Here is a 114095-nt window from a genome sequence, read left to right on the forward strand (position 1 = left end):
GGGCGCTGCCCAGGGCGACGTCGGCACCGAACTCGCCGGGCGGGGTGAGCAGGGTCAGGGCCAACAGGTCGGCGGCGACCGCCACCAACGCACCGGCCCCATGGGCACGTTGCACCAGGGCACGGTGGTCCGGCACATGGCCTGTGCTGGCGGGGTATTGCAGCAGCAGGCCGAAGTAGCCGGACAGGTCATCCAGCCCGGACTCGTCACCGATGACCACTTCGATGCCCAGCGGCACGGCACGGGTGCGCAGCACATCGAGCGTCTGCGGATGGCAATGGCTGGAGGCGAAAAACGCAGGCGCCTTGTTCTTGGCCAGGCGCTTGCAGAAGGTCATGGCCTCGGCGGCAGCGGTGGCCTCATCCAACAGAGAGGCGTTGGCGATCTCCATGCCGGTGAGATCGCTGACCAGGGTCTGGAAGTTCAGCAGGGCTTCCAGGCGGCCCTGGGAGATTTCCGGCTGGTAGGGGGTGTAAGCGGTGTACCAGGCCGGATTCTCCAGCAGGTTGCGCAGAATCGGCGTCGGCGTGTGGCAGGGGTAGTAGCCCTGGCCGATGTGGTTGCGAAACAGCTGGTTCTTCGCGGCGATGGCCTTGATCGCCGCAAGCGCTTCGGCCTCGCCCTGCCCGGCCGGCAGGTCGAGCACGCTGGTGCCCTTGATGCTGTCCGGGATGACGCTGGCGATCAGCGCGTCCAGCGAGGCATAGCCGGTCAGCGTCAACATGGCGGTGATATCTGCATCGCGCGGACCGATATGGCGGGCAACGAACTCGTTCTCGGTGCCCAAGGAAAGATGTGCTCTGGTCATGGCGGCCCCGGCTCAGGCGTTGTCGGCGAGAAAACGGTCATAGGCGGTCTGATCCATCAGGCCGGCGAACGCCTCGGGATTGTCCGGGCGGATGCGGAAGAACCAGCCGTCGTCCATGGGCGCCTCGTTGACCAGCTCGGGGTTGTCGGCCAGGGCCTGGTTCACCTCGATCACCTCGCCGGTCAGCGGCATGGTGATATTGCTGGCAGCCTTCACCGACTCCAGCACCGCAACTTCCTGCCCCTCGTCGTAGCGGCCGGCATCCGGCAGCTGCACGAACACCACATCCCCCAAGGCCTCCTGGGCGAAGCTGGTAATGCCAACAGTCAGTTCGCCGGAGGCTTCAACGCGCAGCCATTCGTGCTCGGGAGTAAAACGCAGCGTGCTCATGGATCGTCCTCTTGTTATCAGGTGGGGTCCCGAGCGTTTTATGGGCTCGGCTGACTGAACAAGAGCAAGGGCAATGCCAATTTATAAAAATGCTTATAAATCAAATACTTAAAACATTACCCATGGCATACCTTCGCCACAATGGAACGATATCGCTCCAACATCACATGGAGCATCGATTGGCCTGAATGGCGCAAAGCCCCGAGAATCAGGGCCTTGACGGAAACGGAGCGAAATCGCTCCAGCGGAACGTAATCGAACCGCGGGACCTGCCGGCACGGAGCAGCCAGGTCATTCGCACCTCACAGAGAACCACTCAGCCACGCGAGATACCGTACTTGCGCAGCCGTTGGCCGATGGCTGTGTGGGAGGTATTCAGCCGCACAGCCAGCTGCCGCGTGGAGGGATAGGCCGCATAGAGGCGCTGCAGCAGGTTCTTCTCGAAGCCCTGGACGGCCTCCTCCAGACTGGTCACGTCCAGCGGGTCGCCCTGCTGGGGTTTGAGGGCGGTGCCGGCCAGTTCCAGGCTGTCGCAGTCGATCAGCTCGCCTTCGCTGATGGCGGCGGCGCGGAAGATCACGTTCTGCAGCTGGCGCACGTTGCCCGACCAGCGATTGCCCAGCAGCACCGGGTAGGTGGCCGGGGCCAGGCGGCAGGGCGGGCGCTGGATCTGCGCGCAGGCCTGGCGCAGGAAGTGCTCGGCCAGCAGGAGGATGTCCTGCCCGCGCTCGCGCAGGGGCGGCACCATCAGGTTGAGCACATTGAGGCGGTAATAGAGGTCTTCGCGGAAGCCGCCCTCCGCCACCATGCGCTCCAGGTTGCGGTGAGTGGCGCAGAGTACGCGCACGTTCACCTGTACCTCGCGGTCGCCACCGATACGGCGGAAGCAGCCGTCGCTGAGAAAGCGCAACAGCTTGGCCTGCAGGTAAGGCGACATCTCCCCCACTTCATCGAGAAACACCGTTCCGCTGTCGGCCAGTTCCAGCAACCCCGGCTTGCCGCCGCGCTGGGCGCCGGTGAAGGCGCCGGCCGAATAGCCGAACAGCTCGCTCTCGGCCAGACTCTCCGGCAGAGCCGCGCAGTTGAGCGCGAGGAAGGGGGCATCGCGGCGCGCGCTCATGGCGTGACAGGCGCGGGCCACCAATTCCTTGCCGGTGCCGGTTTCGCCCTGGATCAGCAACGGCGCGTCCAGGCTGGCCACCTTGCGCAGCCGCGCCTTGAGCGCTTTCAGCTCGGCCGACTTGCCCAGCAACGCGTCCAGCCCCTCGGCATGGTCGTGGTGCAGGGACGCCAGGCGCTCGCCGATCCGGCTCGGCGGGTAGAGGGTCAGCAGGCCGCCCACCAAGGCATCCGTACCGCCGCTGATGGGCGTGGCATCCAGCAACAGGGCCTGGCCCTGGAAGCTCACCTCGCACATGGGCAGGCGGAAGCCCTTGTCGATCAGGGTCTGCGCCAGGTCCGCCTCGGCGAACAGACTGGACAGCGGCTCCCCTGCCGGCTCGCGGCCATAGAGCCCGACCAGGGCCGGATTGGCCAGCAGTACATGGCCGCCGGGGTCCACCGCCAGCACCGGGTCGCTCACTGCGGCGAGCAAGGCATCCAGCTGCAAGTGCCGGCGCTGGCCGGGGAGGATGTCGACAAGCTCCACGGCCCGCACGCCATCCACTCGCAACAGGGCGTCGTAGAGCTCGTCCAGCACGGTCTGCGACAAGGCCGGTGCGTCGATGTAGACGTTGGGCGGGATCATCTCCACCGCGTCCAGGTTGAGGTTGCGCGCGCCCAGCAGCGCCAGGACTTCCTGGGTAATGCCGACGCGGTCGATGAAGGTGACGTGGATTCGCATTACTGGCCCCGGTCAATCTTGTTCTGCGCCGCGAGGGTACGGGCGCCATTGAGCAGTTCATCGAGGAAGGCGCGCAGGATCATGGGCGTCGCCACCCCGCGCCGGGTGATCGTCTCGAAGGCCGAGAGCAGTTGCAGACGGCCAGGCCCCAGGTGTTCCAGGTCGCCCGCCTCCACCCATTGCCGCGCGTAGTGCTCGGGCAGGAAGCCGGCATAGGCCCCCGAGAGAATCAGCATGGCCTGGGCCTCGACGTTGTCGACCGTGGCGGCGGCCTTTTCCACGCCCAGGGCCTGAAGGTCGCGCTGCTGCAGGTAACCGCGCGCCACCACGCGGCTGGCAGCGATGCGCTCCAGCAGATCCACCTTGGGCGCAGTGATGCCGAACAGCGCGTGGTTGCGGCCGCAGTAGAAGCCATGACTTTCCTGGTACAGCGGCGAATAGGACAACCCCGGCACACGAAACGGGAAATGCCCCACCGCCAGGTGCAGGCGACCATCCAGCACCCGCTCTTCCAGCTCGGCCGGAGTGCCAATGTAAACGTGCAGGTGAACGTCGTGGCCGCGCTGGACGAAACGCTGGGTGGTCGTCTTCAGAGGGCAAGCCGGGTCAGTGATGGTGGTGTCGATCACCCCGAGGTTTAGGGTGCCGCTGACCTGACGCTTGAGCACATCGGCATCCACGCAGAAGTCCTCCACCGCGCCCAGCAGGCGCAGGGTGGCCTCGTGTATCGCCTGGCCCTGCTCGGTCAGGCGGAAGCCGCTGCGCCCACGTTCGCAAAGCTTGACTCCGAGCCGCGTTTCCAGGTGCGCCATCTGCTCGCTGATGGTGGATTGGGCAACGTTGAGGGCGGCCTGGGCAGCCGAGAATCCTCCGCACTTGACGATGGTGTTGAAGACCCTGAGCAGCTTCAGGTCCACATCGTGCAATTGAATCATCCTGCACCTCACAGGCTAGGGATTACATCGGTTATGTCGATTTGCGCATCGCATCATCGTCATTTTTCAAGGCGCAGGTAAAGCCCAGGATAAGGCCATGGTCGAGGTGCGAGCACCCTGCCGGTCACCCTACAAGAACAACGTGGAGTCGCCTGAACATGTCCAGCAACAGCTATGAAAACGGTCGCCTGAATCTGCCCTTCGTCGGCCATTGCACCTTCGCCAAGTCGCCCATCTGCACCGACTGGGACGCCCTGAACGCGGACGTTGCAGTGCTTGGCGCGCCCAACGACATGGGGACCCAATGGCGCTCCGGCGCGCGTTTCGGACCGCGCGGCATTCGCGAGGCATCCACCCTGTTCTCCTTCGGCCACAGCGGCGCCTACGACTTCGAGGACGACGTGATGTACCTCCAGCAGGAGGACGTGCGAATCGTCGACGTGGGTGATGCCGACATCGTTCATACCGATATGAATACCAGCAACGCCAACATCGAGTTTGCCGTGCGCAAGCTGCTGGAAGCCGGCGCCATGCCGGTGGTGCTGGGCGGTGACCACTCGGTGCATGCGCCGGTGATGAAGGCCTTCGAGGGTCGTGGCCCCATCCATATCATTCACTTCGACGCCCACCTGGACTTCGTCGACGAACGCCACGGCGTGCGATTCGGCCACGGCAATCCACTGCGCCGCGCCTCGGAGATGGATCACATCGTCGGCATGACCCAGATGGGTATCCGCAACGTGTCCTCCTCCAACCGCAGTGACTACAACGCCGCTCGCGAAGCCGGCTCGAAGATTCTCTCGGTGCGCGACGTGCGCAAGCTTGGCCGCGACGGCGTGCTGGACCTGATTCCCGAGTGCGAGTCCTACTACATCACCATCGACATCGACGGCTTCGACCCCTCCATCGCCCCTGGTACTGGCACGCCGAGCCATGGCGGCTTCCAGTACTACGAGGTGCTGGAAATCATCCAGGGCCTGGCCAACCGCTGCCAGGGACGCATCGTCGGCATGGACCTGGTGGAAGTGGCCCCCGCCTACGACCCGACTGGCATGACCTCGATCCTGGCAGCGCAGCTACTGATGAACAGCATCGGCTTCGTCTTCCATGCCCGCAAGCAAGCCAAGGGTTGAAGCGGAACAAGGGACAATGCGCCACGAGTCCCCTCTCCCTTTGGGAGAGGGCTGGGCATGAGGGATCTAGCGCCGCAAGGACTTCCGTGGGCAGGACTGCGTCCTGCTTGGCGATTGAATTGGCCATGTCTGCGTTAGCTGTTGCGAGCGGGCCAACCGTTTTGTAGGAGCTGGCTTGCCAGCTCCTACGGGCAATCCAGCTGCTTGCAACACATAGCGCAGAAATCGCCCTTCTACAGGATGCAATCGCGCCTACGGAATGCGTTAGCCGCTACAGGAACATGCCGCCCGACGCCTCCACCCGCTGGCCGTTGATCCAGCGGCCGGCGTCAGAGAGCAGCATGGCCACCGCGGCGCCGATGTCTTCCGGCAGGCCTACGCGCCCCAGAGCGGTGTTGCTGGCAATGAAGGCATTCACCTCGGAGTTGTCGCGCACCACGCCACCCCCGAAATCGGTCTCGATGGCGCCGGGGGCCAGCACATTCACCGAGATACCACGGACGCCCAGCTCCTTGGCCTGGTAGCGGGTCAGCACTTCGATACCGCCCTTCATTGCCGCGTAAGCGGCGTAGCCCGGCAGGGCGAAGCGCGCGAGGCCGGTAGAGATATTGAGGATGCGCCCTCCATCGGCAATCAGCGGCAGCAGCTTCTGGGTGAGGAAGAACGGGCCCTTGAGCTGGACGTTCACCAGGTGGTCGAACTGCTCTTCAGTGGTTTCGGCGAAGCTGGCATGGATACCAATGCCGGCATTGTTCACCAGGAAGTCGAAGCTATCGCGGCCAAATTCGTTCTTCAGCAAGCGGCCCAGGCTGGTGACGAAGTCGTCGAAAGTGCCGCTCTTGCTCACGTCCAGTTGCAGCATCGCGGCGTGGCCACCGAGGTCCAGGATTTCCCGGCTGAGGGATTCGGCGTCCTCCAGCTTGCTGTGATAGGTGCCGATGATGTCGATGCCCTGCGCAGCCAGGTGCTGCGCCATGCTCTTGCCAAGGCCGCGGCTGGCGCCCGTGATGAGTGCGATCTTGCGGGTCATAGCAGTGCTCCTGGTGACAGGTGGGGAGGGGGTGAGGAGCTTATTGTCCGGATTAAGTGCGATAAACAGGCTGATCTCAAAAGCACTGATCGGCTCAATCGAACAATCCGGAACGAGGCGCCGCACGGATGAAAAAGCTGGAGCTACTGAGAACCTTCGTACGGGTCAGCGAACTGTCAAGTTTCACCCCGGCAGCCGACAGCCTCGGGCTGCCCCGCTCCACCGTATCCGACCAGGCGCCGTCACTGGCGGTCACCCTGCTCTATTCCCATCGTCGCCTGCCACAACGGGTGCGCGCCTTCATGGATTGGCGGGGGGACTGATTGACCTGGAGGTGCGACACGACCACAGAAACGATTGATGGGCATCAGGTCAGTCGACGGCCGCCGCTGCTAGGCTTTTCATCGCCAATGAGGAGCCGCGATGAACAACTCGACCACCCATCCTGACCGTGACGTGTTTCCCCTGCTCCAGCTTCTGCACGACCGGGGCGGTTCCGACCTGTTCCTGAGCGTGGGCGCCATGCCTCATCTCAAGGTGGAAGGACGCAGCATGCCGGTCGGTGACCAGCCACTGAAATCTGGCGACGTGCAAATGATGGCGTATCAACTGATGACCCAGAAGCAAGTGGCCGAGTTCGAGCGAGAGCTTGAAATGAACTTCGCAGTCAGCATCCAGAACAACGGGCGCTTCCGCATCAATGTGTACTACCAGCGCGGAGAGGTTTCGATGGTAGTACGGTTGATCAAAAGTGAGATTCCCGGCATCGAAGCATTGGGCCTGCCCACCCTTCTGGAGAAGCTGGTGGTGCAGGATCGCGGCCTGATCCTGGTTATCGGGGCCGCCGGCTCCGGCAAATCGACCACCCTGGCGGCGATGCTGGATTATCGAAATCGTCATCGCGATGGCCACATTGTCTGCATCGAAGACCCTATCGAGTTCCTTCATTCGCATCAACGCTCGATCATCGACCAGCGGGAAGTTGGCCTGGACACTCACAGCTTTTCCGACGCCTTGCGCAATGTGCTGCGAGAAGCGCCCGATGTGATCATGCTCGGGGAAATACGCGACCTGGAAACCATGCAGCATGCCCTGCATTACGCCGAGACCGGGCATCTCTGCCTGGCCACCCTCCACGGCACGAGCAGCAGTCATGCGATTGAACGCATCTCCCGCTTCTTCCCCGACGAGGCACGGCGGCAAGTGCTGGCCGACCTGTCGCAGAACCTGCTGGCGATGATCGGCCAGCGCCTGGTTCCGGGCCTTGCCCAGAAGCGCGTAGCCGCCGTGGAGTTGATGCTGGGTACGCCTTACATCAAGGACCTGATCCTGCGGGATCAACTGGACGATCTGAAGTCGGCTACAGAGCGAGCCCTGGAACAAGGCATGCAGACGTTCGACCAGCACCTCTTCGCCCTGTTCGAGGCAGGTCGCATCACCCTGACCGACGCACTCAAGTTCGCCGACTCGCGTACCGACCTCGGACTGCGCATCAAGCTCGAACGCGGATTCAGCGCCGCGGATTCCGACCTGAAAGTACTGCGTGACAGCTAGACGAATGCGTCATTCGACGTAGGTGCAGCGATTGCGGCCATCGTGCTTGGAAGCGTAGAGCGCCTGGTCGGCCTTGCTCATGGACTGGTAGGTCTCGGGGTCATCCAGCAGCCGGCTGGTCTCGTCAACGATGCGCTGCTGCACGGTGCCTACCAGCAATACTGTGCCGCCTTCCAGAACGGAAGGTCGTTCGGTGACCTTGCGCAACACCAGCAGCGGCTTGCCGAGGGCCGGGGCCTCTTCCTGGATGCCGCCGGCGTCCGTGAGGATCAGGTAGGCGCGATCCATCAGCCAGACGAAGTGCTGGTAATCCTGGGGCGCGACGAGGTGGATATTGGTGCGACCGGCGAGCACGCCGTAGACAGCGTTCTGTACCTGCGGATTGAGGTGCACCGGGTAGACGAACTGCACGTCGGGATTGCGCTCCGCCAATTCCGCCAGTGCCAGGCAGGTGCGCTCGACGCCCGCCGAAATTCTCCCGGCGGTGACCGGTGATCAGCACCAGGCGCTTGTCGGAATCCAGGGCCGCCAGGGGCGAATCGACTGCGGGACGCCAGTCGGCGTCATGCAGGTGCTGGCGCATCCACAACAGGGCATCGATCAGGGTGTTGCCGGTGACTTCGATCTTGTCGATAGAGATGTTCTCGCGCAGCAGGTTGTCGCGGGACTTTTTCGTCGGTGGGAAGTGCAGATCGGCAATCACCCCGGTCAGACTGCGGTTGGCCTCTTCCGGCCAGGGCGGCGATGAAGCTGGTGGTGGTGTCCCCGTGGACCAGCACCATGTCCGGTCGTTTGCGGTCGCAGCTCTGATCGAGCTTATTCAGCAACTGCTCGGCCAGGCCGTTAAGGGTCTGGCCCTGGGTCATGACATCGAGGTCTTCGTCCACCTGAAGTTCGAAGGAGGCCAGGACTTGCCGGAGCATCGCGCTCTCCTTGAGCGGGTCGTCCGGCTGACCGATTGAAGCCGTCCATGTGTCGCTCGCCTTTCTAGAAAAGTCCGTTAACTCGGGGCTGTCCAGCCGAGGTGGCCGATGCGTTGACACGCATCAATCCGCTGATCCACGGCTTGACCGGCCGTCTTATGGGCTATGTTTTCCCAAGTCGCCATCTTCCCTGTGGATGCCACCATGACCCCGAAATCCGCCACCCCACAGGACGTTCCAGGCGCATTGGATGCGCGTTGTTTCACCCTCCTCCCCACCCTGCTCTTGCTGCTGGCCACTCCCGCCCTGGCCGAGAGCGACGATGTGGCGCGCGGGCGTTATCTGATTCAGATTTCCGGCTGCAACGACTGCCATACGGCAGGATGGATGGAGTCGGCCGGCCAGGTGCCGGAGGATCGCTGGTTGACGGGCAGCCCGTTGGGCTGGCGCGGTCCCTGGGGTACCACCTATGCCTCGAACCTGCGGCTGGTGGCGTACAACCTGACAGAGCCGCAATGGCTGGAGCACGCCCGCCGGGAATGGCGGCCGCCGATGCCCTGGTTCAACCTGCGCAAGATGGAAGATGACGACCTCATCGCCATCTATCGCTATGTCCGCCACCTCGGCGCAGCGGGTGAAATGGCACCGGCCTACCTGCCACCGGACAAGACGCCGCAGATGCCCTATGCGGTATTTCCAGGCGTGAAGTGACGAAGCGCGTCGTGTGCCAGTGCGAATCCGTTCGTCGGCGAGCCAGCGTGCCGTAGCTTGCGCTTGACCGTCGGCGACCTGATCGGACGGCCGGCGAATAAAAGGTTAGGCATTCCTCGAAAGCACAGGTATTGTGTCGAGCGCTGTGATGCACGTGTCACCGGGAAACGGTCTGTACTTTAGCGGTCCCCTCTTCATCGGTTGCCGACTCTCTGCACTCAGTGACAGGCTGGAACGATCCAGCCCAGCAATAACTCAGTTTCTAGGAGACATTCCAATGTCCGAGCGCCAAACCGGCACCGTCAAGTGGTTCAACGATGAAAAGGGCTACGGCTTCATTACCACCGATAACGGTCCCGATCTGTTCGTTCACTACCGTTCTATCCAAAGCGCTGGCTTCAAAAGCCTGAAGGAAGGCCAGAAGGTCTCCTTCGTAGCTGTGCAGGGCCAAAAAGGCATGCAAGCCGACGAAGTGCAAGTGCTGTAAGCACGAGCCGAAAAAGAACCGGCCTTCGGGCCGGTTTTTTTTTCAGTGGTTTCAGATGGCCTCTTCCGGGCCACTACGTACAGAGAAAGTGAAATGCGCATCAAGACCTCCCACAGCAGCACCCCCAAGCCGCCGGCAGCCACCACTAGCAGCGAAGCCCTGGAAGCTCAGATTGCTGCCTTCCTGAACAAGGGTGGCGAGATCCAGGAAATCGCCAAGGGCGTGAGCGCCCAGGTTGCACCGAGCCGCCATATCCGCATCGGCAACAAGTAAGACCCTCCTGGCGCCCCTGGGCGGACAGGTGCAAGACCTGCCGCCCGGCGCCATCGCTCCGACCTGCCGATGGGCGGATGCCACGTGCTGCAAGACTCACCGGACTAAACTTCCACGCAGGCCGACAGCGGCCGGAACTGGGGGTAATAGCCGGAGGGGGCCCGGCGCCAGCCAGATGGGAGGTGTCCCATGCAGCGGCACTACTACATCAGCGACAACCTGAAAGACCTGGAAAGGGTCGAAGACGAGCTCGAGGCCCTGGGCATCGACCACGAGCAGATCCATGTGCTCAGCGAACGCGACGCCGACGTCGAGCATTACCATCTTCATGATGTTTCCTCGGTGATGAAGCGCGACATGGTGCATTCCGGGCTGATCGGTGTCGGCATCGGCCTGGCCCTGGCAGCCCTGGTGATGCTGGTAGCCTGGATCAGCGGCTGGACTGGCACGGCAGCGGGCTGGATCCCGTTCATCTTCCTGGCCATTGCATTGTTCGGCTTCAGCGTCTGGGAAGGCAGCCTGTTCGGTATACAGACGCCCAACGCTGTGGTGAAACGCTTCAAACCCACGCTGGACGAAGGCAAGCATGTGTTCTTCGTCGACGTGAAGCCGACGCAGGAACCCATCCTCGCCCGCGTCGTCAGTCATCACCCGATGCTCCGGACCGCCGGCACCGGCCAGGCCACACCGGATTGGGCCGAGGGCCTGCAACACTGGCTGCATCAGTGGCGCAAGATGATGTAACCCCGCCTGGCGGCGGCGGATGCAACGCCTGGCGTCATCCGCCGCTTCAACTCCTCCCCACACTGCCCTGCCCCGGCGCAGTGCTGGCGCGGGCTTCGTCCATCAGCCAGTCGATGAGACGGCGCACCTTTTCCGCCGGAGGCGACCTGCGGCTCCACGCAAGACGATAGGCCCAGGGGGTCGACAGGCGGCAGCGTTCGCCGAAAGGCAGCACCAGTCGACCGTTGGCGATGTCGTCACAGGCCAGAGCGGTTGATCCGAGGGCGAAGCCCTGGCCGCTCACTGCGCCCTGGATGGCGTGGCCGATCAGGCCGAAACGCATCCCGCCTTTCGTCGGTCCCGGCTCGCCCACGTAGGTGGCGAACCAGTCTTCCCAGCTCGGCAGGTGGAGGTTGGCGGTGTTCTTCCAGTGGGTGTGGATCAGTCGCGCACCCAGCATGTCCCGTGGTTCGCGTACCGCGCCGAACTGTTCCAGATAACTCGGGCTGCACACCGGGAAGAACTCCTCGAGAAACAGCAGCTCGCTGGCCGGCATGGGCGCATCGGTGGCGGTGAAGCGAATAGCCAGTGTCGCCTCGCCGCGCTCCAGGTCCACCAACTGCTCGGTGGCTTCCAGGCTGAGGGTGATGTCCGGATTGATTGCGGCGAACTGATTGAGCCGACGCATCAGCCAGTGGCTGGCAATGGAAGGTGCGCAGGTGATGTGAATGGGGCCTTCATCCTGGCCACGCAGTTCGTCGGCGCCACGGGTGAGCAGTTCGAAGGCCTGGGTGACGGTGGCCGCCAGGCGACGACCATTGTCATTGAGCGTGACCGTGTTGCGCGTGCGGTCGAACAGACTCACGCCCAGCTCGCCTTCCAGCAGGCGGATCTGTCGGCTCACGGCTCCCGGGGTCACGGAAAGTTCCTGGGCAGCTTCGGTGAAGTTACGGCTGCGGGCGGCGACCTCGAAAGTACGCAGGGCGATGAGTGACGGGAGACGCATGGCAGATTCGCTTTGAGTTCAAGTCAAAGCATGATGACAAAACATCGTTTGAATGCAAGGCGGTCGAGGACCGATCCTGCCACCCATTGGCGGCCTCTGCCGCGCCCCTCTGCCTTGCGAGTCGAACGATGAAACCCTCCCGCCTTCCCCTGGACTGGTTCGCCTGTGGACTGATGTTCGTCCTCTGCATCTGCTGGGGTTTCCAGCAGGTGGCGATCAAGCTGACGCTGGATGACGTGCCGTCCATCCTGCAGCTGGCCATCCGCTCCGGCGGTGCGGCCCTGGTGCTGGGCGCCCTGGTGCTGTGGAAGGAGGGCCGCGGCGCTTTCACTGACGGCACCTTGCTGCCGGGCATCGCCGTCGGCACGTTGTTCGCCCTGGAGTTCCTGTTCATCGGTGAAGGGCTGAATCACACCAGCGCCTCGCACCTGTCGGTATTCCTCTACACCGCACCCATGTTCGCCGCCCTCGGACTGCACCTTATGTTGCCGGAGGAACGTCTCTCGCCCGTCCAGTGGCTGGGGGTGCTGGTGGCGTTCGGTGGTATCGCCACCGCCTTCCTCGGCCAACCCGCCGGCGCGCCCGGCAATGTGCTGCTGGGCGACGCCTATGCCCTGTGCGGCGCCCTGGCCTGGGGTGCCACCACACTGGTGATCCGCGGCTCATCGCTCTCCGAGGCCAACCCGGTGAAGACCCTGTTCTACCAGTTGTTCGGCGCAGTCCTGCTGCTGACGGTGGTGGCCTTCAGCACCGGCAAGACCGACATGCAACTGACTCATAAGGCCGTGATCAGCCTCGCCTTCCAGGTGGTGGTGATCGCCTTGGTGAGCTACCTGGCCTGGTTCTGGCTACTGCGTCGCTACCTGGCTACTCGCCTGTCGGTGCTGTCCTTCATGACCCCGTTGTTCGGTGTCACCTTCGGTGTGCTGGTGCTGGGGGAGACAATCGACACGTCCTTTGCCATCGGCGCCACCCTGGTACTGGGAGGCATTGTCCTGGTCAGCGGCGCCGAGCTGCTGCGTGGCCGCCAGCGACGCAAGGTGCTTGCCCCTTCCGAGGCCTGATCGGGCTCTGCTAGCCTCGCGCTTCTCCCGCAAAGCGAGGGAAACACTGGAGAGCGCTATTCCTGGGACTGTGCTTGCTGCCATTGACGGCGACGGCACAGGTCTACAAATGCGTCGGCCACGATGGTACGACCGGCTCCTCAGCCATAAGGCCGTCGCAGGAAGAGCGGTTGCCGTAACGCTGAACAATGGGAAAGCGGCCCACCCCGAGATCAACGCCGGCGGATGCGCTCCACCAGCACCCTGCCGTCCGCCCCCCAGCGCCCGCGCACTTCCACGTAGTCCCCCACATCAGGTGACTTGTCGATGCGCGTGCCGGGACCGACCACCAGCTGCAACGCGTCCAAGGTCCAGCCCTCTCCCAACACTCCCTGCAACCGCACCCGCGCGCCAACCGGGCTGGGCGCCGGCTGGCCGTTGGCGTCGCGAGCCCCCTGATCGATCCAGTCCACGATCAGCTGGATTTCCTCGTCGCTGAGAAAGGGCGGGCCGTCGTAAGGCATCTGCGGCTGCGACTGACCACGGATGCGGCGCACCAGCTCACTGGCACCCGCGGCACCCGGTATCACGCGCACACGCTCGTGGCGGTCGAGGATGGCGGAATACGCATTCAGCAACAGACCCTCTGGAGCCGAGCCCATCAGACCGTAAGGGGAATGGCACTTCACGCAGCGACTGGCAAAGATCGGCGCGACATGTTCATAGGTCACCGGCTGTCCCGCTGGCGGGCGTTGCAGTGGCAACGCCGAGAAGGTGGCGTCGGCAGGCTGACTACCGGCCTGCAGCCCACCTGCGATCCAGCGCTCGAACAGCGCGATCTCGGCGTCACTGAGAAAGGGTGGCCCGATCATGGGCATACGCGGCTGACTCTGCCCCTTGAGGCGCCGGATCAACTCGCTGCCTGCCGGGTCGCCGCGCGCGACCACCTGGCGGTGGCTGCTGCCTTTGAGCAGTTCATCGAGACTGGTCAAGCGCAGGCCAAGCGGTGCCGCTTCGCCGGCGTGGCACATTACGCAGCGTGCCTGGAGGATCGGCTGGATATCGTCGAAGCTCACGTCCTGCGCCATGCCCAGCGCTGGCACCAGGAGCAGCGAGCACAGTTTGACCCGCGCCAGGACTTTGCCCATTTCGACTCTGCCTCCAGTGTGGGTTGCCTCGCTAAGCCTAGTGAAACAACTCAAACTGCGTAGTCTCGCGGAACCCCTCTGCAATCCGCCGGTCAGTCTATTGGAGGCCGGCGGATGCCGACCCCAGGCCCCGGGTTCCTTACAGTCGCCGCTGTGGGCCCCGGGGCTTTCTCATGCGCGCAACGCCAGAAACGTCCGCACACAGAATCGCCGCGCGGGCGTGTTTCCTCGGCGCCTGCTGTAAGCAATGATGGCCGCCGCGTGTCGCAATTGGAGAATCACTGCATGAAACCTGTCCCCCGCCTTACTGCCCTGCTGCTCGGTGCCGGCCTGTTGGCCAGCCTCGCGGGCTGCGACCTGGCCGAGGAATCGGCCAACAAGCTGGCGGAGAAAGCCGAGGCAGCCGCCCAGGAAATCGCCCGGGAAGCCATCGGCGAAGCGGTCAACGAGCTGAACAAGAAAGTGGACGAAGCTCAGGCTTCAGCCAAGGAACTGCTGGGAGAACAACAGCAGAAAGACGAGGTGCGCGAGGAGCCACCGCGTACGCCATCGAACCAGGAAGGGGATAAGGAAGGGGACGCCATGCTGCCACCCTCCGGAATCGAAACCTGATCGTTCGAGTCTCTGGCCGCGACGTCCCAGTCGCGGCCAACCAGCCTCAGGCGCGCAGATAGCGCGGCAAAGGCTTCCGATGCAACACCTTCAGCGACTCCACCGGCGGCACTTCACCCTGCTCCAGCGCCAAGTCGCGTTTTAGCGTACTGACCAGCCAATCCAGCTGTACCGTCGCCGCCACCACGCGCTGAAAGAATTTTCCATCGCGTTCCAGCGTCAAGACGAAACCACCATCGGGCCGAGATTTGGTGCTGAGTTCGTATTCCGGAAAGGCGCTGATCAGCTTGTCGAAATCCAGATCCATGTCTTCTCTCCTAGAAAAATGATTGCTCCTGCACCCCACTTGCAGCGTGCATGCCGGACCTAAGACAACTGAAATCCCAAATAAATCAGTCCGTTACAATTTTTTTGAACAAGTTTTTCCATGCATTGCGCACGATTCGGCCATTTGCCAGCATGCAATTTGCAAGGCCAACACAATGCAAAGCCCCCGTCCGGAGCAACTCCAGAATCGGGGGCTTTGTATTCAAGGCCGCGCGGGACATGGCCTGAGGGGATTTCAGTGGCGGCTCAGAGGAGCTCGATGCGGTCGTCTTCGATGCGGATCAGTCCCTGCTTGAAGAGACCTCCAATGGCCTTCTTGAAGTTGCCCTTGCTGACCCCGAAACGCTGGCTGATGACCTCCGGTGGACTCTTGTCGGACAGGTTGAGTACGCCACCTTCCGCACGCAGGGCGGCAAGGATTTGCTCCCCCACGCCACTCACTGCCTCTGCGCCCTGCGGTTGCAGGCTCAGGCTGATTTTGCCGTCGGGGCGGATTTCCTTGATGTAGCCCTTCTCGCGCATGCCATTGCGCAGGAACTTGAAGACTTCGTTCTTGTGAATCAGGCCCCAGTGCTGGCCGTTGATAATGGCCTTGAAGCCAAGATCGGTCTTCTCCACCACCAGCAGGTCCACCTCCTGGCCTGCCTTGTATCGCGGCGGAGTGGTGTCCAGGTAGCGGTCCAGGCGGGCGGTGGCGGTGATGCGCCGGGTGCGCTTGTCGAGGTAGACGTGCACCACACAGTAGTCGCCTACCTGCAGCGGGCGCTTCTCTTCCGAGTGAGGCAGCAACAGGTCCTTGGGCAGGCCCCAGTCGAGGAACAGGCCAACGCGGTTGATTTCCACCACTTTGAGGCTGGCAAAGCCGCCGACCTGCACCTTGGGTTTGAGGGTGGTAGCCAGCGGACGGTCTTCGCTGTCCAGATATAGGAAGACGTTCAGCCAGTCGCCGACTTCGCTGGGCTCATCCTTTGGCACATATCGATTGGGCAGCAGGATCTCACCATCCGGACCACCGTCCAGGTACAGGCCGAAGTCGGTGTGCTTGACCACCTGAAGTGAATTGAACCGCCCGATAAGTGCCATCTTCGCTACCTCTGTATGTCGAGGCGGCATTCTACCTGCTGGCCGGTTGGCGAACCACGAGCATGCGTAGATTGCGGCGGTGCTCCGTGAAGCCAGGCAAACGCACCTTTCATCGGCGGACAAGGTGCAAAAAGGCGCCTGAATTTTCATTCTGCAAAACTGTCTACTGGCCGCTAGCACAACGATGTTTCAGAATCGTGTCGTCGCAAGTGCGACCTTCATGTATTCCGGCATCACTCGACGGATTCTCACTGTCACATCTCAGGAGTTCCTGTGCGCCCATTCAGCCAATGGCTGTCGCAGTCCCTATCGCTCGCAACGCTTGGCGTGCTCTTCCTGGTGATTCCCCTCGCCAGCCGCTACTGGCTGGGCTGGTCAAATCCCTTCGGCTACCTGTCAGACCTCGCTTTTGGCAGTTTCCTGCTCGCATTGCTCTATGGCCGTTCGCTCTGGCTGGCGCTGCCACTGATGCTGCTCTGGTGCGTGATGATCCTGGGCAACGCCGAACTGGTAGGCGCAGTTGGCCGGATGCCGGAACCGGGTGATCTCAAGTACCTGCTCGACCCGCAGTTCGTCAGTCACTCCACCCAGGGCGGCGGCATTGCCCACCCCTACCTGGGCATCGCCCTTGGCGCCAGCCTGCTGGCCTGCCTGCTGTGCTGGCGCCGCCGGCATCGCCCGCTGAACTGGAAATGGTTCGCCGCGCCCGCCGCCCTGTTGATGGGGCACGTCACCCTGCAGGCCGTGCAGCCCAGCGACGCCGACCAATGGCAACAGTTCAACCTGCCCCACAAGCTGATGGCCAGCGCCGTGAACAGCGGCCAACTGGCGGTTGAAGACTGGCTCGATGGCGACCAGCCCGAGACGCCACCGGACATCGCCGGCCTGGCACGCCTGGACCTCGACGGCATGCCCCTGCTCCAAGGCCCCGGCCGCGCACGCAATGTGCTGGTGATTGCCCTGGAAGGCATCCCCGGCGCCTACATCGCCGCCAACCGGGCGGCAATCAACAGCAGCTACCAGGACTCGCTGATGCCCAAGCTCAGTGCCTGGGCCGAACGCGCGATGACCACGCCCGACTACGTGCTGCACAGCCACCAGACTATCCGTGGCCTGTACGCCATGCTCTGCGGCGACTACAGCAAGCTGGACTCGGGCACGCCCAAGGGACTGGAACTGCTGCACAACCCGGCCCGCTCCAAGGCCTGCCTGCCCTCGCAGATGCATCAACACGGCTTCAGCACCCATTTCCTTCAGGGCGCCGGGCTACGCTTCATGGCGAAAGACAAAATCATGCCGCAGATGGGATTCGACAAGACCCGTGGGCGTGACTGGTTCCCCAACAAGGCCTACCTGGAATTTCCCTGGGGCATGGACGACAAGGCCTTCTTCGAAGGTGCGCAGACCTACGTGAAGCAGCTGCGCCAGCAGAAGAAACCCTGGATGCTCACCTTGCTCACAGTCGGCACCCACCAGCCCTACTCCGCCCCGGCCGAGTACCTGATGCGCTATCCGGATTCCAAGAAGGCTGCCATCGCCTACCTGGATGACGCAGTGGACGCGTTCCTCATCGGCCTGGAAAAACAGGGCGTATTGAAAAACACCCTGGTGATCATCACTTCTGATGAATCCCACGGCATCGAGAATGTCCGTCTTGCCTCAGCCTGGGGCTTCAACCTGGTGCTGGCTCCCGAGCAGGCGTCGCTGCCACCTATCAAGAGCGGCGTCTATGGCCACGTCGACCTGACCACCTCGATCCTCGACTACTTCGGCTACCGGGTACCGCAGAACCTGTCTGGCCGCTCGCTGTTCCGCGACTACGCCAGCGGCCGCGAGATGATGTCCTATACCAACGGCAAGCTGCGCTACCACGACGGCAAGGACACGTTCACCGAATGCGATTTCCGCCAGGTCTGCCGGCGCTACCAGAGCGAAGGTTTCATTGCCGACGAAGCGCGCTACCTGGGCAGCGACAGTGGCAGGAAGGCCCGACTGGTTACCCAGCGCGCCGCGCTCCTGGACCAGTCACTGCAGGGCGGCACCCTGGGTCAGGAGTACCAGTTCGCCACGCGTGAACGCATCCGCCTGAAGGAAAAAGCCAAGGATGACTGGGCTGACAACCTGATCGGCGCGCAGTACATGGAACTGCCGAAGCACAGCCGCACCAGTGTGCAGATGACCATCAAGGTGCTGCGCATGGACAAGCAAGGCGCCCAGTTGCGGCTGAAGGCCAAGGAGTTCGAGCGCGACGTGGCCCTGCCGATACCGGAGATGCCACTGCTGAAACAGGGCAAGCCGTTGAAGGTCAACTTCGCCTTTGACAACCCCGAAGCGCGCAAGGCCTTCTCCTTCCACCTGCTGGCCGAAGGCCGTGGAGTGATCGAGATCAGCGATTTCCGCGTCACCACCGAACCGCTGCCGCCCCCGGCCGTGGCCGCCGACAACGGTCAGGTGGCGCAGAAGCGCCCGCTGCACCCCATCACCACCCTCTTTGGCCTACTGGCCCGCCAACAGGACGCCACGGAGCGCGAACTGGAAAATCCGGGTGAAGAGCGTGATGTGCTGCCAGAAAACACCGAGTTGAAGCTGCAGCAGTATCACTGAGCCCTGTCGATTCCCAGGAACGAAATCGATCGCGATGGGCGGCCAAGCCGTCCCATCGCTCCTACGGACCGGCGATTGAGCGGGGGGCTAACCCTGAAGGTTCGAGGAAGGCGGCGACGTCAGGACGTCCGCTGCGCGTGCAAGCTCCATGAGGATGCGCGCGCAACATAGCTCCTCCATCTCCAGCAGCCAGGCCTCCACCTGTTGTCCGGAAAGCTGGGCGGTCAGTCCGTAGCGGCGTCCGCCCCAGACGGCGATGAAAAGCGCATCGATGCTCTCCGGACGCGGCTGGCGCGGCAGGTCGGCGCACGCGGCCACCGCCTCGCGCCACTTGCAGGCCAGTTCCTGATACACCCGCTGGTGGTGCCAGGGCTCGGCAATGGCACGCTCCAGCTCCAGCAACTCTGCATCGAAGAAAGGCCGCGCCTGTTCATCCACCTGCCCGCAGGACAATCGCACCAGGCGCCGCACGCGGGTTTGCCAGTCGAGTCCGGTAGCCAGCACCACCTCACGCTCCAGTCGCTGCATCAGGCGTTCGACCTGATGGCGAATATAGCCGGAGAGCAAGGCTTCCTTGCTGGGAAAGTAGTCATAGAGGGTACCCACCGCGACGCCGGTTTCCAGGGCCACTGCTCGGGTGGTCACGCCACTCCAGCCGCGCTGGCGGAGAATCCGAACAAAGGCATCGAAGATGGCGTCCACAGTGAAACGGGCGCGTGCCTGGGTGGGGCGCTTGAGCGGTTTGTTGCGGAGCTTTGCAGGTTGCATGGGGACCTCTGCCGGTTTCCGAACCCGCGGTGCGGGAGCCCTTGTTAGCCTGTTCCGTCCTCTTCCACAGCCGGAGCCGGAAATGCCAAACCGCAGCACAGTATCACGTCTTTTCACCCGTAAGGACGCCCTCGATCAGACCCGTCTGGTGTGCCAGGAAACGAGCCTTGAAGCCGCCGAGGGCGAGATTGTCCTGCGCCTGGACCTTTTCTCCCTGACCACCAACAACATCACCTACGCCGCCTTCGGCGACTCCATGCAGTACTGGCAGTTCTTCCCCACCGGCGAGGAAGGCTGGGGCCACATGCCAGTGAAGTGGGGCCGGAACAGGTCAGCCGGCACATTGGCGAAGGACTGCTGGACTTCTACCAGCAGGTCAGCCGACCGCCCCGTCCCTGGATAAGTGTGGTGGAAGGCCGGGGTTACGAAGCGGCGCAGGCCCTGATCGCCGACCTTTTCCACGGCCGGGTAGCCGCAGACGAAGGTCATGTGATCCGTCTCTGAGACGGATCAGGGCAAAGTGGCCCGCGTGACGTTGCGGCTGTGAGCGCCAAAATGGCGGATCAGCCGCACCAGCGCCTGGTTGAGCTGGACGTCTTCGGGCAGCGGTGCGAGCCGGTTGCCTTGGCTGAAGCCACTTTGCGCCTGCCCCCCAGCCAGCCAGTGGGCGATGCGAGCGTCGAAGTCGTCCGCGGCATCGTAGGACTCCTGTGACACAACCCTTCGCAGGGACTCGCCGTCAAAGGGTGGATAGTCACCGTCCGTGCGGTTATCCGCGTAGGCGCGCAACAGCGGATTGTCGTTGCTGCCTTCCCGCAGCAGCTTGCGCAGCCAGTCGGCCTGGTACTGCTCCACCTCGGTGTGGCGGTTGGCCACCTGTTCGATAGCCGCCAGCTTGTCGCTGTCCAGACCCACGGTGGCCTTCAGCGCGACCCAGATCAACCGCAGCGTGCCGTGCCCCGGCAGGGCCTTGGCGTGGTAAGGCTGGGTCAGGTCCTGGATGTAATGCAAACCCCAGCCGAGGAAGCGATAGCCCCAGTAAGGGTGGCCACTCTCGAAGGCGAAGCGCGCCAGGCCCAGATACTGGTAGACCCGCACCTCGGGATAGGTTCGCGCCAGGTAAGGTGCGGCGTGGTAAATGATCTCGTCCTCGTGGTAGTAGCCGATATGGAATGGCGCCTGGGACGAGAATTCGAAGCGGGCATCACCAAAAGGCTGCTTGCCGAAGTTGTAACGGGCACCCACTTCACCTGGATTGTCGCTGAACAGGTTAATGTCGTGTCCGTAATCCGGTTCATCGGCGGCGCTGGCCACCACTGCCAGGGCCGGCAGCATCTCGCCGGGATGCACCTGGTAGAAGCGCCATTCGCGCCACAGGCTGAGCTTGCGGAAGACCAACACGTCGGAGGCATCCAGCGGCGCCCGCCCGCTCCAGTCCATGCCTGGCAGGGCCTGGACGAAGTGGGCCAGCTTGATCTCCGGGTTCACTCGCAGCGCCATCAGGAACGCCTTGCGATGGTCACCACCGTGGAGGGGGATCCAGCGCAGGTCGTCGGGCCGGGCTGGGTAACCCGGCAGGTTGTCGCGGAAGAACTCCTCTTGCTCGTCCAGCAACTGTTCCAGGGCCACGCCCTCCTCTTCCAGGAAGGACGCCAGGCTCTCCACCTGCACCGGCGGCGCGTCCTTGATCTGCGGCAGGCCGGCCAGCGCCAGGGTGGTCCCCAGGGCATGGTTGGACCACGCCAGCGCCGCGGACGGCAGGCCGGCGAGGCTCAGGCTGAGGGCGAGCGCCAGGTACTTCATCGATCACTCCATGACAGGGTTTCGAGCAAGGCCCGGCAGGGTACCAGCCACGGCGGGCAGCTTCACTGTCCAGCCAGGACAGCCAGACTCACCGATCAAGCCGACAGGAATGACTTTAGTGCAATGCGCACAAGCGAAGCGGCCGCCCAAGGGCGGCCGCTGCTGTAAAGCCGATTCAGGATCTCACTGAATATCTTCGGGGATGACCACCACCCAGTTCTTGTCCGCCGTCACGGGCAGCCCCTGCTTGGCCTGGGCTTCTGCATTGCGCTTCTGCATGGCAGTGATCTGGTCCATGTACTTGGCCTTGCGGTTGACCCACAGATTGATACCGCCTTTAGCGACATCGGTGCCGTGGAACATCATGTAGCCGTCACTGATGGGCGTGTCGCCGGCGGCCAGGATCGGCTTCTTCCACTCGTCGATGTAGGTCAGGATTGCCGCGTACTTGCCGGACATCCAAGTGGCCGGAGTCCAGAGGTACGGGGTCAGCTCCAGGTCGAGGTTAGCCTTCTCGTCGTACTTGCCATCGGTGATCTGCTTGCGGCTGGTGGTCACGGCCCCCGTCTTGCGATCCTTCAACAGCGTGGTAACGCCGATGACGTTCTCAGGTTTCACGTTGTAGCCGTACCGCGGGTCGGACGCGACCATGCGCACCAGTTCTTCCAAGGCAGCGGTAATGATGTACACCTCGATACCGTTCTCGCTGAGCTTGTTCATCAGCTCCTTCTGGCCGGTGAATATCTTCGGTGGGTTGATCTCGATGGTCTTCACCTCGTCCCCGTCGTAATAGGTGGCGGGGATTGGCTTGCCATAGGCCATCAGCTCATCGACGTAGCCCTTCAGCTCACGCAGGGTAAAACCGGAAAACACCTGGGCGACCCAGGGGTAGCAAATCAGGTCGTCCGCTTCGCAAAGGCGATAGTAGTAGCTGTTCAGGCTTTCCTTGTGGCCCTTCACATCCTTGAAAGGAATCAGCTTGAGCGAAGGGTCCAGCTTTTCGCGGGTGAGAACGCCCTTCATCTCCAGGAACGGCAGCAGGGACTCCTCCAGGTCGTAGCGGTAACTGGTGTTATCCATGTCGAACACAGCGAAGTTACCCTGATTGGCGTGCTTGGCGATTAGCGCATCCAACTGCTTGGCGGCGGGCTCCGGCCAGTGCTTCAGCTCGGTGGCGGCCTGGGCGGCGCCGGCCAGTCCGAGGCACAGCACGGCGGACATCAATGTCTTGGCGATCTTCATCTTCTTGTCCCTTTGATGGGTTGCGTGAGCGTACGGAAGCCCTACTCCAGCTTCGCTGCCGAACCTAGCAAAGGCCCCGCCCGGCTCCCGCTCCAGAACGACCTCCGCCGTCTTCATCGCGCCATCGCATCACTGATGCAAATGCCGGGGGATTCAGCGCCTCTCGCCCGCCAGCGGCTAGACTCAAGGCCCCTCAGAGCCGCCAGGAGAAGCGTCATGCTCAAAGCCGAATACCAGACCCGTGGCCCAGTGCCCCAAGACGTGATCGAAGCCGTGGAGTTCGAGCTGCCGCCGGTAGGCGCCGGCCAAGCGCTGGTGAAAGTGCTGGCGGCACCGATCAATCCCTCAGATGTACTCACGCTCACCGGCGAGTACGGCATGCTGCCGCCGCTGCCCGCCATTGGCGGTAACGAAGGCGTGGGCGAAGTCGTGGAAGTGGCCGCCGATGTGACCAACCTCAAGCCCGGCCAGATCGTGCTGTTGCCGGTGGGTTGCGGTACCTGGCGCACCCACCTGATCGCTGACGCCAAGCAGTTGATCCCGCTGCCCAGCGCCGACCCGAAGCAACTGGCGATGCTCACCGTCAACCCGCCCACCGCCTACCTGATGCTGCGCGACTTCGTCGAGCTGCAAGCCGGTGATTGGGTGATTCAGAACGCCGCCAACTCGGGGGTGGGCAGCTACCTGATCCAGCTGGCGAAGATTCGCGGGCTGAAGACCATCAACGTGGTACGTCGCGATTCGGCGGTGGCCAGCGTACAGGCCGAAGGCGGTGACGCGGTGCTGGTAGACGGCCCTGACCTGCCCAAGCGTGTGCGCGAGGTCACCGGTGGCGCGCCGGTGAAGCTGGGCATCGACGCCGTGGGCGGCGCATCCACCGACCACCTGGCAGCCAGCCTCGCAGAAGGAGGTGTGCTGGTGAACTACGGCCGCATGAGCGGCGAACCCTGCCAGGTCAACCCCGGTTCCTTCGTGTTCCGCGACGTGACCCTGAAAGGTTTCTGGTTGGCCCGCTGGTTCCGCCAGGCCACTCCGCAGCAACAGATGCAGCTGTTCGGTGAACTGATCCAGCTGATCGCCAGCGGTAAGATCAAGGCACGCATCGCCGCCACCTATGACATCAGCCAGATCAAGGAAGCCGTCGCCGCCGCAGCCCGCGGCGAGCGTGATGGGAAGATCGTCCTGGTGCCATAAGCGCCCTCACCCCCGCCCTCTCCCGCAAGCGGGAGAGGGTGCAGAGCGTGGCCTATCCGAACTTCGACGCATTCCAGAAGGGGCGAATTAATTCGCTCTGTCTGCGTTAGCTGTTGCTAGAGATTGACCAGCGGACCAAGAGCCAGCTCCTACAGGCGATGCAGGTGCTTGCAACACGTAATGCAGACATAGCCAATTCATTCGCCAAGCGGGCCGCAGGTCCGCCGTGCTCACCTCAATGCAATACCCAGAACCCCAGCAAGCCCAGGTGCACGGCCACGATGAGCCAGAATTTCACCTGGTAAGCGACCTTGCGGTTCTTGTGGCGGATCAGCCTCTGGGCGAGCAGACCCCCCGGCCAGCCGCCCAGGAGTTCGTACAGGTGAAGGCGGGACTCGGGAGTACGTTGCGCTCCGGCCACGGCAAAGCGCTTGTCGCGCCAATACGCAACGAAGCAGACCAGGCTCATGAACGCGTAAGTCAGCAGCACCAACTGCCCCAGGCTGAGGCCGCCCGGCCATGGAAGAACCTGTTCGGCATGCTGCAGCAGCCCCATCATTGCGCCTGGATCGCTGGCCACCAAAGGCTGCGAAGCCTCCAGCGAAGCGCAGCCTCGATCGGTGTACTGCACCATCCCATCAGGCTGCACGCAGCGATAAACCTCAGCCGATACCGGGGCCGCCACGGACAGCGAAGCCAGAGCGGCGACCCGGCGCATCGTTACTCCGCTGCCGGCTTCTTGCGCTTGAGCGGCGCCAGGCCGTCACCGCTCACCACGCGGGATTCCTCACGCGGCTTGCTTGGCTTGCGCTTGGGCGCAGCAGACTTGGCGGGGGCTTTCTTGTCGCCTTTCTTGTCGGTCTTTTTCTTCTTGGTGCCGGCGGCCTTGCCAGAGGCCTTGACCTTCTTCGGGCCGGTGTAGGTGCCCTTCAGTTCCTTGATGACCCGGCGCTCGAACGTCTGCTTGAGGTAGCGTTCGATGCTGGACATCAGGTTCCAGTCGTTGTGACAGATCAGCGAGATCGCCAGCCCCTCGCCACCGGCACGACCGGTGCGGCCGACACGGTGCACATACTCGTCGCCGGAGCGCGGCATGTCGAAGTTGATCACCAGGTCCAAGCCTTCGATATCCAGGCCACGGGCCGCGATGTCCGTGGCCACCAGCACTTTGGTACCACCCTGCTTCACCCGCTCGATGGCCAGCCTGCGGTCCTTCTGGTCCTTGTCGCCGTGGAGTACGAACGCCTTGTAGCCCCCCGCCACCAGGTGCCCATAGAGACGATCGGCCTGGACGCGGGTGTTGGTGAAGATAATTGCCTTCTGGTAGGTCTCATTGGCCAGCAGCCAGCGTGCCAGCTGTTCCTTATGCTCGGGATGGTCCGCCGTGATGATCTGCTGGCGGGTGCTTTCATTGAGCTGGTCGACGCTGTTCAGGCGCAGGTGCAACGGGTCGCGCAGCACGCTGGCGGACACTTCGCGCAGCGCGGCGCCACCGGTGGTGGCGGAGAACAGCAGGGTTTGCTGGCGGCTGGCGCACTCGTTGGTCAGGCGCTGCATGTCTTCGGCGAAGCCCATGTCGAGCATGCGGTCGGCTTCGTCCAGCACCAGCACTTCCACTTCCTTGAGGTCGAGAGTGCCGGCATTGAGGTGTTCGATAAGGCGCCCCGGGGTTCCGACCAGGACGTCCGGCAGCTTGCGCAGCATCGCCGCTTGCACCTTGAAGTCCTCGCCGCCGGTAACGATGCCGGACTTGATGAAAGTGAACTGGGAGAAGCGTTCCACTTCCTTCAGGGTCTGCTGCGCCAGTTCACGGGTCGGCAACAGGATCAGCGAACGGATGCGCTCGCGCGGCTTGGCCTCGCCGATCAGGCGGTTGAGCAGCGGCAGGACGAAGGCGGCGGTCTTGCCGCTGCCGGTCTGGGCGGTCACCCGCAGGTCGCGCCCCTCCAGGGCCGGCGGAATGGCCGCCGCCTGCACCGGGGTCGGCTCGACGAATTTGAGTTCGGCAACGGCCTTGAGCAGACGTTCGTGCAGGGCGAATTGGGAAAACACAGGGCTACCTCGATCGAAAGCGTAAATAGCTGCATAGGTTACCCGGAGTCGCGAGCAAACGCCCGAATTCCGAGCGACGCAGCGACGGAAATCCCTGGCCGGTATACGCTCACGTCACCCGATCCCGGAGCCCGGCCATGCACGCAGCCCTGATCTACTGCGTCGCCGCCAGCCTCGATGGCTACATCCCGGAGAACCTGGCCCCGCTGCTGCGGGACCATCTATTACAGGCCCTGCCGGGCCTGCTTGCGAAGTAGGTGGGCGCTGTCCCAGCCGATCAGCAGCACGGCCAGCCAGATTGGCAGGTAGGTCCAGAGCTGGGCAGGGTTGAAAGGCTCACCCAGGAAAGCTACCGCTACCGCGAACAGCAGCACCGGTTCCACATAGCTGAGAATCCCGAAAAGCCCCAGGGGCAAGAGACGGCTGGACGCCATCATGGCGGCGAAAGCGAGAGTGCCCAGCAGCCCCAGCCCAGGAATCAGCCACCAAAGCTGCGGCGCCTGGCTGAACGCCCCCTGTGGCGAAAAACTTGCGATCAGCCAGATGGCCAGGGGCGCCAGCACCGCCATCTCCAGGATGAAACCGGACAGCGCATCCAGTTTCATCCAACGACGCAGCATGAAATAAGGCGGGTACCCCAGGGCGGTAGCCAGGGTAAGCCAGGAAAAGGCACGGGTCAGCCAGAGTTCATGGAGCACACCTGCCAGTGCACAGAGCACCGCCAGCAGTTGCAGTGGTCGCAGATGCTCGGCATAGAACACCCGACCAGCCACCACCATTGCCAGGGGCAGCAGGAAATAGCCAAGTGATACCTCCAGCATTCGCCCCTGCAACGGCGCCCAGAGGAACAGCCCCCATTGCAAGCCAATCAGCACCGCCGCCAACGGCAGAGCTGCCAACAACAAGGGTTCGCGCCGCAACCGACCGAGTACCGAGATGAACGTCGGCCACTGTCGGGTCAGCCCCAATAGGATGAACACCGCCGGAATCGACCAGAGCACCCGTTGGGCGAAAATCTGCACGCCATCCAGGGGCGCAAGCTCACCCACGTAACCCGGCATCAGGGCAAACAGGACAGACGCCGTCAGCGACAGCGCGACACCACGGCCCGACAGCCTCATGACCGCCTCGACACGTAGGAAAGGGAATGAAGCGAACTCATCTGGGGCCTCACAAAGCAGCCGGCGAACATACGCCTTCCTTGCCGCGAGCGGAAGCTTAACAACGGGCATAGTTGACCATCCGGACAGACCCGTCGTCGGCATTGTTGAAAACGGCATGGCTTGGTAATCCGGACCGGCCGCAGCGTCCCTCACTCCAAACCCTTCCTGGAGAGAGAATGGGCCATCCGCGCCAGGACGTGCTGCCAAGTCAGGCAGGAATGTTGGCGGGAACCCGCCCATTCGCGAAAACAGGTCGCCAGCCTGCATCTCTCCATTCTTCAAATAAAAAAGCCCGGCCTGAATCAGGCCGGGCAGTCAGCAGGCGTCCACGGAGCGGGAGGGACACCTGGCGGAGCTGGGGAGCTAACGGATCAGGCCACCTGGGCCATTTGAGCCCTGGCCGAGGCCAGGCCTTTTTCCTGGAACTCGCCACCCAAGTTCAGGCCTTCGGCGTGGATAAAGGTCACGTCATGGATACCGATGAAGCTCATGGCCTGGCGCAGGTAGGGTTCCTGGTGATCCATCGGGCTACCGGAATAGATACCGCCGCGAGTGGTCAGGACAATGGCGCGCTTGCCGGTGAGCAGACCTTTCGGGCCGGTTTCGGTGTACTTGAAGGTGACGCCGGCACGCAGCACATGGTCCAGCCAGGATTTCAGTGTGCTGGGGATGGCGAAGTTGTACATGGGGGCCGCCATCACCAATACGTCGGCAGCCAGCAGCTCTTCGGTCAGCAGATTGGAGCGCTGCAGGGCAGCCTTCTCGCTTTCGCTCTGCTGGTCGGCCGGCTTCATCCAGCCACCCAGCAGGTCGGCGTCCAGGTGCGGTACCTGGTCCACCGCGAGGTCGCGAACGGTAATTTCATCGGCTGGGTGAGCAGCTTGCCACTTGGCGATGAAGTCCTGGGTGAGCTGGCGGGAGACGGAGCCTTGCTGGCGGGCGCTGCTTTCGATGACGAGTACACGGGACATTTGGGCTACCTCCATCGGGGGTTGATTGCGTCGATGGGGCGCAGATTATGTCGTCACAAATCGATAAAAAAGCGTAAATATCCGCTACAACATATCAAGAAAGTTGATTTGTAGCAGGAGGGGCACTAGGCTGGTTCCTGCGCCCGAATCCGCATGCCGGCTACCTCGGATTGCAGGTCAGCTTGATCCGCAGCTTGATCACCGCGCGAGTGAAATTGGCGGTCAGGTAGGCGCTCTTGCCGCTCTCGATGAGCGCCTTGCGCACCTTGGGAGTTTCCGGGCCGTTGACGAACACTGCCTTGCACTCGGCCGTGGTCCCGCCCAGGTTCTGGATATTGATGGCGGCCAGGTTGTTGTCGATGTCGGTGGTGTCGTAAACGATCTCCGCACCGTTGTACTGCTTCTCCACCTCGATCGGGTAGGCGAAGGCCAGGGTTGGCAGCAGGGCGAACAAGGCACAACACAGTTTTTTCATGGGCGATCTCCAGTGCAGAGAACGCGAGCTTAACAGAGCGCCGCAAGCGGCATCAGCGCCATGGGCGCGCGCAATTTACCGGCATAAGCAGCTAGAGGAGCAGGACAGCATGAAAGCCCCGCGCGTTACCCTGGACCAGTGGCGCACCCTCCAGGCCGTGGTGGACCATGGCGGCTTCGCCCAGGCTGCCGAGGCTACACACCGTTCGCAATCCTCGGTCAGCTATACGGTTGCGCGCATGCAGGAACAACTGGGCGTCCCCCTGTTGCGCATCGAAGGGCGCAAGGCGGTGCTGACCGAAGCAGGCGAAGTGCTGTTGCGTCGTTCGCGGCAGTTGGTCAAGCAGGCCAGCCAGCTTGAAGAACTCGCCCACCACATGGAGCAGGGCTGGGAGGCCGAAGTACGCCTGGTCGTCGATGCGGCCTACCCCAACGCCCGCCTGGTGCGTGCACTGTCCGCCTTCATGCCGCAAAGCCGTGGTTGTCGCGTGCGCCTGCGTGAGGAAGTGCTGTCCGGTGTCGAGGAGGTGCTGCTGGAAGGCTCCGCGGACCTGGCCATTACCACCCTGGACATCCAGGGCTACCTGGGCGCGGGCCTCGGTTCGGTGGAGTTCATCGCGGTCGCCCATCCCGACCATCCCCTGCACCGACTGCAACGCCAGATCAACTTCCAGGACCTGGAGAGCCAACTGCAAGTCGTGATCCGCGACACCGGGCGCACCCAGCCACGCAACGTCGGCTGGCTGGGCGCCGAACAACGCTGGACGGTGGGCAGCCTGTCAACCGCCGCCAACTTTGTCAGCAGCGGCCTCGGTTTCGCCTGGCTGCCACGCCACCTGATCGAACGGGAACTCCAGGAAGGCCAGCTCAAGCCCTTGCCCATGGAGCAAGGCGGCAGCCGCCATCCCTCCTTCTATCTCTACGCCAACAAGGACAAGGCGCTCGGGCCGGCCTCGCAGATCCTGGTCGAACTGATCAAGACTTTCGACTCCGCTCCACTCGACGTTGCCTTCGCGGCACCAGTTTCCAGCATCTGACAGGAGGTCATGCATGTCCTACTTCGAGAACGATGGTTGTCAGCTTCACTACGAGGACTACGGCCATGGCATGCCGGTAGTGCTGGTCCACGGACTGGGTTCGAGCACCCGAGACTGGGAGTACCAGGTCCCTGCCCTGGCCGCCCACTACCGGGTGATCGTCCTGGATGTGCGCGGCCACGGCCGCTCCGACAAGCCTTACGAGCGTTACAGCATCGCCGCTTTCTCCGATGACGTGACGGCACTGATCGAGCACCTCGGGCTGATCGATGTCCATCTGGTGGGCATCAGCATGGGCGGCATGATCGGTTTCCAGCTCGGCGTCGATCATCCCGAATTGCTGCGCAGCCTGACCATCGTCAACAGCGGACCTGAGGTGAAGCCCCACTCGCCGAAGGACTACCTGGAAATCGCCAAGCGCTGGATCTTCTCGCGTCTGCTCAGCCTCGACCGCATTGCCAAGGCCCTGGGCAGCCTGCTGTTCCCGCTGCCCGAGCAGGCCGACTTGCGCCGCAAGATCGAAGAACGCTGGCCGCAGAACGACAAACGCGCCTACCTCTCGGCCTTGAACGCCATCATCGGCTGGGGCGTGCGGGATCGCCTGCGACGCATCCAGTGTCCTACCCTGGTGATCACCGCCGACCACGACTACACCCCGGTTTCGCAGAAAGAGGCCTACGTAAAGGAGATGCCCAACGCTCGCCTGGTGGTCATCGAGAACTCCCGTCACGCCACGCCGCTGGACCAACCCGACCGCTTCAACACCACCCTGCTCGACTTCCTGGCCGAAGTGGAGCGCAACAAGGAACAAAACCCATGCTGAAGAAACTCGTCCTGGGCGCCTGCGCCCTGCTCGTCTCCCTCACCGTAATGGCCGCCGACAAGCCCCATGTGCTGCTGACCACCAGTGCCGGGGAAATCGAAGTGGAACTGGATGCCGACAAGGCCCCGGTCAGCGTGAAGAACTTCCTCGACTACGTGGACGCCGGCTTCTACAACGGCACCGTGTTCCACCGCGTGATCCCCGGTTTCATGATCCAGGGCGGTGGTTTCGACACCGACATGAGCCAGAAGGACACTCGCGACCCGATCAAGAACGAGGCGGACAATGGCCTGCGCAACCTGCGCGGTACCCTGGCCATGGCCCGGACCCAGGCGGTGAACTCGGCCACGAGCCAGTTCTTCATCAACCACAACGACAACGCCTTCCTCGACCACGGCAGCCGCGACTTTGGTTACGCCGTGTTCGGCAAAGTGGTGCGCGGCATGGATGTGGTTGACCAGATCGCCAACGTGCCCACCGGAAACCGTGGCATGTTCCAGAACGTCCCAATGCAACCGGTGGTGATCCTCTCCGCCAAACGGCTCTGATCCTCTTGGCCCGGGCAGGACGCCCGGGCCAACCGCTCTTCCTCGGATGGACTCGCCATGCTCTTCCAACGCTTCGAGCGCCTGATCGACACGTTCCGCCAGGCGCCAGACGAGATGCCCCCGCGCAGTGTGCTGCGCTTCTATGTCCATTACCTGCGCCAGGTCTGGCCGATCTTCAGCGCCCTGCTGCTGGTCGGACTGATCGTCGCCCTGATCGAGGTCGCGCTGTTCAGCTTCCTGGGTCGCGTTGTCGACCTGGCACAAAGCACACCCAGCGGGCAGTTCTTCGCTCTGCACGGCTATGAACTGGCCTGGATGGCCCTGGTGGTCCTGTTGCTGCGCCCGCTGTTCAACAGCTTGCACGACCTGCTGGTCCACCAGGCGATCACCCCCAGCCTGACCAACCTGATCCGCTGGCAGAACCACCGGTACGTACTCAAGCAAAGCCTGGGCTTCTTCCAGAACGATTTCGCCGGACGTATCGCCCAACGCATCATGCAGACGGGCAACGCCCTGCGCGACTCGGCGGTGCAGGCGGTAGATGCCCTCTGGCACGTCCTCATCTACGCCGCCAGTTCCCTGGTGCTATTCGCTGAGGCCGACTGGCGCCTGATGCTGCCGCTGGCCATCTGGATCGTCGGCTACATCGCCGCCATCGCCTACTTCGTCCCCAGGGTCAAGCAACGCTCGGTGGAGTCCTCGGACGCACGCTCCAAGCTGATGGGGCGCATTGTCGACGGCTACACCAACATCACCACCCTCAAACTCTTCGCCCACACCCGCAAGGAAGAGGACTACGCTCGCGAGGCCATCGACGAACAGACCCGCAAGACGCAGATGACCGCACGGGTGATTACGGCCATGGACGCCACCATCACCGGCATGGGCGGCGCACTCATCGTCACCACCTGCGGCCTGGCCCTGTGGCTGTGGAACCAGGGACTGATCAGCGTCGGCGCCATCGCCCTCGCGGCCGGTCTGGTGATGCGTATCAACAGCATGTCCGGCTGGATCATGTGGGTAGTCACCGGCATCTTCGACAACATCGGCCAGGTCCAGGACGGTATGCAGACCATCGCGGTACCGCGCCAGGTGACCGACAGCAGGAGCGCCAAACCGCTCGAAGTCAGGCGTGGCGAAGTGCGCTTCGAGGATGTCGCCTTTCACTACGGCAAAGGCAGCGGTGTGATCGAGAACCTCGATCTGCGAGTGCGCCCCGGCGAGAAGATCGGCCTGGTCGGCCCTTCGGGCGCCGGCAAATCGACCCTGGTCAACCTGCTACTGAGGCTCTACGACCTGGAAGGCGGGCGCATCCTCATCGACGACCAGGACATCGCCCTGGTAACCCAGGAGAGCCTGCGGGCGCAGATCGGCATGGTCACCCAGGACACCTCGCTGCTACATCGCTCGATCCGCGATAACCTGCTCTACGGCCGCCCCGGAGCCAGCGATGCCGAACTGCAGGATGCCATTCGCAAGGCCCGTGCCGATGAATTCGTGCCACTGCTCTCGGATGCCAGTGGGCGCCGCGGCTTCGACGCCCATGTCGGCGAGCGGGGCGTGAAGCTGTCTGGCGGTCAGCGTCAGCGCATCGCCATCGCGCGCGTATTGCTCAAGGACGCGCCCATCCTGATCCTCGACGAGGCCACCTCGGCACTCGACTCGGAAGTGGAGGCCGCCATTCAGGAAAGCCTGGAAACCCTGATGCGCGGCAAGACGGTGATCGCCATCGCCCACCGCCTTTCCACCATCGCCCGTATGGATCGCCTGGTGGTGCTGGACAAGGGGTGCGTGGTCGAGAGCGGCAGCCACACGGAACTGCTGGCACAGGGGGGCCTGTACGCGCGCCTCTGGCAGCACCAGACCGGCGGCTTCGTCGGCGTGGAATGAGCCCTGCCGCGTCGCACTACTGACAATCCGACTTCATCCTGTAAATCAGGCATTCCGATCGTCACAGGCACAGCCGATGATTCATGACCACGCCCTAAGGACATGGCTTCCCAATTTCAAATGTATTGATCGGGATCGTGAACGCCCCGATAGACCAGGAAAGGGAAAATTTCCAGAAGCGCGACAAACGGTCGCAGCAACTCTAGCTCGGGCAATTCCGGGCGATCAAAAAACGCTCAAAGCAGGGTCGTCGAAGGGGGTCACTGAACTAACCGTTCTCGATGGGTCAGATAAAGTCCCTTGTAAGCGAAACCCAACAGAGGAATACAAGCCTTATGAAAATGGCCTCAGTTGTCAGCGCCCTGCTCTCCAGCCTCGCGCCCAGCGTATTCGCCCAGGATGGCCTTCAGAATCAAGGTGCCGGAGTGGCGCCAGTGGACTACCACTACGGGATGGAGATCGACGTCCAGAAAGTGCTGCACCGCACCGATACCTCCCAGAAAATCGGCGTCGTGCCGGTCACCCTCGTCTACGAAGACAGCGAAGGTGAAGTGCACAAGATCCGCTTCCTCGAGTGGGGCGGCAGCACCGTCACCCCCGACACCACCCAAATCGGCTGATCAGTCTCGCCGATAGGGCAGCAGGCCACGCGCCTCTTCCGCGTAGGCCAGCACCCCACCCCGCTCCTGCACCAGGAAATCGTCCACCGCGGCACGCAAGCCAGGATGGGCCAACCAGTGCCAGGAGCGGGTGATCACCGGCTCGAATCCTCGAATCAACTTGTGCTCACCCTGGGCCCCGGCATCAAAACGCTGGAGTCCTGTGGCAATGGCCTGGTCGATTCCCTGGTAGAAGCAGGTTTCAAAATGCAGCCTGTCGAACTCTGCCAGACACCCCCAGTAGCGCCCATAAAGGGTGTCTCCCCCCTGTAGCGAAAACGCCATGGCAACCGGTCGGTTCGATTGCAGCGCCAGCACCACGCGAATGGCCTCCGGCATCCGTTCGGCCAGCAGGCTGAAGAAGGCACGCGTCAGGTAGGGCGCCTGGCCCCGCACCCGATAGGTGTTGGCGTAACAGGCGTAGATGAAATCCCAGTCCGATTCCTCCAGTTCCTGGCCGCAGCGCCACTGGAACTCGATCCCCTGCCCCGCCACCTGCTCACGCTCCTTGCGGATCTGCTTGCGCTTGCGCGAACTCAGGGCGTCGAGAAAATCCTGGAAATCCCGATAACCGTGGTTGCGCCAGTGGAACTGACAGCCCAGGCGTTCCAGCCAACCTTCACGGCCATGCAGGTGATGGTCGGCAAAGGCGTCGGTGAAGTTGATGTGCAGCCCCGAAAGATCGTCAGCGGCGACATCGGCCACCACTGCGTCGAGCAGTTCGCCGGCCGCCGCGTCATCCACCGCCAGCAACCGTGCACCGCCTACCGGAGTGAAGGGTACTGCCGCCAGCAACTTGGGATAGTACGGGATACCAGCGCGCTGGCAGGCATCGGCCCAGGCCCAGTCGAAGACGTACTCGCCGTAGGAATGGCTCTTGAGATAGGCCGGCAGAGCAGCCTTCAGCTCGCCGTTCGCCCCACGCAAGAGATGATGAGCCGGGTGCCAGCCGCTACGGCCGCCCACGCTACCGCTTTCTTCCAGGGCGCAGAGAAAGGCGTGCTGCAGGAATGGCTGGTCGTCCGGCAGCAAGGCATTCCAGTGCTGCGGATCGATTTCAGAAAGGCGGGAAAGGGTCAGGATCGGCATGGCGCCAGTCTGGCGCGGGCCGCGATGGAAGAAAAGCGGGAACAAAAAAATGGGCGACCGAAGTCGCCCGAGGTGCCTTGCGTGCCTGTAAAACCGGAGTAACTCAACGCGGTTTGCGTTTTTGCGAGTCCTTCCAGATGAAGTAACCAACCCCGGCGAAGAAAGCGACCATGAGACCGACGGTGCCCATACCGGCAAGAACCACTGTATCGACGAACATGATCTGCCTCCTGCGTGTGGCGTTGTTGCTTCGATGGGTTCAAGGTACCCGCGCAGCAGGACGCGAAAATTGATCTGGATCAATAGCTTCCAACGGCCCGCGGAAAGGCGGTCGGGATACTGATCCAGGTCAATTTTCGGAGGGCATGAGACAGCGGGAACGATTGGAACAGACGCTTGGCGGGAGCCAATTCATTCGCGAATGAATTCGCCCCCCCGCAAAGCGGTGGACAGAATCTCGGTGGATCGCCGATCGGAGTGCGGGTAAGGCCGGAAGACCTCAGCGCTTCTTCGGCTTCTTGCCGCCCTTCTTGCCCTTGGGCTGAGAAAGGGGCATGGCCTGCTCGAATGCCTTGCGCATGTCGTTCAGGCGCTTTTCGTGGACGTCATGGATGCGTTTGTCGCGCTCGGCGCCGAAGTCGATCAGATTTTCGTCGTTGCTCATAAGCGGATCCAGCGGAAGGTGAGATTGAGCCGGGGGGCGCAAGGGATACGGGTCTTCGCCACCTGATGCTGCCAATGATGCTGCGTTGGCCCGCTCATGACCAGTAGCGCGCCATGGCCCAGCTCCAGGGAATGCTCGATGCGGCTCGCGCCCTTGCGGCGCAGGTCGAATCGGCGGGTGCCACCCAGATTGAGCGAAGCAACCAGCGGATTGCGCCCGAGCTCGGGTTCGTCGTCGCTGTGCCAACCCATGGAGTCCTGGCCGTCCCGGTAATAGTTGAGCAGAACCCCATTGAGAGGCTGCCCCACTGCCTCTGCAACCCGCGTGCGGATCTCCGCCAGCAGTGGCGTCCAGGGCAATGGCTGATGGGTCAGACCGGAATAGCGGTAGCTGGCCTCGGGGTCGCCGTACCACGCCACCAACCGTGGCACGGGATAGTAGCGGCCATGGAGATAAACTTCGGGCTGTTCCCAGGGCGTTTCAGCCACCAGCCGGGCCAGCCAATCGTTCGCCTGCGCCGAAGAAAGGAAGTGCGGCTCAAAGCGCAATTCAGCGTCGGGCAATCGGAGAGGGATATCGTCGAACAAGTCCACCGGTGTCGGCTCAAGGAAGAATCAGGCCCATTGTGCTCGGCTCAAACCTCCACATCCACCCACAACCCCTGACGCGGCAACTCGTCCAGCTCGGCCTGGTCTGCTTCAGCCACCTCCCCCGTGGCCAGTTCCTGGGGCGTGTAGCCCCGCCGTTGGCGCCGCCGCTGCTCCTCGCGCAGCAGTTCCTCGGCCTCCTGGGGATGGCGCTTGTCCAGGCTGACGGCACTCTCTTGTGCGCTCTCCTGCACGGGCGTGACCGGCGGAATGTCGGGGCGCGGCCTGACCACATCCTGCTGGGCGGTAACAGGGACCAGGCCTTGCGGAATGGGTGGCAACATGATGAAGCCCTCCTTTGGTCAGTCTGTCGGCCGTCTTTGCCGCTTCTTTACCGGCGCTCGCTACACTTTTGCGGATATACGGGCCGCATCCGGCGTCGCCCTGCGCCCTCGGTTCCGTTAACATACGCGGCTTTTTTCATCTCAGGGAGACACGCATGGCGCAGCAGTATCAACCGGGGCAACGCTGGATCAGTGACAGCGAAGCAGAGCTTGGGCTCGGAACCATCCTGACATCGGATGGCCGCCTGCTCACCGTGCTCTACCCGGCCACTGGCGAGACCCGCCAGTACGCGCTGCGCAATGCGCCGCTGACCCGCGTGCGCTTCGCTCCGGGCGACGAAATCACCCACTTCGACGGCTGGAAGCTCAACGTCCAGGAAGTCGAAGATATCGACGGCCTGCTGATCTACCACGGCATCACCGCGCAGAATGAGCCCCGCATCCTGCCGGAAACCCAGCTGAACAACTTCATCCAGTTCCGCCTGGCCAATGACCGCCTGTTCGCCGGCCAGATCGACCCGCACAAGTGGTTCGCCCTGCGCTACCACACCCTGGAGCACCGCTCGCGGCTGCTGCAATCCTCCCTTTGGGGCCTGGGCGGCACCCGCGCCCAGCCCATCGCCCACCAACTGCACATCGCCCGTGAAGTGGCCGACCGTGTAGCACCGCGCGTCCTGCTGGCCGACGAAGTGGGTCTGGGCAAGACCATCGAAGCCGGCCTGGTCATCCACCGCCAGCTCATCTCCGGTCGCGCCAGCCGGGTACTGATCCTGGTACCGGAGAACCTCCAGCACCAGTGGCTGGTGGAAATGCGCCGTCGCTTCAACCTGCAGGTCGCCCTGTTCGACGCCGAACGCTTCGCCGAAAGCGACGCCAGCAACCCCTTCGAGGACAGCCAGTTGGCCCTGGTATCCCTGGAGTGGCTGAAAAGCAGCGAGCGCGCCCAGGATGCAGCCTTCGCCGCCGGTTGGGACCTGCTGGTGGTCGACGAAGCCCACCACCTGGTCTGGCACCCGGAACAGGCCAGCCCCGAATACCGCCTGGTTGAGCAACTGGCCGAAACCATCCCCGGCGTGCTGTTGCTCACTGCCACCCCGGAACAACTGGGCCAGGAAAGCCACTTCGCACGTCTGCGCCTGCTGGACCCGAGCCGCTTCCACGATCTGGAAGCCTTCCGCGCCGAAAGCGCCAACTACCGCCCCGTGGCAGAAGCCGTCCAGGAACTGCTGGATCAGGGCCGCCTGAGCGACAAGGCCGAAGCGACCATCAAAGGCTTCCTCGGGGAAGAAGGCGAAGGCCTGCTCAAAGCCCTGGCCGCTGGCGACGAGGAAGCTGCTCCGCGCCTGGTGCGCGAACTGCTGGACCGCCACGGCACCGGCCGCGTGCTGTTCCGCAACACTCGCGCCGCCGTGCAGGGCTTCCCCGAACGTAACCTGCACCCCTATCCGCTGCCCAACCCGGTCGAGTACATGGAGTTGCCGATCGGTGACCACCCGGACCTCTACCCGGAAGTCAGCTTCCAGTCCCAGCAGGACAGCGGCGATGACGCCGAGCGTTGGTGGCGCTTCGACCCGCGCGTCGAGTGGCTGATCGACACCCTGAAAATGCTGAAGAAGTTCAAGGTGCTGGTGATCTGCGCCCACGCGGAAACCGCCCTGGACCTGGAAGACGCCCTGCGTGTGCGCTCCGGCATTCCTGCCACCGTGTTCCACGAAGGCATGAGCATCCTCGAACGCGACCGTGCCGCCGCCTACTTCGCGGACGAAGAGTTCGGCGCCCAGGTGCTTATCTGCTCGGAAATCGGTTCCGAGGGCCGCAACTTCCAGTTCGCCCATCACCTCGTGCTGTTCGACCTGCCGGCCCACCCGGACCTGCTGGAACAGCGTATTGGCCGTCTCGACCGGATCGGCCAGAAGCACACCATCCAGCTTCACGTGCCCTACCTGGAAACCAGCCCGCAGGAACGCCTGTTCCAGTGGTACCACCAGGCACTGAACGCTTTCCTCGCCACCTGCCCCACCGGCAATGCCATCCAGCACCAGTTCGGTCCGCGTCTGCTACCGATGCTCGAAGGCGGCGACGACGATGCCTGGAACGCCTTGGTGAACGAAGCCGAAACCGAGCGCAAACGCCTCGAAGGTGAAATGCACAACGGCCGTGACCGCCTGCTGGAGCTCAACTCCGGCGGTGCCGGTGAAGGCGAGCAACTGGTTGAGGACATTCTCGAGCAGGACGACCAGTTCGCCCTGCCCATCTATATGGAGTCGCTGTTCGAAGCCTTCGGTATCGACAGCGAAGACCACTCCGAGAACGCCCTGGTACTCAAGCCCGGCGAGAAGATGCTCGACGCAGGCTTCCCCCTCGGCGACGACGAAGGCGTGACCGTCACCTACGATCGCAACCAGGCCCTGTCCCGCGAGGACATGCAGTTCCTCACCTGGGAACATCCGATGGTGCAGGGCGGCATGGACCTGGTGCTCTCCGGCTCCATGGGCAACACCGCCGTGGCGCTGATCAAGAACAAAGCACTCAAGCCTGGCACCGTGCTGCTGGAGCTGATCTATGTCAGCGAAGCGGTGGCCCCGCGCGCCCTGCAGCTCAGCCGCTTCCTGCCGCCCAAGGCCTTGCGCTGCCTGCTGGACGCCAATGGCAACGACCTGGCCTCCAAAGTGTCTTTCGACACCCTCAACGACCAACTGGAAAGCGTGCCGCGCGGCAGTGCCAACAAGTTCGTCCAGGCCCAGCGCGACGTGCTCGCGGCACAGATCAACGCCGGCGAAGCCAAGATCGCCCCGCGCCATGCCGAACGCGTGGCCGAAGCCCAGCGCCGCCTGAAGGCCGAACTGGACGAGGAGCTCGCGCGCCTCACAGCGCTCCAGGCCGTGAACCCGAGCGTACGCGACAGCGAACTGGAAGCCGTTCGCCACCAGCGTGACGAGGGACTTCAACTGCTGGACAAGGCGGCCCTGCGCCTGGAATCGATCCGCATCCTCGTCGCAGGCTAAGGGCGGTTCGCAGGATGCGGCGGGCGGCGCTCCGTTTGAGCTAAGCGATACCCATCAGCAGGAATTGATGGGTATCGCTCAACCCGTCCTGCCGGGCACCCTGGTCATTAACGCACCTCAAAAAAACGGCCCGCAATTGCGGGCCGTTTTGCATTCGGACGTCGATCAGGCTGCTGCAGCCGCCAGCCCTTCACGCATGTTCGCCGCATCGCGCACGAAGCAACGCGCCGCCTGGAACAAAGCCAGCATGGTCAGGGTCAGCGCTACTGGCACCAGGAACATGGCGTTGTGCAGGCCCACGGCCTTGAACGTCTCGTTCATCTCGCTCGCGCCGGCCGCCAGCATCGCCGCCTGCGAGTAGTGGTCCGACAGAAGCCCCACGACCACCGGGCCAAGCCCCCCGCCCAGCAGGTAGAGACCGGCGAAGAACAGGGCCATGGCGGTCGCCCGCAAGCGCGGCTCCACCACATCCTGGATGGCGGTGTAGACGCAGGTGTAGAAGTTGTAGGCGAACAGCCAACCCAGACTGAAGATGGCAACGAACAGGCCAATCTCGATACGCCCGGCCAGCAGCGCATAGCCGGTGCAGACCGCCGCCACGAGCATGCTGAAGGCCGCCAGCAGAAGGCGGCCGCGCTCGGACTTCTGGTGCACCTTGTCCGCCACCCAGCCACCCAGCGTCAGCCCCACCAGGCCGGTAAGGCCAGTGATGATGCCCGTGGCAATGGCAGCCTGCTCCAGCGGCATCAGGAAGTAGCGTTGCAGCATCGGCACCATGAAGGAGTTGGTGGCATAGGTTGCGAAGTTGTAAGTGAGACCTGCGAGGGTCAGCCACCAGAAGGTGCGGATCGCCAGCACCCGGCGCAGCGGTTTGTCTACCGGTGTTGCGGAGGACACCTTTACGGCTTCGGCCGCGCCGCGGGCAGGCTCCTTGATGAAGAACATGAACAGCGCCAGGATCAGCCCCGGCACGGCGGCGATGAAGAACGGTGCACGCCAGCTGTCGAAGGCCTTGACCATGGCGCCGATAGTGAAGAAGGCCAGCACCAGGCCGAGTGGCAGACCGAGCATGAAGATGCCCATGGCGCGGGCGCGCTTGTGAGCGGGGAAGAGATCGCCGATCAGCGAGTTGGCCGCTGGCGCGTAGCTGGCTTCACCAATGCCGACCCCCATGCGCACCAGCAGGAAGCTCCAGAAGTTCCAGGCCAGGCCGTTCACCGCGGTCAGGCCGCTCCAGACCGCCAGGCCCCAGCCCATGATTTTATTTCGCGCACCGGTATCGGCCATGCGCCCCAGCGGCACGCCGGCGACCGCGTAGACCAGCGTGAATGCGGTTCCGATCAGGCCCAACTGGAAGTCGCTCAAGCTCCACTCATGACGCACCGGCTCGATGATGATGGCCGGGATGGTGCGGTCGAAGAAGTTGAACAGGTTCGCCAGGAACAGCAGAAAGAGCACGCGCCAGGCATTGGCCGCTTGAGGAGATTGCTGCATGAGTCGGTCTCGTTGTTGTTGTCAGGCCCCCGGGTAACCGCAAGCCGGGGTCGATACTGCAATCTAGAGGGTCCAGCAGACCACTGTCTGCGAAAATTAGTTTGATTTATGTAACCCGATGCGGCGGCGATGAAGACCAGCCCCTGCCGGCCATCCCCCACCGACGACCGTTCAGCGCTCAGGTACGGACGTCCAAACTAGGACACCCACGCTGGCTATACTGACGGCATTGTGCCAGCAACCCCCTCCCCCGAAGTCTAACCGTCTGCATGGGAATCCCCTCTATGGACTGGCTGGGCCTGCGTTTCGGTACTGCACTTCCCGCGGATGGCCAGATATTGCTGGCATGCACCCACAACAGCTGGCTTGTGCTGCTGGCTTTCCTCGTGGCCTCGGGTGCCAGCTACTGCGCCTTCGACATGGTCGAGCGGGTCACCCATGCCCAGCAGCCGGAAACCCGGCGACGCTGGAGTTGGCTCGGCGCCGGCTGCCTGGGTGGCGGCATCTGGACGATGCACTTCATCGCCATGCTGGCCTTCGAGGCACCGATCGCCATCGACTACGACATCCCCACCACTACGCTTTCCCTGATGATCGTAATCGCCGCCTCATTGGTGGGCATGCACACCCTCGGCCGCTCCAAGGTCGAACCGCATCACTATATGGCTGCGGCGCTGGCCGTCGGCCTCGGCATCGCCCTCATGCACTACTGCGGCATGGCCGCCATCCGCTCGGTGGCGACCCAGTACTACCACCCTGGCATGGTCGCCATCTCGGTAGGCGTCGCCATCGCTGCCAGCATGGCCGCCATGCTTCTGTCCACCTTCTTTCGCGAGCGCTGCGAAGGCCACCAACTGCTCAAGATCCCTGCCAGCCTTACCATGGGGGGCGCCATCTGCAGCATGCACTTCACCGGTATGCTGGCCCTGCAACTGGCGGTACCGGAGGGCACCGAACTGTATCTGGACCGTGCGGACAATGCCGTACAGCTTGGTTCCAGCCTGGCGGTAATTGCCAGCATGGTGCTGCTTTTTGCCCTGGGCGTGGCCTGGGTCGACAAGAAACTGCAACGCAAGGAGCTCGACCTGCAGCATGTCAGCAACCTGCTGGGTGAACTGGAGCAGGTGAAGGTGAAACTGCAGAACGTTGCCCATTTCGACCCCTTGACCAGCCTCCCCAACCGGCGTGCCTTCAACGAATACTTCCTGGAAAAGCTGCAAACCCACGCCGATTTCAAGCAGCCACTGGCGGTCATGTTTCTCGATGTCGACCACTTCAAGCGCGTCAACGACAGCCTGGGCCACGACGCGGGCGATGAGTTGCTCAAGGTGGTGGCCGAACGGGTACGCAGCGTGCTGCGTCGCGAAGATGTGATCGCGCGGCTGGGAGGCGACGAATTCTGCGTGCTCGCCAGCCTGGGCAACCTGATGGAGGCCAAGGCCCTGTCCCAGCGCATCATGGAGCGCATGAAGGAACCCATCACCCTGGCCGGGCGCAACGTCACCATGACTACCAGCATCGGCATCAGCCTCTACCCGGACGATGGCGAAACCTTCGAGGAACTGCTCAAACATGCAGACCTCGCGCTCTACCAGGCCAAGAGCAGCGGACGCAACAACCTGCACTTCTTCAGCCGCCATCTGAAGAACAAGGCCACCTTCGAGCTGCAACTGGAAGAGGAACTGCACCTCGCGCTGGCCAAGGATCAGGGCCTGTTCCTCAGTTACCAGCCGATCCTCGACCTGCACTCTGGCCAGGTGACCAAGCTGGAAGCCCTGGTGCGCTGGCAACACCCACAGCTCGGCCTGCTGCCGCCGGATCGTTTCATCGGCGTGGCCGAGGCCAACGGATTCATCGCCCAGCTGGACACCTGGGTGCTGCGCCAAGCCTGCCGGGACCTGGCCAGCCTGGCCGCCCAGGGTTTCCAGGACCTGCGCGTTGCAGTTAACTGCTCGGCGCTCAACCTCTGCCGCGACGAGTTGGCAGACGAAGTGCAACGCGCCCTGCGGGAGACCGGCGTACGGCCGCAACGGCTGGAGCTGGAAGTCACCGAAAATGCCCTGATGCACAACGTCAACCAAGCCCTGCACCTGCTGGAGCGTATCCGCAATCTGGGCGTAAGCATCTCCATCGACGACTTCGGCACCGGCTACTCGTCGCTCGCCTACCTGAAGCGCCTGCCCCTGGATACCCTGAAGATCGACCGCTCCTTCGTCATGGACATCCCCGGCAGCCATGCCGACATGGAGATCGTCCAGGCCATCATCGGCATGGCGCACACGCTGCACTTGCAGGTGGTGGCCGAAGGGGTGGAGACCCGCGAACAGCTGGACTTCCTGCGCGGCCATGGCTGCGACTACATCCAGGGCTATCTGCTCAGTCGTCCCCAGCCACGGGTCAACATCGAAGAATTCCTGCGCCACCCCCACGGGCTGGGCAGCAGCAATGTGCTGCCCTTGAGGCCGGTGGATTCGAATCCGGCGTGAAGGGTTGAATCAGCCCCGCGCTGGCCGACGCTGCCGCAAATACTCCAGCACCGCCGCCTGTTCCCCGGCGAACTCGATACGCGACGCCTTGCTCTCGCGCTGAAACGCGTACATGGGGTCGTAATACTCGCGCAGCAGGCCTTCGATCCAGCCCCGGTGCAAGTCCACATTGCCGGTCGCTTCCTGCTCGACCAGGGCCTGGTCCATCAGCGCCGTCATGCGCTGGTGGCGTTCGCCGCCCAGGCGTCGAACGATGTTGTCCAGGCTCTGGCGCAACCGTTCGGCGAAGCGCGCGAAGCCATGCTCGTCGCCGTGGGTCGCGATGAACTCCGCGCACAGGTTCACCACGTAATCGCGCAGGATGCGCTCCACCCGGTCCTCGAAACTGTCGTCGAGCCAGACCAGCGGGAATGCCTGCATGCCCTGGTAAAGCTCCAGCGGAACCGAGCAACTGCCGACGATGCGCCCTTCGTCCTCCAGCACGAACTGTTCATGACCCGCTGCACGCTTCTTCAGGATGTCGATGGCCAGCGTGTTTTCGAAGTCGATCTGCGCCGGTTGCGGGGTTGCGCGCTTGCCGAAACTGGAACCGCGGTGGTTGGCGTGGCCTTCCAGGTCCAGGCTATTGGCCAACTGGGCGATCACGTCGGTCTTGCCGGTACCGGTGAGGCCGCCGACCAGCACGAAGTCGCACTGGGTCACGGCATCCTGGGTGGTTTCCAGGAGGAAGGTCCGCATCGCCTTGTAGCCACCTTTTACGCGCGGATACTCGATGCCCGCTTCCGTCTTCAGCCATTGCTGAACCAGCTGTGAACGCAGCCCGCCACGGAAACAGTAGAGATAACCCTGGGGATTGGCGCGGGCGAAGGCGGCCCAAGCCTCGATGCGCTCCGCCTTGATGGCGCCGCTGACCAATTGGTGGCCAAGGGCGATGGCAGCGTCCTGGCCATGCAGCTTGTAGCTGGTACCTACTTTCTGCCGCTCGATGTCGGTCATCAGCGGCAAGTTGACCGTATGCGGGAATGCGCCCTTGACGAACTCGACCGGCGCGCGGGCGTCCATCATCGGCAGGTCATTGAGGAAGATGTCGCGGTAATTCGAGGTGTCCGGACGCATCAGAACACCTCAACCGCGAGACTCTGTCGCTCGTGCAGCTTGCCAATAGGTGCCAGTTGCAAGCCAAGCTCCTCGGCCACTGCGAGGAATTCCGCCTCCCCTTCCGGAGTCACCGCCACCAGCAGGCCGCCGCTGGTCTGTGGATCGCAGAGCAGCAGCTTCTGTACCTCAGCCAAAGGTGCCAGGCGATCGCCGTAACTGTCGAAGTTGCGCAGGGTGCCGCCGGGCACGCAGCCCTGTTCCAGGTAGTACTCCACGCCAGGCAGGCTGGGCACCTTGGCGTACTCGACACGGGCGGTGAGGCCACTGCCGTCGGCCATTTCCACCAGGTGGCCGAGCAGGCCGAAACCGGTGACATCGGTCATCGCCTTGACCCCTGCCAGCTTGCCGAAGCGGCTGCCGGGCTTGTTCAGGGTGCACATCCAGTCGCGGGCCAGCCCTACATCGGCCTCGCGCAGTTTGCCCTTCTTCTCGGCGGTGGTGAGGATGCCGATGCCCAGCGGCTTGGTCAGGTAAAGCTTGCAGCCGGCGGTGGCGGTGTCGTTACGCTTCATGTGGCGCTTGTCCACCACGCCCGTGACGGCCAGGCCGAAGATCGGCTCGGGAGCATCGATCGAGTGCCCACCGGCCAGGGGAATGCCCGCCTCGTCGCACACCGAGCGGCCACCACGTATCACTTCGCGAGCCACTTCCGGCGGTAGCAGGTTGACCGGCCAGCCGAGAATGGCGATGGCCATCAGCGGGTCGCCGCCCATGGCATAGATGTCGCTGATGGCGTTGGTGGCGGCAATGCGGCCGAAGTCATAGGGGTCGTCGACAATCGGCATGAAGAAGTCGGTGGTGGACACCACACCGCGCTCCTCGTCCAGGGCGTAGACCGCAGCGTCGTCCCGGGAGGCGTTGCCCACCCAGAGCTTGGGGTCGAGGTTCTGCGCGCCGCTGCCGGCGAGGATCACCTCCAGCACCTTGGGGGAAATCTTGCAGCCGCAACCAGCACCGTGGCTGTACTGGGTGAGGCGAATGGGGTCAGTCATGGTGTTCTCTCTACAAAATGCCAAATCATTTCGCTGTGGGGGCGCCGGAACTCAGGCCAGTCGGGCCTTCCACTCCGGCAGCCAACCGAGGGTATCGGCGGTCACACCGGCAGGTTTGTATTCAGCCCCCATCCAGCCGGGGTAATCGTCTTCCTGCAGGGCGCGCAGCGCCGGGCCGAAGTCGGTGTTGCCCGTGCCCGGTTCGCCGCGGCCGGGGCAGTCGGCGAACTGCACATGGCCGATGCGGCCGGCCAGCAGGCGAATGCCCGCTGCTGCGTCTACGCCCTGGCGGGCCATGTGATAGAGGTCGTACTGGGCACTGAGGTTGGGATGATCCACATCGCGCAGCAGCTCATCCAGTTGCTCCGGGGTGTTGATCAGGAAGCCCGGCATATCCAGCGGGTTGATCGCTTCGCAGACCACACCGATACGCAGTACGGCGAAGGCCTCGGCCGTCTTGTGCAGGTTAGCGGCCAGACAGGCCAGCGCCCGCTCCCGAGTCACACCGTCGGCCTTGCGCCCAGCCAGCACATTGACGAAGCGCGGGCGGGTCATCGCGGCATAAGCCAGCGCCTGCGCCAGGGCATCGTCGAACTGCTCCTGGCGCTCCGGCACCGCTGCCAGACCGGGGCCACCTTCCATCAGGTCGCCGGCCGGCAGGTTGAACAAGATCAGCGGCAGGCCGGCCGCTTCCAGCACTTCCTTCATGCGGATAGCCGGCAACTCGTATGGAAACTGCACTTCCACGCCATCGAAACCGGCGACGCGCGCAGCGATTACACGCTCGATCAACGGGCGGTCGGTGAAGAGCAGTGACAGGTTGGCGGCGATCTTCATCAGTGATTCTCCCGGAACATTTCCACCAGCGTAGCCGGATCGCGCTCCAGATTGCCCTGGCTGCCGTGCAGACGCATCAGTTGCGCTGCCAGGCCACTGAGGGGCGTCGCCGAGTCGTGCTCGCGGGACAGGCGCACGGCAGTGTCCAGGTCTTTCAGCAGCGTGCGCACATGCCATTTGATCGGTTCGAAATGGCTCTCGGCCATCTGCGGCGCGAGGATCTGCAGCGGCTTGGAGTCAGCGAAACCGCCGGCCAGCGCCGGGGCGATCAGGCTGGCGTCCACCCCGGCCTTCTCGGCCAGCGCCACCACTTCGGCGATGACCAGGGCATTACAGGCCACGATCATCTGGTTGCACACCTTGGTCACTTGCCCCGCACCTACCCCGCCCATGCGGGTCAGTCGCTGGCCCAGGTGAGCGAGGATCGGCCGCACTCGTTCCACATCGTCTTCATGACCGCCAGCCATGATCGCCAAGGTACCGGCCTCGGCGCCGGGGGTGCCGCCAGAGACGGGGGCATCCATCCAGCGCATACCGGTGCGGGCCTCGAGTTCGGCGGCCATCTCACGGGTGGCGGCCGGTTCCAGGCTGGAAAAGTCCACGAGCAGTTGCCCGGGCCTCGCCCCTTCGACAATACCGCCCTCCCCGAATACCACCTTGCGCACCACGCGGGTGTCAGCCAGGCAGAGCATCACGATATCCGCCTCGGCACAGAGCTCGGCCGGCATCATCACACGGCGGGCGCCCTGCTCCAGCAGCGGCGCGCACTTTTCCGGGGAACGGTTCCACACGGTCAGCGGGAAGCCGGCAGCCAGCAGGCGGCGGGTCATGGGCAGGCCCATCAGGCCGATACCGGCAAAGGCAATGGAAGGCAAGGGAGCGGTCATGCCGTAACTCCAGGCGGTTGGCGAAACACACATCTTAACTGCCTGGTCAGCGAGATGAAGCTACCAAGCGATCGTCCGATCACTATAATCCGCCTGCCTTTTCCGCTATTGAACCGGAGAATCCCATGTTCAAACGCTCCCTGGCCCTCGCGGCCGGCTTCGCCCTGTCCCTGTCCGCCGTTGTTTCCCAGGCTGCCGACGTCCTCAAAGTCTCGGCCATTCCTGACGAAGCCCCCACCGAACTGCTGCGCAAATTCAAACCCCTCGGCGCTTACCTCGAACAGCAACTCGGCATGAAGGTCGAGTTCGTGCCCGTGGCCGATTACGCTGCGGTGGTCGAATCCCTGGCGGCCGACCGCCTGGACATGGCCTGGCTCGGCGGCTTCACCTTCGTCCAGACCCGCCTGAAAACCGGCAACGCCGTTCCGCTGGTCCAGCGTGAGCAGGACGAGAAGTTCACCAGCAAATTCATCAGCGCCGATCCGGCGGTGAAGTCCCTGCAGGACCTCAAGGGCAAGACCTTCGCCTTCGGCTCGGTGTCTTCCACCTCCGGTAGCCTGATGCCGCGCTATTTCATGCAGAAGGACGGCGTCGTGCCCGAGGCGTTCTTCTCGCGCGTCGCCTACTCCGGCGCCCACGACGCCACCGTGGCCTGGGTCCAGGCTGGCAAGGTGGATGGCGGCGTGCTGAACGCCAGCGTCTGGCAGAAGCTTGTGGATGCCGGCAAGGTCGACACCAGCAAAGTGAAAGTCTTTGCCACCACCCCGACCTACTACGACTACAACTGGACCGTACGCGGCACCCTGGACCCGGCCCTGGCCGAGAAGATCAAGCAGGCCTTCCTCGCCCTCGACCCGGCCAACCCGGAGCACAAGGCGATCCTCGACCTGCAGGCCGCGACCCGCTTCATTCCGACCAAGCCCGAGAACTACCAGGGCATCGAAGAAGCAGCACGCTCGGCCGGCCTGTTGAAGTGAGCCTGTCGCTACACGGCGTGGACCTGGTCCACGCCAACGGCCAGCCTGCCCTACAGGCTATCGACCTGACCGTCGGCAGCGGCGAACGGGTAGCCATCATCGGCCCCTCCGGCGCAGGCAAAACCAGCCTGCTGCGCCTGCTCGCCACCAGCCTGAAACCCGCCACCGGGCAGTTCCAGTTGCTCGGTGCGGCGCCCTGGACGCTCTCTGCGCGGGAGCGCCAGCGCCTTCGCGCGCGCATCGGACTCGTCCACCAGGCCCCGCCGATTCCTCCGCGCCAGCGGGTGGTCACCGCCGTGCTGGCCGGCAAGCTCGGCCAATGGTCCCTGGCCAAGGGTTTGCTCAGTTTGCTGCACCCACTGGATCGCACAGGCGCCCAATCGGCCCTTACCCGCCTCGATCTCGCCGACAAACTCTTCGAGCGCTGCGACCAACTCTCCGGTGGCCAACTGCAGCGCGTGGGCATCGCCCGGGTGCTCTACCAGGCCCCGGAGCTGATCCTCGCCGACGAACCGGTTTCGGCCATGGACCCGGTGCTGGCCGACCACACCCTCGGCGTGCTCTGCGCCGATGCCAGTCGCCGCGGCGTCACGCTGTTGGCCAGCTTGCACGCGGTGGAACTGGCACTGGCACACTTCCCACGCATCGTAGGTGTGCGCGACGGGCGCATCGCCTTCGATCGCCCACGGGAGGCCGTTAGCCAGGCCGACTTGGACGCCCTCTACGCCAACGAGCAATTACGCGGCGACGTGCCGTCTTCACCGCCCGTGGCGGCCCCCGCGTTGCATATTCCACGATGCTGAGATCGGCGCCTCACGACCCTGCCGCGATGCCCCGGCTGCTGCTGACCCTGCTGGCCGTGGCGCTGCTCTGGCCTGGCCTGAAGCTGAGCGAGCTGAACCCGGCGGTGCTGCTGGACGAAGGCAACGCCCGCACCATGGGGCAGTTTCTTTCCGCCTTCTGGCCGCCCGAGCACGGCGAAGAGTTTCTACTCCTATTGGGCCGCGCCACCCTGGAGACGCTGGCCATCGCCACTGCCGGCATGACCCTGGCGCTGCTGATTGCCCTGCCCGCTTCGCTCTGGGCAAGCCGCGCCCTGTCGCTCTCCGCCCTGCCCCGTGGCGGCCGTCCGGCCTGGTGGGCCCAGACCCTGCGCTGGCCGGTGCGCGGCCTGCTGATCTTCCTGCGCAGCGTGCCGGAAATCGTCTGGGCGCTGCTCTTCGTTCGCGCCGTGGGCCTTGGCCCCACCGCTGGGGTCCTGGCCATCGCCATCACCTACAGCGGCATGCTGGGTAAGGTCTATGCGGAAATCTTCGAGTCCGTCGACCCGCGCCCCACCCGCGCCCTGCTCACCGCCGGCAGCCCGCGCCTGGCCGCTTTCGCCTACGGCGTGCTGCCCAGCGCGGCAGCGGAGATGATTTCCTACACCGTCTATCGCTGGGAATGCGCCGTGCGCGCCTCGGTGGTAATGGGTTTCGTCGGGGCTGGCGGCTTGGGCCAGCAGATGGACCTGTCCATGCGCATGTTCGCCGGCGGTGAAGTCGCCAGCATGCTGCTGACCTTCCTTGCCCTGGTACTGTTGGCCGACCAGCTCAGCCGCTTCCTGCGCGGGCGGTTCGCATGAGAGCGGGCAACATCCTGGTAATCCTTGCCCTGCTGGCGGCTGCGGCTGCTTCCTTTATCTGGCTGGGCATCGACCTGGGCGCGCTGGTCAGTGGCGACGCCCTGCAGCAGATGGGCAGCTACGCGGCGCGCTTCCTCCAGCCGGACTTCTCCAGCGCCCACCTGAGGGCCATCGGCTGGGGCGCCCTGGAAACCCTCGCCATGTCAGCGCTCGGCACCCTGCTGGCGGCACTACTTGGCCTGCTTATCGCCCTGCCCGCGGCAGGCCGCTTCGGCCGCCTGGCCCAAGGGACTGCGCGCCTGTTGCTGAATGCGCTGCGTGCCGTACCGGAACTGGTCTGGGCGGCGCTGATGGTGCTGGCTGCAGGCCTCGGGCCCAATGCCGGCACCCTGGCACTGGCCCTGCACACCGCCGGGGTACTGGGTCGCCTCTTCGCCGAGGCCCTGGAGAACACCCCGCCGGAACCGGCCGAAGCCATACGCCTCAATGGCGGCGGGCGCGTTGCGGCGTTCTGCTATGGCACCCTGCCGACCGTATGGCCGCAACTGGTGGCCTACATGCTCTATCGCTGGGAGAACAACATCCGCATGGCCAGCGTGCTCGGCTTCGTCGGCGCGGGCGGCCTGGGGCAAATGCTTTACGTGAGCCTCAGCCTGTTCCAGGAAGCGCAAGCGTCCAGCGTGATCGTCGCCATGCTGATTCTGGTGCTGGGCGTGGATGCCCTGAGTGGCTGGATGCGCCAGCGTTGGGTCAGTGCGTAGGTGGTCGTTGGGTTTCGCTCCGCTCTACGCCAACCTACGGCTGACGTCGCAGTCGTAGGATGCGGTTGAGCGAAGCAATACCCATCGTTTCAGATTTGCCAGACAGAAAGGTGGAAACCACGCCGTGGCCTCCACCGGGACATAGGTCAGAGACCGTCTTTCTCCAGATGGTCGAAGTTCACCGCCTCGCCCGGCTCGGCGCCAAGCACGCGGCGGATATCTTCGAAGATCAGGTCGTATTCCTTGTGATTACGCATGATCAGCGTGTTGTTGGGGCTCAGACCATTCTTCACCGCTACCTTGGAAACCACGGCAGCGAAGTTGAATGCCGTGTCGCGGTGCATCTCGAACTCCTCCTCGAAAGGCTTGCCCGCGATCTCGCCCACCATGCGGAAGTGCAGCATGGTGCCTTCCTTGGGGTTAGGACGAGCTTCGTAATAAAGGTCGATGGAGAATTCCTGCTGCCCCGGAATACCGGGAATATTGGCCCGGTGTACATGGCCTGGTTCGAACATGATGACACTCCCTGTGGATATCAAAGAGAAGTAGAAGGTGGGATGAGTCTAGCTCGCTCCACCGATTTCGCCGCTGCCCCTGACCAGTGCAGTACCGGGCATGCGGCACACTCCTGGAGCCCCTCCCTGGGCTCCACCCGCGCGCGCCGTCAGTGACGGGTCGGCGCTTCGTCCCGCTCCTGGATCAGAACCCAGGGGGCTACCACCACAGCCCAGAGCTTCGGATCGCGGGCCAGCAGGTCCTGGGCACGGTCTTCCTCCACCTTGCTGAGCTTGCCGGCGGCCAGAAAGGCCGCGACCTGAGCCTTGTCGTCTTCGGCCACGGCCAGGGCAACGGCCACCAGGTCTTCGGCGCCATCGACCCAGAGCAGCGCGCCACGGGCGAAGAAGGGCTGTAGCTCTTCCCAGGTAATGGCGGCGGTTTCGCCGAGCAGCTTGGCATAGAGGGTGCTAGCGTTATCGTTCATGGCTTGTTTTGTGTTGGTTGGTAACGAATGGATTTGGGGGGCGCAATGATAGCGTCGAGCAACATTCAGACAAGCATGCCTTGACGACGCCAGCCACACCCGAGACACGCCGTATTTCTATACGTTTGTTTCGATTAAGCGACACAAGATCATTCCGCCATCAAAACCCGACTTTTCAAGCCGCAAATCAGCAATCTACACTGTTCCGGTACAGTTGCCGGGGCGTGTTGGCGGGGTGCAATTCCCTGTCCCGTAGCTTCGGCAATCAGGACAACAACAATGAAAAACACAAGAGTGGAGCACTATGAATAAGGCTACCAAGCAGATTTCCAAACTGTTCGCCGCCATGGCTCTCGCCGGTGTCGCCAGCTACTCCGTAGCAGCTGACACCATCAAGATCGCCCTGGCTGGCCCGGTGACCGGTGCGGTTGCCCAGTACGGCGAGATGCAATTCATCGGCGCCAAGATGGCGATCGAGCAGATCAACAAGGCCGGCGGGGTGAACGGCGCTCAGCTCGAAGGCGTGGTCTATGACGACGCTTGTGATCCGAAACAGGCTGTTGCCGTAGCCAACAAGATCGTCAACGACGGTATCCACTACGTAGTTGGCCACCTCTGCTCCAGCTCTACCCAGCCCGCGTCCGACATCTATGAAGACGAAGGCATCCTGATGATCACCGCGGCTTCCACCAGCCCGGACATCACTTCCCGTGGCTACCAGCTGGTGTTCCGCACCATCGGCCTGGACAGCCTGCAAGGCCCGACCGCCGGCAACTTCATCGCTGATCACATCAAGCCGAAGACCGTCGCTGTCATCCACGACAAGCAGCAGTACGGCGAAGGCATCGCCACTGCCGTCAAACAGACCCTGGAAAGCAAAGGCGTGAAAGTCGCCCTGTTCGAAGGCATCAACGCCGGCGACAAGGACTTCTCCACCATCGTTTCCAAGCTGAAGCAGGCTGGCGTGGACTTCGTCTACTACGGCGGCTACCACCCGGAACTCGGCCTGCTGCTGCGCCAGTCGGCTGAAAAAGGCCTGAAAGTTCGCTTCATGGGTCCGGAAGGCGTAGGCAACAAAGAGCTGTCCGCCATTGCCGGCCCGGCTTCCGAAGGCCTGCTGGTCACCCTGCCGAAGTCCTTCGACCAGGATCCGAAGAACCAGGCCCTGGTAGACGCCTTCAAGGCCAAGAACGAAGACCCGAGCGGTCCGTTCGTGTTCCCGGCCTACGCTGCCGTTCAAGTCATCGCCGAAGGCATCAAGAAAGCCGGCGAAGACGACACCGCCAAGGTAGCTGCCGCCCTGCGCGCCAACTCCTTCGCTACCCCGACCGGCAACCTGGCCTTCGACGAGAAGGGCGATCTGAAGGACTTCAGCTTCGTGGTTTACGAGTGGCACAAGGACGGCACCAAAACCGAAGCTAAATAAGCTTCCCGCCTGAACGCAAAGCCCACTGCTACGGCAGTGGGCTTTGTTTATCCGTGTTTTACGGGCTCCGCTGCGCCACAAGCGCCGCTTTTCGTGATGCCCGAGGAGTTAGGGAATGCCTGATCTCTACCACTATCTGCAACAGCTGGTTAACGGGCTTACCGTTGGCAGCACCTATGCCCTGATCGCCATCGGCTACACCATGGTCTACGGCATCATCGGCATGATCAACTTCGCCCACGGCGAGGTTTACATGATTGGCTCGTACGTAGCCTTCATCGTGATTGCCGGGCTCACCATGCTCGGTCTGGAAAGCCTTCCGATCGTTATCGTCGCGGCATTCGCCGCGAGCATTATCGTTGCAAGTGCTTACGGTTACAGCATCGAACGGGTCGCGTATCGTCCCCTTCGCGGCAGCAACCGCCTGATCCCGCTGATCTCCGCGATCGGCATGTCGATCTTCCTGCAGAACGAAGTACTGCTGACTCAGGATTCCAAGGACAAGGCAATCCCCAACCTGATTCCGGGCAACTTCGTGTTCGGCGAGAGCACCATGAATGGCGTGGTGATCTCCTACATGCAGATCCTGATCTTCGTGGTCACCTTCCTGGTCATGTACGGCCTCACGATGTTCATTTCGCGTTCGCGCCTGGGCCGTGCCTGCCGCGCCTGTGCTGAAGACATCCGCATGGCCAACCTGCTGGGCATCAACACCAACAACATCATCGCCCTGACCTTCGTCATCGGTGCCACCCTGGCCGCCGTGGCCGCGGTGCTGCTGGGCATGCAGTACGGCGTGATCAACCCGCACATCGGCTTCCTCGCCGGTATCAAGGCCTTCACCGCGGCCGTGCTCGGCGGCATCGGCAGCATTCCGGGCGCCATGCTCGGCGGCCTGGTGCTGGGCGTAGCCGAAGCCTTCGGCGCCGACCTCTTCGGCGACCAGTACAAGGACGTCGTGGCCTTCAGCCTGCTGGTTCTGGTCCTGTTGTTCCGGCCGACCGGCATTCTTGGCCGTCCGGAGGTGGAGAAGGTATGAACACTCGACTCAAAACGGCGTTCTTCAGCGCCCTTCTGGTGCTGGCCGTCGCCTACCCCATCCTCGGCCTGAAACTCAGCGTGGTTGGCGTAGGCCTGGTGGTCACCGGTGCCGACACCCCCACCCTGCTGGCCATTGTCGCGTGCGCCGTGGCCATGTTCTTCTGGCAACTGATGCGTGAAAAGGTCCAGGGTGCCTGGGCCTCTGCGCCCAAGCTGCCGGGCATGTCGAAGGGCACCGCCAACTTCCTCACCCTGCCCTCCACCCAGCGCTGGTTCATCCTCGGCCTGATCGTGCTGGCCCTGGTCTGGCCGTTCTTCGGCTCCCGCGGCGCCGTGGACATCGCCACGCTGATCCTGATCTACGTAATGCTCGGCCTTGGCCTGAACATCGTAGTCGGCCTGGCAGGCCTGCTGGACCTGGGTTACGTCGGCTTCTACGCCGTCGGCGCCTACAGCTATGCCCTGCTCTCGCACTACTACGGCCTGGGTTTCTGGGTGTGCCTGCCGATCGCCGGCCTGATGGCGGCCTTCTTCGGCTTCATCCTCGGCTTCCCGGTGCTGCGCCTGCGCGGTGACTACCTGGCCATCGTGACCCTCGGCTTCGGCGAGATCATTCGTATCCTGCTGCGCAACATGACCGAGCTGACCGGCGGCCCCAACGGCATCAGCAACATCGACAAGCCAACCCTGTTCGGCCTGTCGTTCGAGCGCCGTGCCGAAGAAGGCCTGCAGACCTTCCACGAGTACTTCGGTTTCGCCTACAACTCGGTGAACAAGGTGGTCTTCCTCTACCTGATCGCCCTGCTGCTGGTGCTGCTGACCCTGTTCGTGATCAACCGTCTGCTGCGCATGCCTCTGGGCCGCGCCTGGGAAGCCCTGCGCGAAGACGAGATCGCCTGCCGCGCGCTGGGCATGAACCCCACCGTGATCAAGCTCTCCGCCTTCACCCTGGGCGCCTGCTTCGCAGGCTTTGCCGGCAGCTTCTTCGCCGCGCGCCAGGGCCTGGTGACGCCTGAGTCCTTCACCTTCATCGAGTCGGCGACCATCCTCGCCATCGTCGTGCTGGGTGGCCTGGGCTCCCAGTTGGGCGTAATCCTCGCGGCCATCGTGATGATCCTGCTCCCCGAACTCATGCGTGAGTTCAGCGAGTACCGGATGCTCATGTTCGGCGCTCTGATGGTGCTGATGATGATCTGGCGCCCGCAAGGTCTGCTGCCGATGCAACGTCCCCACCTGGAGCTGAAACAATGAGCCGCCCGATTCTCGAAGTAAGCGGTCTCACCATGCGCTTCGGCGGTCTGCTGGCCGTCAACGGGGTGGGTCTGACCGTACAGGAAAAACAAGTCGTCTCCATGATCGGCCCGAACGGCGCCGGCAAGACCACCGTGTTCAACTGCCTGACCGGTTTCTATCAGCCGACCTCCGGCAGCATCCGCTTGGATGGCGAGCAGATCGAAGCCCTGCCGGGCCACAAGATCGCCCGCAAAGGCGTGGTGCGGACCTTCCAGAACGTTCGCCTGTTCAAGGAAATGACGGCGGTGGAAAACCTGCTGGTCGCCCAGCACCGCCATCTCAACACCAACTTCCTCGCCGGCCTGCTGAAGACTCCGGGCTTTCGCAAGAGCGAACGCGAAGCCATGGACTACGCCGCCCACTGGCTGGAAAAGGTCAACCTGACCGAAGTCGCCAACCGCCCGGCCGGCACCCTGGCCTACGGTCAGCAACGCCGCCTGGAAATCGCCCGCTGCATGATGACCCGCCCGCGCATCCTCATGCTCGACGAGCCAGCCGCCGGCCTCAACCCGCGTGAGACCGACGACCTCAAGGCGCTGATCGCCATGCTGCGTAACGAACACAACGTGACCGTGCTGCTGATCGAGCACGACATGAAGCTGGTGATGAGCATTTCCGACCACATCTATGTGATCAACCAGGGCACCCCCCTGGCCGACGGCACGCCGGAGCAGATCCGCAACAACCCCGACGTGATCAAAGCCTATCTGGGGGAGGCCTGAGCCATGCTTACTTTCGACAAGGTTTCCACCTTCTACGGCAAGATCCAGGCGCTGCACAGCGTCAGCATGGATGTGAAAAAGGGCGAGATCGTCACCCTCATCGGCGCCAACGGTGCCGGCAAGTCGACCCTGCTGATGACCCTGTGCGGCTCACCGCGTGCGGCCAGCGGCAGCATTCGCTATGAGGGCGAAGAGCTGGTGGGCCAGGAATCCTGCGACATCATGCGCAAGAGCATCGCTGTCGTGCCGGAAGGCCGCCGCGTGTTCGCCCGCCTGACGGTCGAAGAGAATCTGGCCATGGGCGGCTTCTTCACCGCCAAGGGCGACTTCCAGGAGCAGATGGACAAGGTGCTGCACCTGTTCCCGCGCCTGAAGGAACGCTTCGAGCAGCGCGCCGGCACTATGTCCGGCGGCGAACAACAGATGCTCGCCATCGGCCGCGCGCTGATGAGCAAGCCCAAGCTGCTGCTGCTCGACGAGCCTTCGCTGGGTCTGGCGCCCATCATCATCCAGCAGATCTTCGACATCATCGAACAGCTGCGTAAGGACGGCGTGACCATCTTCCTGGTGGAACAGAACGCCAACCAAGCGCTCAAGCTGGCCGACCGTGGCTATGTGCTGGAGAACGGCCACATCGTCATGCAGGGTAGCGGCGACGACCTGCTCAACGACCCCAAGGTCCGCGACGCCTACCTCGGCGGCTAACGACCTCGCCGTACAAGAAACGGCCCTTCGGGGCCGTTTTCTTTTTTCGGCGCCCTGCGGTCAGGCGCTTTTTCATAGGGTGGACCACGCGTTACCGGTCCACCATCGGAGGCTGGTTCCGCCACGCAGGGTGGACATGAAAAACGATGTTCACCCTACAAGGTTGCTTCAGTCTGACGCCGTCATCGACACGCCTAGCGGGAACAAACAACACAAGCCATTGATATTGATGAATTTAGTCAACCATCAACGACGTTGATGGTCTCTATCGCGCGTGATCACTTTTTAATCAAACCCCCATCCGTAAGATTGGCCCCGTACCCAGTTTCCAGCCCCCTACGAGGAGCCAGACCATGAAAACCCAAGCCTTCGCCGCCCTGTTCATCGCCGCCCTGAGCAGCTCTGTTTTCGCTCTGCCGTCCTCCTCCCAGGGCACCGACCCAGTTGCCGCTGAAGGCAGCTACATGGTCCTGGATCGCGTCGCCGAAGGCGGTTCCGACCGCACTGGCGCCAACCGCATCGCCGAAGGCGGTTCCGACCGCACTGGTGCCAACCGCATCGCCGAAGGTGGTTCCGACCGCACTGGTGCCAACCGCATCGCCGAAGGTGGTTCCGACCGCACTGGCGCCAACCGCATCGCCGAAGGTGGTTCCGACCGCACTGGCGCCAACCGCATCGCCGAAGGGGGCTCCGACCGTACCGGTGCCAACCGCATCGCCGAAGGGGGCTCCGACCGTACCGGTGCCAAGCGCATTGCTGAAGGCGGTTCCGACCGCACAGGTGCCAACCGCATCGCCGAAGGGGGTTCCGACCGTCTGCTGCAAGCCCAGCGCGTCAGCTGATCCCAACTCGCTCAAACTCTCGAAACCCGGCCAAGGCCGGGTTTTCGTTTTCTTGCCGCATCGCAAACCACATTCCTGTAGGCCAAGGCCCCATCCTTGAGCCGTCGCAAGGCAATTCACGCGCATTCGCACTACTCTGTGCCGGTACCTGCACACAAGGAATCCGCATGAGCCTCTCGCTGCTGAGTCGTTACGCCTTCTTCGCCTTCTGCGTACTGTTCACACTGTTCAGCCTGCCCTTCGTCAACCACGACTGGGTCTGGCCCTTCACGCTCCTCGCCGCCGGGCTCAGCGTGCTGGGCGTATTCGACCTGATGCAGTCGCGCCACGCCGTGCGGCGCAACTACCCGATCCTCGGCAACATCCGCTACCTGGTCGAAGGCATCCGCCCGGAAATCCGCCAGTACCTGCTGGAAGCCGACGACGACCGCCTGCCCTTCTCCCGCGCCCAGCGTTCGCTGGTCTACGCACGGGCCAAGAACGAGGGCGGCGACAAGCCCTTCGGCACCCTGATCGACGTCTACAAGGCCGGCTATGAATTCATCGGCCACTCCATGCGCCCGGCGCCGCTCAGCGACCCGTCCAGCTTCCGTGTGGTAGTCGGCGGGCCGCAGTGCACCCAGCCCTACTCGGCCTCGGTGTTCAACATTTCCGCCATGAGTTTCGGCTCGCTCAGCGCCAACGCCATCCGCGCGCTGAACCGTGGCGCCAAGCTCGGCAACTTCTATCACGACACCGGCGAAGGCAGCATCAGCCCCTACCACCGCGAGAATGGCGGTGACCTGGTCTGGGAACTGGGCAGCGGCTATTTTGGCTGCCGCACCAGCGACGGCCAGTTCGACCCTGAACGCTTCGCCACCCAGGCGCGCAACCCGCAGGTGCGGATGATCGAAATCAAGCTCTCCCAGGGCGCCAAGCCCGGTCACGGCGGCATCCTGCCCAAGCACAAGGTCACCGAGGAAATCTCCCTTACCCGCGGCGTGCCCATGGGCGAGGACTGCATCTCCCCGTCACGTCACAGCGCCTTCTCCACCCCCATCGAGATGATGCAGTTCATCGCCAAACTGCGTGAGCTGTCCGGGGGCAAGCCGGTGGGCTTCAAGTTCTGCCTGGGCCACCCCTGGGAGTTCATGGGCATTGCCAAGGCCATGCTGGAAACCGGCATCCTCCCCGACTTCATCGTCGTCGACGGCAAGGAAGGCGGCACCGGCGCGGCGCCCCTGGAGTTCACCGACCACATCGGCGTGCCACTGCGTGAAGGGCTGCTGTTCGTGCACAACACCCTGGTGGGGCTGAACCTGCGGGACAAGATCAAGCTCGGCGCCAGCGGCAAGATCATCAGCGCCTTCGACGTCGCCAGCGTGCTGGCCATCGGCGCCGACTGGGCCAACTCGGCGCGCGGCTTCATGTTCGCCATTGGCTGTATTCAGAGCCAGTCGTGCCACACCAACAAATGCCCCACTGGCGTCGCCACCCAAGACAAGCTGCGCCAGCGCGCCCTGGTGGTGCCGGACAAGGCGCAGCGGGTGCAGATGTTCCACCGCAATACCTTGAAGGCCCTGGCGGAAATGCTCGCAGCGGCTGGCCTCGAGCACCCCAACCAACTCGAGCCCCGTCACCTGGTGCGGCGTGTTTCAGACAAGGAGATTCGCCTGTTCTCGCAGATCCACGTGTTCCTCAAACCGGGCGACCTGCTCAACGACACGATCGAAGCGGACTTCTACGAACGCATGTGGGCCATGGCCCGGGCCGACAGCTTCGAGCCCTCTTGCGCGTGGTGAGATAGCGGGGCCGCTGCGCGGCCCTTGGCGAATTCATTGGCTACGTCTGCGTTGGCTGTTGCGAGAGATTTGCCAACGGGCCAAGAGCCTTGTAGGAGCTGGCTTGCCAGCGAAACGGGACCATTCGCTGGAAAGCCAGCTCATACGGGCGATGCAGCTGCCTACAACACGTAATGCAGACTTAGCGAGTTCATTCGCTGAGCAGGCCGAAGGCCTGCCCCATCAACCTTTCAGCACCCCACCATCCACCGGGATCAGCGCCCCGGTCACATACCTTGCCAAGGGGCTGGCCAGGAAGGTCGCCACCGCGCCGAACTCTTCCGCAGCCCCGTAGCGCCCCACGGGAATCGCCGCCTGCTCCCTGGCCATCAGGCTCTGCACTGATGTACCGCTGCGTTCGGCGGCGCGGAGCAGCAAGGTTTCCGTGCGCTCGGTCCAGAAGGAGCCGGGCATCAGGGTATTCACGGTCACGCCATCGGCAGCCACCTCGGCGGACAGGGTCTTGGCCCAGTTGGCCAGGGCAGCGCGCAAGGCGCTCGACAGCACCAGCCCTGGAATGGGTTCCACCACGCTGGTGGACGAAATCATCAGAATGCGGCCGAAGCGGCGCTGGCGCATACCGGGCAGGAAGGCATTGGTCAGGGCCAGGGTGCCGAGCAGCATGGCGTCCAGTTGCTGATGCCAGAGCTTCGGGTCGAAATCCACCGCGTTGACCGGCGGCGGCCCGCCGTTGTTGGCCACGAGAATGTCCGGTGCACCAATGGCCGCCACCACCTGCTCGATGGCCATGTCAACGGCGCCCAGGTCGTTCAGATCCACCGCGACCGCTTGCGCCTCGCCGCCCTCCTTGCGGATGCGTTCCACCGCCAACTCCAGTTTCGACAGGTTGCGCGCCACCAGGCAGACCCGCACCCCTTCCCTGGCCAGGGCCTCGGCCACGCCGAAACCCAACCCGGAACTGCCGCCGCATACGAGGGCACTGCGGTTTTCCAGTTGAAGATCCATGATCAGCACTCCCTATCCAGACTCACTCGCCAGTGTGCGCCTTCACCGGCCAGGTACAAGCAAAGCACTGCAGGGACGACCTGATTCGCGACCGAAGTCGCACCCGCAGAGGACGCTCGGCGGGTGTCAGACCGCCCGTACCACATGCTTCAGCTCCTGGAACGAAGCCAGGCCCCACGGGCCGAGCTCACGGCCGATGCTGCTCTGCTTGTAACCACCCCAGGCGGTCTGCGGGAAGATCACCTGCGGCGAGTTGATCCACACCATGCCGGCCTGCAGGGCGTTGGCAACGCGCTCGGCGGCTTGGCCATTGCGGCTCACCACGCTGGCCACTAGGCCGAATTCACTGTCGTTGGCCAGTTCGATCGCCTCTTCCTCGGTAGCGAAGCTGCGCACGCAGAGCACCGGGCCGAAGATCTCTTCGTTCCACAGGGCGCTGTCCTTCGACACATCAGCGAACACAGTCGGCTTGAGGAAGAACCCGCGCGCAAGCTCCGCCGGACGCTCGCCGCCGCACACCAGGCGGGCGCCCGAAGCAATGCCGCGCTCGATATGGCCACGCACACGCTGGTACTGCGCCTGGTTCACCAGCGCGCCCATTTCCACGCCTTCACTGAAGGGGTCACCTACCTTGGTCGCCTCGGCACGAGCCTGCACGCGAGCCAGGAAGTCCGCCACCAAGGGTTCAGCTACCAGCACACGGCTGGTGGCCGAGCACATCTGCCCGGCGTTGAAGAACGCACCACCGCAGGCCAGCTCGACGGCCAGGTCCAGGTCGGCCTCTTCCAGCACCAGCAAGGACGACTTGCCGCCCAGTTCCAGGCTGATGCCCTTCACGGTTTCTGCCGCGCGCTGCATCACCTGCACACCCACCGCGTTACTGCCGGTGAAGGACACCTTGGCCACCTTCGGGTGGGACGACAACGGCGCGCCCACGGCCAGGCCGGTGCCGCACACCACGTTGAGCACGCCAGCCGGCAGGCCGGCCTGCGCGATGATGCGAACCAGTTCCAGCTCCGCCAGCGGCGTCACCTCGGAAGGTTTCAGCACCACGGCGCAACCGGCAGCCAGGGCCGGGGCGAGTTTCCAGGCGGTGGTCACCATGGGGAAGTTCCAGGGCACGATCAGGCCCACCACGCCAACGGGCTCGCGGCGCAAGCGCGCGGTGAAGTCTTCGCTGGGCAGCTCCACCGGGCCGTCCTGCTGGGCGTCCAGCCCTTCGGCCAGGCCGGCGTAATACTCGAACGTGCCGATCACGTCGTCCACGTCGATGCCCGCTTCGAACAGCGGCTTGCCGTTGTTGAGCGACTGCAATTGGATCAGCGTTTCACGACGCTGGCGCACACCTTCGGCGATACGACGCAGCGCAGCGCCTCGCTCGGCGCCGCTGATGCGGGCCCAGGCCGGGAAGGCTTGGCTGGCGGCCTGCACGGCCTGCTCGACGCTGGCCGCATCGCCGGTGCCAATGGTGGCCAGGCACTCTTCGGTAGAGGGGTTCACGACATCCAGAACGGCGCCACCGGGCAGCCACTGGCCGTTGATGTATACGCCGGCCAGGGTCTCGGGAAAGGTCGGAAGGGTATTCGACATTGCATGGGCTCCATGAGCGAGGCTTAGGGCGGCCACTCCCCGAACACAGAACCGAAACGGCTGGAGGGCCACGAGTGGCGCCCATTGAGCCGCCAGGTGGCGCGACTGACAAGGCAAAAATCGTCATACTAGCCATGCCTTCAAGTCATGACTCGAATAATGAAACGCCTGCCTCCCCTGCCCGCTCTACATACCTTCCTGATCACTGCCCAGTGTTGCAACTTCACCCGGGCCGCAGAAATGCTGCACATCACCCAGGGCGCAGTGAGCCGGCAAATCGCCGGACTGGAGAGCCATCTGGGTTACCCGCTGTTCCTGCGCCAGGCGCGAGGGCTGGCCCTGACCGAACAGGGGCGCGACCTGTACCCGCGCATCCAGCAAGTGTTCGCCCTGATCGATGAGGCCGTGGAAGAAGTGGGCGCCAGGCGCAAGACCCTGCAACTCAAGGCGCCCACTTGCGCCATGCGCTGGCTGCTGCCGCGCCTGATGAAGTGGCAGGCCGAGCGCCCCGATGTACCCGTGGAGCTGACCACGACCATCGCCTATGGCGTGGACTTTCGCCGCGACCAGTTCGATGCGGCGATCATCTACGGCACTGCGCCCTCCGGGAACGTCACCGCCCACCATCTGTTCAATGAACAACTGACGCCGGTCTGTACCCGGCAATACCTGGAACGCTCAGGGCCGCTGGCAACCCCAGCCGACCTGGAGCAGCACGTGCTGCTGCACCCGGCGCGAGACAAGCACGACTGGGAAACCTGGCTGCGCACCTCCGGCCACACCCCCGGCCCGCTGAGCGGCGGGCATCACTTCGACACCATGGACCTGGCCCTGTCCGTCGCGGCCCAGGGCGCCGGCATTGCGCTGGGTGACTGGTCACTGATCGGCGACGACTTGGCCAACGGCAACCTGGTGGCCCCCTTCACCCTCAAGACACCTACTGGCGGCGCCTACTTCGTGGTCTACCCCGAACGCCCCGCTCCAAGCTCCCAGCTACGCGAACTGGTGGACTGGCTCATCGCCGAGGCGCACATGGCCTGAGCCCCTGCAAGGTCGCCAACCGCCCCGCAGAAAGTGCGCCGCCGCCGACAAACCACCTTGAATCAGCCGCCAATTCCGCTAGTCTCTGCCCCCTCAAACGAGCAAGGAGTACCCACCATGGCACGCGCCACCGCCCGCCACATCCTGGTTTCCACCGAAGCCAAGTGCAACGAACTGAAAGCCGCCATCGAAGCCGGCGCCGACTTCGCTGAAGTCGCCAAGCAAAACTCCACCTGCCCTTCCAGCCGCGACGGCGGCAACCTCGGCTCCTTCGGCCGTGGCCAGATGGTCAAGGAATTCGACGCCGTCGTGTTCAGCGCCCCGCTGAATGTGGTGCAAGGCCCGGTGAAAACCCAGTTCGGTTATCACCTGCTGGAAGTCACCAGCCGCCAGGACTGATGACGCCAAGGCGCCGCCGCCCGGCGGCGCCTTCTACACCCCACCTGATTACAGCCGCGACCTCCATCGATTCCGATGCCAGATTCCCGCCGCAAGGCCGGCGAATCAGAGGCTGCCTTCGGACCCCGCACAGCTTGCACCCTGCACCTTGCCATTGGCGTCGGACAGGCCTTTTTCCGCCTGGCCGGTAGCCGAGCTGCCGCCGGCATTGCTCGTGCTCGCTGCCCCCGTTGATGCAGGCTTGCAGACCCCGTTGGCGCCACCTTTGCCGGTTTAGGAGATGTCCAGGGACTCGTCCGGATTCTGCATCATGGAAATCGTTACGTAAGAACCCTTGGCCTCGTAATGGGTGTCGCTGAACTTCGGAACAAGGGGAAGCTTGTCGGACAGAACGCCTCGCTTCGTCTCAGAGGCATCTGGGCCATTCGCTAATGACTCAGACCAAGGCCCGCAATCCTGTCAATGCGTTCGGCGCGATTTGTCTTGGATGGCAGAAAAAGCTGCAAATGTGACATTGCGGCCATTGCGCCGGGCGATGATTCTTGGGACCTGTCCCATTACGTCGCCAGGTGCCACGATGAACGCCCCCATCCACATCGGATTCCTGCTCTTCCCCTATGTCACCCAGCTCGACCTAACCGGGCCGGCCCAGGTACTCAGCCGTGTGCCGGATGCAAAGGTGCATCTTGTGTGGAAGACCACCGATCCGGTGGTCACCGACGTTGGCTTCGAGATCGTGCCGACCACAACCTTCGACGACTGCCCACCGCTGACCGTGCTGTGCGTGCCAGGTGGCTTCGGCATCGGCGACCAACTCAACGACAGCCAGACGCTGGACTTCTTGCGCCGCCACGGCGATGGCGCGCGCTACGTCACCTCGGTGTGCAACGGCGCACTGTTGCTCGGCGCCGCCGGACTGCTGCAGGGCTACCGCTCAGCCTGCCACTGGATGTGGCGCAAGTACCTGCCGAGCTTTGGTGCGGAACCAGTGGCACGGCGCATCGTCCGCGACCGCAATCGCATCTCCGGCGGCGGGGTGACGGCTGGCATCGACTTTGGCCTCGCCCTGGCCGCCGAGCTGGCCGGTGACGACGTGGCCAAGACACTGCAGCTGGCCTTCGAGTACGACCCTGAGCCGCCGTTCGACTGCGGCACGCCCGAGAAGGCCGGCCCTGCGTTGGTCGAGCACCTGAGTGCGCTGCAGGCCGACCGTGTGGCTTATGTCGAAGCGCGCATCGCCCAAGCGGTGGCACGGCTGTAGCAGCGCGCCGGCGATCTCCGGGTCAGGCTTCCTTGTACGGCTTTCATCGAAGCCGGGGCCGGCCGAAGCATGACCCGTGAGCCGCAATCGAGCAGTTTCGTGGAGGCGCTCATTGATGTTGAAGAAATCGTTACTAGGGCTACTGGCGACTCTGGTGTCCCTGGCGCTCGTGCTGGTGGCGAACACCTACCGCAAGGCGTCGAAGCAGATTGAGGTGCAGGCAGTGCAGCATGCCGAGATCGATGGCCTGGCAGCCGCTGAACGGCTGGCCGCGGCGGTGCGGCTGCGCACCGTTTCCTACGACGGCAAACCGGACCATGCAGCGCCCGAGTTCCTCAAGCTGCACCGGCACCTGCAGCAAGTGTTTCCGCTGGTGCACCGCACGCTCAAGCGTGAACTGGTGGGAGGCTACAGCCTGCTCTACACCTGGGAGGGGCGCGACCCGAAGGCCAAGCCGTTCATGCTGATGGCGCACCAGGATGTGGTACCCATCGCCGAAGGCACGGAGAAGAATTGGTCTGTCGATCCATTCGCGGGCACCATCAAGGACGGCTACATCTGGGGCCGAGGTTCCTGGGACGATAAGGGCAACCTGCTGTCCATGCTGGAGGCCATAGAAGTCCTACTGGCCCAGGGCTTCCGGCCGGCGCAGACGATTTATATCGTGGCCGGCCACGACGAAGAAGTCGGCGGCAATCGCGGCGCCAAAGCGGTCGCCGCGTTGTTGGCCTCGCGATCGGTCCAACTCAACTTCGTGATGGACGAAGGCACGCTCATAACTGAAGGCGTGATGAAGGGCCTCGACAAACCGGTCGCGCTGATCGGCGTGGCCGAGAAGGGCATCATGACGCTGTCGCTGTCCACGCATGACGACCCCGGCCATGCTTCCATGCCTCCACGCGAGACGGCCATCGGCATGCTCAGCACTGCCCTGGCGCGCCTTGAGCAGAACCCCATGCCGGCCGCGATAGGCGGGGTGGCCGCCGAGATGTTTGACACCCTCGCCCCCGAGATGCGCGGAGTCCAACGCGTGCTGCTGTCCAATCTGTGGCTGTTCGGTCCGCTGGTCAAACGGGAGCTTGAGCAGACCAAGAGCTCGAATGCCTTCACGCGCACGACGTCGGCGTTGACTGTGATTCACGCGGGCAACAAGGTGAACGTGGTGCCAGCACACGCCGAGGCATTTGTGAACGTGCGCATGCTCCCAGGGGACACTCAGGACGAGGTGATCGAGCATACGCATGCTGTTATCGATAACCCGTCAGTGCTGGTGCGTCGCGAGGGCATGGTCTCTGAAGCCTCGCCGATTTCAGGCACGCAATCGGGTTCTTATCGCCTGATGAATTCCACCATCCGCGAGATTTTTCCGGGCACCATCGTTGCGCCAGGCCTGATGGTAGCGGCCACCGACTCGCGTCACATGCTGCCAATCGCCGACCACATCTACCGCTTCTCGCCGGTGCGAGCGACCGAAGGTGACCTGTCGCGCTTTCACGGCACCAACGAGCGCATCTCGATCGAAAACTACACCGAGATGATCGCCTTCTATCACCGCCTGATCACCTCGGCCTCGCAATGGGCTGTCCAATGAATGCTGAGTTGCAGGAGCAATACCATTTTGAAGCTTAAACGCGTGGTTACCCTTGCCGCCGCGGTGCTGACCAGCGTCGTGGCAGCTTTTTACCTGGCTCCGGCTCTGTGGAAACCGCCTCTGGTCGAACTGAACCGCAAGATGGCCGGGCTCTCGGAACGAGCAGTGAGTGTGGACTCGCATGAGGTGCGCTACCTGGAGGGTGGCAAGGGTGAGGTGGTGGTCTTACTGCACGGCATCTTCGGCGAGAAGGACCACTGGGTCGACTTCGCTCGACAACTCACCCCTCGTTACCGCGTCATTGTTCCGGATCTTCCCGGATTCGGCGGCAGCAGCCGCTTGGCCGGCGAGTCGTACGGCTATGCTGCGCAGATGCAGCGGCTCGTGATGCTGCTCGAGCGCCTGGACCTCAAGCGTGTCCATATCGCCGGCAACTCGATGGGGGGCACCTTGGCCGCGCTGCTCGCGATGCGCGAACCGCGACGTGTGGCCAGCGTTGCATTCATCGGCGCGCCGCATGGCATCCGCACACCGCGGCGCAGCCAGATGGACTCGGCGATCGAATCCGGTGAGAGCCCGTTGATCGCTAGGGACGCGGCAGCGTTCGAGCGCATGCTCGCGCTGCTATTCGAGCAGCGCCCCTACCTGCCGTACCCGATCCTGCACGCGGCGCGGGCCGACGCGATCGGTAGCGCGACGTCGAACCAGCGACTCTGGAACGAGCAGTTGAAGGACCGGTACTTGCTTGATGAGCATATAGGGGAGCTGCGCGCGCCCGCATTGGTGCTGTGGGGCGAGGCCGATCGTCTGTTCGACGCATCGGGCGCGTGGGCGCTGCGCGCGCGGCTGAAGCACGCGCAGGTGAAGCTACTGCCTGGGATCGGACACTTGCCGATGATGGAAGCGCCGAAGCTGACGGCGCGGGTCTATGGGGCGTTTCTTGAGCGACTGCGAGCGCCAAGTGCCGAATCCGCGACGTTAGGTAGTGGCCGGTCATACGCCCAGCGGTAGCTTAGGCCATTGGCCCAGTGCCGGTTGCAGCTCGCCGCGGGCTAACGTGTCCTTGGAGAAGCAATGCAGCAATAGCTGCCATACCCGAGGTACCGTGGCGGCGCTTCAAGAACGCTCATCAGCCAGCTCATGCGGCTCTCCAGAAGTAAATAGTGCCAGTTCTGCCCTTCCCACGGAGGGAGGGGCAGACCGTTTTGACGCGGCTAGCGCCGTGGACTAACGTACCGGCTGAATCTCCAGTTAGACCTCTATTCCTGCCATGTCGCACCGCGTTGCAATGCTCGTGTTTCCGGACTTCCAGCTGCTCGATGCTGCCGGGCCGATCGCGGCCTTCGAGGCGGCGGGGGGCTACGCCATCCAGGTGGTCGCCCTTGAACCTGGTCTGGTACACAGTTCGTCGCGCGTGGCCTGGCAAGCCGGGCAGCTGCCACGGCTTTCCGACATCGACACCTTGCTGGTATCCGGCGGTGACGGTGTCGATCAGGCAATGAACGACGAGCGCCTTCTGGATTTCGTGCGCCGCGCGGTGGCCCGGCAGGTGCGCGTTGCCAGCGTGTGCTCGGGCAGCCTGCTGCTTGCCGCGGCAGGTGCACTCGATGGGCGCCGTGCGACGACGCACTGGTCGCGCACCGGGCAGTTCGAGCGCCAGTTCCCGAACGTGCACCTCGACGCCGACCGCATCTTCGTCAAGGACGAGTCCGTGTGGACCAGTGCAGGTATCAGCGCCGGCATCGACCTCGCGATAGCTATGATTGCCGAAGACCATGGCCAAGAACTCGCTCGCAGCGTCGCGCAGGAACTGGTCGTTTATTACCGCCGGCCAGGCGGGCAGTCGCAGTTCTCCGCACTGCTCACGATGCAGGGATCGCACGACCGCTTCGACGTGCTGCTCGACTATGTACGCCGCCACCTCGCCCAGCGACATGGCGTCGAAGACCTCGCCGCCCTAGCCTGCATGAGCCCGCGCCATTTCGCGCGGGAGTTCCGCGCAAAAACTGGTGTCACCCCGGCCAAGGCGGTGGAGCGCCTGCGCGTGGAGGCCGCTCGCACGGCGCTGGAGAATGGAACCAACTCCGTACAACGCGTGGCCACCGAATGTGGATTCGGCGATATCGAACGCATGCGCCGCAGCTTCATGCGCTTGTTGGGGGTGCCCCCGTCGTCGCTACGACGCTCGGCTGGCGATTGACCTTACCACTGCGGAACGCGCAACAGTCGCGGCCGATCATCTGAGATGCACGCCTCCGGGTGGCTGCATCGTGCTGTCGCTGAGTCTTTTCCTGTAGTAGCAATGCCAGCGAGATCAGGTCAGTGCCGAGGTTTGAGGTCGCCCCGGAGCCAGCTTTACGGCCCACCCATTAATGAAGCGCCCTACCCGCCGGCAACTCCGCTTAGTACCCGCCTACATCCGTCCCCACGAAGATCCCCAGCCTCGGGTCGTAGTACTGAATGACGATTCGCGGGCTGCCGTAGCGGTGGTAGTAATAGGGCCGCTCGCCCAGGTAGTAGCCGCCATAGTAGCGAGGGGCGTAGATGACGCGCGGGCCGTGGCTGTAGTAGCCACGATGACGGTGGAAGTGTTTGTGGTGTTTGTAGCCATTACCGTGGCGATAGCCGTTGTGGCGTCCGCCGCCGTGGCCGCCGCCGTTCCAGGCGAGCAGGGTCTCACCGGCGTTGCTGGTGGTGGGCCAGGGTTGCTGGGCAAGGAGATGCCCGCTGCCAGCGCAGGCCAGGAAGATGATCAGCAGCTTGAGGATACGCATGGCGAGCCCTCCTGAATGGTCCCCCCACAGTTCACCCCCGCACTTCCAGTATAGTTTTTGACCTGTTTCAAACCGATTCTGGGCAAGCCTTATGTCGGCAATCGGGGCCGTGGCGACGTACGGTGCAGGCCGCCTCCTACAGCCATTTCTGTACTCAAAACCCAGTCGCCTACAGAGAAACTTCCTACGAGCCTTTAGCCTTGAGCGCCTACAAGCGCTCTGGCTAGAGTCCTGCCCGTCACGGTCAATCCCGTGACCTGGGCGTAGGACCCCGGTTTTCTAACCAAGACGCGGTAGCGACATGGCTGCTGGCACAGGCTTGATGCTGTCCAGCACATCTATGGCGGGCCGTGCGAGGAGGCCTTTATGGCCTGCCCGGATCTTGGTTGCCGGGGCTCCTACCCTTGCACGGCCCTGCCACCCAACCCGTAGGACGGTTACTGGCAGGCAAAGAAGGCCCAACCAAGGTGCTTGCCATGGATAGCAATTTCCCGCCTTTTACCCCCGCGCGCCTCCGCGCTTTTTTCAGCTCTGCCTCCACCCCGGAGGTGCGCCATGCCTGACTTCAAGGCCTTCACCTCCCCTACCCAGCCCTATCCCGACGTGATGTTCTTCAACGCTGCGGCCAGCCCTGCCCACCTCTTCGAAACCGCCCACCAGCGCATGTCCGCCGTGCTGGACCTGTTGCAACTGGTGGAGCAGGCCGAGAACGCGGATTTCGTGCAGCGCGAAGCGGCGCGTTTGTCCTTTGTGGTGGGTTTGCTGCTGGGGGATGCGCGGTCGCTGTACGAGGCCGCCCATGAGCGGGCGATGCAGTTGGGTGGCGAGGAGACAGCGGCAATGGCGCCATAGGATGGGGTGGGCGCCGGCACGAAGTCCGCGTGCACTTACAGCCTGGGCCAGGCCTGAAAGGTACCGGTCAGGTACAACCCGCCGAGCACCAGGCAGGCCAACGAGCTGACAATCCAGAAGCGGGCACCGTTGTAGCCGGGCCTGAACCGGGCAATGGCCAGGCCCGCCATCCCGCGCACCAGCAGGACGGCGGTGATCGCGGACAATACGAAGCGGGCAGCCGGCAGGGCGGGGAGCATGCCTGTGCCAGCCAGCGCATACAGTGCCCAGATCACAAGTACGAGGGTGATCACACCGGTGATCAGCGCCGGCTGCCACCGACCCTCGCGCGACCAGCGGACTATCCGTTCGCCGGCGCCCATGGCGTCGTACCAGGCTGAACCGAAAACGATGCAGCAAACATGCAGAGCGGCGGCGAGCGCAGTGCCCGCAGCGGCCAGCAGTAACCAACCGTTGCCTTCCATAGGGAGCCTCCAGAATCGAAGCCTGATAGTGGCGATGCCCCGTGAAGGGAGCAATGCGGCGCAAGACCGCAGAATTGGTAGGAATGGATGGGTACCCCGGATGTACCCGCGGGTTGATGGCGGGGATTGCGATAACGCAGCAAATCAGCCATCAGATGGCCAATTCGCCACCCAGTGATAGTCAAAATTTCGGAGGCGTCCGGAGGGGTTCCGGATGTATCGGAAACCAGCGGTTTAGAGGCGATCCCTTACTTTCTGCAGGGCTGTTATAACCGTCGCCGACACTGCCGCCGGTCGGGGATTTGATCGTTTTTTGAACAAAAAAGGGATGTTGCGATTATTATGCCCCGGCGATCAGGACGCGACTTGCCATCAACACCACTGATGACGCGACTGACTTCTACATAAATCCGGAACGACTCCACAGTGCATGAGAGTTCATGTGCCGGGGATTTTTCGTCCCGAAAAAAGGCCAAGGGTAGGCCTTCGTTCGCAGTAAACGGCGAACGTGCAAATACATAATTCCAATGCCGCTGTTGCATCAGTACAGCCGCTCAAATTGTTAGAAAGAGGTAAACCATGGAGCTTTTTCATCTTGTTGCTTCCCTGTTCCAACAGCCGGCAACCATGGAGCTGACTCGCATGGGCGTGGTCTACGCCCACCTCATCGCTTGCTGCGTGGCTATCGGCATGGTGCTGACCAGCGATATCGCCATGATCAAGCAACTGTTCCAGGGCCGTGATTCGACCGCTGCCGACAAGGAACATCTGCATGCGCTGAAGCAGACCGTACTGCTTTCCCTGGCAGCACTCTGGGTGACCGGAATCGGTATCGTGGCGCTGGACTACTCGCAGAAGGGCGCGGTGTATTTCCTCAACCCCAAACTGCAGGCCAAGATCCTGGTCGTCGCACTGCTGACCCTCAACGGCTGGGTACTGCACAGCGTGGTGATGCCGGCGATGGACAAGGCCGGCAGCCTGCTCAAGCTCGACATCAATGCCCGTAACCTCGCGCTGTTTTCGGGTGTCGTTTCCGGGGTGTCCTGGTTCTACGGCGCGATGCTGGGTATTGCCCGTCCGCTGAGCTGGAAATACTCCCTGAGCGACATCATGTTCGCCTACCCGGTGCTCATCTGCCTTGGCTTCGCCGCGATGACCCTGCTGGTCAAGTGGGCCGCCAACCGGACTACCGCCCAGGTTCCTGCTCGCATGAATCCCGCGCTCGCCTCCTGGTAAGCGTGGGCGGGCAAGGAAGCCCGACCTTATACGAGAGCCGCAGGGTGCCCACGTGCCCCTGCGGCTTTTGCTTTCCGGGCAAACGCCTTACGACCCCGGCGCGTCCTGGGGTTGAATTTCATCCCAGCTGCTGTCGGGGTCGAAGATCTTCATGGCCTTGGCGATCTTTTCGCTGTCACGGCCAAGGTCCTTCTGAAAGACCTGGCCCTCGTGGCTGATCATGAAGCTCATCACGCCGCTGTCACCGTACTGGGCGGGCCAGGCGACTAGGGCGAAGCCCCGACTCATGGCCTTGCCGAGCATGTAGCCGTAGGCGCCACCGGGAGCCGAGGGGCCTTGGGCAGTGAGGATGCGGAAGTGGTAGCCGTGCCAGTCGTCGCCCTTGGTCTGGCCGCCGAACAGGGGGCCGAGGGGGCTTTCGTCGGTGCCGTCTTCATCGGCCCAGTACAGGCCGTCGTGCTGGCCGTCGGTGCTGATGAATTTCTGCGCGTACTCGAGCACGCCGTCGCCGTTGCGGTCGACTTCGGCGTAGTCCATCTGCGCGTCGTGGTAAGCCTCGGCGGCCTGGATGGCGGCCAGTTCATTGCGGCCAATGCGGCGCAGGCGAATCTCCTCGCCACCGGCCTTGGCGTCGAAGCTCCAGCCTTGTTTACCCTGGACGATGGGGATCGGCAGCGTCCACGGATCGTTGCCAACGACTATGTGGGCTCGGCCTTTGGTGGCAATGTCGATCTCGTGCTTTTCCTTGTAGTGGGCGATGAAGGCGTCGACGTCCTTGCGTTCGATGCCCTTGGTGGGGATGTAGTCCTGCCAATCGGCGCCGAGCAGTGCAGCCAGGCGATCGGCATTGGCCTTTTCGGTTCCGAGGGCAGCGACGAAGGCATCAGCTGCAGCCTCCGGGGTCTTGAAACGTTCGTTTGCATTGGCGCTGATGGCGCAAGCGGCCAGCGACAGCAGGGCGAGGATGTGGAATACGCGGTTCATGGGCTGTCTCCTTTCAGCGCCTACGGCCACCACCGCCACGAGACGGTGTGTGGGCTGGACGTTGTACCTGCCGGCCGGCAGAAGCCTTTTGCGGGCGCGAGGCTGAGGCCCGACTGACCTCGCCCCGACTGGCAGCCGCACGCGTCTGGGACGGCTGACGAGCGCCAGCAAAGGCGTTGTTGCGCGGTGCCTGCTGGCGGGTGGCGGTGTGTTGCTGGCGGGCCTGTTGCCTCACTTGCTGGTTGCTCTGCGCACGCGGGCGCTGTTGCGGCCGGTTGGCGTCGGTGCGCTGGCGCTGCTGCACCGCACTTTCGGCGCGCTGGCGCGCCTGCGGGTCGTTGCGCAGATCGCGGGTTGCAGCCTGCGCGCGTTCGCGCGCCTGCTGGTTGCTGCCGGCGGGCGCCTGGATGCCCCGTTGCTGCAAGCTCTGGCTGGCGCGCTGGCGTTGCGCGGTACGGTTGGCGTCATAACCACGCAGGGCCTCGCGCTGCTCGCTACCGGAAAGGCGCAAGCCATTCTGCTGGCGGTTTATGTTGTCGCGGTAGGGCACGCCGTCGCGATTGACGGGATTATGGACGAACTTGTTCTGGTTGCGGTTGATCTGCCTGTTGCTGTTGATGTTGTTGTACTTGTTGACGTCGATATCGACGTCGCCGCCACCCCAGTCGCAGTCGCCCCAGAGGGAGTTGACGATGCCCACGCCGACGCCGAAGGCCAGGCCCGTCGCCAATGCGGTGGCAACCGGATAGCCATAGCTGGGCGGCGGTGGGTAGTAGGGCGGCGGGTAGGACGGATAGGACCAACTGCCATAAACCACGGTGGGATTGTAGCTGGGCACGTAGACCACTTGCGGGTCGGCGGGCTCGATGACGATGGTCTGGGTGCTGGCGGCCGGCTGCACCACGGTGGTGGTGGAACTGGGCGCGGGCGCGGCTTGCTGGACACTGACCGTCTGCTGTTCATTGGATTCCAGGTTGCCGGCGGCCTGGGCCTGGCGCCGCAGCCGCTGGACGGAATCCATCACGTCATTGGGCTGGGCCAGGAAGGCATCTCCCACACGCTGCACCCAGGCCGGGTCCTGGCCGAGGGTGGCAAGCACCTGCGGAAAGGCCACCAGGGATTGCACGCTGGGGTCCCAGGGCTGGTCGGCCACTTGCTTCACGGCGGCATCGCCCTGGGCCTCCGGGTGGCCCTTGGACCAGGCGACGGCGTCAGCCACGTTGCCCGGGTAGGTCGCTGCCATCAGCACCTGGGCCAGCAGGGAATCCGGATAGAGGGCGATGGGCGCCATCATCTGGTCGAGCTCTTCAGTCTTGAACACCGCCTGCGTCGCTGGTGTGGCTGCTGGTGCGGCGGCTGTCGCTGCGGCGTCAACGGCCGGGACTGCGGAAACGCCAGCCGTGGGGGCGTCATCGCTTTCGGCGGCGGAGATGCCGACATCCGTGGCGGCGAAGGCCAGGTTGACGCCGGAAGCCAGCAAGGCCAGCAAGGCCAGCAGAATGGAGCTGAATCGGGTGCGGATAGACATGGCGTTTCTCCCGCCAAAAGGAGTGGTTGTCCCTGAACCCGGCAATGGGCTGAGCCTTACCGCTGCCGTGGAGAAACGATAGCCCAGAGGCCGGCAACGAGCCCGGCCAAACTGACAGAAATGTAATCACCCGCCGTTTTCCGATGCGGCAGTTCTGCAAGTGAGCCGCGCAACAGGCCGTTGCGCGGCGCCCTTTCTGGCTGACTGGATTGAAACGGCATGCAGTGCAAAACCTCGCGGCGGACCTTCGTCAAACGCGTCGCCGCTGGCGGGATCAACAGCTGCTTCCTGCTGGACCAACTGGAGTGCCAGGACGCCGAGGATGCCAGCGTGCTGAGCTGGGACGCCTCGGGTTGGATTGGCAGCGATATCAACCGACTGATCCTGCAGCGCCTGGCGGAAGTGAACCTCTACGGACGCAACGACCACGAGCGCGGCGTCGGCTCTGGCCTGGCCAATGCCGAGCTGGAACGGCGTCCGCGCTACGAGATCACTCCCCAGTTCGCCCCTTACGTGGGCGTGACCTGGAACCGCAACGACGGCAACACCGCCGACTTCGCACGCGAAGAAGGTGAAGACAATGACGAAGTCCGCATCGTGGCGGGTGTTCGGCTGTGGTTCTGAACGTTCCTCACCCCCGGCCCTTCTCCCGCACGCGGTAGAGGGGCGACTCACGTCAGAGATGTTTGAGGCAGCCGCGCGGGGTGGGCTTCAGCTCACGCAGATGGACCCAGGCGAAACGCCGCCGGGCCCACCCAACCTACAGCGAGCGTGCCCCGCGGCCTGCGATCCTCCGAGCTACTTACCGATCTCCCCACTCTCCCAGCGCGACTCACCGCTCTCCAGCGCATTGGCGATGGTGGCGAGCTTGTCGTCCGGGAGCGTCTCGGGCAGCGGATCGACGCCTGCGCTGACGAACAGCTGGGCGTAGGCGTTGCGCAGTTCGGCGTAAGACAGGTCTCGCTTGAGCTGCGCCTGCAGGGTGTTCAGCTCGCCCTGGATCAGGTCCAGCTCGCCGATGCTCTGGGTCTTGTAGCGATTGCGCAGCTGCTCGGCGATCTGTCCGTCCAGCTTGGCCAGTTCTTCGCTGGTCTGGAACTGCCGCTGCGCCTCATGGAAGTTGGCGTTCGCCACGTAGAGCTGCGCCAGCACCGCCATGGACATAGCCTGGCGACGGGCAGCGGCGACGGACTCGCCAGCCTTGGCGACGTCGATAGCGGCCGGGCCGGAGAGGACGTTGAACAGGTTCCAGGTGACCTTCACGCCGTAGTCGGCCCAGCTCTGGTTCACCAGGAAAGAGTTGCTGTCGTAATGGCCGCCAGCGGAGAACTCCAGGCCCGGCAACAGGCGCAGCATGGCCTTGCGGGTTTCGGCAGCGCTGATGCGCGCCTGATAGTCCTGCTCGCGCAGTTCCGGGCGGCTGGCCAAGGCTTCTTCTTCCAGGCGGTTCATGTCCACCTTGAGTTCCGGCACCTGGTAATCATCTGTGGCAGCCAAGGTGAAGTCGGTGTTCAGCGGCAGGTTGATCAGCGCGGCCAGCTCGGTCTTGGCCAGGGACAGCGCGCGGCGCTGCTCTTCCAACTGGCGGGTGGCCTCGATCAGCGCTCGCTGGTAGCTCATGGCCTGCACCGGGTCGCCAATGCGCTCCGAGCTCATGCGCTGGCTGCTGGAGCGAGCCTCGTCGACGCGTGCCATCAGGCTGTCGATCTGCTTCAGCAGGCGGTCGGCCGCCACGGCACGCCAGTAGGCCGAGCGCACGTCCTGGATGATGGTGTGGACCACCTTGCGACGTCGTTCCTGGACGATCAGTCGCTGGTCGGCCTGTTGCTTGGCGCTGACGTAGCTGACGCCGAAGTCGAGGACGTTCCACACCATGGTCAGGTCCGCCACGCCACGGTCGCGGTCCTGGGAGGTGGAAGGTTCCAGCGACTGGGTGTTGGTCAGCACGCTCTGACTACTTGAGGCGCTGACGTTGCTGCGCCCGGCGTAGCCCGCTTCCATGGCCATGCGCGGCAGCATGTCGAAGCTGGCCAGGTCCACCTGGCGCTTGGCCAGGGCTTCTTCCATCACCTTGAGGCGTGCCTCCAGGTTGTACTTCACCGCTCGGGCCATGGCCACATGCAAAGTCAGGGGACCGCTGAGGGGTTCCTGGTCCTTGAACATGGTGGCCAGGTCCGCGCGGGCGCGCTGTTCGCTGACGCTACGGTCGATGGGCTGGCTGGTCACCGCACAACCGGTGACCGCCAGCGCCAGTACGCTTACGGTGAAAAGCTTCGCTGCTTTGCTCATCCTTGGGCCGCCCCCTATACACGGCACTTACAGATCTCTAATTCGTTGTTCTCAAGCCTGCGGGCGATCCACCTGGATCTGTCCCAGCGCCATCGCCAGTTCCCTGACCTGACGCTGCTCGTTGTCCTTGATGTCCTGCAACTGCTGGCCAAGCGTGGGCGCCCCGAAGATGCCCTGGCCGCTCCCCCCGGAGCCGCCCTTCCATTGCTTGCCGTCGAACAGCTTCATTTCTTCGGAGTCCTGCGGCACCTCCTTGTCGAAGAAGCTCGACAGGCTGCTGCTGCCGAACACACCACCATCGCCCCCGCCAAAGCCGAGGAAGCCCGAACCGGAGCCATCGCCGAAGCCGTCGCTGCTGCCGAATACCTGGGCGATGAAGCTGGGCGCCAGGCCCCTCTGGTTGATGAAGATATTGCCCAGGGTCGGAATACCGCTGCCCAGCGTCGGCTGCTCGAACAGCGGCGGCGGAATGAGCGGCGAGGTGAACGGCGGCGGTGGCGGATTCGGCAGTACCGTGTCCACCGGCACCGTCGGCTCCGGCGGCACGATGACCGGCGGATTGGCGCGGAACTCCGGATCGCCATCGCTTTGCGGAACGCTGTAGATCTGCGCCGGCAACCCGCTGAGCATGGCGTTGCCTGCGGTATCGGTGATCAGCGTACCGGTGGTGTTCAGGCCGAGGCTGAGAGTGCCAGCACCTGCCACGTTGCTGACGGTGACCAGGAAAGTACGACTATCCACCTGCACCAGCGATTGCAGGGTGCCGGTAACATTGCCGGTGGTCACCACGTTGAAGTCGCCGAGGTCGATGCCGGTGACGTTCTCGTCGAAGGTCACGGTGTACTGCACGCTGCCGGGTGTGGGCAGCGGCGTGACTGTCGCGCTGGCGTTCGGCGCCGTGGTGTCGACGATCACGCCACTGGTATCGCCAACGCCGTTCAGCGTCAGGTTCATCGAGTTGCCGATGGCATCACGCAGGGTCGCGCCATTGGCCACCAGGCCCGTGACGGCGATGCCGTTGGCGTCGTTGTCGCCCACCTGGACGGTGTACTGGAACACCAGTGTGCTGCTGCCCGAGCCCGCCACGTAATCGGCGAACACAGTGGTGCCGCCCATGTCGATGGCCAGGCGCGGTACGCCGTTGACGATGACCGCTTCACTGGCGCTGACCACGAAGGTCAGGGTGTCGCCAGCGTTGTAGTGCACGCCGACCGGAACGCTGACGCCGGTGACGGTGGGCACATCACGGTCGACGCTGTACACCGCGCCGACCAGGCCGCCGCTGACGGCGTTGCCGGCAACGTCGACGATGCCGGTACCGGAACCGTTGAGGTTGAGCCCCAGGGTACCGGTGCCGCTCAAGCCGCCGACAGTGAGCTGATAGGTGCGGGCGTCAATCTGCACCAGGCCGGTCAGGCTGCCACCTGCGCTGCCGGTGGTCACCAGGGTGAAGTCGCCGAGGTCCACGCCGCTGACGTCTTCGCTGAAAGTCACGGTGTAGCGCACGCTGCCGGCATTGGTGGGCGACGGATCGACGCTGACGATGCCGCTCGGGTTGGGCGCGACGGTGTCGACGATCACGCCACTGGTATCGCCAACGCTGTTCAGCGTCAGCGTCATGGCGTTGCCAGCGGCGTCCAGCAGGCTGCCGCCATTACTGGCGAGACCGGTCACGGCAATGCCGTTGGCGTCGTTGTCGCCCACCTGGATGGTGTACTGGAACACCAGTGTGCTGGTACCGGAACCGGCCACGTAGTTGGCGAAGACCGTGGTACCACCGATATCCAGGGACAGGCGCGGGATGCCATTGACGATCACCGCCTCGCTGGCGTTGACCACGAAAGTCAGGGTATCGCCGGCGTTGTAGGGAATGCCCACCGGCACGCTGACGCTGCCCACCACCGGCACAACGGCATCCACCCGCACACCCGTAGTGCTGGCGACGTTATTGAGGCTGGTGTTGGCGTCGTTACCCACGCCATCGCGCAGGGTGCCGCCATTGGCCTGGATGGCGCCGCCGACGCTGATGCCATTGGTATCGAGCTGGCCGCTGGCGACGGTCAGGCGGAACACCAGCGCCGTAGTACCAGAGCCGCTCAGGTAGTCGGCGAACACCGTGCCGCCGCCGTCCAGGGTGATAGCGATTCGCGGCGTGCCGCCAGTGGTGTCGACGGTCACCGCTTCGCTGAGGTTGACGGTGAAGTCCAGGTTCTGACCGGCCACATAGGTGCCATTGGCCGGTACGCTGACGCTGGTGACTTGCGGCACCACACCGTCGATGACAATGCCGTGCTGCCCGGCGATGGAGTCGGCACCGCCCGCGGTCGGCAGCGTCAGAATGGCGCTGGCGTTACCGGCATTGCGGATGCTGCCACCGTTGAGCGTCAGGGCACCGCTGGACTGGTAATCCAGGTCGGCGCTGAGGTCACCCGCCTGCACGGTGTAGTTGAAGGTCAGGGTATTGCTGCCCGAGCCGGAAACGTAGGTGACAGTGCGGTCCAGCAGGCCGGTTTCCAGCAGCAGCGTGGGCACGCCGCCGGACGTGTCGACGATCACCGCCTGATCAAAGGTGACGGTGATGGTGATGACGTCGCCCACCTTGTAGCCGCCATCCGGGTTGCTGACGCCGATGTCGATGATCACCGGGTTGATCGGGTTGACGGTGATGGAGAGGGTGTCGGTGTCGGTCTGGGCGCCGCCGCTGCCTGTGCCCCCCAGATCGCTGGTGCTGATCTGGATACTGGCCGGCCCGTTGTAGCCGGCGGTTGGGCTGAAGGTCAGGCCGTTCAGGGCGTTGTTGATATCCGCCAATGTGCCGGTGAAGGTCATGCTGCCGTCGGCAGTACCGTCGCCGTTGCTGAAGCTGAGACCACTGATACCGCTCAAGGAAATCAGGCCGTTGGTCGCAGTCAGGGTGACCTGCAGGGTGCCACCTCCGACGTCCACATCACTGATGCTGATCAGGTTGCCATTGCCGGCGTTGAACACCAGGTTCGCATCCTGGTTGACGCCCTGCACCACCGGCAGGCTGTTGAAAGGTGCATCGTTCACCGCACTTACCGCCAGGGTGACGGTGGTGCTGGAGGCTTCGGAGGTACCGGTGCCGGAGTTGCCTGGATCGGTACCCGTATTGCCGCCATCGTCGATGCCGATGGTCAGGGTCACGTTGGCCGTGGCATTGGCTGCGGCGGTGAAGCTCACGCCATTGGCAGCGATGAAGGCATTGATATCGCTGATGCTGCCCACGAGGGTCAGGGTACCGGTGCCGGAACCGGCCACGGTGACACCGCTGCCGCTGATGGCGCCCAGGCTGCCGCTGGCCACGCTGAAGGTCACGGTGACGCTGCCAGTGCTGGCATCCACGTCGCTGAAGGAGATGCCGCTCAGGGCCTGGGCAACATCTTCGGTGACGCTGATGGAACCCGGTGCAGTAATGACCGGTGCATCGTTGACCGCCACCACGTTCACGGTGGCCGTAATCGAGAGGCTGCTGGTGTCCACCCCGCCATTGCCGGTGCCGCCGCTGTCACGAATGCTGGTCAGGTTAACCACGCGGCTACCGGCAGCAGGCGCTTCGCTGCTATTGCGATAGGTCATGCCATCGATCACGCCTTGGGCACTTGCAGTGCTCAGACCGGCATGGGTCAAGGTGATGGTAGCGGTGCCGCCCACCAGGCTGACGCTGTAGCCGATGCCATTACTGGCGGTAGTGCCACTGGCGCCGTTGACCAGAAGGACGTCGGTACCGTCGATGCTCAGGATCTCGCTGGCGCCGTTGGCGAGGTTGCTGACGGTCAAGGTCAGGCCGGTGATGCTCTGGCCCGCTTCGACCGTGCCGACGCTGATGCCGCTGAACAGATCGACGGCGGCGCCGTTCTCGGTATGGGTGGGGTTGCTGCCGGTGGCGGCGGCGGTTGGTGCGTTGTTGACCGCCACCAGGTTGACCAGCGTACTGCCAACCGCAGTGGCGCCCAGTTCATCGGCGAAGGTCCAGCTCAGGGCGATGCTGGCGACCGGGTCATTGGAGCTGTTGGCATAGGTCAGTTGCTGGAGGATGTGGTTCACGTCCGCCGTGGTCGGAATCTGGCCGTTGGCGTCGGTGAAGGTCAGGGTCAGTTGGCCACTCGTGCTGGTGTCGAAGCTGCCGATCACCTGGCCGTTCTTGATCAGGCTGCTGCCCACCAGGGTGATGCCGTTGCCTTCGAGGAAGCCGAACAGGTCGCTGGCATTGGCGCCGCCATTGCGCACCACGACCAGGGAGGCACCGTCGTAGTTGCCGCTGCCACCGTTGAGCAGGTCCAGGTCCGCATCGGACACGCTGGCATCGGCATCGATCACGATGGCCGCATCACCCTCGGTGTAGCTGCCGCCACCATTGACGTTGCCCAGCACCGGCGGTGCATTGGCTTCCACTGCACCGATATCGACCGCGCTGCCAGTGGCCCGCACGTTGCCTATAGCGTCGATCGGCAGCACCTCGGTGGTATTGCCATCGTCATCCAGGTCATAGGTGTCGAGCGGCAGGCCGGCATTGCTGCCAGCGTCGAGCAATGCACTGCCCACCTGGGGCTTGTGGGTCTGCACCGACCCGCCGTTATTGGCCAGGTTGCCCAGCAGCAGGTTGGCGGTGCCCTGGTTGTTCAGTACACCGCTGGCAGTGGTGATGCTGACATTGCTGCCGAAATAGCTATTGGTGGCGGTCTCGACTGTCGAGGCGACGTCGTCTGCGATACCGCCCGTAGCCAGCGGCGAACCGCCAATTGCCGCGGCGGCGCCGGCACCGGAGGTATTGCCGGCGACCACGGTGTTGACCAGCGTGTCGGCGCCATTGGCGTGGATACCGCCACCGCTGCCGGACGCGGCGTTGCCGACCACTGTGGTGTTGTAGATGAAGGACGTACCGCTGGTGACACGGATACCGCCCCCCAGCGAGCCGGCGCCAAGGGCGGCGTTGCCGCTGAAGGTGCTGTTGATGATGGTCAAACCACCAGTACCGCCGAACTGGAGGCCGCCGCCGTGGGCGCCAGCGCCGGTGGTGGTGTTGCCGGTGACGGTGCTGTTGAGCATCGTCAGCGTGCCGCCAGACCCCACCACACGAACACCGCCGCCGAACGTATTGCTGGTATTGCCGCTGACGGTGCTGTTGACCATCGTCAGGTTCGCGCCACTCGCATAAATGCCGCCACCGCCGAGGCCAGTATCCGTGCTGTTGCTGACTACCGAATCACGAAGGGTCACGCTGGAGCCGAAGCCGATATTGAGACCGGCGCCTCCCCCACCCGTACTGCCCTGTGTCAGCACCAGGCCGGAAATCTCGACACCCGCGAGGCTGTTACCGACTTGCATCACCCGACTGGCGCCGTTGGCGGAGAGGGTCACGTCGGCGACGCCGTCATCGTTCAGGTCACCGTCCAGGCGCAGGTTGCTGTAGTTGATGTCGAGCTGGTTGCCGCCAAGGACGATAGTGCCGCCCTGATTGCCGGCCAGCGCGCCATTCAGGTCGAAGGTGATGGTGTCGCCCGCGCGCGCCCACAAGAGCGCTTCGCGAATGCTCAGGCCATTGCCATCAGCCAGGTCGGCCGCAAAGCTGGCGCCCCCGGTCTGGTCGTCACCGGTATCCAGGTTGGACGTCACCAGCAGGGTGCTGTTGTTCACGGTCACGGCGACGCTGTCGCTGTCGCTGTTGCCGGCGGCATCGGTGGACTGGATGCTGATGCTGGTACCACCGGCCGCCGCCGGGGTGTAGACCAGCCCTTCCAGCGCGGCGTTGATTTCTGCTGCCGTGCCACTGATGGTCACGCTGCCGGTGCCATTGTTACTGATGATCGCGCCGCCGCCGGTGGTAGCGCTGAGGGTGCCGCTGGCCACCGAGACGACGGTGGTCAGGTTGCCACCCTCGGTCACGGTCAGGGCATTGCCGTTACCACTGCTGAACACGATCGGAGTCACGGTGTTGGTGACCTGCGCGCCCGGCACTGCGTTCAACGGAGCCTGGGTATCGACGGCATAGTTGTTGGAGTCGGTGCTGCCGATGCCGGTATTGCCGGCGGCGTCGATCACTCCGGTGTTGTCCAGGCTGATGAGATTGCCGCTGTCTTCGACGCTGGCGCTCGGGGTCAGGGTGGCCGTCCAGGTGATGCCGCCATCCGCCGAACTCAGGTTGCTCAGGCTGCCATTGGCGACGGTGAAATCGGCCAGGTCCAGCCCCGTCACGGCTTCGTTGAAGGTGATGGTGACCGTGGTGGTTTCGCCCACAATCAACGAGGTATCGGCCACGACTAGGGTGGCGTTGGGACGCTGGGTATCAATGGCGTAGTTGTTGGAATCGGTGGTGCCGGAACCCGCGTTGCCGGCCTGGTCGATGTAGCCGGTGTTGTCCAGGGTGATCAGGTTAGCGGCATCCTGGACATTGCTATCCGGCGTCAGGGTGGCGGTCCAGGTGATGCCGCCATTGGACGAGCTCAGGCTGCTGAGCGTGCCATTGGCGACAGTGAAGTCGGCGGTGGTGAGGCCGGTCACCGCCTCGCTGAAGGTGATGGTGACGGTGCTGGTTTCGCCGGCCTTCAGTGCGGTGTCTGCCACGACGATGCTGGCTGTCGGGCGCTGGGTGTCGATGGCGTAGTTGTTGGAATCTGTGGTGCCGACACCCGCATTGCCGGCCTGATCGGTGTAGCCGGTGTTGTTCAGGGTAATCAGGTTGCCGGCGTCCTGGACATTGCTATCCGGCGTCAGGGTGGCGGTCCAGGTGATACCGCCGTCCGAGGTGCTGAGGTTGCTGAGTACGCCGTTTGCCACGGTGAAGTCGGCGGTGGTGAGGCCCGTCACCGCCTCGCTGAAGGAGAGGGTGACGGTGCTGGTTTCGCCAGCGCTCAGTGCTGTGTCGGCAACCACGATGCTGACGGTAGTCGGCGCTACGGTTTCGACCACGGCAACCGTTACATCGGCATTGCTGGACGTGGCGCCATCGCCGTCATTGACGGTGATACGGACCGTGCGGTCGGCCTGGCCGATGCCGTTGGTGGCGTTGGTGTTGTTGTAGCTGAGGTTGCGAATCAACGCCTGGACGGCCACTGCATCGGCCGAACTGTTGAGGCTGATGACCAGATCGGCCCCGGCGCTGCCGCCGGTGAAGCTGCCGATGAGGGTCCCTTGGTACGTCACGTTGCTGCCGGAGACGCCGATCTGCCCCGCGCCGGTACCCTGGTTGCGAATGCCGAGCGCATCCTCGCCGGCTACGCCGTTGGTGACGATGGACACGGTGACGTTGCCACCATCGAAATCGGGCGAATCGGAGTCGATGACGGTGGCGTTGCTGCCGATGTCGAGCAGGACGGTGCCACTGCCCTGGGTGAAGGTGATGCTGTCGCCGTTGAGGCTGCCGACAACAGGCGCTGCGTTGATCGGCGCGGTCAGGATGAAGTCGTTACCGGTGCCGCCGATGTAACTGGCGGTCAGTACCGTGCTGTTGCCACCTGCGGTGGTGGTAGCGCCCTCGGCCAGGCCGCTGAAGGCACCGGTGACGGCATCGGTGGCATCGTTGGAGATGATGGTGTAGGCGTCGCCGTTGCCAGGTGCATAGCCGTGATTGACAGCCAAGGTCGCGCCGGAAACGTCCACCGTGCCAGTGACCACCAGCTGATCGAAGCCGGTACCGGCAGTGGTGCCGTTGATATCCACCGCCAGGGTGCTGCCGGTGGCCATGCCCAGGTTGCCAATGATGGTCAGCGCGCCTGAGCCGGAATTGCCGGGCGACAGAATACCGCCGCTCTGGATGGTCACGGCACCGCCCAGGGTGCCACTGCCGGCCAGGGTTCCGCCGCTGGCGACGGTGGTGGCGCTGGTGGTGCTGCCATTCACGGCAAGCGTGCCCGCCGACACCGTCGTGGCACCGGTGTAGTTGTTGGTTCCCGACAGGATCAGTGTGCCGGTGCCCGTCTTGGTCAGGCCGCCCGAGCCGCTGATGGCGCCGGAGAGGGTGGCCGCCGCACTGGACGCCAGGCTGGCCGTACCGGCCAGGCCGATGGCGTTGTCGATCGTGGTGTTGCCCGTGATGCTCAGCGTGGTCCCGCTGAGCAAGCTCACGGCGCCGCTGCCCAGGTTCTGGTCACCGGTAATGCTCAGGGTGCCGGCTCTCACTTCGGTAGTGCCGGTATATGTGTTTGTGCCACTGAGCGTCAGGGTGCCCGCCCCGAACTTGCTGAAGTTGTCACCGCCGCTGATCACACCCGACAGGGTGACCGCGTTGGTGTTGGTGAGCGAGATATTGTCCCCCAGGGCAATGTTGTTATCGATGGTGGTCGCACCGGTCACCGTCAGCGCCCCGCCGCTGTTCAGGTTCACCCCACCACTGCCCAGGTTGGCATCACCGGCAATACTCAGGGTGCCCAAACTCACCGTTGTGGAGCCCAGGTAGCTGTTGGTTCCCGTCAAAGTCAGCGTACCACCACCGACTTTGTCCAAATTGCCGCCACCGCTGATGGCGCCATCCAGCGTTACCGCCCCGCTGTTGTTAATAGTGGCGAAGCTATTCAGGGTGATGGCGTTGTCGATGGTAGTGGGGCCCGTCACCGCTAGCGTGGTGGTGTTGTTCAGGACGACGCCGCCGCTTCCCAGATTGCCATCGCCACTGATAGACAGAGTGCCCGCATTGACCGTGGTCGTCCCGGCGTAGCTGTTGCTGCCGCTGAGCTGCAGGATGGCCGCCGCGGTTTTGGTCAAGCTACCGGAACCGGAAATCACACCGCTGAAGTTGGCGATGTTGGCGCCGCTGCCACCGCCGACGCTGATGGTGCCGCCACCCGCCCCCAAGGTGACCGCGTTGGCGACGGTGGTAGTCGTCCCTGCCGCCCCCGTCACAGTCATGGCCAGGGTGCCGCCGTCCAGGGTCAGGTCCCCACTCGACAAGCGCGAGCCGGTATCGGCATTGAGGGTACCGCCGGTTACCGACATCGCGCCGGACCAGCCACCGTTGTTGCTGGTAGAGCCAAGCGTCAGGGTGCCCGCGCCGGACTTGGCCAGCGCGCCAGTGCCTGCCAGGGTGCTGTTGAGAGTGACGCTGCCACTGGCGTTGGTGAAGCCTGTAGTGGTACCGCCACCCAGGGTGATGGTGCTACCAGTAATGATCAGGCCGGTGGCCGAATCGCCATTGAAGCTCAGGCTCTCGCCCAGGCTCAGGCCGCTGCCAAGCGTGATGGTCTGGCCCGCCACACTGCTGCCGAGAATGATGGTCTGCGTACCCGTTGCATCAGCCGCCGCAATGGCGATCGCTTCACGCAGGCCTACGCCGTTGCTCGCATCAATCAAGCCGTCATCGGAAGTGCTGGTGACGTAGATCGTGTCACTGGTGACCGTGACATCAGCCGTGGCTGTGGAGGTGCCATCGCTCAGGGCGTACTGGACGGTCGCGTCGCCAGCCGGCGTATCGCTTCTATAGGTAACGCGCTGCGCCACGTTGTTGATCAGGGCGGTCGTGGCAGTGGTGCCGCTGCTGGTGAAGGTGATTGTCAGCACGCCGCCAGCGGAGGTGAAGGTGGCGAAGGTCTGGCCGCCGGACTGCAGGTCGCTGCCGCTGACCGTGAACAGCGCACCCGAGGTGTTGAAGCCAAAGGTATCCGTAGTAACGGCTGTACCCGAGCGCTGCACGGTCAGGCTTGCGCCGGCCCAGTTGCCGTTGCCGCTGTTGAGCGCGCCCTTCTCGGTATCGCTGATGACAGCGTTGTTGTCCGAATCCAGCGTGACCGTATTGCCGACTCCTGCCCAGTCGACGCTTTCACCGTTGACGTTGCCGATGCTCGGCGCCGAGTCGATCACGATGTTCTTGTTGGCGCCCAGCGAACCGGCAGCGCCCGGTGACGCCAGTGTCAGGGTGGCATTGTTGGCGGCGGCATCACGAATGGTGCCGCCGTTGAGGGCCAGGGAGCCGGTGCTGAGATAGTCCAGGTCGGTGTTGGTATCGCCCGCCTGGACCGTGTAGTTGAAGGTCAGGGTGTTGGACCCGGAACCGCTGCTGTAGTTGATGACCCGATCGATGGCGCCAGTTTCCAGGGTGAGCCGGGGCGTGCCGGTGACCGTGACCACCTCGCTGAAGGTCACCTGAATCGAGATGACGTCGCCAGCCTTGTAGGTGCCATTGGCCGTACTGGAACTGACGGACGTCACCGTTGGCGGCGTGGTATCGGGGATAACAGCGTCGCTGAAATCGATGTCATCGATGTCGACGTCGAGGTCAGCTCCGGTGATCCTGACTTCGTCGATGTACTCCCAATTGCTGTCGCCGCTGACGTTGAAGGTCGCGGTGCCCAACGATACATCGACGACTTTGGTATTGATCAGCAGACCATTGCGATAGGCGCTGATGGTGAACGAGTTGTCCAAGCCAAAACCACGGTCCACGACAAAACCGTTCAGTTTGAATTCCGACCCATCCTGGGTCTTGAATCCGACTTCCGTAGAGGTGTTGGGGCCCGTGCTCCTGTATGCGAGGGCATGGTCCGTGTCGCCCGCGATGAAACCGTTATTGACGATCGAAATGTCAATGCTGTCGTTGTTGAAGTAGGTGACCCCGCCAATCGTGACGCTGTTGCTCCCCTGGCCCGCGAGAGGAAGCGCGTCGAAATTCTGGTCCGCGGGCGTCGCCAGCAACCCGTTGTAGGTCTCCAGACCAAGCAGCGCGCTGGCTTCGACAGTGCCCTGGCTTCGCTCCAGGGTCCAATCACCGCCCAATCCGGCCGCGCCTGTCATGTCGTCCGAGGCGGCGACATCCGCGCCAGTTGCGTTGGCCAGGGTCTGGACAAAGTCGTTGCCCGCGCCGCCATCTCCCACTCGACAGCCGTAGACCAGGATGTCGCCATCCTTGTCGAGGGATTGGCCAATGGCATCGAGCAACTCGCCACGAGCGGCTAGATCGCCACTGTCCAGCCAGTCGTTACCTAGCTGGATCTTGCCCACATCGCCGTGACTAAGGATGTGAATGGCATCGATGCCGCTGCGACCGTCGAGGTAGTCAGCAATCTGCTGCAGCCCATCTTTGTTTGCATCCAGCACCACGACTTCGGTGCCCGGTTTCAGGCCGCTGACGAGCTGCTGGTAATCTCTGACATTACTGTCGACAAAGACTACTTCCTGGCGATTGTCGGAGGTGCCCGACGGCGTCGCCGCCAGGTTTTCGGTCGAGCTGTCATGCTGAGTAGCATTGGCCTGAGCACCCTGGTGACCAGAGGCATCAGTAGCAGGTGCGGTATCCGCCGCGTCCACCGCGGTAGCAGCGACTGCGCCGTCGAACATCATTCGGGCTTCGAGCGCCAAGGCAAGCGCCGAGCGAGCCGGCTGAGCGGCCACTTGCTCGCGAGCAGTCTTCTTCCACCACATGGAACACCTCCTACTGCGATTCAACGAAGGGGAAGACGAGTCTCGCCTTCCCCCCCTGTACTGTTACGACGCCAGTAATCCGCCCGGGGCGGGCCGGGATCAGTTGCGCGACGGGAAGATGCCCTCGAGCGCGATTACGAAGTTGGTGCCCAGGAACGGGTTGCGGATCGCCAGGGGCTGGCTGCCGCCGCTGATGCCAATGTTGATGCCCGGCATGTCGCCCAGCACGCTGACATTGAACGGTGCCAGGGTGGTATCCGGGGTACCGGTGGCGTACAGGCTGCCAGCACGGCCAGCAGCCGCGATCGGGCCCAGGACAGTGGTCGGACCTGGATTGGCCTGGGTGGTACCGGTGGTCGCAGCAGGTATGGAGGCCTGACCGGACGCGCTGATGGAGTTGCTGGTGGGCGTCGCGGTGTGGGTGTGGGCCGGCATCTGGTTGGAGAGAATGGTCACGTTTTCCGAGCCGCTCACTTCACCGATATCGATCGGGCTCAGGCCCGGGCCTTGCCCCTGTCCCACCGGGCTGCGTCCACGGTAGTCCGGCAGGCCGAAGGTGACCTGGCCATTGCCGCCGTACAGCGTGCCGAGCAGCGAGAACAGGGCGGAGTTCTGCGCGATGGACATCACTTGGCCCTGACATAAGGCCCACCCACGGGGGGCGAAGTTGAAGCCGACCATGCGGATTTCGCCGAGGAAGGGATCACTCATTGCTGTTGCTCCTTGTTGATGCCGCCCAGGCGGCAGGGTGCGCATCGATGCGCGGACAACCTCTTTAATCCGGACCGCCCTACAGGGCCTTGCGGCAGTGGAACACCGCCTGCAACAAATGGTGCTCGCCGTCCTCATCCGGCCCAATGGGGCTCAGCATCACCGTCCATTCGGCATTACTGGGGCTACGCAACCGATAGCTGTGTTGTGGCATCTGGATGCCAACCGGCTGCGCGAAGATGGCGCTGTAGCATTCATGGCGTGAGTTCATCGCCTGGCCCTCGCTGACCTCGATCAGCGTCACGGCGACGCCATCGCCGCTCTCCCAGCTCAGCTGCCATGGCTGATGAAGCTGCTGTTCGAAATCCTGTCGAGTCGGGATCAGGCTCATGCCGATGCTTCCTGTGCGAGTGAAGTCCTGGCGCTGCGCTGCATCTGTAGATACACGCGGTTATTGCCCGTGACGACGAAGCCGAAACGGCTGTACAGGTGCGTAGCCGGATTACCAGGCTCGACGAACAGGCGAATCGCCTTGCCGGCTTCATCCGCCTCGTTGGTCAGCGCCTGTAGATAGCGCGTGCCGATGCCTTGCCCGCGCCATTCGGGCAAGAGGGCGATATCGATCAGATTGAGAGTGGTCGGACCACGGAAGACATACAGCCGGCCGATGGCCTGACCCAGATGGCAGATCAGCGAGAACTGCGCATCGTGGTAATGCTCCTGGTAATAGCGGTGCTGGGCGTCGAATTGTTGAGCGAGGAAGGTGTCGATGGCCGGCTGGCTCCAGCCGGTGGAGGCCATTTCATCGGCACGGTTGGTCGCGTAAAGCTGCCGCAGGAAAACCAGGTCGGCTTCTGCAATGGGGCGAAGGTTCAACTCGATAGTTGCCATGGTGCCGTGCGTCCTTGCTGACCTACCCGCCTGGGAGAGTCGGCATCCTATTGTTTTGATATCACGCGACCTCAACAGCGAGAGATTAGCTGAACCTGCCGGCCAATAGCCACCGCTTGGTTAATAATCAATACGACTAATCACCAAAGCCTGTCGGACATGTCCGATCTATGTGGCGTAAGCTCTCCAATCCTTCGTACGAATCGTCCGCCCAACGTTCCACGGCCACGCGTACTTCGCCGCTGGCCTCATCACGCTTGCGCTGGCTGTCGGCGCTGAACCACATGGCCGGCTGCTTGGCATCGAATGCCGCGATATCCCGCAGCTTCGGCGTATCGGCTTCGCCGAGGCCGAACACAGGAGCCAGGCGTCCCCAGAGCGCATCGGGAAGTTCGCTGTAATTAACCGGTATACCGCCATGGACCCGGCACAGCTCAAGCCCTTGCTGGAGGATGCGTCCGATCGTGCGGCAGGTGTATTCCAGCGGCGACATCGCCGCGATGTCCTCACCGGCAAAATCCAGGGCCGATGGCCCCAGCATGCCCGGCACCCGATGCATGCCAGGCTGGCGCAATTGGGAAACGACAATTTCCAGCGGATCGCGGTACAGAAAGATGCGCGGCGTATTCGGGTAGAGGTCGTGTAGCAGCGGCGCTTCGAACACGTTCCAGGCATCCAGCTTGACCATCAGACGCTGCTCGCCCCCGCTACGGCGCTGGCCATAGGCCGACATCAGCGCTGCGACCCACGCCGACTGCTGCGACGCAACGGAGGGATCGTGGAAATGCGCGCGCAACAGGCTATCCAGCGGCGGAGGCTCGGACAGCACGACATGCCGTTCAAGGCTTGCCAGCATCTGGGCCATCAGGGTCGAGCCGCAGCGGGAGGCATGAAAGATCAGGGCACTCGGCGCAAGCCCCGGGCTGGAGACGTGCCACTCCAGCAGCGCATCCAGTCCCGTTTCGCGGCGCAAGGCCTGGTTGAACGGCAACCGCAGGGCCAGGTCAACGTCGTCACGGAAGAAGGGCCTTGTGAGCCGCTGCTCACCGAACCAGCACCAGTCCAGGCGCCACTCGCCGTCGTGTTGCCAGGCGCGTACCGGCAGCCAGCCGTGAAGATCGCTGGGTAAATTCATGCTTTCCATTGCTCGCTCCACGCCTGCTTGCCCAGGCGCATGGCGGCAAGGACGTCCGCCTCGGAAAAGTGCAGGCCGCACGCGGCAGCCAGTTCGACGGTTTCCTGCAAGAAGTCGCGAACCTCAGTCAACGACCGCAGTCGCTGGGCAAGGCTCGCGTCCTGCTCCACCAACTGGCGGAATCGTGCAAAGTCCTGCCCCGCCCTACCCTGTTGCAGCATGGGAGTAGTGGGCAGGCCCTGATCGATGGCAGCAACCATCCAGTCATTGGGTTGGCAGTCCAGCACCATATGGATGCGCTCCCCCGGCCCTGGGTTGTCCACCCGATGCGGCCGTGACAGGTCGAGGAACCAGCACTCGCCAGGTTGCATGGGCACCTGCAGGCCATCGACGAGGAACTCCACGCCGACCGGGCTAAGCAAGGGGATGTGCAGGCGCACGTCACTGCCGGACTGGCCCAGATCCAGGTCGCGATGCTCATGGATTCGCGACCCCGGGCCCAGGCGAAGCAGGCGCGCACTGCGCACTGTGGTGTGGAAGGCTCCGAGCAGCTCTTTCCAGGCCGCCTCGCGCTGCCACCAGGTGCTGCGGATGGGGGAGCCCTGCCCTGGCGCCAGCGGCAAGAGCGAGCCCTCGGGGGTAATCAGTGCGACGCCACTCCAGTCGCCTTCGTAGTAGCCGGTGTTGAAGTGGCTCTGCCATGCCTCAGCCTCGATAAGCGCCAGGGCTTCCAGCAGGGGGGCCAGCGCGAACCTCAGCGGCAGGCGCGAGCAAATCGGCAATGGGGGGATTGGCATGGAACCGTCCTTGCTCCTTGGAGATCAGAAACCACTTTCCCTCACGCCCAACGCCGCCAGTTTTCGCCAGGCGGAGCCCAGCAGCGACTGCCCTTCCCCATCCAGCACGACCACACCACGCAGGGGCTGGGCCGGGTGGATGTCGTCCTCTAACAGACTCAGGCGCACGCCGTACTGGGCCTGTACCGGCTCGGCGCGCTGCTGGGCGTCGCGGCGCACGGCAATGGGGCCATGGTGATCGGAACTCAGGGCCTCCAGTTCCAGATAGGCAACGCCAGTGGCATCCACTTCGTCCAGCCGCACCGGCAGAGCCGGGCGCGCGGGGTCGTCGGCGATGAAGCGCCCTTCGGCACCGGGCTCCACCCGCCAGAGTTCTTCTTCGGCCAGGTAGCCGCGCAGGCGCAGGCCAGGCTCAACCACGCGCGCCAGTGTTTCGCCGGGGTTGAGCCAGCGGCCTGGGATCAGGTCGCGCAGCAGGTCGCGCACCGCTCCGGCCTGGGGCGCACGCAGTTGCAAGCGCTCACGCTGGGCGGCCAGGCCACGGTACTCAGCCAAGGCTTCGGCCAGTTGCTGCTCGATAATGCCGGCGTCGGCGGCGGTCTCGCTGCGCCCGGCCTGACGGCGCAGCTGCAGTTGGAGAATCTCTATCTCGCGACGAACGATGGACTGCCGGGCGTCCAGGTCCGGGGATTCCAGTTCCAGCAACAACTCGCCCTCTTCCACCGCCTGACCATCCTTCACATGCAGCGCCTTCAGCCGCGCGGCCACCGGTGCGTGCAGGGTGGTAGCGCGGGAGGCTTCCAGCAACGCCGGCACCTCCACCGAACCGCGCCAGGGCAGCGCCAGCAATGCCAGCAGCATCGCCAGCCCAACCCCGGCCAGTACGACCGTGCGAGGTTCGGCCTGGTCGCGGCGTTGCCACCATTCGCTCAGCTCGCGCCAGATCGGCAGGCCGATGAACCAGACCAGTTCCACCAGCATCAGGAAGATGCCCAGCACCTTGAAGAACAGGTGATAGACCGCCAGGGCGATCCCGAAGAACAGCACCGCGCGCCACAGCCACGAGCCGTAGCCCCAGACGATCAGGCGCCGCGCCATGGCCGGCTGCCAGGGTTCGGGCATGGGCTCGCCGTAACCGAACAAGGTCTCGCGCAGGCGCCAGCGACACAGGGCGAAGGCCCGCGCCTGAAGGTTTTCCACGCCCCATAGGTCACTGAGCAGAAAGTAGCCATCGAAGCGCATGAACGGGTTGAGGTTGATGAGCACCGTGGTGATCCAGGTGGCGCTTGCCAGCATGAAGGCCGACGTGCGCGCCGGCCCGTCCGGCAGCAGCGACCAGGCCAGCAGTGCGAGCACAGCCAACACCAGCTCGGCGAGCACGCCCCCGGCGCCGATCAGCAGCCGCGAACGACGGTCTTTGACCCGCCAGGCGTCGCTGACGTCGGTGTAGAACATCGGCAGCAGCACCATGAAGGCCAGGCCCATGCTTTGCACCCGGCAGCCGGCACGCTTGGCCATGAAGGCATGGCCGAACTCGTGACAGAGCTTGGCGAAGGTCAGGGCGACACCAAAAGCCAGGGCGCCGCCGAAGCTGAACAGGTGCGGGAAGGTGGCGATAAAGCGCTGCCAGTCCCGCGCCACCAGGAACAGGCCGAGGGCGAACACCAGCGGCAGCCCCCAACGCAGCAACCAGTGGCCATTGCGCTCGAGTACAGGCCAGGCGCGATTGAGGAAGGCGTCGGGCCGCCACAGCGGAATTCGGAAGAACAGGTACTGGTGCAGCACCTTCTTCCACGGGCTTTGGCGCACAGACGTGGCCTTCACGGCGTAGCTGGCCCGCTGCGCGTCATCCAGGCCAGTGATCAGATCGTGGTTGCCAAGGAAACGCAGCAATTCCTCGATCTCCTCCTTTCCCAGAGGCAGACCGGGCTCGGTATTGGCGGCCTCCAGCACCCGCTGCGGATCGCCCAGCGCCCAATGACGCAGCAGGCGCACCGCGGCGGCGCCGAGCTTGAAGTACCGTCCGCTCAGTGGGTCGGCCAGTGTCCACTGGGGCGCACCGTCGAGCGCTGGCGCCGCCGGTGACAGCTGCAGGTCGGGACGCAGTGCGGGCAGCATCAGAAGCCCAGACTCTGGCGCAGCGCGGCGAGCGGCCGGCGCAGCAGGTAATACGCCAACGGCACGCGGTCACCGAAGAGCTTGGCGGTGCCGCGCAGGCCGATGCGGGGCGGCGTTTCCAGGAAGGCAGCGTCCAGGCGGTAGGCCAGTTGCCCGGCGGCGGTGGCCTGGGCTTCATAGGCCGCCCGTTCCAGGCGCGCACCGTGGCGGTTCAGCGGATCGCTGTCGAGAAACAGCGCCACCTCGGCGCCGGGCTGCAGGGCGATGGCATCCCCTACGGGCAACTCGATGCGCAGTTCGGCCTGGCGTGGGTCGGCGATCTGCATCAATCGCTCACCGGTCTGTACCGGTTTGCCGGTGAGGCGCTCTGCATCGGCGAACACGGCAATACCGGCACGCTCGGCGCGCACTTCACTACGGGCCAGCAGTTGGCGGGCGTAATTGCGCTCGGCACGCTTCTGTTCCACCCGCGCGGCCAGCAGGTCGATACGTGAGCTGGATTCGGCGTCGGCAAAAGCGCGTTGGGAGTTGGCCTTGAGCTCAGCCTCAGCCACCCCCAAGGTACGCTCGGCGACATCCGCCTGAGCCTTGAGGCTAGTGGCGTCGAAGCGCACCAGCAGGTCGCCGGCGGCCACGCTCTGGTTCGGCTTGACCAGGAACTCGGCAATTACGCCGTCCAGCGGGGCCGCCACCACGCGACCGCCCAGGGGCACCACTTCGGCGGGTGCCAGCACGGATTGGCGCACTGGCATCAGGAGCAGCAGGCAGAGGCCACCGGCAATGGCCAACAACTTCTTCTTCGGCCAGCGCAGGCGCCAGGGCTTGCGCGGCTGCAAGGCCAGCCAGGCGTGGGCATAGGTTTCACCGAGTTGGGCCAGCAGGGCCAGTTCAGCCTCGTTGAACGGTTGCTCGCGGGCCAACCAGAGCCCGCCGAACATCTCGCCACGGCGATCCTTCAGGGGCACCCAGCAGGCCTGGGCGGCAGACAACGACTGCCAGTCCGCTCGGGATTGTTCGTCCAGCAGCGCAGCATCGACGGCGCGGATTTCATTCAGTTGGCCCTGACCCAGCAATTGCGCGGCGGCACGCTCGACAAACGCCACGAAGGGAGCGTTGGGCTCCACCAGGCTGATGCCAGTCAACGCCTGCACCTTGCCGGCAATCAGCAGTGCGGCATGACGAAAGCCGAACAGCGTCTGTCCGTCGTTGACCATGGCGAAGCCCAGCTGCTCGGTGCTGGCCGCCTGGCGAGCCTGTTTTTCCAGACCGAGGAAGAGCGCGAACACACGCTCGACCGCACCGGGCGTCGCCGCGTTCATGGTGTCTCCGGGAAGTGCGCGGTGCCGCTCATGCCGGCCAGCAGACCCTCGGCATCCGCGGGCAGGCCACCGATCAGCAAAAGCGTCTGACTGCCCTCGTCGATACGCGCCCCCAGGCGCTTGACCACAGCCTGCAGCGACTTTCCGGTTTCATCGGGGACGAACTCGAAGGACTGGTTGGGCTTGAGTCGGTCCAGCCAGCGCGAAGGCACCAGCAGGTGGATCTCCAAGGTGCGGTTATCCACAACCTCCAACAGCGGCGCGCCACTGGCAACGCTCTCGTGGGGTTGCACTTTGCGCGCCACCACCTGGCCGTCGAAGGGTGCCTTCACCTGGCAGCGCTGCACTTGCACCTGGTAAACCTGCGCCTCGGCCTGGGACTGGGCCTGCCTCGCCTCGGCCACGGCCACCTCGAAGCGCCCAACCGAATTGAGGGCGGCAAGTTGCTGCTTGTTCTTCAGCTCTTCCCGCGCCGCACGCACGGCGGCGTTGGCAGCATTCAGCTGGGCCTGGTAGGCGCTGCAGTCGAAGCGAACCAGCACCTCGCCCTTCTTGAAGGCCTGGCCTTCGGCGTAAGGCATCTCGACGATACGCCCGGGCAGCTCGCTGGCCAGCACGGCCTGGTTGCGGGCACGCAGCACGCCACGGGCTTCGCTTCCGGTGGCGGTGGCCGCGGCTGGCGCATCGAGCAACGGGTCCTGCGCGGGCGGTTCCTCAGCCCAGGAAACCGCGACGACCCCCATCACCCCAAACAGCGTCCACAACGTACGTTTCATCAAGGCCATCCCTGGATAGAAGTGGGCAAGAGTCTATGAGAGCTGTCGGACAATAGGAATCTGGGATGAGGAATTAACTTGCCATCAGTCAGGATTCGCCGCCGAGTGGTGTGCGGGGATAGGCAGCCAGCCGTGGGAGCGAGTTCATTTGAACCTGGAAAACCACATGCCTAGGACGTGGTCATGAGTCATCGGCTCTGCCTGTGACAATCGAAATGCCTGATGTACAGGATGAAGTCGGATTGCCTGTAGGAGCGAGCTTGCTCGCGAACAGCCCGAGCACGATCTTTCGCGAGTAAATTCGCCCCCACTTGAAGAAGCCGGCCTCAGACCATTTCCAATGAGCGCTTGCGGCGCGGCGGCGGGAAGCTGTGGTCAATCAGGGCGAGGTCGTCGTCGCTGAGTTGGAGCCTGTGGGCCTCGGCGTTCTGCTTGAGGTGCAACGGGTCGACTGCTTTGGGAATGACCATCACGCCCTGTTGGCGCAAAGCCCAGGCCAGGACGACCTGAGCGGGGCTGGCGTCATGGCGACGGGCGATTTCCTGGACGCTGGCGCTCCGCAGCAGCTTGCCGCCCTGCCCCACCGGACAGTAGGCCATCAGCGGCATGCCCTGCTGTTGCTGGAAAGGCAGCAGATCGAACTCGATGCCGCGTGCCTCGGGGTTGTAGAGCACCTGGTTGGCCGCGCAGCCGGCGGGCAGTTCAAAAAGATCGTCGAGGTCGAGGTTGGAAACGCCCCAGCGAGCGATCTTGCCCTGCTCGCGCAAGCGTTCAAAGGCTTCTACCGTCTCCGCCAGCGGGTGCTCGCCACGCCAGTGCAGCAGGTAGAGGTCGAGGTGGTCGGTGCCCAGGCGCTTGAGGCTTTGCTCGCATGCCAGGGCCGTGCCCCGGCGGCTGGCATTCCACGGATAGACCTTGCTGACCAGGAACACCTGATCGCGCCGGCCGGCGATGGCTTCGCCCACCACCTCCTCGGCCCCGCCTTCGGCATACATCTCAGCGGTATCGATCAGCTTCAGCCCCAGTTCCAGCCCCTGGCGCAGCGCCGCGACTTCGCGCGCGCGTTCACTGCGGTTCTCGCCCATGTGCCAGGTGCCCTGGCCGATGGCGGGCACCCGGGTGCCGTCTGGAAAGGTGATGTTTTGCATGGCGTATTCCTCGGAAAGTCCGTTCAGTCGGGATTGCCGGCAGCTGGGGCGGGATAATCCGGCAATGGCCCGCGCGGCTCAAGCCCAGGGATCGTACGAGCCGATGCTCCACAAGTGGCCTTCCGGGTCGCGACAGGTGAAGCCTCGCCCACCGTAGTCCTCATCTTTCAGCGGCAGCACGATGGTGGCGCCGGCGGCCACGGCGCGCGCATGCACGCCATCGACATCAGCCACCACCAGATAGATGCTCTGGGTGCCCAGCCCACCGGTCTCATCGGGCTGGCGCATCAGGCGGCCGTAGTCAGTGTCGCGCACGGAACCGAGCATGATCATGCCGTCGCCGAGGCTCAACTGGGCATGGGAGATGCTGCCATCTTTTTCGGGCACTACCAGGTGCTCGACGAAGCCGAAGGTGTGGCAAAGCCAGGCGATGGCGGCGGGCGCGTCGCGGTAACGCAGGCAGGAAATGGCAGTTGAACCGGCCATGGCGATGATCTCCGGAAACAATGAATGGATTCAGCCTAGTCGCCTCACCGCGGCGCGCAGGGCCAGTGGTCAGCGCGCTGGGACAGGATCAGGTGTACCCCTGCTTCCAGGCCCGGGAGCGGAAGCGGATCGGCGGCAGAGGCGGCTTCGCAGGCCGCTCCAGGGCACGGGACAGGTCCAGGCGGATATCGCTGGAAGGTGTGGGCACCGGCCCGGCGAACTTGAGAATGAACTGCCAGCTGCGCTGCGACACCCGCAACGGGTAGTCCAGGCCGGTAGGCGACTGGTTGATCGCCTGGAGTCCTTCCAGCGGGAACTGCCCGGGATCGCGGACCATGATCAGCGAGACCGATGACGGCGACAGCGAACGGCCGTCGACCGTCAGCACGACATGCTCCGGCCGGAAGCGGAAGTCGGTGGTCACTGGCTGGATTTCGAAAAGCAGTCGTATGCCGTCCTTTTCGTCGTAGCGCGGCTTGTCGATGGGGTCGTACATCACCGGCACCACGAACAGGATCACCTGAAAGTCGCTCTGCTGGATCTGGTTGTTCAGGCGCAGGACAAGGGTCGCATCGTCCAGCCTGAGACGCCCCTGTTCGTCGGCTTCCTGCTCACCGACGTAGGCAACGCTTTCCACCCCTGAGCGAAATCCGGCGCACCCCGCCAACAGCAGGCAGCCTGCCAGCAGTCCGGCGAATGCCAGGCTGAGGCCGGCGGACGATTGGGAGAGGATGCCGGGCACGATTGATTCCTCGAAAGGCTGGCGTATCGCCGGTTGCCGTGGATATTCCGGCAACCGAGTGCGCCATTCAAGATGGCCCGCTTGATACTGGTCTCGCCTCCAGCAACAGGGAAAGCGGCTCACCGGTATGCGGATGAGCCGGCTCGCGCAAGGCGTCGATGCGGTAACCACTGCGCAACAACAGCCCGCACCAGGACTCCAGCGTGCGGAAGTACCAAGGCATGGGTTCGGGGAACTCACCGGCGAAGGCAGCGAAGTTCTCGCAACGCCAGCCATCTCGATAGCCCTCCTCGCCTCGGACCAACCAGGGGTGCAGGGTCTGGATCAGCAGCACGCCGTCTGCGGCCAACAGCTCACCCAAGGCTGCCAGCAGCGGCTCCAGATGCTCATCGAAGACCGAAAAATTGCATACCACCGCTTCGAAGACGCCCAATTGGCCTGGATCCGCCTGCAACCCGGCGTAGTCGAGACAACGAAACTCGCCGCCGGCACGCTGCGCCGCCTCCACCAGCGGCCTGGAGGCATCGATGCCCAGCACTGCCAGACCTTGCGCGGCCAGCGCCCGGCTCAGCCAGCCTTCGCCGCACCCCAGGTCCAGCACCCGCGCTGGCCGATGGGCCAGGACAGCGTCGAGGATGGCGCGATCAGTGGCCAATCGCCTGCTTTCGATGCGACCTTCCCGTACTGCGCGAGTCCAGGCCAGCGCATTGGCGTGCCAGCTGTGGCCCAGTAGCCTCCGATTGTCGCCTGTCATGGATTCGCTCCCATTTTGCTTCCACTCCGCCATGCAGCCGGCCAATGACCTACTAAGATTGCAAGCAAGAGCGGTGACAGGCCAGGCCGGTGGACTATGGGCGCAATATGGCAATCCGACGAAGCCAGGAACGAGGTACCCGAAGGTCATCTCAATGACCCCGGCGTTCCGCCGAAAAAGCCCCGCCGAAAGCATCGACTCCTGTTCTGGAGCGTTTTCCTAGTGACCGCCGGGATCGTCGGCGCCGCCGCCACCCATGAAATGCAAACTTCTCGCTTCCAGGCCCGGGAGCTTAGCCGTTACGCCGCCACCCTGAGTTACAAGCTGGAGGATGGGCCCAGTAACGCCATCCGCTATCCCGGTGACGGCCCCTTCGACCGCCGCCTGGGTTACGCCGTCCTGCCAACGATGCTCGAACGCCTGGAAAAGCGCGGCTTCGAAATCCAGCAACAGACCCGTTTCTCCCCAGCCCTGATCAGCTACACCGAGCACGGGCTCTTCCCGCCGTACCGGGAAAAGATTCAGGCCGGCATCAACATCTGCGACTGCCGTGGCCAGCCCTTCTACCAGTTCAGCTACCCGCAGCAACGCTATCCGAATTTCGCCAGTATTCCGCCATTACTGGTGAGCAGCCTGCTGTTCATCGAGAACCGCAAGCTGCTGGACCGCGAACTCCCCCTGGCCAACCCGGCGGTGGACTGGCCGCGCTTCTCCAAGGCCGCGCTGACCCAGGTTGGCAAGGCCATCGACTTCGACGGTCAGTCGGCCGGGGGTAGCACCCTGGCGACCCAGCTGGAAAAGTATCGCCACTCGCCATTCGGCCGCACGGCCTCGGCTTCCGAAAAGATTCGTCAGATGGTTTCCGCCAGCGTGCGCGCCTACCAGGGCGGCCCGGAGACCCTGGCCGCACGCGAACGCATCGTCATGGATTACCTGAACAGTGTGCCGCTTTCAGCCGCGCCGGGACACGGCGAGGTGCACGGCATCGCCGATGGCCTGCGGGTGTGGTACGGCGCCGACTTCAACCGGGTCAACCAGATTCTGACGAGCAAGGACAGCCGCCTGGCCGAACGCGGCCTGGCCATGCGCCAGGTGCTCTCGTTGTTCATCGCCCAGCGTCGCCCTTCCTATTACCTGTCCAACGCCCACGAGGAGCTGAACACCCTCACCGACAGCCACATCCGCGTGCTGGCGAACGCCGGGATCATCGATTCGCCTCTGCGCGATGCCGCACTCGATGCGAAGCTGCGTTTCCGCAACTGGGTTGAAGAGCCTGCGCTGCAGGCCGTGGAGTCGAACAAGGGCATCAGCGTCGCCCGCGGCCGCCTCTCCAGCATGCTGAACATGCCGCTCTACGACCTCGACCGCCTCGACCTGACCGTCAGCAGCACCCTGCAGAGCGAGCTGCAGAATACCGTCACCGCCTATCTGCAGCACCTGGCCGACCCGGCCTTCGCCGAGCAGGTCGGGCTCTACGGCGAGCGCCTGCTGTCGCCGGAAAAGACCCGTGAGGTGCGCTACAGCTTCACCCTGTTCGAACGCACGCCTTCCGGTAACCGCGTACGGGTACAAACCGACAACACCGATCAGCCCTTCGACATCAATGAAGGCAGCAAGCTGGAGCTCGGCTCGACCGCCAAGCTGCGGGTACTGGCCACCTACCTGGAAAACGTCGCAACCCTGCATCAGCGCTACGCCGCAATGCCTGTCGCGGAGCTGCGCAAAGTGCCGGTGGACCCGCTCGATTTCATCAGCCGCTGGGCCATCGACTACCTGATCCAGACCAAGGACCGCAATCTCGACGCCATGCTCCAGGCGGCCCTGGATCGCACCTATTCCGCCAGCCCCTACGAGTCCTTCTTCACCGGCGGCGGGCTGCACGCCTTCAACAACTTCCGCAAGGAAGACAACGGACGCCGGCCGAGCCTTCGCGATGCCCTGCGCGAGTCCATCAACCTGCCCTTCGTACGCCTGCTGCGCGACGTGGTGCGGCACGACATGTACCGCCCGGACGGCGGCAAGATGCAGCTGCTATCCAATGACAAGGACCCGCGCCGCCAGGGTTACCTGGACCTGTTCGTATCCCGGGAAAGCCAGACCTACCTTCGCCGCTTCTGGAACAAGTATCAGGGCAAGGATGCGGAACAGCGCATGTCCACCTTCCTCGACGGCCTCAACCCCTGGGGCGCTCGCATGGCCGCCATCCACCGCTACCTGCAGCCCAACGCCGACCTCGCCACCTTTGCTGCCTTCATGCGCGAGCGGGTGCCCAAGGCCACCCCCCCGCTGACCGACAAGCGCATCGAAGACCTCTACACCCGCTACGGCCCGGGTGCCTTCGACCTGAATGACCAGGGCTATGTGGCCCGCGTGCACCCCCTGGAACTCTGGCTGCTGGGCTACCTTCAAGCGCACCCCCAGGCGACCTACCGCGAAGCCGTGGAAGCCAGCGGCGATGAGCGCCGTGAGGTGTATGGCTGGCTCTTCAAGTCCAAACGCAAATACGCCCGCGACAAGCGCATCCGCATCATGCTGGAAGTGGAAGCCTTCCTCGATATCCACGAGCACTGGAAATCCCTGGGCTACCCCTTCGACCACCTGGTGCCGTCGCTGGCCACCGCCCTGGGCAGTTCCGGCGACCGTCCGGCCGCCCTGGCCGAACTGATGGGCATCATCCTCAACGACGGCGTTCGACAGTCCACCCTGCGCATCGACCAATTGCACTTCGCCGCCGACACACCCTACGAAACCCTGGTGGGCCCCCAGACCCGTGAAGGCAAGCGGGTGATGACCTCGGAAGTGGCCACTACCCTGCGCGACGCCCTCTCCATGGTGGTGGAAGGCGGGACCGCGCGACGCCTGCACGGCAGCTTCACCTTGCCGGACGGCCAGCCTCTGGTGATGGGCGGCAAGACCGGCACCGGCGATAACCGCATCCAGACCGTGACGCGCTGGGGTACGGTGAAGAGCTCCAAGGCCATGAACCGCACCGCCACGTTCGTTTTCTACCTGGGCCCGCGCCACTTTGGCACCCTGACGGCCTTCGTCGAGGGCAGCCAGGCAGACAAGTTCAGCTTCACCTCCGCGCTGCCCGTGCAGGTGCTCAAGGGCATGGCACCGATTCTCCAGCCCTACCTCACGCCCGGCCTGAACACCCAGTGCCAGGACCTGGCGCCGGCAGTGCAGGTGAGCAGGCGATAAGCGGACCCCAGGTTGGTGCAGACCGGAGCGAAGCCCAACGCATCTTGCTTACGGTCGAGCGCCAATGTTGGGCCGCGCTTCGCTTGGCGAACCTACTTGAGCCCGGCTACTCCCGCGACGATCAGCACCACCGATACCATCTTCGCTGGCGTGAGTGCTTCCCCTAGCAAGAGGAAGCCCAGCAACACCGTACCGAGGGTGCCGATGGCGGTCCAGATGGGGTAGGCGACGCTCACGGGCAGCACACGCATGGACAGGGTAAGGAAGTAGATACCGGCCACTGCGGCCACCACCACCAGCACGCTCGGCCAGGGCCGGGTGAAGCCTTCGGCGTACTTCATGCCCATGGCGAACAGCACCTCGAAGACGGCCGCCACCAGCAGGTGTATCCAGGCCATGGCCATCTCCTCAGAAGGTTTCGGCCAGGTCCGCCAGGGTCCGTTCGGCACGCTGGTAGGACTGCTCGAAGGCCTCGCCACCAAACTCGTCGTTCTCCACCGCGACCACCGTCACATCGTTGATGCCGACATACCCGAGCACGGTGCGCAGGTAGACGTCCGCATGGTTCATATGGGCATTGGCGCCGCCGGGGCCGTAGCCGTGGTCGCCACGGGTGGTAATGATCAACGCCTTGCGGCCCAGCACCAGCGGGGTATAGGGATTACCCTGCTTGTTTGGATCGAAGTCGAACGTGCGGCGAATGCGCACAATCTGGTCAACCCAGGCCTTGACCCCACTGGGTACGCCGAAGTTGTACATGGGCGCGGAAATCACCAGGCGGTCGGCGGCGAACAGCTCATCCACCAGCCGGTCACTGAGCGCAAGGTCGGCCTTCATCACCTCGCTGCGCGCCTCCGGTTCGGGATGGAAGGCGGCGGCGATCCAACCTTCGGTGACCGCCGGAATAGCCACCCGCCCAACTTCGCGGCGTAGCACCTGCCGACCGTCCCGACGCGCTTGCCAGGCCTTGAGAAAGGACTCCTGGAGACGACGGGAATGGGAGCGCTCGCCACGGGGGCTGCCTTGTACGGAAAGAATGGTGCTCATCTCAATCTCCTTGATGGCTGTGCTTCCAGGAGCACATGAATTGGCAGAAACTCGGGTGCTAAGCTAGTTACGCCGACCCTCCCGGACAAATGAGCATTAGTTCATCAGGATGAATTAAATTCACTCATGGAGCATTTCGTGTTTTCCAGCCTGCCCCTCACCGCCCTGCGCACCTTCGAAGCCGCCGCGCGCCTGTCCAGCTTCAAGGCGGCAGCCGAGGAGTTGGCAGTAACGCCCACGGCGGTGTCCCACCAGATCCGCGGCCTGGAAAGCTGGCTGGGTGTGCCGCTATTCGACCGCCTGCCCCGCAGCGTGCGCCTGACCGCCTGCGGCCAGCGTCTGTTCGGCAGCCTCCACGGCGCACTGCTGGAAGTCACCCAGACCCTCGACCAGCTGCGCCCGCAGCGCAGCGCCGGCAACCTGACCCTGTCCACCACTCCGGCCTTCGCCGCCCTCTGGCTGATCCCGCGGCTCGGTCGCTTTTACACCGAGCACCCGGAAATCAACCTGCGACTGGACACCGGCAACGCCCTGATCGACCTGCACCAGGACGCCAGCGTCGACTGTGTGATTCGCTATGGCATGGGCGACTACCCCAACCTGCACAGCCAATGTCTGCTGGACGAATGCTTCGGCGTCTATGGCGCACCGGCGCTGGTGGCCGGGCTGGGAAACCAGGTACCGACGCTGATTACCGTGCGCTGGCGCAACGCCCTGCTCTATGAACTGGGCTGGAAGGCCTGGTGCCAGGCAGCGGGCGAAGAATGCCTGCTCGACACCGCCCCACAGCGCGAATACGACGAAGAACACTATGCCCTGCAAGCCGCCATCGCCGGCCAGGGCCTGGTGCTAGCCAGCTCGATCCTGGTATCGGAAAGCCTCGCCAGCGGCCTGCTGGTGCGGTACCGGCCGGAGGTGAGCGTGGCTGGCGCGGGCTACTCCACGCTGTGCGTACCGGGTCGGGAACGCCACCCGCCGGTCAAGGCCTTCTTCGACTGGCTGGGCCGGGAAGTGGGGTGAATCCAGACCCGCCATCGAACAAAATAACGAACACTCATGAACAGGAAGCCGCCGCGACAAGCCGCCACATGGCGAAATTTGCGTTTCATCAATCCAAACGGCTAACATTGTGTTCATTATGTTGAACACCTTGATTCACCCTTTCCACTTCGCCCGCCTCGCTTCCCGCGAGCGCCACTGGACCGGCGACCTGTAGCCCCCTCCCTTTCCTCGTTGCCATGGAAACGCCGGGCACGCGCCCTGCCGTCCATGGCCAGGACTTCCTGCAATCACGTCATTCGCCTCCGGGTGAAGGGCCCTGCATGCCCAAGGGAGGGCACCATGCGTTCCTGGATCTATCTGCTTGCCGCGATCCTCTTCGAAGTCGTCGGCACCACCTCGATGAAACTCGCCGCCGAACACGCGCCCGTGCTCGGCCACCTGCTGATGTACGGCCTGATCGGCCTGTCGTATTTCTTCCTCGCCCTGGCGGTCAAGCGCGTACCGGTGGGCGTGGCCTATGCCCTGTGGGAAGGTATCGGCATCGTGCTGATCACCAGCATCAGCGTCACTTGGCTGGGCGAAAGCATCGGCCCCTTCAAGGCACTGGGCCTGGCCGTGATGATCGCCGGCATCCTGCTGATCAAGTCCGGTACCCGCGCCGCGCCCAAGGCTCATGAGCAGGAGGTGCTGGCATGAACGGCGTGACCTGGATTCATTTCACCTGGCTGGGCGTGGCCATTGCCCTGGAGGTGCTGGCCAACGTGCTGTTGAAGTATTCCGACGGCTTCCGCCGCCGACTGCTGGGAACGGCCTCGTTGCTCTGTATCCTGGCGGCGTTCACGGCTCTGGCGCAGGCGGTGCGCGGCATCGACCTGTCACTGGCCTATGCCATCTGGGGCGGCTTCGGCATTCTCGCCACCGTCGCGTTGGGCTGGGTGCTATTCGGCCAGCGCCTGGCCGGGCGTGGCTGGCTGGGGTTGGGGTTGCTGCTGGTGGGAATGGGGTTGTTGAAGCTGGCGTGAAGGGCGGAACTGTCCGGAAGCTTGGCCCCGGGTGGATCACGCTTCACCGATCCACCCCTTGGTGTCAGACCTGATCACGCTGGTGGATGTGAAAAGCGACATCCACCCTGCACATTTCCCAGCAATCCGAAGCGCCGCTCGCTGGGTTTCGTTCGTCTACCCAACCTGCGCTATCGCCGGACCGCTGTAGCCGGAAAAATTCCAGGCAAAAAAATGGGCGACCATCTGGTCGCCCGCCCAATCATTCCGGGAGAGGAATGTCAGAAACGCTTGTGTCCGCATCACGCAAGATTCAGACAGGACTCTTTTTACGCACAGCCCCTCCCCCCCACCATTCAACGATGGTCTAACTCTCCTCTTTCCCCAATCCGTGCAACTTCAACTTGTTGGCAATGGTGGTGTGGGAAACCCCGAGCCGCTTGCCCAGCAGGCGGCTGCTCGGATGCTCGGCGTAGAGCCGTTCGAGCACGGCTTTTTCGAAACGGCCGACGATCGCATCCAGCCCGCCATCCAGGGAGAAATCGCCCAACGGCTGCGGTGCACCGTAATCCGGCAGGCGGATGTGTTCGGGCCGAACAGTGCCGCCATCGCACAAGGAAACCGCCTGGAACAGCACGTTTTCCAGTTGCCGCACATTGCCCGGCCAGTGGTAGTGGCTGAGCCTGTCCAGCACCTGTGGTGCCAGCTTGGGCAGGCCACAGCCGATCTGCCGACTGGCCGAGTCCAGGAAGTGCTCCACCAGCGGCGGCAGGCCATCCAGGCACTCGCGCAGCGGCGGGATGTGCAGCGACAGGACGTTGAGGCGGTGGTAGAGGTCCTGCCGGAACTCGCCCTTGGCGCAGAGTTCGGAGAGATCCACCTGGGTCGCGCAGATCACCCGCACATCGAGGTAAACCTCCTCGTCACTGCCTACCCGGCGGAAGCAACCGTCCTGCAGAAAGCGCAGCAACTTGGCCTGCAGACGCGGGCTCATCTCGCCGACGCCGTCGAGGAACAGCGTGCCGCCAGCAGTGAGCTCCAGCAGGCCCAGTTTGCCTTCCAGACGCGCCCCCTCGAAGGCACCGGGGCCGTAGCCGAACAGCTCAGTCTCGGCCATGGATTCCGGCAGACCCGCACAGTTCAGCGCCATGAACGGCGACTGGCCGCGGGGGCTGGCCAGGTGGCAGGCGCGAGCCAGCAGTTCCTTGCCGGTGCCGGTTTCACCCTCGATCAGCAACGGGGCGTCCAGAGGCGCCATGCGCCGTGCCTCGCGGACCACGGCAGCCATCACCCTGGAGCTCTGGAAAATGCTGTCGAAGCCGCGCAGCTCGTGCTTGCGCACGTTGTAGATGCGCTCGCCAACGCGGTCGGCGCGGTGCAGGGTGAGCACAGCGCCCGCCAGGGCCTCGCTCTCGTCATGCTCGGACTGCAGCGGCGCGATGTCGGCGAGGAAGGTGTCGCCCTTGACCTTGATGCGCAATCCGTTTATCCGCGCCTTGTTGGCTCGGACCAGTTCGGGCAGGTCGAAGTCGTCGACATAGCGCGCCAGCGGTATGCCCGGCACCTCGTCCACCCGCACCCCGAGCAACTGGGCAGCGGCGCGGTTGGCGGCGACGATGGAACCGCCCATATCGATGGACAGCACCGGGAAATCCAGCGCGCCCAACAGGGCATTCAGCTCCAGGTGACGGCGCTCGCTAGGCATCAGGCCCACGCGCTTGACGCCGAAGACGCCGGGAATGGCTTCCAGCTTCGGCCGCAGGGATTGCAGTTGCAGGTTGATCAGGTTCGGGCAGAGCAGGTAAATCGCGTTGCCCTGGTCTCCGCCCACTTCACCGCGATTGACGTTGATGCCGTAATCGACGAGCAGGTTGAGGATGTCGCGCAGGATTCCCACACGGTTCTGGCAATGGACTTTGATACGCATCAGGCACCCCTGGGTCGGGCTTTTCCTTGGCTTGCGGACGAAATAATCCGTTCTCGACCCTATTTTTCCGTCAAGAATATGTGACAAATCAGCGCTTCGACAAGGCGATATCTGGACGCTCCGCCGCTATCGTAAAGTTTTCATTACGCTTTCAGCACTGCACGGGCGTCCTCCCAGGTCCCTCCCCTGCTGCGCTGCGGCCCGGTCTGCGCTATCGATAAGGCAACACAACAACGAAGCCCCATCCTCAGGAGGCCGAATGAAAGCGACGCAGTACGTGGCCCGCGAACCCGATGCCAACGGTTTCATCCACTACCCGGAGACCGAGCATCAGGTGTGGAACACCCTGATCACCCGTCAGTTGAAAGTGATCGAAGGCCGCGCGTGCCAGGAATACCTCGACGGCATCGAGAAGCTCGGCATGCCCCATGACCGCATCCCGCAACTGGGCGAGGTCAACAAGGTGCTCCAGGCCACCACCGGTTGGCGCGTTGCCCGCGTACCGGCCCTGATCCCCTTCCAGACCTTTTTCGAACTGCTGGCCAGCCAGCAATTCCCCGTAGCCACCTTTATCCGAACCCCGGAAGAGCTGGACTACCTGCAAGAGCCGGACATCTTCCACGAGATCTTTGGCCACTGCCCGCTGCTGACCAACCCCTGGTTCGCCGAGTTCACCCACACCTACGGCAAGCTTGGCCTGAAGGCCACCAAGGAAGAGCGCGTCTACCTCGCTCGCCTGTACTGGATGACCATCGAGTTCGGCCTGATGGATACCCCACAGGGCCGACGCATCTATGGCGGCGGAATCCTCTCCTCGCCGAAAGAGACCGTCTACGCTCTGTCGGGCGAGCCCGAGCACCAGGCGTTCGACCCGCTGGAATGCATGCGCACCCCATACCGCATCGACATTCTGCAACCGCTGTACTTCGTGCTGCCGGACCTCAAGCGCCTGTTCGACCTGGCCCATGAAGACATCATGGCGCTGGTGCACAAGGCGATGAGCATGGGCCTGCACGCACCGAAATTCCCGCCGAAGCCGAAGGCGGCCTGAACCAATCCCCGCGAATGGTGGATGGATGACGCGCCATCCACCCTACCGACGAACCCCATTCTGGAAGAACGAACATGACTGCCCTGTCCCAAGCCCATTGCGAAGCCTGCCGCGCCGACGCCCCGATGGTGTCCGATGAAGAACTGGCCGTACTGATCAAGCAGATCCCCGACTGGAACATCGAAGTCCGCGACGGAATCATGCAACTGGAGAAGGAGTTCCGCTTCAAGAACTTCCGCTACGCCCTGGCGTTCAGCAACGCTGTCGGCGCCATTGCCGAGGAAGAAGGCCACCACCCTGCCCTGCTGACCGAATGGGGCAAGGTCACCGTGACCTGGTGGAGCCACGAGGCCAAGGGCCTGCACCGCAACGACTTCATCATGTCCGCCCGCACCGACCAGGTGGCCGAAACCGCCGAGGGCCGTAAATGAGCCATTTCGCCAAGGTGGGTCGGGTCCCTGGTGATCCGATCCTCGGCCTGATGGATGCGTATCGCCTGGACCCCAACCCGGCCAAACTCGACTTGGGAGTGGGCGTGTACAAGGACGCCCAGGGCCTGACGCCTATTCCCCATGCGGTGAAGCTCGCCGAGCAGCGCCTGGTGGATACCGAAACGACCAAGACCTACATCGGCGGCCACGGTGACCCAGCCTTCGGCCGCCTGCTGCTGGACTTGGTACTGGGCACCGGCAACCCGCTGGAAGCCGCTGGCCGCACAGGCGCTACCCAGACTCCGGGGGGCACCGGCGCCCTGCGCCTGGTGGCGGAGTTCATCGCCAACCAACTGCCCGACCGCGGCATCTGGCTGAGCGATCCGACCTGGCCGATCCACGAAACCATCTTTGCTGGCGCCGGCATCAAGGTCAGCCACTATCCCTACGTGGACGCGGCCAACCGCCTGGACGTGAGCGCCATGCTCGCAGCCCTGGAGCAAGTGTCCGCGGGCGACGTGGTGCTCTTGCATGCCTGCTGCCATAACCCAACCGGCTTCGACCTTTCCCAGGACGACTGGCGCAAGGTGCTGGAGGTGGTCAAGGCGCGTGAACTGTTGCCGTTGATCGACTTCGCCTACCAGGGTTTCGGTGATGGCCTGGAACAGGACGCCTGGGCCGTCCGCCTGTTCGCCGAGGCGCTGCCGGAACTGCTGGTCACCAGCTCCTGCTCGAAGAACTTCGGCCTCTACCGCGAACGCACCGGCGCGCTGATCGTCTGCGCTGCCGACACGGAAAAGCTCACCGACGTGCGCAGCCAACTGGCCTTCCTCGCCCGCAACCTCTGGTCCACGCCGCCGGCCCACGGCGCCGCAGTGGTCGCCACCATCCTCGGTGACGCCGCCCTCAAGGCCCAGTGGACGACGGAGCTGGAAGCCATGCGCTCGCGCGTTGCCGACCTGCGTCGCGGCCTCGTGGAAGCCTTGCAACCCTACGGTCTGGCCGAACGCTTCGCTCACATCGGTGAACAGCGCGGCATGTTCTCCTACACCGGCCTGTCGCCGGAGCAGGTGGCACGACTGCGTGCCGAATTCAGCGTGTACATGGTCAGCACCGGACGGGCCAACGTGGCAGGGCTGGATTTCAGCCGCATTGGAGATCTGGCGAAAGCCATCACCAAGGTGTGCTGAGCCTCAGAGCATGCCTTCCAGCCCGCTCTGACGGGCCAGAAGGCATGCAGTTGGTGTTGACGGCGCCGGCCTCAGGAGCCCATGAGGCGTCGAAGGTTTTGGCTCATAAGGCGGATCAAATGAGTGAAGCGCCAGGATCGACTGGCAAGCAACGCGTTCAGCTGTTGCTCGGCACGGTCCCGTTCCGCTCGAACCTTCCGTAGCTCCCCGGCCTGAACTGCAAAATTCGCCTGTAGCGTGACATGGGTTTCTTGTGCCGCTGCGAGCTCACCTGCAAGTCCGAGTCGTGCAACTTCGCATTGCTGCATGATGGCTACGGTGCGCCGAACTTCCTCACGCAGGGCGGTCTCGGTGTCATGAAAGCGCTGGCGCTCTGCATTGATATGCGTTGACGACCTCCAAAGTTCCTGGTCGAGCTGTCCAGCGAAAGCAAGCAAAGGCTGGGAGCGGGTGAATTCTAGTTCCAGTCCGCCCCACTCGGACGAGAGTTCGAAACGATCCGCCGCCAATCCTGTCATGACCCGAAACACATCCAACAGGGCATCAAAGCCGGCCCTTGCTCTGACCAGGTCGCCGCCGTCGTGCATGGAATGACGTAGCCCTACATCCAGCACCTCGGCGATGAAGCGATCGCGAGCTACTGTATCCATCGGTAGCGACAGCCTGCGGCCCAGGCGCGCCAGCTCTAATCCAGGCGAGGACAGAAAGCGGTCGTAATCCACCAGGATCGCGCCGCGCTTTCGTGACCATTGCATAGCGCGGCAGGAGTGCTCGTACCAAAGGAGAAAGCTCTTGCCTTGGCTCAGTTTGTCGCGACGCGCCAGAGACTTCGCCACACTGAGCGGGTGGCGAACCGCGAGGACGAAATCGACTTGAAGCTCGAGTCGATCGAAGGCCGTCTGCCAGAGGGGCATCAATCGCGGCATGCGCGGATCCTTGATGCCGATCAGGCACTTGCCCACCGATAGCTCTTCGAGCAAGCCCATGGCGCGAAGGACGAACTCATCAAGCAGATGGGGCGTCATCATGCGCTCAAGGTCCAGCCCCACGTCACCCGAGGCGAAGCCACAGGCAGCAAGTATCTCGTCGTTCAGCGCCACCAATCGGGCGTCTTCCCAATAGCCTAGGGGATTGTCCTCTCGTGGGGGTATCAGGTTGTCCCCAAAATCTACCCCGAAAACTTCCAACCCTGCGGAAAGCAGACTGGTACCAGAGCGATGCATACCCAAGACTACCAATACCCGGGATTTGCCGCCGTTCACCCTTCGAATCATCACTTGCTCCAGACCTGATTCCACGGCCTGTGGATACCGAACACCTGCGCCACGTACTTCGCCCGCACGCAACGTTCGAGGATGTGCGGCAAGTGCCAATACCTGGCCAGAAATCGCTGCCACCGAAAATGTGCCGTCCATCGAAACACGGACCATTGCGCCAGCCAACGGTGCTCCGACGCTAGGCTGGCGGCCACAGAGAGATACCCGCCTTGATGGGCCGGATAGGCGAGGTCACTACCATTGCGGCGACCCCTTTCACCGGATTCCAACCAGGCCACCAGCAACAGCTTGCGCTTCCTGCCGCCTCGCAGGCGGGAAGCATTTACTACTGACGCACGTGGCTCGCAATGGGGCTGATCGTTCAGGGCCATGAACGCTGCGCCACTCGGCAAGGAGTGTTCACCGCGGGACCAGTCGGAATCATTCACGCCGTCCATCAGCTCTAACCACCGTGCTTGAGGACGGTCCAATTGGAGCCAGACGCTTTCCTCCAAGACAATCGCCCGCATTGCACGCGGCCTGCGGCGTAGTTCCATCACCGCCCAACCGACATTTATCAGGCCTTGGACTTCAGCACCGGAGCCGTGTAGCCACTCACAGTCCTGCAGTGTCTGTCCCACCAGGAAGACAGCAATTCGTTCAAACTCGTCAACACTACAGCCTTGCCCGGCAAGCATCGCAAGCACGGGCACCAAGACAAAAATGTCCTTTCGCAGCAGGCTGTTCACTCGCCCCCCCCGCGACCACCATGGGGTTCGGCAGCACCCGGGAAATTCTTCTGGTGCGCTTAAAGGTTTCGATGAAGTCCGGCCATTGTGTTGGATGCAGCAGACCCTCCAACCAGTATGTTTCATCTGCCCGGGCAAGTAGCCAGGCAGGTATGCTCGCGCACTCACAAGCTATGACGAAGAACGTCTCAGATGCGTCTACTGTGCTCAGCCAACGTCTCCACTCCGTCCATTCCGAACAGTGAGTGATTACAGCGAGCACCGCACAAGGCGCAACAGGCGCGTACTGCTCGGCACGAGACAGGTTTGCCAACGGCGTCCGTGTCCATTTTTCGAAGTAGCCTCGGGACAGCATCCGCACAATGGTCCGGCGATAGAACTCCAGGTGACGCGCCCGCATTCGTGCGTAAGATTGCGCCCCACGGCGATTCCCCTCCTGCAGTCGCGAGCCTGGCTGTTGGTGATAGAAAAGCAAGGCTTCTTCTATGACCTTTCCGCGCACACCGATACGGGCGAGAGATATCCAGAAGTCCCAGTCTTCGTACATCGTTTCGCGTGCTTCATCGAAGCCGCCAACAGCTTGCCAATCCGCACGATGGAATACCGCTGCGGAACAAATCGGATTGAAATAGCGCAGAAGGCCGGGATCGAAATCAGCCACGCGATGCAAGCGTTGTTCCTTGCCTACCAGCCTGACCCAGCTGTAAGCAAGGCGAATTCCGATATTGCCTTCAAGGAGCAGAAGGCACTTCTCCAGATAGGTTGGTGCCACGTAATCATCCGCATCCAGACAGCAGATATAGCGTCCGCGCGCTTGCTCGATGCCCGCATTTCGTGCTGAAGCGGGCCCGGAATTGGCCTGGCGAATCACGGATACCCGAGACAAATCCAACCCATCGATGTACTCGACCGTCGCCGGATCGGTGGAGCCGTCATCTACTAGAATCATTTCATAGTCTTGGAGGCTCTGCGCCGCCAGGCTTGCGAAGTTCCTGGGCAGGTACGGGCCATGGTTGTAACAGGGGATAATCACGCTCACTAAAGGCTTGCGGCTATCCCATGGCGCAGTGGTGCCGAATCCAGCGGTACGGACGTGTGTACCCACGCCAACGATGCGAGCAACCAACCGCCTTCCCCAAGCGCCCAGTAAGGCGCGAAGCGCTGGGCGGACAGCAAACATCAATCGAAGCAGTGGCTCGAACAACACAGGCCTTAGCGTCCCTGATGCACAATTTGCCCAGGTGCAGTCTGCTTTGCAGCCGGAGTGAGTGGCTCATCGGCGGCCAGATACCCCGGTATCGCGCAGGCTGCTTGTGTGAATGAGCGCCAGGCATGTCGCTGTTCCAGCAGATCGCGGGCGCACTCGACCTTGCGCATGGCTTGCACAGGATCCGCCAGCAGGCGCCTGATCGCCATCACGAAGTCCTCGGCCGTAGCCTCTTTTCCTATCAGATAGCCCGTGTCGTGACGGATGAACTCGGCAACACCTCCAACATCGGCGGCCACGATGGGCAGTCCAGCTGCGGCGGCCTCGAGGAGGACGTTGGGCAGCCCGTCGTAGCGTGAGGTGTACAACAACATCGAGTGATGGCCACTCCGGACAAGCGCCTCGAAAGATTCGTAGCGCCCTTGCAGACGAACATTGGGCAGGCGTTTCAACTTTCTCAACAGGCTCCGATTGCACGCGGCATCCGCTTCGCCGTAGACATCGAATATGAACTCCGGCAACCCAAGCGCAATTTCGTAGAGCAGTTCAGGACCTTTTTGCGGCGCAATCCGACTTGCCCAGAGGATGGTGCTCCCCCTCGCGAAGTTTTGGTCATGACGGATATCGGTAGGGAAGTAAAGTAGATGGGTCAGCTCACGCGGAAACCCATCACGTGCGATGATCTCGTCTAGGAAGGTCTGGTTGTCGGAGAACAGTCCTGCCAAGTGTCCCCAGGTCATTGGTAGGAACTCACTGGCATAGCCGCACCGCACCCCGTCAACGTCGATGTCATCGCAGAACAGGCTGGCGTAGATGCGCTTACCTTCCGCTAGCAGCGGTTTTCCATAGTTTTCTAGTACCTCCCACCCCAGTTGGGAGTTAATAAGGTGAATGCGTTTCGCTGGGCATTGCAGCAACAGCCGAATCAACACAAGCCGTCGATCCAACTCGTTCAATAGGTGGCCCAACCTACCGAACTCGACTACCCGAACCTGTTCCGGCAGTCGATTGAGCCAAGGCGAAACCACATCCCGCGTCGTCACGACCGTCACACGCATGTCCATCTCGGTACAAAGCCGAACATGATGAAGTATCCCAAGATCAGCTCCCCCACGCTGCAGATGCGGTATGAGGAACACTATATCCGGCGCCGGTTCGAGAAAATCAGCTACGCATGCTCGATACAGCTGCCCCGCAGCATTGTCGATTGGAGCCGTCCAATACGTGAAACTGCACATTTTCTCCTCAGATGGATACAGTCCGGGCTCAATTCCGGCCAAGGCCTTCATCTCCTCCACGATCCATTCAGGGAGTAACGCAGGCGCGACCGCGGAATGTTGCGTCGAGTCCTCTGCCAGACGGTCTCTGATGCGCTCGCACAACCGTTGGAATCGCTGCACTTGCCGATCGGATAGAAAACGACGCAGTTCACCAAGCAGAGGTCGATAAAGGGGTTGCAACAGGTGCACGGCACAGGCTTTGACTCTGTACTCGAAACTCATGTGATGACTCACCTACAAACAGAACGCCACCAAGTCGAAGGCGCGATATTGAATAGCGCATACGCCAGTATGCTTGGATGAACTCTTGACGAGGACGGCTCAGTCGAACGGCCGACCGTCGAAGAATGGACCAGGCCGTACCAATGCCTTGCGTGCATTCATGGCAACCAGCATCGACTGGTCCTTGCGTCTATAGAACAGGCAGGTCTGCGCGGCCAGGGTATGCTTCCGGCCAGACGCCACGACTTGCAGGTTCCAATCCCAGTCTTCGTACCCATAGCCGGTTGCCAGCACTCGAGTCTCCCGATAGGGAATCTCC

At 63.5% G+C, this 114095-nt stretch carries 100 protein-coding genes and 4 pseudogenes (1 of these 104 running past the window's edge); 46 read left to right on the top strand and 58 right to left on the bottom strand.

The genetic code is table 11. The annotated features are described in order from the left end of the window. The 4 genes and pseudogenes from E8F20_RS03025 to E8F20_RS03040 all read right to left on the bottom strand — a co-directional run. Positions 1-808, bottom strand: a pseudogene (locus tag E8F20_RS03025) (glycine dehydrogenase (aminomethyl-transferring)); the annotation flags it as partial. Positions 809-820: 12 nt separating this feature from the next. After that, positions 821-1198 carry a glycine cleavage system protein GcvH gene (gene gcvH / locus E8F20_RS03030; RefSeq protein WP_280282382.1) on the bottom strand — a complete coding sequence of 126 codons (378 nt, stop codon included), beginning with the start codon at positions 1196-1198 and terminating at the stop codon, positions 821-823. Between the two features lie 316 nt (positions 1199-1514). After that, positions 1515-3041 (bottom strand): sigma-54-dependent transcriptional regulator, encoded by a 1527-nt coding sequence (locus E8F20_RS03035; protein ID WP_280282384.1) that lies wholly within the window; start codon positions 3039-3041, stop codon positions 1515-1517. Then, on the bottom strand, positions 3041-3976 hold the full coding sequence (locus tag E8F20_RS03040; protein ID WP_280282385.1) for a LysR family transcriptional regulator: 936 nt from the start codon (positions 3974-3976) through the stop codon (positions 3041-3043). Before E8F20_RS03040 ends, E8F20_RS03035 begins: the two co-directional genes overlap by 1 nt. Positions 3977-4134: 158 nt before the next feature. On the opposite strand from E8F20_RS03040, the gene speB reads away from it, so the two are divergent. Next, the gene (speB, locus tag E8F20_RS03045) at positions 4135-5109 is read left to right on the top strand and encodes an agmatinase (protein WP_280282386.1); all 975 of its coding nucleotides are present in this window, start codon (positions 4135-4137) and stop codon (positions 5107-5109) included. Between the two features lie 271 nt (positions 5110-5380). Here speB and E8F20_RS03050 read toward each other — a convergent pair whose 3' ends face one another. Further along, on the bottom strand, positions 5381-6139 hold the full coding sequence (locus tag E8F20_RS03050; RefSeq protein ID WP_280282387.1) for an SDR family oxidoreductase: 759 nt from the start codon (positions 6137-6139) through the stop codon (positions 5381-5383). A gap of 128 nt (positions 6140-6267) precedes the next feature. On the opposite strand from E8F20_RS03050, the pseudogene E8F20_RS03055 reads away from it, so the two are divergent. Together E8F20_RS03055 and E8F20_RS03060 are read left to right on the top strand one after the other, a co-directional pair. Continuing rightward, positions 6268-6387: pseudogene (locus E8F20_RS03055) on the top strand (LysR family transcriptional regulator); the annotation flags it as partial. Between the two features lie 175 nt (positions 6388-6562). Further along, positions 6563-7693 (top strand): PilT/PilU family type 4a pilus ATPase, encoded by a 1131-nt coding sequence (locus E8F20_RS03060; RefSeq protein WP_280282388.1) that lies wholly within the window; start codon positions 6563-6565, stop codon positions 7691-7693. A 9-nt stretch (positions 7694-7702) separates the two neighbouring features. On the opposite strand, the pseudogene wecB reads toward E8F20_RS03060, so the two are convergent. Then, positions 7703-8616, bottom strand: a pseudogene (gene wecB, locus E8F20_RS03065) (UDP-N-acetylglucosamine 2-epimerase (non-hydrolyzing)); the annotation flags it as partial. Between the two features lie 204 nt (positions 8617-8820). On the opposite strand from wecB, the gene E8F20_RS03070 reads away from it, so the two are divergent. The 4 genes from E8F20_RS03070 (at position 8821) to E8F20_RS03085 (ending at position 10831) form a co-directional block, all read left to right on the top strand. Further along, positions 8821-9327, top strand: coding sequence for a cytochrome C (locus tag E8F20_RS03070; protein WP_280282389.1), 507 nt, complete (start codon positions 8821-8823; stop codon positions 9325-9327). Between the two features lie 277 nt (positions 9328-9604). Beyond that, complete coding sequence (locus E8F20_RS03075) at positions 9605-9814, top strand: cold-shock protein (protein WP_028626730.1); 210 nt, start codon at positions 9605-9607, stop codon at positions 9812-9814. A gap of 93 nt (positions 9815-9907) precedes the next feature. Continuing rightward, positions 9908-10087 carry a hypothetical protein gene (locus E8F20_RS03080; RefSeq protein WP_028626729.1) on the top strand — a complete coding sequence of 60 codons (180 nt, stop codon included), beginning with the start codon at positions 9908-9910 and terminating at the stop codon, positions 10085-10087. Positions 10088-10276: 189 nt separating this feature from the next. After that, positions 10277-10831, top strand: a complete 555-nt coding sequence (locus E8F20_RS03085) for a magnesium transporter (RefSeq protein WP_280282390.1) — start codon at positions 10277-10279, stop codon at positions 10829-10831. A 46-nt stretch (positions 10832-10877) separates the two neighbouring features. Here E8F20_RS03085 and E8F20_RS03090 read toward each other — a convergent pair whose 3' ends face one another. Next, positions 10878-11816, bottom strand: a complete 939-nt coding sequence (locus E8F20_RS03090) for a LysR substrate-binding domain-containing protein (RefSeq protein WP_280282391.1) — start codon at positions 11814-11816, stop codon at positions 10878-10880. 128 nt (positions 11817-11944) lie between these two features. Between E8F20_RS03090 and E8F20_RS03095 the strand changes: the two genes are divergently transcribed. Continuing rightward, positions 11945-12880, top strand: coding sequence for a DMT family transporter (locus E8F20_RS03095; protein WP_280282392.1), 936 nt, complete (start codon positions 11945-11947; stop codon positions 12878-12880). A gap of 212 nt (positions 12881-13092) precedes the next feature. On the opposite strand, the gene E8F20_RS03100 is transcribed toward E8F20_RS03095, so the two are convergent. Beyond that, positions 13093-14007, bottom strand: a complete 915-nt coding sequence (locus tag E8F20_RS03100; protein ID WP_280282393.1) for a c-type cytochrome domain-containing protein — start codon at positions 14005-14007, stop codon at positions 13093-13095. 285 nt (positions 14008-14292) lie between these two features. Between E8F20_RS03100 and E8F20_RS03105 the strand changes: the two genes are divergently transcribed. Further along, positions 14293-14619 carry a hypothetical protein gene (locus E8F20_RS03105; RefSeq protein WP_280282394.1) on the top strand — a complete coding sequence of 109 codons (327 nt, stop codon included), beginning with the start codon at positions 14293-14295 and terminating at the stop codon, positions 14617-14619. Positions 14620-14665: 46 nt separating this feature from the next. Here E8F20_RS03105 and E8F20_RS03110 read toward each other — a convergent pair whose 3' ends face one another. Next, a complete protein-coding gene (locus tag E8F20_RS03110) occupies positions 14666-14926 on the bottom strand; it encodes a DUF3509 domain-containing protein (RefSeq protein WP_280282395.1) in 261 nt (86 codons plus the stop codon). A 266-nt stretch (positions 14927-15192) separates the two neighbouring features. Beyond that, on the bottom strand, positions 15193-16029 hold the full coding sequence (locus E8F20_RS03115) for a S1-like domain-containing RNA-binding protein (RefSeq protein WP_280282396.1): 837 nt from the start codon (positions 16027-16029) through the stop codon (positions 15193-15195). 273 nt (positions 16030-16302) lie between these two features. Between E8F20_RS03115 and E8F20_RS03120 the strand changes: the two genes are divergently transcribed. After that, the gene (locus tag E8F20_RS03120) at positions 16303-18633 is read left to right on the top strand and encodes an LTA synthase family protein (protein ID WP_280282397.1); all 2331 of its coding nucleotides are present in this window, start codon (positions 16303-16305) and stop codon (positions 18631-18633) included. An 87-nt stretch (positions 18634-18720) separates the two neighbouring features. Here E8F20_RS03120 and E8F20_RS03125 read toward each other — a convergent pair whose 3' ends face one another. Then, positions 18721-19401 (bottom strand): TetR/AcrR family transcriptional regulator, encoded by a 681-nt coding sequence (locus E8F20_RS03125; protein ID WP_280282398.1) that lies wholly within the window; start codon positions 19399-19401, stop codon positions 18721-18723. Between the two features lie 82 nt (positions 19402-19483). Between E8F20_RS03125 and E8F20_RS03130 the strand changes: the two genes are divergently transcribed. Beyond that, entirely contained in the window at positions 19484-19804 is a 321-nt protein-coding gene (locus tag E8F20_RS03130; RefSeq protein ID WP_280282399.1) for a DUF2855 family protein, read from the top strand. Positions 19805-19911: 107 nt separating this feature from the next. Here E8F20_RS03130 and E8F20_RS03135 read toward each other — a convergent pair whose 3' ends face one another. Both E8F20_RS03135 and E8F20_RS03140 read right to left on the bottom strand, forming a co-directional pair. Then, positions 19912-21204 (bottom strand): phospholipase, encoded by a 1293-nt coding sequence (locus E8F20_RS03135; RefSeq protein WP_280282400.1) that lies wholly within the window; start codon positions 21202-21204, stop codon positions 19912-19914. A 183-nt stretch (positions 21205-21387) separates the two neighbouring features. After that, positions 21388-22446: a haloacid dehalogenase-like hydrolase gene (locus tag E8F20_RS03140; protein ID WP_280282401.1), complete on the bottom strand. Its 1059-nt coding sequence runs from the start codon at positions 22444-22446 to the stop codon at positions 21388-21390. Positions 22447-22662: 216 nt separating this feature from the next. On the opposite strand from E8F20_RS03140, the gene E8F20_RS03145 reads away from it, so the two are divergent. Beyond that, a complete protein-coding gene (locus tag E8F20_RS03145) occupies positions 22663-23640 on the top strand; it encodes a zinc-dependent alcohol dehydrogenase family protein (protein WP_280282402.1) in 978 nt (325 codons plus the stop codon). A 235-nt stretch (positions 23641-23875) separates the two neighbouring features. On the opposite strand, the gene E8F20_RS03150 is transcribed toward E8F20_RS03145, so the two are convergent. The 5 genes from E8F20_RS03150 to E8F20_RS03170 form a co-directional block, all read right to left on the bottom strand. Further along, a complete protein-coding gene (locus tag E8F20_RS03150; RefSeq protein ID WP_280282403.1) occupies positions 23876-24358 on the bottom strand; it encodes a DUF1294 domain-containing protein in 483 nt (160 codons plus the stop codon). A gap of 2 nt (positions 24359-24360) precedes the next feature. After that, positions 24361-25692, bottom strand: a complete 1332-nt coding sequence (locus E8F20_RS03155; RefSeq protein ID WP_280282404.1) for a DEAD/DEAH box helicase — start codon at positions 25690-25692, stop codon at positions 24361-24363. 224 nt (positions 25693-25916) lie between these two features. Beyond that, positions 25917-26813, bottom strand: a complete 897-nt coding sequence (rarD, locus tag E8F20_RS03160) for an EamA family transporter RarD (RefSeq protein ID WP_280282405.1) — start codon at positions 26811-26813, stop codon at positions 25917-25919. A 413-nt stretch (positions 26814-27226) separates the two neighbouring features. Further along, complete coding sequence (locus E8F20_RS03165) at positions 27227-27826, bottom strand: FMN-dependent NADH-azoreductase (protein WP_280282406.1); 600 nt, start codon at positions 27824-27826, stop codon at positions 27227-27229. Between the two features lie 160 nt (positions 27827-27986). Then, positions 27987-28301 carry a 3-phosphoglycerate kinase gene (locus tag E8F20_RS03170; RefSeq protein ID WP_280282407.1) on the bottom strand — a complete coding sequence of 105 codons (315 nt, stop codon included), beginning with the start codon at positions 28299-28301 and terminating at the stop codon, positions 27987-27989. Between the two features lie 109 nt (positions 28302-28410). Between E8F20_RS03170 and E8F20_RS03175 the strand changes: the two genes are divergently transcribed. From E8F20_RS03175 to E8F20_RS03195, 5 genes are all read left to right on the top strand, one after another. Continuing rightward, complete coding sequence (locus E8F20_RS03175) at positions 28411-29337, top strand: LysR family transcriptional regulator (protein WP_280282408.1); 927 nt, start codon at positions 28411-28413, stop codon at positions 29335-29337. Positions 29338-29350: 13 nt separating this feature from the next. Continuing rightward, complete coding sequence (locus tag E8F20_RS03180; RefSeq protein ID WP_280282409.1) at positions 29351-30160, top strand: alpha/beta hydrolase; 810 nt, start codon at positions 29351-29353, stop codon at positions 30158-30160. After that, entirely contained in the window at positions 30154-30708 is a 555-nt protein-coding gene (locus tag E8F20_RS03185) for a peptidylprolyl isomerase (RefSeq protein WP_280282410.1), read from the top strand. Before E8F20_RS03180 ends, E8F20_RS03185 begins: the two co-directional genes overlap by 7 nt. Positions 30709-30765: 57 nt before the next feature. Beyond that, positions 30766-32598 carry an ABC transporter ATP-binding protein gene (locus E8F20_RS03190; RefSeq protein WP_280282411.1) on the top strand — a complete coding sequence of 611 codons (1833 nt, stop codon included), beginning with the start codon at positions 30766-30768 and terminating at the stop codon, positions 32596-32598. Positions 32599-32933: 335 nt separating this feature from the next. After that, positions 32934-33218, top strand: coding sequence for a DUF2790 domain-containing protein (locus E8F20_RS03195; protein ID WP_280282412.1), 285 nt, complete (start codon positions 32934-32936; stop codon positions 33216-33218). On the opposite strand, the gene E8F20_RS03200 is transcribed toward E8F20_RS03195, so the two are convergent. The 5 genes from E8F20_RS03200 to E8F20_RS03220 all read right to left on the bottom strand — a co-directional run bounded on the left by E8F20_RS03200 (position 33219) and on the right by E8F20_RS03220 (position 35941). Beyond that, entirely contained in the window at positions 33219-34346 is a 1128-nt protein-coding gene (locus E8F20_RS03200; RefSeq protein WP_280282413.1) for a GNAT family N-acetyltransferase, read from the bottom strand. Between the two features lie 103 nt (positions 34347-34449). After that, on the bottom strand, positions 34450-34566 hold the full coding sequence (ccoM, locus tag E8F20_RS03205) for a cytochrome c oxidase subunit CcoM (RefSeq protein ID WP_280282414.1): 117 nt from the start codon (positions 34564-34566) through the stop codon (positions 34450-34452). Between the two features lie 279 nt (positions 34567-34845). Next, entirely contained in the window at positions 34846-35010 is a 165-nt protein-coding gene (locus E8F20_RS03210) for a hypothetical protein (protein ID WP_169338765.1), read from the bottom strand. Then, positions 35007-35603 (bottom strand): alpha-ketoglutarate-dependent dioxygenase AlkB, encoded by a 597-nt coding sequence (locus E8F20_RS03215; RefSeq protein WP_280282415.1) that lies wholly within the window; start codon positions 35601-35603, stop codon positions 35007-35009. The genes E8F20_RS03210 and E8F20_RS03215 overlap by 4 nt, the downstream gene beginning before the upstream one ends. A 41-nt stretch (positions 35604-35644) precedes the next feature. Then, positions 35645-35941 carry an aspartate-semialdehyde dehydrogenase gene (locus E8F20_RS03220; protein WP_280282416.1) on the bottom strand — a complete coding sequence of 99 codons (297 nt, stop codon included), beginning with the start codon at positions 35939-35941 and terminating at the stop codon, positions 35645-35647. Positions 35942-36096: 155 nt separating this feature from the next. On the opposite strand from E8F20_RS03220, the gene rapA reads away from it, so the two are divergent. Then, positions 36097-38946 (top strand): RNA polymerase-associated protein RapA, encoded by a 2850-nt coding sequence (gene rapA / locus E8F20_RS03225; protein ID WP_280282417.1) that lies wholly within the window; start codon positions 36097-36099, stop codon positions 38944-38946. Positions 38947-39111: 165 nt separating this feature from the next. Here the strand turns inward: rapA and E8F20_RS03230 are convergent, their stop codons facing one another. Next, a complete protein-coding gene (locus E8F20_RS03230; RefSeq protein ID WP_280282418.1) occupies positions 39112-40440 on the bottom strand; it encodes an MFS transporter in 1329 nt (442 codons plus the stop codon). A 284-nt stretch (positions 40441-40724) separates the two neighbouring features. Between E8F20_RS03230 and E8F20_RS03235 the strand changes: the two genes are divergently transcribed. Then, positions 40725-42926, top strand: a complete 2202-nt coding sequence (locus E8F20_RS03235; RefSeq protein ID WP_280282419.1) for a bifunctional diguanylate cyclase/phosphodiesterase — start codon at positions 40725-40727, stop codon at positions 42924-42926. 9 nt (positions 42927-42935) lie between these two features. On the opposite strand, the gene mnmH is transcribed toward E8F20_RS03235, so the two are convergent. The 4 genes from mnmH to E8F20_RS03255 are packed head-to-tail and all read right to left on the bottom strand — an operon-like array spanning position 42936 to position 46800. Further along, complete coding sequence (gene mnmH / locus E8F20_RS03240) at positions 42936-44042, bottom strand: tRNA 2-selenouridine(34) synthase MnmH (RefSeq protein WP_280282420.1); 1107 nt, start codon at positions 44040-44042, stop codon at positions 42936-42938. Next, positions 44042-45076 (bottom strand): selenide, water dikinase SelD, encoded by a 1035-nt coding sequence (selD, locus tag E8F20_RS03245; RefSeq protein ID WP_280282421.1) that lies wholly within the window; start codon positions 45074-45076, stop codon positions 44042-44044. Before selD ends, mnmH begins: the two co-directional genes overlap by 1 nt. 51 nt (positions 45077-45127) lie before the next feature. After that, complete coding sequence (locus E8F20_RS03250; protein ID WP_280282422.1) at positions 45128-45913, bottom strand: TIM barrel protein; 786 nt, start codon at positions 45911-45913, stop codon at positions 45128-45130. Next, positions 45913-46800, bottom strand: a complete 888-nt coding sequence (locus tag E8F20_RS03255; protein WP_280282423.1) for an NAD(P)-dependent oxidoreductase — start codon at positions 46798-46800, stop codon at positions 45913-45915. Before E8F20_RS03255 ends, E8F20_RS03250 begins: the two co-directional genes overlap by 1 nt. Before the next feature lie 125 nt (positions 46801-46925). On the opposite strand from E8F20_RS03255, the gene E8F20_RS03260 reads away from it, so the two are divergent. The 4 genes from E8F20_RS03260 to phnE are packed head-to-tail and all read left to right on the top strand — an operon-like array spanning position 46926 to position 50162. Beyond that, positions 46926-47777 carry a putative selenate ABC transporter substrate-binding protein gene (locus E8F20_RS03260; protein ID WP_280282424.1) on the top strand — a complete coding sequence of 284 codons (852 nt, stop codon included), beginning with the start codon at positions 46926-46928 and terminating at the stop codon, positions 47775-47777. Then, positions 47774-48580, top strand: a complete 807-nt coding sequence (locus E8F20_RS03265; protein ID WP_280282425.1) for an ATP-binding cassette domain-containing protein — start codon at positions 47774-47776, stop codon at positions 48578-48580. The genes E8F20_RS03260 and E8F20_RS03265 overlap by 4 nt, the downstream gene beginning before the upstream one ends. Next, positions 48574-49401 (top strand): ABC transporter permease, encoded by an 828-nt coding sequence (locus tag E8F20_RS03270; protein ID WP_280282426.1) that lies wholly within the window; start codon positions 48574-48576, stop codon positions 49399-49401. The genes E8F20_RS03265 and E8F20_RS03270 overlap by 7 nt, the downstream gene beginning before the upstream one ends. Then, positions 49398-50162 carry a phosphonate ABC transporter, permease protein PhnE gene (gene phnE / locus E8F20_RS03275; RefSeq protein ID WP_280282428.1) on the top strand — a complete coding sequence of 255 codons (765 nt, stop codon included), beginning with the start codon at positions 49398-49400 and terminating at the stop codon, positions 50160-50162. The genes E8F20_RS03270 and phnE overlap by 4 nt, the downstream gene beginning before the upstream one ends. 146 nt (positions 50163-50308) lie before the next feature. Here the strand turns inward: phnE and E8F20_RS03280 are convergent, their stop codons facing one another. Beyond that, entirely contained in the window at positions 50309-50677 is a 369-nt protein-coding gene (locus E8F20_RS03280) for a DUF5064 family protein (protein ID WP_280282429.1), read from the bottom strand. Between the two features lie 149 nt (positions 50678-50826). After that, positions 50827-51144: a DUF2288 domain-containing protein gene (locus E8F20_RS03285; RefSeq protein WP_028626688.1), complete on the bottom strand. Its 318-nt coding sequence runs from the start codon at positions 51142-51144 to the stop codon at positions 50827-50829. Between the two features lie 304 nt (positions 51145-51448). Between E8F20_RS03285 and E8F20_RS03290 the strand changes: the two genes are divergently transcribed. The 7 genes from E8F20_RS03290 to E8F20_RS03320 all read left to right on the top strand — a co-directional run bounded on the left by E8F20_RS03290 (position 51449) and on the right by E8F20_RS03320 (position 58954). After that, complete coding sequence (locus E8F20_RS03290; RefSeq protein WP_179060861.1) at positions 51449-52570, top strand: branched-chain amino acid ABC transporter substrate-binding protein; 1122 nt, start codon at positions 51449-51451, stop codon at positions 52568-52570. A 115-nt stretch (positions 52571-52685) separates the two neighbouring features. Continuing rightward, positions 52686-53609: a high-affinity branched-chain amino acid ABC transporter permease LivH gene (gene livH, locus E8F20_RS03295; protein WP_280282430.1), complete on the top strand. Its 924-nt coding sequence runs from the start codon at positions 52686-52688 to the stop codon at positions 53607-53609. Continuing rightward, positions 53606-54862 (top strand): high-affinity branched-chain amino acid ABC transporter permease LivM, encoded by a 1257-nt coding sequence (locus E8F20_RS03300; RefSeq protein ID WP_280282431.1) that lies wholly within the window; start codon positions 53606-53608, stop codon positions 54860-54862. The genes livH and E8F20_RS03300 overlap by 4 nt, the downstream gene beginning before the upstream one ends. Beyond that, complete coding sequence (gene livG, locus E8F20_RS03305) at positions 54859-55626, top strand: high-affinity branched-chain amino acid ABC transporter ATP-binding protein LivG (protein WP_028626684.1); 768 nt, start codon at positions 54859-54861, stop codon at positions 55624-55626. The genes E8F20_RS03300 and livG overlap by 4 nt, the downstream gene beginning before the upstream one ends. A gap of 3 nt (positions 55627-55629) precedes the next feature. Continuing rightward, on the top strand, positions 55630-56331 hold the full coding sequence (locus E8F20_RS03310; RefSeq protein WP_028626683.1) for an ATP-binding cassette domain-containing protein: 702 nt from the start codon (positions 55630-55632) through the stop codon (positions 56329-56331). A gap of 353 nt (positions 56332-56684) precedes the next feature. Continuing rightward, positions 56685-57173, top strand: coding sequence for a phage infection protein (locus E8F20_RS03315; protein ID WP_280282432.1), 489 nt, complete (start codon positions 56685-56687; stop codon positions 57171-57173). Positions 57174-57340: 167 nt separating this feature from the next. After that, the gene (locus E8F20_RS03320; RefSeq protein ID WP_280282433.1) at positions 57341-58954 is read left to right on the top strand and encodes an FMN-binding glutamate synthase family protein; all 1614 of its coding nucleotides are present in this window, start codon (positions 57341-57343) and stop codon (positions 58952-58954) included. A gap of 222 nt (positions 58955-59176) precedes the next feature. Here the strand turns inward: E8F20_RS03320 and E8F20_RS03325 are convergent, their stop codons facing one another. After that, positions 59177-59959, bottom strand: coding sequence for an SDR family oxidoreductase (locus E8F20_RS03325; RefSeq protein WP_280282434.1), 783 nt, complete (start codon positions 59957-59959; stop codon positions 59177-59179). Between the two features lie 126 nt (positions 59960-60085). Next, positions 60086-61549, bottom strand: a complete 1464-nt coding sequence (locus E8F20_RS03330) for an aldehyde dehydrogenase family protein (protein ID WP_280282435.1) — start codon at positions 61547-61549, stop codon at positions 60086-60088. Positions 61550-61708: 159 nt separating this feature from the next. On the opposite strand from E8F20_RS03330, the gene E8F20_RS03335 reads away from it, so the two are divergent. The 6 genes from E8F20_RS03335 (at position 61709) to E8F20_RS03360 (ending at position 68041) form a co-directional block, all read left to right on the top strand. Beyond that, positions 61709-62590, top strand: a complete 882-nt coding sequence (locus E8F20_RS03335) for a LysR substrate-binding domain-containing protein (protein WP_280282436.1) — start codon at positions 61709-61711, stop codon at positions 62588-62590. A gap of 117 nt (positions 62591-62707) precedes the next feature. Continuing rightward, complete coding sequence (locus E8F20_RS03340; RefSeq protein WP_028626677.1) at positions 62708-62989, top strand: peptidylprolyl isomerase; 282 nt, start codon at positions 62708-62710, stop codon at positions 62987-62989. Positions 62990-63566: 577 nt separating this feature from the next. Beyond that, on the top strand, positions 63567-64250 hold the full coding sequence (locus E8F20_RS03345) for a DJ-1/PfpI family protein (protein WP_280282437.1): 684 nt from the start codon (positions 63567-63569) through the stop codon (positions 64248-64250). A gap of 115 nt (positions 64251-64365) precedes the next feature. Continuing rightward, entirely contained in the window at positions 64366-65841 is a 1476-nt protein-coding gene (locus E8F20_RS03350) for a M20 family peptidase (protein WP_280282438.1), read from the top strand. A gap of 27 nt (positions 65842-65868) precedes the next feature. Further along, the gene (locus tag E8F20_RS03355) at positions 65869-66852 is read left to right on the top strand and encodes an alpha/beta hydrolase (RefSeq protein WP_280282439.1); all 984 of its coding nucleotides are present in this window, start codon (positions 65869-65871) and stop codon (positions 66850-66852) included. A 277-nt stretch (positions 66853-67129) separates the two neighbouring features. Continuing rightward, a complete protein-coding gene (locus E8F20_RS03360) occupies positions 67130-68041 on the top strand; it encodes a DJ-1/PfpI family protein (RefSeq protein WP_280282440.1) in 912 nt (303 codons plus the stop codon). A 202-nt stretch (positions 68042-68243) separates the two neighbouring features. Here the strand turns inward: E8F20_RS03360 and E8F20_RS03365 are convergent, their stop codons facing one another. Continuing rightward, on the bottom strand, positions 68244-68615 hold the full coding sequence (locus E8F20_RS03365; RefSeq protein ID WP_280282441.1) for a hypothetical protein: 372 nt from the start codon (positions 68613-68615) through the stop codon (positions 68244-68246). A 555-nt stretch (positions 68616-69170) separates the two neighbouring features. Between E8F20_RS03365 and E8F20_RS03370 the strand changes: the two genes are divergently transcribed. Next, positions 69171-69467, top strand: a complete 297-nt coding sequence (locus tag E8F20_RS03370) for a hypothetical protein (RefSeq protein WP_280282442.1) — start codon at positions 69171-69173, stop codon at positions 69465-69467. Positions 69468-69502: 35 nt separating this feature from the next. On the opposite strand, the gene E8F20_RS03375 is transcribed toward E8F20_RS03370, so the two are convergent. Further along, positions 69503-69931: a hypothetical protein gene (locus tag E8F20_RS03375; RefSeq protein WP_280282443.1), complete on the bottom strand. Its 429-nt coding sequence runs from the start codon at positions 69929-69931 to the stop codon at positions 69503-69505. A gap of 579 nt (positions 69932-70510) precedes the next feature. Between E8F20_RS03375 and E8F20_RS03380 the strand changes: the two genes are divergently transcribed. Then, positions 70511-71167, top strand: coding sequence for a hypothetical protein (locus E8F20_RS03380; protein ID WP_280282444.1), 657 nt, complete (start codon positions 70511-70513; stop codon positions 71165-71167). A gap of 87 nt (positions 71168-71254) precedes the next feature. Here the strand turns inward: E8F20_RS03380 and E8F20_RS03385 are convergent, their stop codons facing one another. Continuing rightward, positions 71255-72151, bottom strand: a complete 897-nt coding sequence (locus E8F20_RS03385) for a DUF2950 domain-containing protein (RefSeq protein WP_280282445.1) — start codon at positions 72149-72151, stop codon at positions 71255-71257. A 13-nt stretch (positions 72152-72164) separates the two neighbouring features. Next, a complete protein-coding gene (locus tag E8F20_RS03390) occupies positions 72165-73679 on the bottom strand; it encodes a DUF3300 domain-containing protein (RefSeq protein ID WP_280282446.1) in 1515 nt (504 codons plus the stop codon). Between the two features lie 273 nt (positions 73680-73952). Between E8F20_RS03390 and E8F20_RS03395 the strand changes: the two are divergent. After that, a pseudogene (locus tag E8F20_RS03395) lies at positions 73953-74303 on the top strand (copper resistance protein B); the annotation flags it as partial. 174 nt (positions 74304-74477) lie between these two features. On the opposite strand, the gene E8F20_RS03400 reads toward E8F20_RS03395, so the two are convergent. The 14 genes from E8F20_RS03400 to E8F20_RS03465 form a co-directional block, all read right to left on the bottom strand. Then, complete coding sequence (locus E8F20_RS03400; protein WP_280282447.1) at positions 74478-75968, bottom strand: TolC family protein; 1491 nt, start codon at positions 75966-75968, stop codon at positions 74478-74480. A gap of 51 nt (positions 75969-76019) precedes the next feature. Beyond that, positions 76020-87335: an Ig-like domain-containing protein gene (locus E8F20_RS03405; RefSeq protein ID WP_280282448.1), complete on the bottom strand. Its 11316-nt coding sequence runs from the start codon at positions 87333-87335 to the stop codon at positions 76020-76022. A 99-nt stretch (positions 87336-87434) separates the two neighbouring features. Next, positions 87435-88046, bottom strand: coding sequence for a tail fiber protein (locus E8F20_RS03410; protein ID WP_280282449.1), 612 nt, complete (start codon positions 88044-88046; stop codon positions 87435-87437). A gap of 79 nt (positions 88047-88125) precedes the next feature. Further along, entirely contained in the window at positions 88126-88437 is a 312-nt protein-coding gene (locus tag E8F20_RS03415) for a hypothetical protein (RefSeq protein WP_280282450.1), read from the bottom strand. Beyond that, positions 88434-88937 (bottom strand): GNAT family N-acetyltransferase, encoded by a 504-nt coding sequence (locus E8F20_RS03420; RefSeq protein WP_280282451.1) that lies wholly within the window; start codon positions 88935-88937, stop codon positions 88434-88436. The genes E8F20_RS03415 and E8F20_RS03420 overlap by 4 nt, the downstream gene beginning before the upstream one ends. A gap of 136 nt (positions 88938-89073) precedes the next feature. Then, positions 89074-90081 carry a sulfotransferase family protein gene (locus E8F20_RS03425; protein ID WP_280282452.1) on the bottom strand — a complete coding sequence of 336 codons (1008 nt, stop codon included), beginning with the start codon at positions 90079-90081 and terminating at the stop codon, positions 89074-89076. Next, a complete protein-coding gene (locus tag E8F20_RS03430) occupies positions 90069-90869 on the bottom strand; it encodes an aspartyl/asparaginyl beta-hydroxylase domain-containing protein (protein WP_280282453.1) in 801 nt (266 codons plus the stop codon). Before E8F20_RS03430 ends, E8F20_RS03425 begins: the two co-directional genes overlap by 13 nt. A 24-nt stretch (positions 90870-90893) precedes the next feature. Next, complete coding sequence (locus E8F20_RS03435; protein WP_280282595.1) at positions 90894-92990, bottom strand: biotin/lipoyl-binding protein; 2097 nt, start codon at positions 92988-92990, stop codon at positions 90894-90896. Further along, positions 92987-94306, bottom strand: a complete 1320-nt coding sequence (locus E8F20_RS03440; protein ID WP_280282454.1) for an HlyD family efflux transporter periplasmic adaptor subunit — start codon at positions 94304-94306, stop codon at positions 92987-92989. Before E8F20_RS03440 ends, E8F20_RS03435 begins: the two co-directional genes overlap by 4 nt. Then, entirely contained in the window at positions 94303-95082 is a 780-nt protein-coding gene (locus E8F20_RS03445; RefSeq protein ID WP_280282455.1) for an efflux RND transporter periplasmic adaptor subunit, read from the bottom strand. The genes E8F20_RS03440 and E8F20_RS03445 overlap by 4 nt, the downstream gene beginning before the upstream one ends. A 326-nt stretch (positions 95083-95408) precedes the next feature. Next, positions 95409-96230: an aldo/keto reductase gene (locus E8F20_RS03450; protein WP_280282456.1), complete on the bottom strand. Its 822-nt coding sequence runs from the start codon at positions 96228-96230 to the stop codon at positions 95409-95411. Between the two features lie 78 nt (positions 96231-96308). Then, on the bottom strand, positions 96309-96716 hold the full coding sequence (locus tag E8F20_RS03455; protein ID WP_028626652.1) for a VOC family protein: 408 nt from the start codon (positions 96714-96716) through the stop codon (positions 96309-96311). 88 nt (positions 96717-96804) lie between these two features. Continuing rightward, positions 96805-97458: a hypothetical protein gene (locus E8F20_RS03460; protein ID WP_280282457.1), complete on the bottom strand. Its 654-nt coding sequence runs from the start codon at positions 97456-97458 to the stop codon at positions 96805-96807. A gap of 67 nt (positions 97459-97525) precedes the next feature. Continuing rightward, on the bottom strand, positions 97526-98212 hold the full coding sequence (locus E8F20_RS03465) for a methyltransferase domain-containing protein (RefSeq protein ID WP_280282458.1): 687 nt from the start codon (positions 98210-98212) through the stop codon (positions 97526-97528). 261 nt (positions 98213-98473) lie between these two features. Between E8F20_RS03465 and E8F20_RS03470 the strand changes: the two genes are divergently transcribed. After that, a complete protein-coding gene (locus E8F20_RS03470; protein WP_280282596.1) occupies positions 98474-101413 on the top strand; it encodes a transglycosylase domain-containing protein in 2940 nt (979 codons plus the stop codon). Between the two features lie 92 nt (positions 101414-101505). Here E8F20_RS03470 and E8F20_RS03475 read toward each other — a convergent pair whose 3' ends face one another. Together E8F20_RS03475 and E8F20_RS03480 are read right to left on the bottom strand one after the other, a co-directional pair. Further along, a complete protein-coding gene (locus E8F20_RS03475; RefSeq protein WP_280282459.1) occupies positions 101506-101811 on the bottom strand; it encodes a multidrug efflux SMR transporter in 306 nt (101 codons plus the stop codon). A 10-nt stretch (positions 101812-101821) separates the two neighbouring features. After that, a complete protein-coding gene (locus E8F20_RS03480; protein WP_280282460.1) occupies positions 101822-102460 on the bottom strand; it encodes an NAD(P)H-dependent oxidoreductase in 639 nt (212 codons plus the stop codon). Between the two features lie 138 nt (positions 102461-102598). Between E8F20_RS03480 and E8F20_RS03485 the strand changes: the two genes are divergently transcribed. The 3 genes from E8F20_RS03485 to mdtI all read left to right on the top strand — a co-directional run bounded on the left by E8F20_RS03485 (position 102599) and on the right by mdtI (position 104484). Further along, the gene (locus E8F20_RS03485) at positions 102599-103480 is read left to right on the top strand and encodes a LysR substrate-binding domain-containing protein (protein WP_280282462.1); all 882 of its coding nucleotides are present in this window, start codon (positions 102599-102601) and stop codon (positions 103478-103480) included. Between the two features lie 321 nt (positions 103481-103801). Continuing rightward, positions 103802-104158, top strand: a complete 357-nt coding sequence (locus E8F20_RS03490) for an SMR family transporter (RefSeq protein WP_280282463.1) — start codon at positions 103802-103804, stop codon at positions 104156-104158. Continuing rightward, on the top strand, positions 104155-104484 hold the full coding sequence (gene mdtI, locus E8F20_RS03495; RefSeq protein WP_280282464.1) for a multidrug/spermidine efflux SMR transporter subunit MdtI: 330 nt from the start codon (positions 104155-104157) through the stop codon (positions 104482-104484). The genes E8F20_RS03490 and mdtI overlap by 4 nt, the downstream gene beginning before the upstream one ends. Positions 104485-104830: 346 nt before the next feature. Here the strand turns inward: mdtI and E8F20_RS03500 are convergent, their stop codons facing one another. After that, complete coding sequence (locus E8F20_RS03500) at positions 104831-106390, bottom strand: sigma-54-dependent phenylalanine hydroxylase transcriptional regulator PhhR (RefSeq protein ID WP_028626643.1); 1560 nt, start codon at positions 106388-106390, stop codon at positions 104831-104833. Between the two features lie 259 nt (positions 106391-106649). Between E8F20_RS03500 and phhA the strand changes: the two genes are divergently transcribed. The 3 genes from phhA (at position 106650) to E8F20_RS03515 (ending at position 109062) form a co-directional block, all read left to right on the top strand. After that, on the top strand, positions 106650-107441 hold the full coding sequence (gene phhA, locus E8F20_RS03505; RefSeq protein WP_137823551.1) for a phenylalanine 4-monooxygenase: 792 nt from the start codon (positions 106650-106652) through the stop codon (positions 107439-107441). Between the two features lie 74 nt (positions 107442-107515). After that, positions 107516-107872: a 4a-hydroxytetrahydrobiopterin dehydratase gene (locus E8F20_RS03510; RefSeq protein ID WP_028626641.1), complete on the top strand. Its 357-nt coding sequence runs from the start codon at positions 107516-107518 to the stop codon at positions 107870-107872. Further along, positions 107869-109062, top strand: a complete 1194-nt coding sequence (locus tag E8F20_RS03515; protein ID WP_280282465.1) for an amino acid aminotransferase — start codon at positions 107869-107871, stop codon at positions 109060-109062. Before E8F20_RS03510 ends, E8F20_RS03515 begins: the two co-directional genes overlap by 4 nt. A gap of 71 nt (positions 109063-109133) precedes the next feature. On the opposite strand, the gene E8F20_RS03520 is transcribed toward E8F20_RS03515, so the two are convergent. The 5 genes from E8F20_RS03520 to E8F20_RS03540 all read right to left on the bottom strand — a co-directional run. Next, the gene (locus tag E8F20_RS03520) at positions 109134-110336 is read right to left on the bottom strand and encodes a hypothetical protein (RefSeq protein WP_280282466.1); all 1203 of its coding nucleotides are present in this window, start codon (positions 110334-110336) and stop codon (positions 109134-109136) included. Then, entirely contained in the window at positions 110336-111067 is a 732-nt protein-coding gene (locus tag E8F20_RS03525; RefSeq protein WP_280282467.1) for a hypothetical protein, read from the bottom strand. Before E8F20_RS03525 ends, E8F20_RS03520 begins: the two co-directional genes overlap by 1 nt. Continuing rightward, positions 110994-112193, bottom strand: a complete 1200-nt coding sequence (locus E8F20_RS03530; RefSeq protein ID WP_280282468.1) for a glycosyltransferase family A protein — start codon at positions 112191-112193, stop codon at positions 110994-110996. Before E8F20_RS03530 ends, E8F20_RS03525 begins: the two co-directional genes overlap by 74 nt. Before the next feature lie 86 nt (positions 112194-112279). Further along, positions 112280-113776 (bottom strand): glycosyltransferase family 4 protein, encoded by a 1497-nt coding sequence (locus tag E8F20_RS03535; protein WP_280282469.1) that lies wholly within the window; start codon positions 113774-113776, stop codon positions 112280-112282. 99 nt (positions 113777-113875) lie between these two features. After that, positions 113876-114095 carry the final stretch of a glycosyltransferase family A protein gene (locus E8F20_RS03540; protein ID WP_280282470.1) on the bottom strand. It continues 506 nt past the right edge of the window, so the window shows 220 of its 726 coding nt (coding positions 507-726); the start codon falls outside the window, past its right edge — the gene reads right to left on this strand; its stop codon occupies positions 113876-113878.

The organism is Pseudomonas sp. BN415 (genome assembly GCF_029871195.1).
Classification (GTDB): Bacteria; Pseudomonadota; Gammaproteobacteria; order Pseudomonadales; family Pseudomonadaceae; genus Metapseudomonas; species Metapseudomonas resinovorans.

Excerpts from the sequence above, each read along its gene's own strand:
- gcvH (WP_280282382.1), bottom strand. The coding sequence starts at position 1,198 with ATGAGCACGCTGCGTTTTACTCCCGAGCACGAATGGCTGCGCGTTGAA.
- E8F20_RS03035 (WP_280282384.1), bottom strand. The coding sequence starts at position 3,041 with ATGCGAATCCACGTCACCTTCATCGACCGCGTCGGCATTACCCAGGAA.
- E8F20_RS03040 (WP_280282385.1), bottom strand. The coding sequence starts at position 3,976 with ATGATTCAATTGCACGATGTGGACCTGAAGCTGCTCAGGGTCTTCAAC.
- speB (WP_280282386.1), top strand. The coding sequence starts at position 4,135 with ATGTCCAGCAACAGCTATGAAAACGGTCGCCTGAATCTGCCCTTCGTC.
- E8F20_RS03050 (WP_280282387.1), bottom strand. The coding sequence starts at position 6,139 with ATGACCCGCAAGATCGCACTCATCACGGGCGCCAGCCGCGGCCTTGGC.
- E8F20_RS03060 (WP_280282388.1), top strand. The coding sequence starts at position 6,563 with ATGAACAACTCGACCACCCATCCTGACCGTGACGTGTTTCCCCTGCTC.
- E8F20_RS03070 (WP_280282389.1), top strand. The coding sequence starts at position 8,821 with ATGACCCCGAAATCCGCCACCCCACAGGACGTTCCAGGCGCATTGGAT.
- E8F20_RS03075 (WP_028626730.1), top strand. The coding sequence starts at position 9,605 with ATGTCCGAGCGCCAAACCGGCACCGTCAAGTGGTTCAACGATGAAAAG.
- E8F20_RS03080 (WP_028626729.1), top strand. The coding sequence starts at position 9,908 with ATGCGCATCAAGACCTCCCACAGCAGCACCCCCAAGCCGCCGGCAGCC.
- E8F20_RS03085 (WP_280282390.1), top strand. The coding sequence starts at position 10,277 with ATGCAGCGGCACTACTACATCAGCGACAACCTGAAAGACCTGGAAAGG.
- E8F20_RS03090 (WP_280282391.1), bottom strand. The coding sequence starts at position 11,816 with ATGCGTCTCCCGTCACTCATCGCCCTGCGTACTTTCGAGGTCGCCGCC.
- E8F20_RS03095 (WP_280282392.1), top strand. The coding sequence starts at position 11,945 with ATGAAACCCTCCCGCCTTCCCCTGGACTGGTTCGCCTGTGGACTGATG.
- E8F20_RS03100 (WP_280282393.1), bottom strand. The coding sequence starts at position 14,007 with ATGGGCAAAGTCCTGGCGCGGGTCAAACTGTGCTCGCTGCTCCTGGTG.
- E8F20_RS03105 (WP_280282394.1), top strand. The coding sequence starts at position 14,293 with ATGAAACCTGTCCCCCGCCTTACTGCCCTGCTGCTCGGTGCCGGCCTG.
- E8F20_RS03110 (WP_280282395.1), bottom strand. The coding sequence starts at position 14,926 with ATGGATCTGGATTTCGACAAGCTGATCAGCGCCTTTCCGGAATACGAA.
- E8F20_RS03115 (WP_280282396.1), bottom strand. The coding sequence starts at position 16,029 with ATGGCACTTATCGGGCGGTTCAATTCACTTCAGGTGGTCAAGCACACC.
- E8F20_RS03125 (WP_280282398.1), bottom strand. The coding sequence starts at position 19,401 with ATGCAACCTGCAAAGCTCCGCAACAAACCGCTCAAGCGCCCCACCCAG.
- E8F20_RS03130 (WP_280282399.1), top strand. The coding sequence starts at position 19,484 with ATGCCAAACCGCAGCACAGTATCACGTCTTTTCACCCGTAAGGACGCC.
- E8F20_RS03135 (WP_280282400.1), bottom strand. The coding sequence starts at position 21,204 with ATGAAGTACCTGGCGCTCGCCCTCAGCCTGAGCCTCGCCGGCCTGCCG.
- E8F20_RS03140 (WP_280282401.1), bottom strand. The coding sequence starts at position 22,446 with ATGAAGATCGCCAAGACATTGATGTCCGCCGTGCTGTGCCTCGGACTG.
- E8F20_RS03145 (WP_280282402.1), top strand. The coding sequence starts at position 22,663 with ATGCTCAAAGCCGAATACCAGACCCGTGGCCCAGTGCCCCAAGACGTG.
- E8F20_RS03150 (WP_280282403.1), bottom strand. The coding sequence starts at position 24,358 with ATGCGCCGGGTCGCCGCTCTGGCTTCGCTGTCCGTGGCGGCCCCGGTA.
- rarD (WP_280282405.1), bottom strand. The coding sequence starts at position 26,813 with ATGAGGCTGTCGGGCCGTGGTGTCGCGCTGTCGCTGACGGCGTCTGTC.
- E8F20_RS03165 (WP_280282406.1), bottom strand. The coding sequence starts at position 27,826 with ATGTCCCGTGTACTCGTCATCGAAAGCAGCGCCCGCCAGCAAGGCTCC.
- E8F20_RS03170 (WP_280282407.1), bottom strand. The coding sequence starts at position 28,301 with ATGAAAAAACTGTGTTGTGCCTTGTTCGCCCTGCTGCCAACCCTGGCC.
- E8F20_RS03175 (WP_280282408.1), top strand. The coding sequence starts at position 28,411 with ATGAAAGCCCCGCGCGTTACCCTGGACCAGTGGCGCACCCTCCAGGCC.
- E8F20_RS03180 (WP_280282409.1), top strand. The coding sequence starts at position 29,351 with ATGTCCTACTTCGAGAACGATGGTTGTCAGCTTCACTACGAGGACTAC.
- E8F20_RS03185 (WP_280282410.1), top strand. The coding sequence starts at position 30,154 with ATGCTGAAGAAACTCGTCCTGGGCGCCTGCGCCCTGCTCGTCTCCCTC.
- E8F20_RS03190 (WP_280282411.1), top strand. The coding sequence starts at position 30,766 with ATGCTCTTCCAACGCTTCGAGCGCCTGATCGACACGTTCCGCCAGGCG.
- E8F20_RS03195 (WP_280282412.1), top strand. The coding sequence starts at position 32,934 with ATGAAAATGGCCTCAGTTGTCAGCGCCCTGCTCTCCAGCCTCGCGCCC.
- E8F20_RS03200 (WP_280282413.1), bottom strand. The coding sequence starts at position 34,346 with ATGCCGATCCTGACCCTTTCCCGCCTTTCTGAAATCGATCCGCAGCAC.
- ccoM (WP_280282414.1), bottom strand. The coding sequence starts at position 34,566 with ATGTTCGTCGATACAGTGGTTCTTGCCGGTATGGGCACCGTCGGTCTC.
- E8F20_RS03210 (WP_169338765.1), bottom strand. The coding sequence starts at position 35,010 with ATGAGCAACGACGAAAATCTGATCGACTTCGGCGCCGAGCGCGACAAA.
- E8F20_RS03220 (WP_280282416.1), bottom strand. The coding sequence starts at position 35,941 with ATGTTGCCACCCATTCCGCAAGGCCTGGTCCCTGTTACCGCCCAGCAG.
- rapA (WP_280282417.1), top strand. The coding sequence starts at position 36,097 with ATGGCGCAGCAGTATCAACCGGGGCAACGCTGGATCAGTGACAGCGAA.
- E8F20_RS03230 (WP_280282418.1), bottom strand. The coding sequence starts at position 40,440 with ATGCAGCAATCTCCTCAAGCGGCCAATGCCTGGCGCGTGCTCTTTCTG.
- E8F20_RS03235 (WP_280282419.1), top strand. The coding sequence starts at position 40,725 with ATGGACTGGCTGGGCCTGCGTTTCGGTACTGCACTTCCCGCGGATGGC.
- mnmH (WP_280282420.1), bottom strand. The coding sequence starts at position 44,042 with ATGCGTCCGGACACCTCGAATTACCGCGACATCTTCCTCAATGACCTG.
- selD (WP_280282421.1), bottom strand. The coding sequence starts at position 45,076 with ATGACTGACCCCATTCGCCTCACCCAGTACAGCCACGGTGCTGGTTGC.
- E8F20_RS03250 (WP_280282422.1), bottom strand. The coding sequence starts at position 45,913 with ATGAAGATCGCCGCCAACCTGTCACTGCTCTTCACCGACCGCCCGTTG.
- E8F20_RS03255 (WP_280282423.1), bottom strand. The coding sequence starts at position 46,800 with ATGACCGCTCCCTTGCCTTCCATTGCCTTTGCCGGTATCGGCCTGATG.
- E8F20_RS03260 (WP_280282424.1), top strand. The coding sequence starts at position 46,926 with ATGTTCAAACGCTCCCTGGCCCTCGCGGCCGGCTTCGCCCTGTCCCTG.
- E8F20_RS03270 (WP_280282426.1), top strand. The coding sequence starts at position 48,574 with ATGCTGAGATCGGCGCCTCACGACCCTGCCGCGATGCCCCGGCTGCTG.
- phnE (WP_280282428.1), top strand. The coding sequence starts at position 49,398 with ATGAGAGCGGGCAACATCCTGGTAATCCTTGCCCTGCTGGCGGCTGCG.
- E8F20_RS03280 (WP_280282429.1), bottom strand. The coding sequence starts at position 50,677 with ATGTTCGAACCAGGCCATGTACACCGGGCCAATATTCCCGGTATTCCG.
- E8F20_RS03285 (WP_028626688.1), bottom strand. The coding sequence starts at position 51,144 with ATGAACGATAACGCTAGCACCCTCTATGCCAAGCTGCTCGGCGAAACC.
- E8F20_RS03290 (WP_179060861.1), top strand. The coding sequence starts at position 51,449 with ATGAATAAGGCTACCAAGCAGATTTCCAAACTGTTCGCCGCCATGGCT.
- livH (WP_280282430.1), top strand. The coding sequence starts at position 52,686 with ATGCCTGATCTCTACCACTATCTGCAACAGCTGGTTAACGGGCTTACC.
- E8F20_RS03300 (WP_280282431.1), top strand. The coding sequence starts at position 53,606 with ATGAACACTCGACTCAAAACGGCGTTCTTCAGCGCCCTTCTGGTGCTG.
- livG (WP_028626684.1), top strand. The coding sequence starts at position 54,859 with ATGAGCCGCCCGATTCTCGAAGTAAGCGGTCTCACCATGCGCTTCGGC.
- E8F20_RS03310 (WP_028626683.1), top strand. The coding sequence starts at position 55,630 with ATGCTTACTTTCGACAAGGTTTCCACCTTCTACGGCAAGATCCAGGCG.
- E8F20_RS03315 (WP_280282432.1), top strand. The coding sequence starts at position 56,685 with ATGAAAACCCAAGCCTTCGCCGCCCTGTTCATCGCCGCCCTGAGCAGC.
- E8F20_RS03320 (WP_280282433.1), top strand. The coding sequence starts at position 57,341 with ATGAGCCTCTCGCTGCTGAGTCGTTACGCCTTCTTCGCCTTCTGCGTA.
- E8F20_RS03325 (WP_280282434.1), bottom strand. The coding sequence starts at position 59,959 with ATGGATCTTCAACTGGAAAACCGCAGTGCCCTCGTATGCGGCGGCAGT.
- E8F20_RS03330 (WP_280282435.1), bottom strand. The coding sequence starts at position 61,549 with ATGTCGAATACCCTTCCGACCTTTCCCGAGACCCTGGCCGGCGTATAC.
- E8F20_RS03335 (WP_280282436.1), top strand. The coding sequence starts at position 61,709 with ATGAAACGCCTGCCTCCCCTGCCCGCTCTACATACCTTCCTGATCACT.
- E8F20_RS03340 (WP_028626677.1), top strand. The coding sequence starts at position 62,708 with ATGGCACGCGCCACCGCCCGCCACATCCTGGTTTCCACCGAAGCCAAG.
- E8F20_RS03345 (WP_280282437.1), top strand. The coding sequence starts at position 63,567 with ATGAACGCCCCCATCCACATCGGATTCCTGCTCTTCCCCTATGTCACC.
- E8F20_RS03350 (WP_280282438.1), top strand. The coding sequence starts at position 64,366 with ATGTTGAAGAAATCGTTACTAGGGCTACTGGCGACTCTGGTGTCCCTG.
- E8F20_RS03360 (WP_280282440.1), top strand. The coding sequence starts at position 67,130 with ATGCTCGTGTTTCCGGACTTCCAGCTGCTCGATGCTGCCGGGCCGATC.
- E8F20_RS03365 (WP_280282441.1), bottom strand. The coding sequence starts at position 68,615 with ATGCGTATCCTCAAGCTGCTGATCATCTTCCTGGCCTGCGCTGGCAGC.
- E8F20_RS03370 (WP_280282442.1), top strand. The coding sequence starts at position 69,171 with ATGCCTGACTTCAAGGCCTTCACCTCCCCTACCCAGCCCTATCCCGAC.
- E8F20_RS03375 (WP_280282443.1), bottom strand. The coding sequence starts at position 69,931 with ATGGAAGGCAACGGTTGGTTACTGCTGGCCGCTGCGGGCACTGCGCTC.
- E8F20_RS03380 (WP_280282444.1), top strand. The coding sequence starts at position 70,511 with ATGGAGCTTTTTCATCTTGTTGCTTCCCTGTTCCAACAGCCGGCAACC.
- E8F20_RS03385 (WP_280282445.1), bottom strand. The coding sequence starts at position 72,151 with ATGAACCGCGTATTCCACATCCTCGCCCTGCTGTCGCTGGCCGCTTGC.
- E8F20_RS03390 (WP_280282446.1), bottom strand. The coding sequence starts at position 73,679 with ATGTCTATCCGCACCCGATTCAGCTCCATTCTGCTGGCCTTGCTGGCC.
- E8F20_RS03400 (WP_280282447.1), bottom strand. The coding sequence starts at position 75,968 with ATGAGCAAAGCAGCGAAGCTTTTCACCGTAAGCGTACTGGCGCTGGCG.
- E8F20_RS03405 (WP_280282448.1), bottom strand. The coding sequence starts at position 87,335 with ATGTGGTGGAAGAAGACTGCTCGCGAGCAAGTGGCCGCTCAGCCGGCT.
- E8F20_RS03410 (WP_280282449.1), bottom strand. The coding sequence starts at position 88,046 with ATGAGTGATCCCTTCCTCGGCGAAATCCGCATGGTCGGCTTCAACTTC.
- E8F20_RS03415 (WP_280282450.1), bottom strand. The coding sequence starts at position 88,437 with ATGAGCCTGATCCCGACTCGACAGGATTTCGAACAGCAGCTTCATCAG.
- E8F20_RS03420 (WP_280282451.1), bottom strand. The coding sequence starts at position 88,937 with ATGGCAACTATCGAGTTGAACCTTCGCCCCATTGCAGAAGCCGACCTG.
- E8F20_RS03425 (WP_280282452.1), bottom strand. The coding sequence starts at position 90,081 with ATGGAAAGCATGAATTTACCCAGCGATCTTCACGGCTGGCTGCCGGTA.
- E8F20_RS03430 (WP_280282453.1), bottom strand. The coding sequence starts at position 90,869 with ATGCCAATCCCCCCATTGCCGATTTGCTCGCGCCTGCCGCTGAGGTTC.
- E8F20_RS03440 (WP_280282454.1), bottom strand. The coding sequence starts at position 94,306 with ATGAACGCGGCGACGCCCGGTGCGGTCGAGCGTGTGTTCGCGCTCTTC.
- E8F20_RS03445 (WP_280282455.1), bottom strand. The coding sequence starts at position 95,082 with ATGAAACGTACGTTGTGGACGCTGTTTGGGGTGATGGGGGTCGTCGCG.
- E8F20_RS03450 (WP_280282456.1), bottom strand. The coding sequence starts at position 96,230 with ATGCAAAACATCACCTTTCCAGACGGCACCCGGGTGCCCGCCATCGGC.
- E8F20_RS03455 (WP_028626652.1), bottom strand. The coding sequence starts at position 96,716 with ATGGCCGGTTCAACTGCCATTTCCTGCCTGCGTTACCGCGACGCGCCC.
- E8F20_RS03465 (WP_280282458.1), bottom strand. The coding sequence starts at position 98,212 with ATGACAGGCGACAATCGGAGGCTACTGGGCCACAGCTGGCACGCCAAT.
- E8F20_RS03470 (WP_280282596.1), top strand. The coding sequence starts at position 98,474 with ATGCAAACTTCTCGCTTCCAGGCCCGGGAGCTTAGCCGTTACGCCGCC.
- E8F20_RS03475 (WP_280282459.1), bottom strand. The coding sequence starts at position 101,811 with ATGGCCTGGATACACCTGCTGGTGGCGGCCGTCTTCGAGGTGCTGTTC.
- E8F20_RS03480 (WP_280282460.1), bottom strand. The coding sequence starts at position 102,460 with ATGAGCACCATTCTTTCCGTACAAGGCAGCCCCCGTGGCGAGCGCTCC.
- E8F20_RS03490 (WP_280282463.1), top strand. The coding sequence starts at position 103,802 with ATGCGTTCCTGGATCTATCTGCTTGCCGCGATCCTCTTCGAAGTCGTC.
- mdtI (WP_280282464.1), top strand. The coding sequence starts at position 104,155 with ATGAACGGCGTGACCTGGATTCATTTCACCTGGCTGGGCGTGGCCATT.
- E8F20_RS03500 (WP_028626643.1), bottom strand. The coding sequence starts at position 106,390 with ATGCGTATCAAAGTCCATTGCCAGAACCGTGTGGGAATCCTGCGCGAC.
- phhA (WP_137823551.1), top strand. The coding sequence starts at position 106,650 with ATGAAAGCGACGCAGTACGTGGCCCGCGAACCCGATGCCAACGGTTTC.
- E8F20_RS03510 (WP_028626641.1), top strand. The coding sequence starts at position 107,516 with ATGACTGCCCTGTCCCAAGCCCATTGCGAAGCCTGCCGCGCCGACGCC.
- E8F20_RS03515 (WP_280282465.1), top strand. The coding sequence starts at position 107,869 with ATGAGCCATTTCGCCAAGGTGGGTCGGGTCCCTGGTGATCCGATCCTC.
- E8F20_RS03520 (WP_280282466.1), bottom strand. The coding sequence starts at position 110,336 with ATGATTCGAAGGGTGAACGGCGGCAAATCCCGGGTATTGGTAGTCTTG.
- E8F20_RS03535 (WP_280282469.1), bottom strand. The coding sequence starts at position 113,776 with ATGAGTTTCGAGTACAGAGTCAAAGCCTGTGCCGTGCACCTGTTGCAA.